The organism is Pseudomonas sp. MF6767, assembly GCF_016405475.1.
In the GTDB taxonomy this organism is placed as follows: domain Bacteria; phylum Pseudomonadota; class Gammaproteobacteria; order Pseudomonadales; family Pseudomonadaceae; genus Aquipseudomonas; species Aquipseudomonas paracarnis.
The window spans coordinates 56,338-166,493 of record NZ_JAEKCY010000013.1 but is presented as its reverse complement, the minus strand read 5'-3'; the positions used below and the strand labels follow the sequence as shown (position 1 = coordinate 166,493).

At 60.7% G+C, this 110,156-nt stretch carries 112 protein-coding genes (1 of these 112 running past the window's edge); 52 read left to right on the top strand and 60 right to left on the bottom strand.

Annotated features, from left to right (window positions below; genetic code table 11):
- Positions 1–733: 733 nt before the first annotated feature.
- The 3 genes from JFT58_RS20405 to JFT58_RS20395 all read right to left on the bottom strand — a co-directional run bounded on the left by JFT58_RS20405 (position 734) and on the right by JFT58_RS20395 (position 2,692).
- Complete coding sequence (locus JFT58_RS20405) at positions 734–1,345, bottom strand: 3'-5' exonuclease (RefSeq protein ID WP_054896175.1); 612 nt, start codon at positions 1,343–1,345, stop codon at positions 734–736.
- Between the two features lie 25 nt (positions 1,346–1,370).
- Entirely contained in the window at positions 1,371–1,847 is a 477-nt protein-coding gene (locus JFT58_RS20400) for a LabA-like NYN domain-containing protein (RefSeq protein ID WP_003194396.1), read from the bottom strand.
- A gap of 119 nt (positions 1,848–1,966) precedes the next feature.
- Positions 1,967–2,692 carry a DUF2076 domain-containing protein gene (locus tag JFT58_RS20395; protein ID WP_054896176.1) on the bottom strand — a complete coding sequence of 242 codons (726 nt, stop codon included), beginning with the start codon at positions 2,690–2,692 and terminating at the stop codon, positions 1,967–1,969.
- A 182-nt stretch (positions 2,693–2,874) separates the two neighbouring features.
- Here JFT58_RS20395 and JFT58_RS20390 point away from each other — a divergent pair, with 182 nt between their 5' ends.
- On the top strand, positions 2,875–3,534 hold the full coding sequence (locus JFT58_RS20390) for a YciC family protein (protein WP_032873246.1): 660 nt from the start codon (positions 2,875–2,877) through the stop codon (positions 3,532–3,534).
- A 41-nt stretch (positions 3,535–3,575) separates the two neighbouring features.
- Positions 3,576–4,664, top strand: coding sequence for an endonuclease/exonuclease/phosphatase family protein (locus JFT58_RS20385; RefSeq protein ID WP_054896177.1), 1,089 nt, complete (start codon positions 3,576–3,578; stop codon positions 4,662–4,664).
- Between the two features lie 3 nt (positions 4,665–4,667).
- Here JFT58_RS20385 and JFT58_RS20380 read toward each other — a convergent pair whose 3' ends face one another.
- Together JFT58_RS20380 and hrpB are read right to left on the bottom strand one after the other, a co-directional pair.
- Positions 4,668–5,423, bottom strand: coding sequence for a hydroxypyruvate isomerase family protein (locus tag JFT58_RS20380; protein WP_054896178.1), 756 nt, complete (start codon positions 5,421–5,423; stop codon positions 4,668–4,670).
- Positions 5,424–5,551: 128 nt separating this feature from the next.
- On the bottom strand, positions 5,552–8,062 hold the full coding sequence (hrpB, locus tag JFT58_RS20375) for an ATP-dependent helicase HrpB (RefSeq protein WP_054896179.1): 2,511 nt from the start codon (positions 8,060–8,062) through the stop codon (positions 5,552–5,554).
- A 253-nt stretch (positions 8,063–8,315) separates the two neighbouring features.
- Between hrpB and JFT58_RS20370 the strand changes: the two genes are divergently transcribed.
- Together JFT58_RS20370 and JFT58_RS20365 are read left to right on the top strand one after the other, a co-directional pair.
- A complete protein-coding gene (locus JFT58_RS20370) occupies positions 8,316–8,735 on the top strand; it encodes a hypothetical protein (RefSeq protein ID WP_003194410.1) in 420 nt (139 codons plus the stop codon).
- A gap of 9 nt (positions 8,736–8,744) precedes the next feature.
- A complete protein-coding gene (locus tag JFT58_RS20365) occupies positions 8,745–9,638 on the top strand; it encodes a cation diffusion facilitator family transporter (RefSeq protein WP_054896180.1) in 894 nt (297 codons plus the stop codon).
- Here JFT58_RS20365 and JFT58_RS20360 read toward each other — a convergent pair.
- Positions 9,635–10,597, bottom strand: coding sequence for a DUF6515 family protein (locus JFT58_RS20360; protein WP_054896181.1), 963 nt, complete (start codon positions 10,595–10,597; stop codon positions 9,635–9,637). The genes JFT58_RS20365 and JFT58_RS20360 overlap by 4 nt on opposite strands.
- Before the next feature lie 427 nt (positions 10,598–11,024).
- Here JFT58_RS20360 and JFT58_RS20355 point away from each other — a divergent pair, with 427 nt between their 5' ends.
- Together JFT58_RS20355 and JFT58_RS20350 are read left to right on the top strand one after the other, a co-directional pair.
- Positions 11,025–11,504 carry an Lrp/AsnC family transcriptional regulator gene (locus JFT58_RS20355; RefSeq protein WP_003194418.1) on the top strand — a complete coding sequence of 160 codons (480 nt, stop codon included), beginning with the start codon at positions 11,025–11,027 and terminating at the stop codon, positions 11,502–11,504.
- 227 nt (positions 11,505–11,731) lie between these two features.
- On the top strand, positions 11,732–11,941 hold the full coding sequence (locus JFT58_RS20350) for a DUF2788 domain-containing protein (RefSeq protein ID WP_025999909.1): 210 nt from the start codon (positions 11,732–11,734) through the stop codon (positions 11,939–11,941).
- Here the strand turns inward: JFT58_RS20350 and JFT58_RS20345 are convergent.
- The 4 genes from JFT58_RS20345 to JFT58_RS20330 all read right to left on the bottom strand — a co-directional run bounded on the left by JFT58_RS20345 (position 11,936) and on the right by JFT58_RS20330 (position 18,542).
- Positions 11,936–12,568, bottom strand: a complete 633-nt coding sequence (locus JFT58_RS20345; RefSeq protein WP_005791693.1) for a pseudouridine synthase — start codon at positions 12,566–12,568, stop codon at positions 11,936–11,938. The genes JFT58_RS20350 and JFT58_RS20345 overlap by 6 nt on opposite strands.
- A gap of 71 nt (positions 12,569–12,639) precedes the next feature.
- The gene (amn, locus tag JFT58_RS20340; RefSeq protein WP_153475217.1) at positions 12,640–14,112 is read right to left on the bottom strand and encodes an AMP nucleosidase; all 1,473 of its coding nucleotides are present in this window, start codon (positions 14,110–14,112) and stop codon (positions 12,640–12,642) included.
- Between the two features lie 182 nt (positions 14,113–14,294).
- Positions 14,295–15,947: an acyl-CoA dehydrogenase family protein gene (locus JFT58_RS20335; protein WP_054896182.1), complete on the bottom strand. Its 1,653-nt coding sequence runs from the start codon at positions 15,945–15,947 to the stop codon at positions 14,295–14,297.
- A gap of 195 nt (positions 15,948–16,142) precedes the next feature.
- A complete protein-coding gene (locus JFT58_RS20330; protein ID WP_034126918.1) occupies positions 16,143–18,542 on the bottom strand; it encodes a hybrid sensor histidine kinase/response regulator in 2,400 nt (799 codons plus the stop codon).
- Between the two features lie 277 nt (positions 18,543–18,819).
- Between JFT58_RS20330 and JFT58_RS20325 the strand changes: the two genes are divergently transcribed.
- From JFT58_RS20325 to JFT58_RS20310, 4 genes are all read left to right on the top strand, one after another.
- Positions 18,820–19,617 carry a hydroxymethylpyrimidine/phosphomethylpyrimidine kinase gene (locus JFT58_RS20325; RefSeq protein ID WP_054896183.1) on the top strand — a complete coding sequence of 266 codons (798 nt, stop codon included), beginning with the start codon at positions 18,820–18,822 and terminating at the stop codon, positions 19,615–19,617.
- Between the two features lie 30 nt (positions 19,618–19,647).
- Positions 19,648–20,277, top strand: a complete 630-nt coding sequence (thiE, locus tag JFT58_RS20320) for a thiamine phosphate synthase (RefSeq protein ID WP_054896184.1) — start codon at positions 19,648–19,650, stop codon at positions 20,275–20,277.
- Positions 20,278–20,288: 11 nt separating this feature from the next.
- The gene (gene hemL / locus JFT58_RS20315; RefSeq protein ID WP_032895176.1) at positions 20,289–21,572 is read left to right on the top strand and encodes a glutamate-1-semialdehyde 2,1-aminomutase; all 1,284 of its coding nucleotides are present in this window, start codon (positions 20,289–20,291) and stop codon (positions 21,570–21,572) included.
- Between the two features lie 226 nt (positions 21,573–21,798).
- A complete protein-coding gene (locus JFT58_RS20310; protein ID WP_034126914.1) occupies positions 21,799–22,353 on the top strand; it encodes a tetratricopeptide repeat protein in 555 nt (184 codons plus the stop codon).
- A 127-nt stretch (positions 22,354–22,480) separates the two neighbouring features.
- Here JFT58_RS20310 and JFT58_RS20305 read toward each other — a convergent pair whose 3' ends face one another.
- Positions 22,481–22,807: a DUF1820 family protein gene (locus tag JFT58_RS20305; RefSeq protein WP_003215457.1), complete on the bottom strand. Its 327-nt coding sequence runs from the start codon at positions 22,805–22,807 to the stop codon at positions 22,481–22,483.
- Positions 22,808–22,937: 130 nt separating this feature from the next.
- Here JFT58_RS20305 and miaB point away from each other — a divergent pair, with 130 nt between their 5' ends.
- The 5 genes from miaB to lnt all read left to right on the top strand — a co-directional run bounded on the left by miaB (position 22,938) and on the right by lnt (position 28,366).
- Positions 22,938–24,266, top strand: a complete 1,329-nt coding sequence (gene miaB, locus JFT58_RS20300) for a tRNA (N6-isopentenyl adenosine(37)-C2)-methylthiotransferase MiaB (RefSeq protein ID WP_198834504.1) — start codon at positions 22,938–22,940, stop codon at positions 24,264–24,266.
- Positions 24,267–24,496: 230 nt separating this feature from the next.
- Positions 24,497–25,501, top strand: a complete 1,005-nt coding sequence (locus JFT58_RS20295; RefSeq protein WP_019818064.1) for a PhoH family protein — start codon at positions 24,497–24,499, stop codon at positions 25,499–25,501.
- Entirely contained in the window at positions 25,494–25,952 is a 459-nt protein-coding gene (gene ybeY, locus JFT58_RS20290) for an rRNA maturation RNase YbeY (protein WP_003194442.1), read from the top strand. Before JFT58_RS20295 ends, ybeY begins: the two co-directional genes overlap by 8 nt.
- A gap of 42 nt (positions 25,953–25,994) precedes the next feature.
- Entirely contained in the window at positions 25,995–26,834 is an 840-nt protein-coding gene (locus JFT58_RS20285; RefSeq protein WP_003194444.1) for an HlyC/CorC family transporter, read from the top strand.
- Between the two features lie 8 nt (positions 26,835–26,842).
- Entirely contained in the window at positions 26,843–28,366 is a 1,524-nt protein-coding gene (lnt, locus tag JFT58_RS20280) for an apolipoprotein N-acyltransferase (protein ID WP_054896186.1), read from the top strand.
- Positions 28,367–28,472: 106 nt separating this feature from the next.
- Here lnt and JFT58_RS20275 read toward each other — a convergent pair whose 3' ends face one another.
- Both JFT58_RS20275 and JFT58_RS20270 read right to left on the bottom strand, forming a co-directional pair.
- The gene (locus JFT58_RS20275; RefSeq protein WP_054896187.1) at positions 28,473–29,234 is read right to left on the bottom strand and encodes a YdcF family protein; all 762 of its coding nucleotides are present in this window, start codon (positions 29,232–29,234) and stop codon (positions 28,473–28,475) included.
- Between the two features lie 97 nt (positions 29,235–29,331).
- Complete coding sequence (locus tag JFT58_RS20270; RefSeq protein WP_020301951.1) at positions 29,332–29,637, bottom strand: hypothetical protein; 306 nt, start codon at positions 29,635–29,637, stop codon at positions 29,332–29,334.
- A 261-nt stretch (positions 29,638–29,898) separates the two neighbouring features.
- Between JFT58_RS20270 and leuS the strand changes: the two genes are divergently transcribed.
- The 5 genes from leuS (at position 29,899) to JFT58_RS20245 (ending at position 36,256) form a co-directional block, all read left to right on the top strand.
- A complete protein-coding gene (gene leuS / locus JFT58_RS20265) occupies positions 29,899–32,505 on the top strand; it encodes a leucine--tRNA ligase (protein WP_034126910.1) in 2,607 nt (868 codons plus the stop codon).
- 87 nt (positions 32,506–32,592) lie between these two features.
- A complete protein-coding gene (locus JFT58_RS20260) occupies positions 32,593–33,198 on the top strand; it encodes an LPS-assembly lipoprotein LptE (protein ID WP_014720078.1) in 606 nt (201 codons plus the stop codon).
- Positions 33,199–33,237: 39 nt separating this feature from the next.
- Positions 33,238–34,275 carry a DNA polymerase III subunit delta gene (gene holA, locus JFT58_RS20255; RefSeq protein ID WP_003194456.1) on the top strand — a complete coding sequence of 346 codons (1,038 nt, stop codon included), beginning with the start codon at positions 33,238–33,240 and terminating at the stop codon, positions 34,273–34,275.
- 429 nt (positions 34,276–34,704) lie between these two features.
- Complete coding sequence (gene arfA / locus JFT58_RS20250) at positions 34,705–34,869, top strand: alternative ribosome rescue factor ArfA (RefSeq protein ID WP_003176285.1); 165 nt, start codon at positions 34,705–34,707, stop codon at positions 34,867–34,869.
- A 61-nt stretch (positions 34,870–34,930) separates the two neighbouring features.
- A complete protein-coding gene (locus JFT58_RS20245) occupies positions 34,931–36,256 on the top strand; it encodes a lytic murein transglycosylase (RefSeq protein ID WP_003194458.1) in 1,326 nt (441 codons plus the stop codon).
- A 115-nt stretch (positions 36,257–36,371) separates the two neighbouring features.
- Here the strand turns inward: JFT58_RS20245 and JFT58_RS20240 are convergent, their stop codons facing one another.
- The 13 genes from JFT58_RS20240 to JFT58_RS20180 all read right to left on the bottom strand — a co-directional run bounded on the left by JFT58_RS20240 (position 36,372) and on the right by JFT58_RS20180 (position 48,855).
- Entirely contained in the window at positions 36,372–37,292 is a 921-nt protein-coding gene (locus JFT58_RS20240) for a S66 peptidase family protein (protein WP_034126908.1), read from the bottom strand.
- Positions 37,293–37,444: 152 nt separating this feature from the next.
- On the bottom strand, positions 37,445–38,446 hold the full coding sequence (gene lipA / locus JFT58_RS20235) for a lipoyl synthase (RefSeq protein WP_161793230.1): 1,002 nt from the start codon (positions 38,444–38,446) through the stop codon (positions 37,445–37,447).
- Positions 38,447–38,471: 25 nt separating this feature from the next.
- Positions 38,472–39,119 carry a lipoyl(octanoyl) transferase LipB gene (gene lipB, locus JFT58_RS20230; RefSeq protein ID WP_034126907.1) on the bottom strand — a complete coding sequence of 216 codons (648 nt, stop codon included), beginning with the start codon at positions 39,117–39,119 and terminating at the stop codon, positions 38,472–38,474.
- The gene (locus JFT58_RS20225; protein ID WP_005791752.1) at positions 39,119–39,400 is read right to left on the bottom strand and encodes a DUF493 domain-containing protein; all 282 of its coding nucleotides are present in this window, start codon (positions 39,398–39,400) and stop codon (positions 39,119–39,121) included. The genes lipB and JFT58_RS20225 overlap by 1 nt, the downstream gene beginning before the upstream one ends.
- 85 nt (positions 39,401–39,485) lie before the next feature.
- Complete coding sequence (locus JFT58_RS20220) at positions 39,486–40,643, bottom strand: D-alanyl-D-alanine carboxypeptidase family protein (protein ID WP_003194468.1); 1,158 nt, start codon at positions 40,641–40,643, stop codon at positions 39,486–39,488.
- 183 nt (positions 40,644–40,826) lie between these two features.
- Positions 40,827–41,831 (bottom strand): septal ring lytic transglycosylase RlpA family protein, encoded by a 1,005-nt coding sequence (locus JFT58_RS20215; protein WP_032895156.1) that lies wholly within the window; start codon positions 41,829–41,831, stop codon positions 40,827–40,829.
- The gene (mltB, locus tag JFT58_RS20210; RefSeq protein WP_054896188.1) at positions 41,831–42,841 is read right to left on the bottom strand and encodes a lytic murein transglycosylase B; all 1,011 of its coding nucleotides are present in this window, start codon (positions 42,839–42,841) and stop codon (positions 41,831–41,833) included. Before mltB ends, JFT58_RS20215 begins: the two co-directional genes overlap by 1 nt.
- 17 nt (positions 42,842–42,858) lie before the next feature.
- Positions 42,859–43,962, bottom strand: a complete 1,104-nt coding sequence (gene rodA / locus JFT58_RS20205) for a rod shape-determining protein RodA (RefSeq protein WP_044268991.1) — start codon at positions 43,960–43,962, stop codon at positions 42,859–42,861.
- Between the two features lie 31 nt (positions 43,963–43,993).
- A complete protein-coding gene (gene mrdA, locus JFT58_RS20200; RefSeq protein ID WP_034126905.1) occupies positions 43,994–45,892 on the bottom strand; it encodes a penicillin-binding protein 2 in 1,899 nt (632 codons plus the stop codon).
- Between the two features lie 15 nt (positions 45,893–45,907).
- On the bottom strand, positions 45,908–46,375 hold the full coding sequence (gene rlmH, locus JFT58_RS20195) for a 23S rRNA (pseudouridine(1915)-N(3))-methyltransferase RlmH (protein WP_003176297.1): 468 nt from the start codon (positions 46,373–46,375) through the stop codon (positions 45,908–45,910).
- A gap of 9 nt (positions 46,376–46,384) precedes the next feature.
- On the bottom strand, positions 46,385–46,879 hold the full coding sequence (rsfS, locus tag JFT58_RS20190; RefSeq protein WP_003176298.1) for a ribosome silencing factor: 495 nt from the start codon (positions 46,877–46,879) through the stop codon (positions 46,385–46,387).
- A gap of 66 nt (positions 46,880–46,945) precedes the next feature.
- The gene (gene nadD / locus JFT58_RS20185; RefSeq protein WP_003194480.1) at positions 46,946–47,590 is read right to left on the bottom strand and encodes a nicotinate-nucleotide adenylyltransferase; all 645 of its coding nucleotides are present in this window, start codon (positions 47,588–47,590) and stop codon (positions 46,946–46,948) included.
- Positions 47,590–48,855 (bottom strand): glutamate-5-semialdehyde dehydrogenase, encoded by a 1,266-nt coding sequence (locus JFT58_RS20180; protein ID WP_034126904.1) that lies wholly within the window; start codon positions 48,853–48,855, stop codon positions 47,590–47,592. Before JFT58_RS20180 ends, nadD begins: the two co-directional genes overlap by 1 nt.
- A gap of 175 nt (positions 48,856–49,030) precedes the next feature.
- Here JFT58_RS20180 and JFT58_RS20175 point away from each other — a divergent pair, with 175 nt between their 5' ends.
- Together JFT58_RS20175 and JFT58_RS20170 are read left to right on the top strand one after the other, a co-directional pair.
- Positions 49,031–49,714, top strand: a complete 684-nt coding sequence (locus JFT58_RS20175; protein WP_103299396.1) for a DNA-3-methyladenine glycosylase — start codon at positions 49,031–49,033, stop codon at positions 49,712–49,714.
- Positions 49,715–49,870: 156 nt separating this feature from the next.
- On the top strand, positions 49,871–51,187 hold the full coding sequence (locus JFT58_RS20170) for a bifunctional DedA family/phosphatase PAP2 family protein (RefSeq protein ID WP_054896189.1): 1,317 nt from the start codon (positions 49,871–49,873) through the stop codon (positions 51,185–51,187).
- Here the strand turns inward: JFT58_RS20170 and JFT58_RS20165 are convergent.
- From JFT58_RS20165 to JFT58_RS20150, 4 genes are all read right to left on the bottom strand, one after another.
- Positions 51,181–51,396 (bottom strand): hypothetical protein, encoded by a 216-nt coding sequence (locus JFT58_RS20165; protein WP_054896190.1) that lies wholly within the window; start codon positions 51,394–51,396, stop codon positions 51,181–51,183. The two genes, JFT58_RS20170 and JFT58_RS20165, sit on opposite strands and share 7 nt — an antisense overlap.
- A gap of 100 nt (positions 51,397–51,496) precedes the next feature.
- Complete coding sequence (locus JFT58_RS20160) at positions 51,497–52,087, bottom strand: LON peptidase substrate-binding domain-containing protein (RefSeq protein WP_054896191.1); 591 nt, start codon at positions 52,085–52,087, stop codon at positions 51,497–51,499.
- A 22-nt stretch (positions 52,088–52,109) separates the two neighbouring features.
- Positions 52,110–52,826 carry an LrgB family protein gene (locus JFT58_RS20155; RefSeq protein WP_034126899.1) on the bottom strand — a complete coding sequence of 239 codons (717 nt, stop codon included), beginning with the start codon at positions 52,824–52,826 and terminating at the stop codon, positions 52,110–52,112.
- Positions 52,823–53,176 carry a CidA/LrgA family protein gene (locus tag JFT58_RS20150; protein ID WP_054896192.1) on the bottom strand — a complete coding sequence of 118 codons (354 nt, stop codon included), beginning with the start codon at positions 53,174–53,176 and terminating at the stop codon, positions 52,823–52,825. Before JFT58_RS20150 ends, JFT58_RS20155 begins: the two co-directional genes overlap by 4 nt.
- Positions 53,177–53,359: 183 nt before the next feature.
- Between JFT58_RS20150 and JFT58_RS20145 the strand changes: the two genes are divergently transcribed.
- The 3 genes from JFT58_RS20145 (at position 53,360) to JFT58_RS20135 (ending at position 56,400) form a co-directional block, all read left to right on the top strand.
- Complete coding sequence (locus JFT58_RS20145) at positions 53,360–53,815, top strand: MaoC family dehydratase (protein WP_003194496.1); 456 nt, start codon at positions 53,360–53,362, stop codon at positions 53,813–53,815.
- 195 nt (positions 53,816–54,010) lie between these two features.
- Positions 54,011–55,729 (top strand): C13 family peptidase, encoded by a 1,719-nt coding sequence (locus JFT58_RS20140; RefSeq protein WP_054896193.1) that lies wholly within the window; start codon positions 54,011–54,013, stop codon positions 55,727–55,729.
- A 29-nt stretch (positions 55,730–55,758) separates the two neighbouring features.
- On the top strand, positions 55,759–56,400 hold the full coding sequence (locus JFT58_RS20135) for an oxidoreductase (protein ID WP_054896194.1): 642 nt from the start codon (positions 55,759–55,761) through the stop codon (positions 56,398–56,400).
- Positions 56,401–56,543: 143 nt separating this feature from the next.
- Here JFT58_RS20135 and JFT58_RS20130 read toward each other — a convergent pair whose 3' ends face one another.
- The 4 genes from JFT58_RS20130 to JFT58_RS20115 all read right to left on the bottom strand — a co-directional run bounded on the left by JFT58_RS20130 (position 56,544) and on the right by JFT58_RS20115 (position 60,915).
- Entirely contained in the window at positions 56,544–56,828 is a 285-nt protein-coding gene (locus JFT58_RS20130) for a YceK/YidQ family lipoprotein (RefSeq protein ID WP_003194502.1), read from the bottom strand.
- Positions 56,821–57,450: a flavin prenyltransferase UbiX gene (gene ubiX / locus JFT58_RS20125; RefSeq protein ID WP_032895136.1), complete on the bottom strand. Its 630-nt coding sequence runs from the start codon at positions 57,448–57,450 to the stop codon at positions 56,821–56,823. The genes JFT58_RS20130 and ubiX overlap by 8 nt, the downstream gene beginning before the upstream one ends.
- Complete coding sequence (mpl, locus tag JFT58_RS20120; protein ID WP_103299397.1) at positions 57,447–58,796, bottom strand: UDP-N-acetylmuramate:L-alanyl-gamma-D-glutamyl-meso-diaminopimelate ligase; 1,350 nt, start codon at positions 58,794–58,796, stop codon at positions 57,447–57,449. Before mpl ends, ubiX begins: the two co-directional genes overlap by 4 nt.
- A gap of 208 nt (positions 58,797–59,004) precedes the next feature.
- A complete protein-coding gene (locus JFT58_RS20115) occupies positions 59,005–60,915 on the bottom strand; it encodes a sigma-54-dependent Fis family transcriptional regulator (protein WP_054896911.1) in 1,911 nt (636 codons plus the stop codon).
- A gap of 272 nt (positions 60,916–61,187) precedes the next feature.
- Between JFT58_RS20115 and exaC the strand changes: the two genes are divergently transcribed.
- From exaC to JFT58_RS20070, 9 genes are all read left to right on the top strand, one after another.
- The gene (exaC, locus tag JFT58_RS20110) at positions 61,188–62,708 is read left to right on the top strand and encodes an acetaldehyde dehydrogenase ExaC (RefSeq protein ID WP_198834503.1); all 1,521 of its coding nucleotides are present in this window, start codon (positions 61,188–61,190) and stop codon (positions 62,706–62,708) included.
- Between the two features lie 156 nt (positions 62,709–62,864).
- Entirely contained in the window at positions 62,865–64,298 is a 1,434-nt protein-coding gene (eat, locus tag JFT58_RS20105) for an ethanolamine permease (protein ID WP_054896913.1), read from the top strand.
- A gap of 63 nt (positions 64,299–64,361) precedes the next feature.
- Positions 64,362–65,756, top strand: coding sequence for an ethanolamine ammonia-lyase subunit EutB (locus JFT58_RS20100; RefSeq protein WP_054896914.1), 1,395 nt, complete (start codon positions 64,362–64,364; stop codon positions 65,754–65,756).
- Entirely contained in the window at positions 65,753–66,589 is an 837-nt protein-coding gene (eutC, locus tag JFT58_RS20095; RefSeq protein ID WP_054896915.1) for an ethanolamine ammonia-lyase subunit EutC, read from the top strand. The genes JFT58_RS20100 and eutC overlap by 4 nt, the downstream gene beginning before the upstream one ends.
- An 89-nt stretch (positions 66,590–66,678) precedes the next feature.
- Positions 66,679–67,137: a GNAT family N-acetyltransferase gene (locus JFT58_RS20090; RefSeq protein WP_014720105.1), complete on the top strand. Its 459-nt coding sequence runs from the start codon at positions 66,679–66,681 to the stop codon at positions 67,135–67,137.
- 321 nt (positions 67,138–67,458) lie between these two features.
- Positions 67,459–68,115 (top strand): DedA family protein, encoded by a 657-nt coding sequence (locus tag JFT58_RS20085; RefSeq protein WP_003194521.1) that lies wholly within the window; start codon positions 67,459–67,461, stop codon positions 68,113–68,115.
- Positions 68,116–68,121: 6 nt separating this feature from the next.
- Positions 68,122–68,937, top strand: coding sequence for a zinc-dependent peptidase (locus tag JFT58_RS20080; protein ID WP_054896916.1), 816 nt, complete (start codon positions 68,122–68,124; stop codon positions 68,935–68,937).
- A 109-nt stretch (positions 68,938–69,046) separates the two neighbouring features.
- The gene (gene ppa, locus JFT58_RS20075; protein WP_003176323.1) at positions 69,047–69,574 is read left to right on the top strand and encodes an inorganic diphosphatase; all 528 of its coding nucleotides are present in this window, start codon (positions 69,047–69,049) and stop codon (positions 69,572–69,574) included.
- A 211-nt stretch (positions 69,575–69,785) separates the two neighbouring features.
- Complete coding sequence (locus JFT58_RS20070) at positions 69,786–70,556, top strand: LexA family transcriptional regulator (RefSeq protein WP_034126892.1); 771 nt, start codon at positions 69,786–69,788, stop codon at positions 70,554–70,556.
- An 863-nt stretch (positions 70,557–71,419) separates the two neighbouring features.
- On the opposite strand, the gene JFT58_RS20065 is transcribed toward JFT58_RS20070, so the two are convergent.
- The 3 genes from JFT58_RS20065 to JFT58_RS20055 form a co-directional block, all read right to left on the bottom strand.
- Positions 71,420–72,199 (bottom strand): SDR family NAD(P)-dependent oxidoreductase, encoded by a 780-nt coding sequence (locus tag JFT58_RS20065; RefSeq protein ID WP_054896917.1) that lies wholly within the window; start codon positions 72,197–72,199, stop codon positions 71,420–71,422.
- A 189-nt stretch (positions 72,200–72,388) separates the two neighbouring features.
- Entirely contained in the window at positions 72,389–73,081 is a 693-nt protein-coding gene (locus JFT58_RS20060; RefSeq protein ID WP_198834502.1) for a Crp/Fnr family transcriptional regulator, read from the bottom strand.
- Positions 73,082–73,504: 423 nt separating this feature from the next.
- Positions 73,505–74,167, bottom strand: coding sequence for a TetR/AcrR family transcriptional regulator (locus JFT58_RS20055; RefSeq protein WP_082423385.1), 663 nt, complete (start codon positions 74,165–74,167; stop codon positions 73,505–73,507).
- 183 nt (positions 74,168–74,350) lie between these two features.
- Between JFT58_RS20055 and JFT58_RS20050 the strand changes: the two genes are divergently transcribed.
- From JFT58_RS20050 to JFT58_RS20040, 3 genes are read left to right on the top strand one after another with little or no spacing between them, the layout of a single operon-like run.
- Positions 74,351–75,544, top strand: a complete 1,194-nt coding sequence (locus JFT58_RS20050) for an acyl-CoA dehydrogenase family protein (RefSeq protein ID WP_054896920.1) — start codon at positions 74,351–74,353, stop codon at positions 75,542–75,544.
- A gap of 17 nt (positions 75,545–75,561) precedes the next feature.
- Positions 75,562–76,515, top strand: a complete 954-nt coding sequence (locus JFT58_RS20045; RefSeq protein ID WP_054896921.1) for an NAD(P)H-dependent flavin oxidoreductase — start codon at positions 75,562–75,564, stop codon at positions 76,513–76,515.
- A complete protein-coding gene (locus tag JFT58_RS20040; RefSeq protein WP_054896922.1) occupies positions 76,512–77,069 on the top strand; it encodes an NADPH-dependent FMN reductase in 558 nt (185 codons plus the stop codon). The genes JFT58_RS20045 and JFT58_RS20040 overlap by 4 nt, the downstream gene beginning before the upstream one ends.
- Before the next feature lie 457 nt (positions 77,070–77,526).
- On the opposite strand, the gene JFT58_RS20035 is transcribed toward JFT58_RS20040, so the two are convergent.
- Positions 77,527–78,804, bottom strand: coding sequence for an outer membrane protein transport protein (locus JFT58_RS20035; RefSeq protein WP_054896923.1), 1,278 nt, complete (start codon positions 78,802–78,804; stop codon positions 77,527–77,529).
- 687 nt (positions 78,805–79,491) lie between these two features.
- Here JFT58_RS20035 and ycaC point away from each other — a divergent pair.
- Entirely contained in the window at positions 79,492–80,124 is a 633-nt protein-coding gene (gene ycaC / locus JFT58_RS20030) for an isochorismate family cysteine hydrolase YcaC (protein ID WP_014720109.1), read from the top strand.
- Between the two features lie 152 nt (positions 80,125–80,276).
- Here the strand turns inward: ycaC and JFT58_RS20025 are convergent, their stop codons facing one another.
- The 9 genes from JFT58_RS20025 to JFT58_RS19985 form a co-directional block, all read right to left on the bottom strand.
- Positions 80,277–81,434: a glutathionylspermidine synthase family protein gene (locus tag JFT58_RS20025; protein ID WP_054896924.1), complete on the bottom strand. Its 1,158-nt coding sequence runs from the start codon at positions 81,432–81,434 to the stop codon at positions 80,277–80,279.
- An 11-nt stretch (positions 81,435–81,445) separates the two neighbouring features.
- Positions 81,446–82,156: a DUF1190 domain-containing protein gene (locus JFT58_RS20020; protein ID WP_054896925.1), complete on the bottom strand. Its 711-nt coding sequence runs from the start codon at positions 82,154–82,156 to the stop codon at positions 81,446–81,448.
- Positions 82,157–82,174: 18 nt separating this feature from the next.
- Positions 82,175–82,603 carry a DUF350 domain-containing protein gene (locus tag JFT58_RS20015; protein WP_003194539.1) on the bottom strand — a complete coding sequence of 143 codons (429 nt, stop codon included), beginning with the start codon at positions 82,601–82,603 and terminating at the stop codon, positions 82,175–82,177.
- Between the two features lie 15 nt (positions 82,604–82,618).
- Positions 82,619–83,293 carry a DUF2491 family protein gene (locus JFT58_RS20010; RefSeq protein ID WP_054896926.1) on the bottom strand — a complete coding sequence of 225 codons (675 nt, stop codon included), beginning with the start codon at positions 83,291–83,293 and terminating at the stop codon, positions 82,619–82,621.
- Positions 83,280–84,314 (bottom strand): ion channel, encoded by a 1,035-nt coding sequence (locus JFT58_RS20005; RefSeq protein ID WP_054896927.1) that lies wholly within the window; start codon positions 84,312–84,314, stop codon positions 83,280–83,282. The genes JFT58_RS20010 and JFT58_RS20005 overlap by 14 nt, the downstream gene beginning before the upstream one ends.
- 72 nt (positions 84,315–84,386) lie before the next feature.
- Positions 84,387–84,947, bottom strand: coding sequence for a rhomboid family intramembrane serine protease (locus tag JFT58_RS20000; protein WP_054896928.1), 561 nt, complete (start codon positions 84,945–84,947; stop codon positions 84,387–84,389).
- A 156-nt stretch (positions 84,948–85,103) separates the two neighbouring features.
- Positions 85,104–85,802 (bottom strand): PspA/IM30 family protein, encoded by a 699-nt coding sequence (locus JFT58_RS19995; protein WP_014720114.1) that lies wholly within the window; start codon positions 85,800–85,802, stop codon positions 85,104–85,106.
- A gap of 17 nt (positions 85,803–85,819) precedes the next feature.
- Positions 85,820–86,401, bottom strand: coding sequence for a YjfI family protein (locus JFT58_RS19990; protein ID WP_034126864.1), 582 nt, complete (start codon positions 86,399–86,401; stop codon positions 85,820–85,822).
- Positions 86,402–86,629: 228 nt separating this feature from the next.
- Complete coding sequence (locus JFT58_RS19985; protein WP_054896929.1) at positions 86,630–87,661, bottom strand: PDDEXK nuclease domain-containing protein; 1,032 nt, start codon at positions 87,659–87,661, stop codon at positions 86,630–86,632.
- Positions 87,662–87,835: 174 nt separating this feature from the next.
- Between JFT58_RS19985 and JFT58_RS19980 the strand changes: the two genes are divergently transcribed.
- From JFT58_RS19980 to JFT58_RS19955, 6 genes are all read left to right on the top strand, one after another.
- Positions 87,836–88,480, top strand: a complete 645-nt coding sequence (locus JFT58_RS19980; protein ID WP_082423386.1) for an NAD(P)H-dependent oxidoreductase — start codon at positions 87,836–87,838, stop codon at positions 88,478–88,480.
- Positions 88,419–88,796, top strand: a complete 378-nt coding sequence (locus JFT58_RS19975; protein ID WP_054896931.1) for a MerR family transcriptional regulator — start codon at positions 88,419–88,421, stop codon at positions 88,794–88,796. Before JFT58_RS19980 ends, JFT58_RS19975 begins: the two co-directional genes overlap by 62 nt.
- Before the next feature lie 122 nt (positions 88,797–88,918).
- On the top strand, positions 88,919–89,161 hold the full coding sequence (locus tag JFT58_RS19970) for an exodeoxyribonuclease VII small subunit (protein WP_003194556.1): 243 nt from the start codon (positions 88,919–88,921) through the stop codon (positions 89,159–89,161).
- Positions 89,158–90,045 (top strand): (2E,6E)-farnesyl diphosphate synthase, encoded by an 888-nt coding sequence (gene ispA / locus JFT58_RS19965; RefSeq protein ID WP_034126861.1) that lies wholly within the window; start codon positions 89,158–89,160, stop codon positions 90,043–90,045. Before JFT58_RS19970 ends, ispA begins: the two co-directional genes overlap by 4 nt.
- 110 nt (positions 90,046–90,155) lie before the next feature.
- On the top strand, positions 90,156–92,054 hold the full coding sequence (gene dxs / locus JFT58_RS19960; protein ID WP_034126860.1) for a 1-deoxy-D-xylulose-5-phosphate synthase: 1,899 nt from the start codon (positions 90,156–90,158) through the stop codon (positions 92,052–92,054).
- Between the two features lie 137 nt (positions 92,055–92,191).
- Positions 92,192–94,066, top strand: coding sequence for a TonB-dependent receptor domain-containing protein (locus JFT58_RS19955; RefSeq protein WP_054896932.1), 1,875 nt, complete (start codon positions 92,192–92,194; stop codon positions 94,064–94,066).
- Positions 94,067–94,156: 90 nt separating this feature from the next.
- Here JFT58_RS19955 and JFT58_RS19950 read toward each other — a convergent pair whose 3' ends face one another.
- The 11 genes from JFT58_RS19950 to nrdR form a co-directional block, all read right to left on the bottom strand.
- A complete protein-coding gene (locus JFT58_RS19950; RefSeq protein ID WP_054896933.1) occupies positions 94,157–94,942 on the bottom strand; it encodes a cobalamin-binding protein in 786 nt (261 codons plus the stop codon).
- A complete protein-coding gene (locus JFT58_RS19945; RefSeq protein ID WP_054896934.1) occupies positions 94,939–95,358 on the bottom strand; it encodes a nuclear fragile X mental retardation-interacting protein 1 in 420 nt (139 codons plus the stop codon). Before JFT58_RS19945 ends, JFT58_RS19950 begins: the two co-directional genes overlap by 4 nt.
- On the bottom strand, positions 95,355–95,972 hold the full coding sequence (ribA, locus tag JFT58_RS19940) for a GTP cyclohydrolase II (RefSeq protein ID WP_005791841.1): 618 nt from the start codon (positions 95,970–95,972) through the stop codon (positions 95,355–95,357). Before ribA ends, JFT58_RS19945 begins: the two co-directional genes overlap by 4 nt.
- Before the next feature lie 129 nt (positions 95,973–96,101).
- Positions 96,102–96,824, bottom strand: coding sequence for a substrate-binding periplasmic protein (locus tag JFT58_RS19935; protein WP_054896935.1), 723 nt, complete (start codon positions 96,822–96,824; stop codon positions 96,102–96,104).
- 54 nt (positions 96,825–96,878) lie between these two features.
- On the bottom strand, positions 96,879–97,844 hold the full coding sequence (gene thiL, locus JFT58_RS19930) for a thiamine-phosphate kinase (RefSeq protein WP_054896936.1): 966 nt from the start codon (positions 97,842–97,844) through the stop codon (positions 96,879–96,881).
- A gap of 18 nt (positions 97,845–97,862) precedes the next feature.
- On the bottom strand, positions 97,863–98,363 hold the full coding sequence (nusB, locus tag JFT58_RS19925; RefSeq protein ID WP_198834501.1) for a transcription antitermination factor NusB: 501 nt from the start codon (positions 98,361–98,363) through the stop codon (positions 97,863–97,865).
- Positions 98,360–98,836, bottom strand: a complete 477-nt coding sequence (gene ribH / locus JFT58_RS19920; RefSeq protein WP_003194576.1) for a 6,7-dimethyl-8-ribityllumazine synthase — start codon at positions 98,834–98,836, stop codon at positions 98,360–98,362. The genes nusB and ribH overlap by 4 nt, the downstream gene beginning before the upstream one ends.
- Positions 98,837–98,924: 88 nt before the next feature.
- Complete coding sequence (ribBA, locus tag JFT58_RS19915) at positions 98,925–100,016, bottom strand: bifunctional 3,4-dihydroxy-2-butanone-4-phosphate synthase/GTP cyclohydrolase II (RefSeq protein WP_003194579.1); 1,092 nt, start codon at positions 100,014–100,016, stop codon at positions 98,925–98,927.
- Between the two features lie 15 nt (positions 100,017–100,031).
- Positions 100,032–100,694 carry a riboflavin synthase gene (locus JFT58_RS19910; RefSeq protein ID WP_014720128.1) on the bottom strand — a complete coding sequence of 221 codons (663 nt, stop codon included), beginning with the start codon at positions 100,692–100,694 and terminating at the stop codon, positions 100,032–100,034.
- 49 nt (positions 100,695–100,743) lie between these two features.
- Positions 100,744–101,871, bottom strand: coding sequence for a bifunctional diaminohydroxyphosphoribosylaminopyrimidine deaminase/5-amino-6-(5-phosphoribosylamino)uracil reductase RibD (gene ribD / locus JFT58_RS19905; RefSeq protein ID WP_054896937.1), 1,128 nt, complete (start codon positions 101,869–101,871; stop codon positions 100,744–100,746).
- Positions 101,868–102,332, bottom strand: a complete 465-nt coding sequence (gene nrdR, locus JFT58_RS19900) for a transcriptional regulator NrdR (protein WP_019818855.1) — start codon at positions 102,330–102,332, stop codon at positions 101,868–101,870. Before nrdR ends, ribD begins: the two co-directional genes overlap by 4 nt.
- Positions 102,333–102,472: 140 nt before the next feature.
- On the opposite strand from nrdR, the gene JFT58_RS19895 reads away from it, so the two are divergent.
- The 3 genes from JFT58_RS19895 (at position 102,473) to trxA (ending at position 104,605) form a co-directional block, all read left to right on the top strand.
- Complete coding sequence (locus tag JFT58_RS19895; RefSeq protein ID WP_034133864.1) at positions 102,473–102,928, top strand: YbaY family lipoprotein; 456 nt, start codon at positions 102,473–102,475, stop codon at positions 102,926–102,928.
- The gene (locus JFT58_RS19890; RefSeq protein ID WP_034126854.1) at positions 102,925–103,581 is read left to right on the top strand and encodes a class I SAM-dependent methyltransferase; all 657 of its coding nucleotides are present in this window, start codon (positions 102,925–102,927) and stop codon (positions 103,579–103,581) included. The genes JFT58_RS19895 and JFT58_RS19890 overlap by 4 nt, the downstream gene beginning before the upstream one ends.
- Positions 103,582–103,732: 151 nt before the next feature.
- On the top strand, positions 103,733–104,605 hold the full coding sequence (gene trxA / locus JFT58_RS19885) for a thioredoxin (RefSeq protein ID WP_019818859.1): 873 nt from the start codon (positions 103,733–103,735) through the stop codon (positions 104,603–104,605).
- Between the two features lie 103 nt (positions 104,606–104,708).
- Here trxA and JFT58_RS19880 read toward each other — a convergent pair whose 3' ends face one another.
- Positions 104,709–105,053, bottom strand: coding sequence for a hypothetical protein (locus tag JFT58_RS19880; protein WP_054896938.1), 345 nt, complete (start codon positions 105,051–105,053; stop codon positions 104,709–104,711).
- A gap of 129 nt (positions 105,054–105,182) precedes the next feature.
- Between JFT58_RS19880 and JFT58_RS19875 the strand changes: the two genes are divergently transcribed.
- From JFT58_RS19875 to JFT58_RS19855, 5 genes are all read left to right on the top strand, one after another.
- Positions 105,183–105,782: a DUF2796 domain-containing protein gene (locus JFT58_RS19875; protein WP_054896939.1), complete on the top strand. Its 600-nt coding sequence runs from the start codon at positions 105,183–105,185 to the stop codon at positions 105,780–105,782.
- A 148-nt stretch (positions 105,783–105,930) separates the two neighbouring features.
- Complete coding sequence (locus JFT58_RS19870; RefSeq protein WP_054896940.1) at positions 105,931–106,641, top strand: ABC transporter ATP-binding protein; 711 nt, start codon at positions 105,931–105,933, stop codon at positions 106,639–106,641.
- A 1-nt stretch (position 106,642) separates the two neighbouring features.
- Complete coding sequence (locus JFT58_RS19865; protein ID WP_054896941.1) at positions 106,643–107,908, top strand: ABC transporter permease; 1,266 nt, start codon at positions 106,643–106,645, stop codon at positions 107,906–107,908.
- A gap of 11 nt (positions 107,909–107,919) precedes the next feature.
- Positions 107,920–108,441 (top strand): DUF3299 domain-containing protein, encoded by a 522-nt coding sequence (locus tag JFT58_RS19860; RefSeq protein ID WP_198834500.1) that lies wholly within the window; start codon positions 107,920–107,922, stop codon positions 108,439–108,441.
- Positions 108,442–108,668: 227 nt separating this feature from the next.
- Positions 108,669–109,367, top strand: coding sequence for an OmpW/AlkL family protein (locus JFT58_RS19855; RefSeq protein WP_014720136.1), 699 nt, complete (start codon positions 108,669–108,671; stop codon positions 109,365–109,367).
- Between the two features lie 166 nt (positions 109,368–109,533).
- Here JFT58_RS19855 and JFT58_RS19850 read toward each other — a convergent pair whose 3' ends face one another.
- Positions 109,534–110,156 carry the 3' portion of a sugar nucleotide-binding protein gene (locus JFT58_RS19850; protein WP_054896955.1) on the bottom strand. Its footprint extends 262 nt past the window's final position, so the window shows 623 of its 885 coding nt (coding positions 263–885); the start codon falls outside the window, past its right edge; the stop codon is at positions 109,534–109,536.

Below are 110,156 nucleotides of genomic sequence, written 5' to 3'. Positions count from 1 at the left end.
ACTCCAGTGTTCTTGAGGCAGTAGCCGGATCAGAACCCGCGCTGTTTGCTGATCGTTCCCACGCTCTGCGTGGGAATGCCGCCCTGGGCGCTCTGCGTCCGCTCTTAAAGTCGTGACGCGGAGCGTCTCCAGATGCATGCCCACGCGGAGCGTGGGGACGATCAAACGACGCATAACCCCTGTGGGAGCCGGGCTTGCCCGCGATAGCGGAGGGTCAGGCAATAAATGGCTGGCTGATACACCGCGATCGCAGGCAAGCCAGCGCCCACATGGGAACTCCAGTGTTCTTGAGGCAGTAGCCGGATCAGAACCCGCGCTGTTTGCTGATCGTTCCCACGCTCTGCGTGGGAATGCCGCCCTGGGCGCTCTGCGTCCGCTCTTAAAGTCGTGACGCGGAGCGTCACCAGATGCATGCCCACGCGGAGCGTGGGGACGATCAAACGACGCATAACCCCTGTGGGAGCCGGGCTTGCCCGCGATAGCGGAGGGTCAAGCAATAAATGGCTGGCTGATACGCCGCTATCGCAGGCAAGCCAGCGCCCACATGGGAACTCCAGTGTTCTTGAGGCAGTAGCCGGATCAGAACCCGCGCTGTTTGCTGATCGTGCTGATCGTTCCCACGCTCTGCGTGGGAATGCCGCCCTGGGCGCTCTGCGTCCATTCTTAAAGTCGTGACGCGGAGCGTCTCCAGATGCATGCCCACGCGGAGCGTGGGGACGATCAGCGCCAGGCCTTAAAACCCGCGATGTTTCTTCAGGTGCTCATTGATCTTCGCGGCCGGCACTTTTTGCAAGGTACACAGCAAGTCATGGGACAGCTCCCGCAAGCCATGAGTCTGGCGCAGTTCCTGGGCCAGGTGCGCTGTGAGGTTGGCGGCCATTTCCGCATCCGCCAGCGCCCGGTGAGCCTGGCCGGTGTGGGGCAGTTTGGCGTAGGCGTTGAGGGTGCCGAGCTTGTGGTTGGGCGCCGCCGGCATCAGGCGGCGGGCCAGCAGCAGGGAGCAGGCGAACTTTTGCAGGCGGGTGCGGCGGATCAGGCCCAGCTCAAAGTCCCAGAACTTCTGGTCGAACGCGGCGTTGTGCGCCATCAAGGGCGTGGTGCCGACGAACTCATTGACTTCGTTCATCACCCGTTCAGCCGGTGGCGCGCTGCGCAGCATGGCGTTGCTGATGCCGGTGAGCTGTTCGATAAACGCCGGTACGCGCACGCCGGCGTTCATCAGGCTCTGGTAGCGGTCCACGATCTGCCCACGCTCGAGGATGACCACGCCAATCTCCGTGGCCCGGCAGTGGCTGCTGGGGGTGATGCCAGTGGTTTCAAAGTCGATGACCGCTATACGTTCCAAACCTGTTCCAACTCCGTTCTACGATCTATTTGAGCAACAACGCGCCTTCGATCGGCACGTAGTGGCTGGCGGCGCGTATCAATGAGTTGGCCGTCAGCCCCGGCACGCCGTAGGCCACGGCCCGCACGCCATGCTTGTGGATGATGCGTTCGAGCAACATGTCGAAATCACCGTCACCAGAGGCCAATACGACTTCGTCGACATGGTCGGCGGCGTCCATGATGTCCAGCGTGATGCCCACGTCCCAGTCGCCCTTGGCGGAGCCGTCGCTGCGCTGGATATACGGCTTGAGTTTTACCGTGAAGCCCAGGTTGCGCAGGATCTGCTGGAACTGCTGCTGCTTGCTGTCGCCGCGGTCGATGGCATAGGCGTACGCCTCGACAATCTGCCCGCGCGCGCTGATGTCAGCCCACAGGGCGGCGTAGTTGAAGTGGCAACCATAGGCCTGGCGCACGGTGTAGTAGAGGTTTTGCACATCGGCGAACACTGCAATTTTTTTCACCGCACTTCCTCATGGACAGCCAGGCGCCAGCGCCCGGAAAGGGCGCCAGTATGCCAGCCAAGGGAGCGTTTCCGGGAAAAAATCAGACCGGAGCGCAGCAGCGCCCCGGGCCTGGTGTGTCAGACGAAGGAATCGTCGTCGCCAAAGGAAGAGGAATCGTCGGAATAATCGCTGTCGGCGAAGCTATCGGCGTTATTGCTGCCCCAGCTGTCGTTGCCGGCAAACGTCTGGTCATCGTTGCCCCAGTTACCTGAATCACTGGCCGGTGCCGGTTGTTCGATGATCTCCTCCACCACCTGCGGTTGCTGGTTGTGATGGAACAGGCTGCTGATCCCTTCGGCCAGCAACACCCCACCGGCCACGCCGGCGGCGGTCTTCATGGCACCACCGAGGAAGCCACTGCCGGCTGGCGCGGCTGCCGGTGCTTGCGCCGGCTGATAGTTCTGCTGGGGCGCTGGCTGGTTGAACGATGGCCGCGCCGGTTCACGCCAGCCGCCACCTGAGTTGCTCGGCGCAGGCTGTGGCTCACGGGAGCCGCCGCCAAAGATGCTCGACAGGAACCCACCACCGCTGGCCGGCGCAGGTTGCGTGGCCTTGGCCCGTTGCAGCTCGTCCTGCAATTGCTGAATCTGCTGGGCCTGTTGCTTGTTCTGCGCGTCAAGACTCTGCAACGCATGTTCCTGTACCAGAATCGACTGGGTCATGTAGTAGCCGACGGCAGGTTGGCGAGCCATATGCTCCTTGATCCGCGCTTCGGCCTGGGCGTCGCGGGGGGCTGAGTCCGTTTCGGCTTGCTGCAACCGTGAAAACAGTCCATCGATCAGGGTTTGCTCTTCGCTATTCATGGCGACCTCGTTAGATTGCCGATAAAAAATTCCGGTCCCGCCTGTGATCAGGCTGGGGGCTTTCCAGTTATGGGGATGTTACGAGTTGTTTCAATGGTCTTTACTCAAGGTTTACGTTTGCGCCCCTTGGACCCTGATCGGTTAAAGTGTGGCCCTCTGCTTCCAGGCCTGTGATGACCCTGATGAATCCGTTAGACGTTTTGCGCGACTCCTTCCGCTTTACCCAGCGCAACCTGGGCGCCATCGTCCAGCTGTGCCTGCCATTGGTGATCCTCGAAGCCTTGCTGCAACAGGTGCTGGACCACACGCTGGGCCCGGATGCGTTTCCCGGCTACAGCGTGGTCGTAGGTTTGTTGGTGTACCCGCTGTACACCGGCGCCCTGATCCTGTTTCTCGACGCCCGCACCCGAGGCGAGTCGCCGCGCACCAAGGACGTGTGGGCCATGGCCTTGAGCCTGTGGCCGCGTTTTGCCCTGCTGACAGCCATGAGCACCTTGCTGATTCTGTTGGGGCTGTCGCTGTATTTCCTGCCGGGCTTGTGGCTGATGGTGGTGCTGGCGTTTGCCGAATACCTGCTGGTGCTGCGCGGCATGCCCGCCCTGGAGGCGATGAAGGAAAGCTTTCGCCTGACCCGCGGGCATTTCTGGCGCATCCTGGTGTGCCTGCTGTGCGTGATGACGCCGTTGTGGCTGCTCAAGGGCGCCAGCGTGGCGGCGTACCCTGAACCCGCGCCGTTGCTGGGTTTGCTGATGGACAGCGCCCACAGCTTCCTGCAACTGTTCACCAGCGTGGTGCTGTTCCGTTTATTCATGCTGATCGGTGGCGACGCCGACGTGCGGTGATATGCTCCGTGGCTCTTCTGACACGCATATAAGCCGAGCCGATGACCCGTTTATTGCGCATAACCCTGTTGAGCCTGTTGATCATCGCCGGCCTGCTGGCCGCGCTGATCTACAGCCTGACCTGGCGCCCTGCCGACAAAGAGACCCTGCCCGTCAGCTGCGTGGCACCCCGTGCCCCGACACTGCTGCCGGGGCAGGCGCTCAAGGTCATGACCTGGAATGTGCAATACCTGGCCGGCAAGAACTACGTGTTCTGGTACGACACCCCGGACGGCAGCGGCCCGGACGATCGCCCCACCGTCGAAGACATGGCCTTTAGCCTCGACGAAGTGGCGCGGGTGATTCGCGACGAACAGCCCGACATCCTGCTGTTGCAGGAAGTCGACGAAGGCGCCAAGCCTTCCCATTATCAGGACCAGCTTGCGCTGTTACAGGAGCGTCTGGTCGACCTCTACCCGTGCAGCGCCCAGGCCTTCGACTGGAAAGCCGACTTTGTGCCCAGCCTGCATATCTTCGGCAGCGTCGGGCGCAAGCTCGCTACGCTCAGCCGCTACCAGATCGAACATGCCGAACGCCTGCAACTGCCAACCGCCGATGCCAACTTCGTCAGCCGGCAGTTCCAACCCAAGCCGGCCCTGCTGCTGACGTATCTGCCCTTGAGCGACGGAGGCCAACTGGCGGTGCTCAACACCCGCCTGGACGCCGGTGCGCCAGGGCGCAGTGCCCTGCGGGAGCAAGTGACGAGTACGGTAAGACTGCTGGATAAACTCGAAGGTCGCGGCACACCCTGGTTGATTGGCGGGGATTTCAACCTGCTGCCACTGGGCCAGTTCCTGCGCCTGGACGCAGAAAAGCGTGGCCAGTATTCGCCGGACAGTGAGTTGCATCTGCTGTGGGACAAGTACCCGATGATCCCCAGCAACAGCCAATCCAGTGGCATCGACCGCGAGAAATGGCTGACGCACTTCCCCAACGACCCAGGCCTTGATGGCCCGGATCGCACGCTGGATTACCTGTTCTACAGCTCGCGCGTCAAACGCGTGGAAGCCAAGGTGCGCCAGGAAGATACGTTGCGTATTTCCAATCACCTGCCGGTGATCGCCCGATTCCTGTTGCCTGCCGCGCAATAACCCCTAGGGTTTCAGGAGGGGCTTAAGCCACTCAAGGCTGGCAACCGTGGTGCCGGATGGGCGGTATTCACAGCCGATCCATCCTCGGTAGCCACGCTGCTGCAGCGCCGCGAACAAGCCAGCAAAGTCCATGGTCCCGGTGCCCGGCTCATGACGCCCCGGGTTGTCGGCGATTTGTACATGGACGGTCCTGTCGTAAAACTGCGCCAGCACCCCGGCTGGGTCGCCGGTCAACAACTGGGCATGGTAAAGGTCCAGAATCAGCCCGACACTCGTAAAGGTTTCCAGCACCTGCTGGGCCTTGCTGAAGTCAGACAGGTAATAGCCAGGCATCGCCTGCGGGCTGATGACTTCAATCAACGTTCGCAAACCCCGATCTTCAAGGTACTTGACCGCGTATTCCAGGTTATTGGTGTAGGCAAGCGCGCTCTCATCCTGAGGCGTGGTCACGCCCGACATGATGTGCACATCCGAGCAGTTCAGCGCCTTCGCATAGCGGGCCGCCTCGCGCAGCCCCTCGCGAAATTCCTGTTCATTGCCCTGCAAGGCAGCGATGCCTTTGGTCACGCCCGCTGGCGCTGCGAACTGAATCAACGGCAGGTTGTATTGGGCCAGATGGTCAGCGAGCAGGCTGGCGTCGAATTCATAGGGTGACGGGAACTCCACTGCCCTGAAACCGGCAGCGGCGGCGGCTTCGATGCGTTGCAGAAAAGGCAACTCGTTGAATTGGAAACCGAGGTGAGCATTGAACTTGAGCATTGGGTACATATCCATCCTGGGAAAAAACGAAATCATCAGCCTTGGGTATCGTTGGCGGCCGAATCCTTGATTCCAAGCCTTCAGGTAATGAGCCCAGCCTGCGTAAAGACTGGGAATGACTTGAACACTCAGGGCTTTCTGGGCTTGATCCTGGCCGTCGCTTCGGCCACCAACGGGTCATCCGGCCAATAATGCTTGGGGTATCGCCCCTTGAGATCCTTCTTCACCTCGGCATAGGTACTGCGCCAGAAGTTCGCCAGGTCCTGCGTGACCTGCACCGGCCGACGCGCCGGGGACAGCAAGTGCAACTTCACGGCCAGGCGTCCGCCGGCAATGCGCGGGGTGTCTGCCAGCCCGAACAATTCCTGCAAGCGCACCGCCAGGATCGGCGGCTGCTCGCTGTAGTCCAGGCGTACCGATGACCCCGACGGCACTTTCACATGCTGCGGCGCCAGCTCTTCCAGGCGTTGGGGCAAAGGCCAGGGCAGCAGGTTGTGCAGGTAGCTAGAGATATCCAGGTTGGCGAAATGGCTGAGGCGCGAGACCTTGCCCAGATAAGGCATCAGCCAGTGTTCGAGGCTGGCGAGCAGGGCCTTGTCGCTGAGGTCGGGCCACTCGCTGGTGTTGCCGGCATCCAGTTGGCGCAGCAGCATCACACGGGCTTGCCACTGACGAAGTTCCGGGGTCCAGGGCAGCAGTTCCAGGCCTTTGCGGCGCACCAGGTTGACCAGCGCCTGGCTGCGGGCGGATTCGTCGAGGCCGGTCAGGGGTTCGCGGCTGAGCACCAGTTCACCGACTTTGCGTTGGCGCTCGGCACGCAAGACGCCTTCGCGCTCGTCCCAGTCGAGTTGGTCGACGTTGCGCACTTGCTCGGTCAGCACCGTGTCGAACAGTGCCGGATCAAAATCCGCCGCCAGGTAGATGCGTTCTTCGCGCTGGCCCTGGCGGCTGCCCAGGTCGGCGATCACCAGCCAGGGTTGTTTCATCAGGCTGTCGGCTTCGGCAAACAGCGCTGCGCGGCCATTGGCCAGGCGGTATTCAGCGCCACCGGGGCGACGTTGCTGGGCGACGCGGTCCGGGTAGGCCAGTGCCAGCAAGGCGCCGAGCCAGCGCGGGTGGTCGGGGTTGTCCACCGGCTGGGTCGCCTTGCCGCGCAGGTAGCCACGGTATTGCCGGGCCAGTTGCTTGGCGCGCTGCACGCCACCCTGGGTACCTCGCGCACGCTCCTCGCCGGACATCAGCGCCAGGCGGCTGTGCAAATCGGCACCGCCGCCGCGCAGGATATCGCGCTCGCCCAACAGCGCCGCCACGTCACAGGCGGTGGCGGCGAGCCCCAGGTCTTGGCCACGCAATAACAGGTGGGCAATACGCGGGTGGGCGGGCAACTCGGCCATCTTCTGGCCATGGGCGGTGAGGTTTTCGTCGTTCAATGCACCGAGGCGTTGCAACAGATCCTGGGCCTGGGCATACGCGGCTGTGGGTGGCGCATCCAGCCACACCAACTGGCTGGGCGTCACGCCCCAACGGGCCAGTTGCAAGGCCAGCCCCGCCAGGTCGGCGGCGAGAATTTCCGCGCTGCCATAAGCGGCCAGACCGTCGTGCTGGTCTTCGGACCACAACCGATAACACACCCCCGGCTCCAACCGACCTGCCCGACCGGCGCGCTGGGTGGCGCTGGCGCGGGAGATGCGCTGGGTGTCGAGGCGGGTCATGCCGCTGCCGGGGTCGAAACGCGGCACCCGAGCCAACCCGGCGTCGATCACCACGCGTACGCCGTTGATGGTCAGGCTGGTCTCGGCGATGTTGGTAGCCAACACCACTTTGCGCTTGCCGGCCGGCGCCGGGTCGATGGCGGCGCGCTGTGCATTGAGGTCCAGCTCGCCATGTAGAGGGCATAACAGCACGTCAGGGCGATCACCCAGGGCCTCGGCCAGTTGCTGGTTGACCCGGCGAATCTCCGCCTGCCCCGGCAAAAACACCAGCACGCTGCCGGCCTCGTCATGCAGGGCTTCGAGGACGGTTTGCACCACGCGCGGCTCGATAAACTCGCCGGCCTGGTAAGGGCGCCCCCAGCGCATCTGCACCGGGAACATGCGCCCGTCACTGCGCAGGATCGGCGCGTCATCCAGCAAGCCGGCCAGGCGTTCGCCTTCAAGGGTGGCGGACATCAGCAGGATTTTCAGCGGCTGCTCGTCGCGAAACAGCTCGCGTCCGTTGAGGCTCAAGGCCAGCGCCAGGTCGGCGTCGAGGCTGCGCTCGTGGAATTCGTCGAAGATCAACAAGCCCACGCCGTCCAGCGCCGGATCGTCCTGCAGGCGGCGGGTGAGGATACCTTCGGTGACAACCTCGATGCGCGTGTTGGGGCCGACTTTGCTGTCCAGGCGAATGCGGTAGCCCACGGTCTCACCGACCTTTTCACCCAGTTCACTGGCCAGCCGCTCGGCAGCAGCACGGGCAGCCAGGCGCCGGGGTTCGAGCATCAGGATGGTTTGCCCGGCAAGCCAGGGCTCATGCAACAAAGCCAAGGGCACGCGGGTGGTTTTACCGGCTCCGGGGGGCGCTTCCAGCACGGCTTCATGGCGATGAGCCAAGGCGTCACGCAAGGCGGGTAAAACATCATCGATCGGCAACGAATTCATACTGGCTCCAAAGCAGAGCGGCGAGTATAACGGCGAACTGCCGGATGCCGATGCGGGTCTCAAAAACAGCCACTCTTGGGACTGGGAATGCAGTCAAAGGTGGGAGCTGGCTTGCCTGCGATAGCGGTATGACAGTTGCCACTGTATTCCCCGAGCCGACGCTATCGCAGGCAAGCCAGCTCCCACATGGATTCATCGGCGCCTGGCCGATCTGGCTTATAGTCACCCTTAAATCTGTTCAGGAGACTTTTTCATGCGTATCGCTTCCCGTGTCATCGGCGGTGTCCTCGCCGTCACCCTGCTGAGCCAACTCACCGCCTGTGGGTCGATTTTCTACCCCGACCGCCGTGGCCAGATCGACGGCAAGATCGACCCAACCATCGCGGTACTCGATGCCCTCGGCCTGCTGTTTTATGTGATCCCCGGCCTGATCGCCTTCGGTGTCGACTTCGCCACGGGCGCCATTTACTTCGAACCGGGCAAGACCGCCCAGGTCGCCCCCGAGAAACTGCACGAAGCCATCGGCGCCGACGGCACGGTCGATAACGCCAAGCTGCAAAGCATCATCCAGAAGGAAACCGGCCGCACCTTGCCGCTGGATGACCCGCGCCTGATCCAGTTCAAGGGCAGCGTGCAGCAACTGGCGGCCCTGGGCCTGCAGCCTGCCGCGTAAGGACAGCTCATGACCAGCAGCCCCGAACACGCAAGGCTCTTGCGCCTGGCCACCCGCGCCTCGGTGGGCGTGGCCTGCGTGTTGATTGTGACCAAGGCCATCGCCTGGTGGCTCAGCGGCTCGGTGAGCATGCTCGCCGGGCTGACCGACTCACTGCTCGACGGCGTCACTTCGCTGTTGAATTTGCTGGCAGTGCATTACGCCCTGCGCCCGGCCGATGACGATCACCGTTATGGGCATGGCAAGGCGGAGTCGCTGGCGGGGATGGCGCAGGCCTTGTTTATCGCCGGCAGTGCGGTGCTGATTGCGCTCCAGGCGTATGAACGGCTCAAGCACCCAGAGCCGGTTGGCGCACCGTGGTTGAGTATCGGCGTGATTATCTTGTCCCTGGCGCTGACCGTGGCTCTGCTGGTGCTGCAACACCGCGTGGTGCGCGAGACCGGCTCCAATGCGGTGCGCGCCGACTCGCTGCATTACCGCTCAGACTTGCTGCTCAATGGCAGCATCCTGATTGCGCTGGTGTTGGCAGGCTTTGGCTTTCATCAGGTCGACGCCTGGTTCGGCCTGGGAATCGCCGCTTACATTCTGTGGAGCGCGATCCAGATCGCCCGGGAAAGCTTTGCGGTGCTGATGGATGAAGAGTTACCGCCAGACGTCAGCCAGCACATGCTGGAACTGGCCCGGGGCGTACCCGGCGTGCTGGGTGCCCACGACTTGCGTACGCGGGTTTCCGGCAACCACTGGTTTGTGCAGTTGCACCTGGAGTTGCCGGGCGAGTTAACGCTGTCGGTGGCCCACGGCATCAGCGACCAGGCCGCCGATGCCATCCACCGGGAATATCCGAAGGCCGAAGTGCTGGTGCATGCCGACCCGCGGGAAGTGGTCACCGGCAACAAAACCTAGTACTGCACCTGATATCCACGACTGCCCAGGCAGTTGCCCTGGGCCTGGCGGTAAGTTTGTACCACCGCAGGGTCCGGGGCGTAGGTAACGGTGCGCGGGTCGAAGCCACTTTGTTGCACCGCCCAGCGATAACAGTCGTAGCCGTCCTGCTGTACCTGGGCTGGCGATTGGCCGTTGGCCGGGTAAGCCACCACGTCATAGCCGTTGCCTTGAGGCGTAGGCGGAGGTGATGGCACCTGCGTCGGTGGTTGTACCACCACGTATTGCTGGGTGCTTTGCTCGTAGGCGTAATAGGCGCCTGCGGCGAGGAACAACAGCGAGCCGCCTACCCACACTTCACGTGCGTAGTCCGGCAGGTAATGCACGCGAATGCCATAGGGCGGCGTCACCACTACGTAGCGTGGGCCTTGGGGGCGATACCAGTAGCCGCCGGAGAAAAAGTAGTCCTGGCCACGGTAAGGCACGCGGTAATTGCGATCGGGGAAACGGTCGATGACATATCCAGGGCGATGCTGCGGGCCTGGGCCCCAGCCATTGCCATGCCCGTCGGGGCGGCCTGGCCAGCGGTTATCACCGGGGCGATCGTTACTCGGACGCGAACCGGGGCCGCCGGCCTCCCAATGCCGGTTGTCATCGGGGCGTCTGGGAATATCACGGTAATAACCCTGGCGCGGCTCCTGGGTCTGGCGCACGGTATCGGGCCGGCCCTGGATCGGCAGGTTATTGGAGGGTTGCGGTTGCGGTGCTGGTCGCCCCGGCTCATGACCTTGAGGCCGACCTTGCCATTGGCCACCCTCGTGCTCGCCGCCACGATCACCCTGCGGGTTTTGTGGGCGTGGCTGATTGTGCTCAGGCCGTTGCCCCTGGCCCGGTGAGTTATCGCGTTCGTCGGCCATCGCCTGGGAGCCGACGCTGACCACCAGCAAACCAACACCTGCCATACGCCAGATGCGCTTCATGCTTTTCCTCACTGCGGATTGGGGCTTGATCATGAGACTGGAAAAGCCTCGCCCGGTTCTGAGACAGGTTATCAGTCACGAGAACTATTTTCTGAAGGCAAAACGCGCACAAAGAAAAAGGGGTGACCCGTCGGCCACCCCTTGAGAATTTCGTCCGTGCTCAACGCTTTTGACGTTGGCTCACCTCACGCCGTCTTGTGGACAGTGTGCAGCCTGGAGGCCGGCTCAACCCTGCTGGGGCGGCGGCCGCAACGGGCCTGATTGGGCGCGCTGCTGTGGACTGTTGTCCAGGCGGTGATTCTGTTGGTAATCATAGGCGTGCCAGGCGGGCAGAGGATTGCGAAGATTGCGTCAATAAACAGTGCTTGCGCAATTTTTAACCCTTCATAGATAATTCACCGCAATAGTTACGACAAAGGCCAACCCAATGAGCAAGCTTGACCGATACGACCTGAGTATTCTGGCGGAATTGCAGCGCGACGCGAGGATCTCCAACCAGGAGCTGGCCGAACGCATCGGCCTGTCGCCTTCGCCCTGCTCACGCCGGGTCAAGCAATTGGAGGACGACGGCTACATCGCCCGCCAGGTCGCCCTGCTCGACCGCAAGATGCTCGGCCTGAGCCTTACGGCCTACGTACTGATCGGCATGGACCGTCACACGCCGGAACGCTTCGAGAATTTCGAAGCCGCCATCCGCACCCTGCCGCAAGTGCTGGAGTGCAGTTTGGTGACCGGGATGGATGCGGACTACCAGTTGAAGGTGGTAGTGCCGGACATGGATCACTATCAGAAATTGCTTCTGGGGCATCTGACCCGGATTGAAGGGGTGACCAGCGTGCGGTCCAGCTTTGTGCTCAACCAGGTATTGAACAGCACCGAACTGCCTCTGACCCACCTGCGCACCTGAGAACAACGATGCTCAGCTGTAGGAGCGAGCTTGCTCGCGAAAAACGTTAACGATAACCCGTGCCTCCTGAATGAACGCGGCGTCTGTGAGTTTTTCGCGAGCAAGCTGGCTCCTACAATGGCATCAGGCCCCCCACAGTTTGACCGTGCAGGACTCAGGTCAATGTTGCGTCTGTGACGCTGCCGTATACTGCTCGCTTGTCTTGTCGGAAGAGCCCCATGAACAACATCGACCCCGCCCTGTTTGAAGAATGGATGATGACCGGCCTGGTCACTATCCTCATCATTTTCATGGGCTTCATCGTCTGGGACCTGGCGAAGAAATCCAAGGCCGGGCGCTTTGGTTCGTTCATCCTGTTTTTCGTGTTGGGCCTTGGTGTGGCAGCGTTCATCATCAAGAGCGTGGTGATCGGCCTGATTGAATCCGGCGCCTTATAAGCGCGCCGGCACCGCCTTCCATTGGCCTTGATCCAGGCCGTCGATAGACCAGTCGCCAATGCGCACGCGCACCAGGCGCAGCGTCGGCAGGCCCACTGCTGCGGTCATGCGCCGTACCTGACGGTTGCGTCCTTCACGAATCACCAACTCCAGCCAATGCGTCGGCACGCTTTTGCGAAAGCGTACCGGCGGGTTGCGCGGCCATAACGCCGGTTCATCCAGTTGCCGAGCCTCGGCAGGCAAGGTCATGCCATCGTTCAGCTCGACACCATCGCGCAGACGTTGCAGCTGTTCTTCAGTCGGCTCACCTTCCACTTGCACCCAGTAGGTTTTCGCCAATTTGTGCTTGGGATCGGCGATGCGCGCCTGAAGCTGGCCATCGTTGGTCAACAGCAGCAAGCCTTCGCTGTCACGGTCCAGGCGCCCCGCCGGGTAAATACCGGGAATATCGATAAAATCCTTGAGCGTCGCGCGCCCGCCTTCGTCGCTGAACTGGGTCAGCACATCGAACGGCTTGTTGAACAGGATCAGCTTCGGCTCGGCCGGTGGCGCCTTGGCGACACGTCGAACAGGCTGCGAAGGTTTCACGCCAGGGCGGCGCGAATCGGGACGGGTAGGACGGGACATGGCAAAGGAACATCTAACGGTCAGGACCGACAATGCTAGTGGCCTGACCGCCAAATGACCATCCCAACCGCTTAGCGGAACGGCGGTTCGTCGAAGCTGCGCAGTTTGCGCGAGTGCAACGAGTTGAGTTCGGTGCGCAACAGGTCGACCGCCTCGATGCCGATCTTCAAGTGCTGGCTGACCGCACGCTCATAGAACGCGTTGGCCGAACCCGGCAGCTTGATCTCGCTGTGCAAGGGTTTGTCCGATACGCACAACAAGGTGCCGTAAGGCACGCGCAAACGGTAACCCTGGGCGGCGATGGTGCCGCTTTCCATGTCCACGGCCACGGCACGGGACAGGTTGATCAACGGCCGCTCCTGGGCCCAGCGCAGTTCCCAGTTCCGGTCGTCATAGGTCAGCACGGTACCGGTGCGCAGGCGTTTTTTCAGCTCTTCGCCTTTTTCGCCAGTGACTTTCGCCGCAGCTTGCTGAAGCGCCAGCTGCACTTCGGCCAGGGCCGGGATGGGGATGTTCGGCGGTACCACGCGGTCGAGAATCCCGTCGCGGCGCATATAGGCGTGGGCCAGTACGTAGTCGCCGATGGTCTGGGATTGGCGCAGGCCGCCGCAGTGGCCGATCATCAGCCAGCAATGCGGGCGTAGTACGGCCAGGTGGTCGGTGATGTTCTTGGCGTTGGACGGGCCTACGCCGATGTTCACCAAGGTCACGCCGTGGCCGTCAGTGGCCTGCAGGTGATACGCCGGCATCTGGTAGCGGTGCCAGACCACGCCGGCGGCAATGGCCGAGGCTTCGCCGTGGTCCATGCTCTTGTCGATCACCACGTTGCCGGGCAGCACCATACGGATAAACCGCGGGTCGCTGCGCAGTTGCTCCAGGCCATGCAGGATGAACTGGTCCACGTAGCGGTGGTAGTTGGTCAGCAAGATCCACGGCTGCACATGGCGCCAGTCGCTGCCGGTGTAATGCACAAGGCGACGCAGGGAAAAGTCCACGCGGGCGGCATCAAACAGGGCCAGGGGCAGCGGGTCGGTGTTTTCCCAGTCGTACAGGCCATCGGCAATGCCGTCGGTGGCGGCGGACAGGTCGGTACTGGGGAATACACGAGCCAGGGTCGCGGCGGTGACGCCGGAGCCGGCCAGTTCATCACCCTGCTCCACCACATAGGGGTACGGGATGTTCTGCTGGCTGACGCCCACTTCCACGGTCACGGTGAAGTCGTGCATCAGCGGCACCAGTTGCTCCAGCAGGTACTTACGGAACGCGGCCGGGTGGGTCACGGTGACGCTGTAGGTACCCGGCAGTTGCACCTTGGCATACGCCCGAGTGGTCTGTGGGACTTCGCCGTGGCAGTGGTAGGTCAGGCGCAGTTCCGGGTAGCGAAACAGTGCGCGTTGAGCGGCGTCGGGTTCGACGCGGTCCTTGAGGTATTGCTTGAGCGCTTGGTTGAGCGCGCCAGTCGCACGCTCATGCAGCGCCGCCAGCCGGTCCACGGCTTCTTCGGCGGTTTTAACGACAACAAAAGCTTCGGTCACGGTAAGCATCCTGTGTTCTGACTTGCAGGCCTTTATCTTGCCTGTATCCAGGCCTCACCGAAACACCGGAAGTGGAATGCTTTGATAGGTGGGAGCTGGCTTGCCTGCGATAGCGGTCTATCAGCCACATAATTGCTGGCTGGACCACCGCTATCGCAGGCAAGCCAGCTCCCACATTTGACTGTGTTTATTCAGAGGGATTGTGGGGTTGAGCGGGCGACAATAGCTTGCACATCCACCCCACGCGGCAAGGTGCCATATACCCGCCCCGACGACTCACCCAACCGACTGGCGATAAACCCGTCGCTCACCGCCGCATTACCCGCCTCCAACAGCAACTTGGCCTGCAACGCCAGGGCAATGTCCTCGGTCAGTTGCCGTGCCCGATACTGGATATCCTGGGTGTCCATGAACGCCGCCTTCAACTGCTCGATATGCCGCGCCAGCTGTTTGTCGCCATGGCCATCCCCCAGCTCCACAAACAACACCTCCAGCACACCCGGCTCTTTGGACAACGCACGCAGCACGTCCAGGCATTGCACATTGCCAGAGCCTTCCCACGTGGAGTTAACCGGTGCCTCACGGTAAAGACGCGGCAGGATGCTGTCTTCCACGTACCCGGCGCCGCCCATGCATTCGGCGGCTTCGTTGATCATCGCCGGCGCTCGCTTGCAGATCCAATACTTGCCCACCGCCGTGACCAGCCGGGCGAACTTGGCTTCATGTGTATCATCAAGATGATCCAGGGCGCGCCCCATGCGCAGGCTCAAGGCCAGGGCCGCTTCGCTTTCCAGGGCCAGGTCGGCCAGCACGTTCTGCATCAGCGGCTGCTCGCTGAGCACGCGGCCACCCACCTGGCGATGGGCGCAGTGATGGCTGGCCTGGGTCAGCGCCTGGCGCATCAAGGCGCTGGAGCCGACCATGCAATCGAAGCGTGTCATGGCAACCATTTCGATAATGGTTGGAACGCCGCGGCCTTCTTCACCGACCATCCAGGCCAGGGCGCCGCGAAACTCCACTTCGCTGGACGCGTTGGAGCAGTTGCCGAGTTTGTTCTTCAAGCGCTGGATGTAGAACTCGTTGCGCGTGTCGTCCGGTCGGTGCCGGGGCAGCAGGAAACAGGTCAGGCCCTTGTCGGTCTGGGCCAGGGTCAGGAAGCCATCGCACATCGGTGCCGAGCAGAACCACTTATGCCCCACCAGTTCGTAGGCTTGGCCGGGGCCACCCGCGCCTACGGGGTAAGCGCGAGTGGTGTTGGCGCGTACGTCGGTGCCGCCCTGCTTCTCGGTCATGGCCATCCCGATAGTGGCGCCGGCCTTGTGGGCGATGCCGACATTGCGTGGGTCGTAGTGGGTATTGAGTACTTTAGGCAGCCAGAGGTCCGCCAGCTCCGGTTGCAGGCGCAGGGCCGGGACGCAGGCGAAGGTCATGGTCAGCGGGCAGCCGCTGCCGGCTTCGGCCTGGCTATGCAGGTAGGTCATCGCCGCACGCGCCACATGGGCGCCAGGCTGCGGGTGGGCCCACGGCAACGACGGCAGGCCATGCTCGACGGCGGTGCGCATCAACTCGTGATAAGCCGGGTGAAACTCCACCAGGTCGATACGATGACCATAACGGTCATGGCTGCTGAACACCGGTTTATTCTGGTTGGCCAGGAACCCGGCTGCCATCAACGGCCCACCGGCCAGCGCACCGTATGCATCAATGCGCGCTTGGGCCCAACCGGCGCCGAAGCGGCGTGACCATTCCTGCAAAGGCAAGTCGATGCGATACAGGTTAGTGCCGTCCAGGGACGGTGGCTGGTTGGTGACGTCGTGGGTTTCGGCAAACTGATGCAGGTTCATGACGGGCCTCCTGGAAAAAGGCCGCATCGATCTCAGGCTGCCTGTAGGAGCGAGCTTGCTCGCGAAAAACCTGAGAGCAACGCGCTAACCCAGGCGGGGCGCGTTATCGTTGACGTTCTTCGCGAGCAAGCTCGCTTCTACAAAAAACACGGATCGATTGAGGCCGGTTTTTTCAGTTAAGCATCGCCACCGCGCTTAAAAAAGTGGCATACGTGCCGAATGCTCGGCGCTTTCACCCTCATCCGCACACAGCACGCTGCGCTCAAGCGCCGCCTGCAAGGCGTCGAAACGCACCGGTTTGGCCAGTCGGTCCGTCATGCCAATGCCATGGCAGCGCTCACGCTCCGGCCCATTGGGCGAAGCACTCAGGGCGATCACCGGCAATTCACCACAGCCGGGCAATGCACGAATCTGGCAGCACAACGAAAAGCCACCCTCTGGCACATCCAGCAGCACGGCGTCGAAGCTGTGCCCCTGCAATGCAGCGAGCGCCGCCGGGCCGCTGTCTACGGTTTTGACCCGGTAACCGAGCTTGAGCAACATGCCACGCACCGCCAACTGGCCCACGCTGTTGTCGTCCACCAACAGCACCGTGCATTCCTGAGGCGCACGCTGTGCAGGCAAAGCCTGCGCGGCCGGCGTCACCTGCTGCGGCACCGCGCTGACGTCCATTTCCAACTGGAAGCGGCTGCCTTTACGGGGCTCCGAATGATGGGTCAGGCGCCCGCCCAGCAGTTCGATCAACTGCCGGCAAATCGCCAGGCCAATGCCCAGGCCGCCGTATTCACGCGTCATCGAGCCGTCCAACTGAAAGAAACGCTGATACAACGTGGCCTCATCGAGAAAGGCAAAGCCGATACCGGTGTCGGTGACGATAAAGCTCAAGTGCAAGGCCCCATCCCCTTGCGGCACGCCCACCACACGCAAACGAACCGCGCCGACGTGGGTGAATTTGAACGCATTGTCGAGCAGGCAATCCAGGCACTGACGCAACTTTTGGGCATCGCCGATGAGCCGGTCTGGCAGCTCATCCGCGACGTCAATGGAGAACGCCAGGCCCTTGGCCTGGGCGCTGCCGGTGAACTGCTGGCGCAAGGTATCGAGCTCGCCACGCAGGCTGAACACTTGCGGCTGGGCCACCAGGCGACCGGCCTGCAACTCGGTGAGGGTGAGGATGCCGTTGACCATGCGCATCATGTCCCGCGCCGAGCCGGCGGCGGTTTGCTGGTACTGCGTCAGGTCATCGTCCAAAGGCACGGTTTGCATCAGTTCCAAAGAGCCGATCACACCGTTCATCGGCGTGCGCAATTCGTGGGTCAGGGTGGCGAGAAATTCGTCTTTGAGGCGATTGCTGCGGGCCAGTTGCTGGTTGAGCGCTTCCAGCTTCTGGCTGGCATCGAGGAGAATCTGCGCCTGCTGTTCGCGCATGCCGTTGATGCGGTCGGCCAGGGCCAGGGACAACAGCGCCACTTCAATGGCTGAGCCGAGCTGGCTGGCATACATGGTCAGGAACACGTTAGGCAGATAACCCAGCACCATCAGGGTATTGATCACCCCGCCGAGCAGGAAGGCCGACCAGGCGATGATGAAATAACGCGCCATGCGCTGCCCGCAATACCAGGCCTTGATGGCCGCCACGAAGATGGTCACGGTAAACACCAGCGCCAGCGCAGTGGCCAGGCGCAGGGCCACGGCGTAACTGGTCAACAGCGCCAGTGCCATCACCAACCCGCCACAGGCCGCCAGCGCCAGCAGGATGCGGTTGAGCCAGCGGCTGTGCTGCGCGGTGTGCAGGAAACTGCGCGCGAACAGGCTGCCGAACAAAGCCGCCGAGCCGATCAGGAAGGGAACCGCCGCATTCGCCCACCAGGGGTTGTTCGGCCAGAAGTACTCCACCGCAACGCCATTGACCGACAGCTGATACAAGCCGAACGAAGCGATATAGAAGATGTAATAGAGGTAGCTGGTGTCGCGTACGCTCAGGTAGATGAACAGGTTGTAGATCAGCATGCCCAGCAACACACCGTAGATGGCGCCGAGCACGTACAAACGCAACGGTTGCTCTTCCATGTAGGCGGTGCCCGCCCACAACGTCAGCGGTGCCTGGATCGAGCCTTGGCTTTGCAAGCGCAGGTAGACGGTTTGTTGCTGGTCGGGCAAGAAGCTGAGCTTGAACAGGTAGTTGCTCTGGCTCACCTCACGGCTGGAAAACGGCAATGCGCTGCCGGTGCGGGCGGTGAGGCGGTAGTGGCCGGTGCCGTCGTTCTGGTAGAGGTCCAGGCGATTGAGCGGCGGGTAGGCCAGTTCCAGAAACCAGGTGCGTGGTGCGCGGGGATCTTTGGCGGTGTAGTGCAGGTTGACCTTCAGCCAGAACACCGAGCGTGAATAGCCGGCATTGAGCGTGTCTTTGTCGTGGGTCTTGAATTGGGCGGCATAGGCGGGGGAACTGACATCGGCGATGGTGAGGGCATCGGTTGGGTCTTCGAGCACTTGCATGACCCGGCCCAACGGGAGGCTGCGCGTGTCCTGGTTGAACTCGACAGCGCCGGCGAGCATCGGTAGCCCGCACAATATAAACATCAGCAAATAGCGCATAGAGCCCCAGCGTAGCCTGGTCCGGTTGTGTCAAAAGCCCCCCATTCCTTTTGAGAAGACGTACACCGGCGATACAGTAAGTTATTGGGATGCACTTTAGCATAGCCAGTAAAAGCCATTAGCCACTGCAGGAACTGTTTTTTTAGAACAGCTCTAGCGCAATGCTTTCAGACCGCTGCGTTGCAGCGTTCGGCCACGCAAAGCGACGCTGCAACAGCAAACTTCTGCCATCGCCAGGCAGCCACGCAAAAAGCGTTTGGTGGTAAGCTCGCGCACCATGAATATCTACAGTTCTCGCCCCGTTGTCCTCTGTCTCTCCGGCCACGACCCCAGTGGTGGCGCCGGCCTGCAGGCAGATATCGAAGCCCTGCTCGCCCAGGGTTGCCACGCGGCCCCGGCCGTCACCGCGCTGACCGTGCAGAACACCGTCAATGTCAGTGATTTCCGCGTGCTTGACCGTGAGTGGGTACTGGCCCAGGCCAATGCCGTGCTCGGCGACTCTGAAGTCGCGTCGGTCAAGCTGGGCATGCTCGGCTCCACTGCGATGGTCGACACCGTGGTCGAACTGCTGCAGGCGCACCCGCATTTGCCGGTGGTCTGCGACCCGGTGCTGCGCGCCGGCGGCGGCGGTAGCCTGGGCAAGGACGAGGTCGGTTATGCGATGCGCGAGCGGCTGCTGCCCCTGTCATTGATCGCCACCCCCAACCTGCCAGAAGCGCGCATCCTCGCGGAACTGCCCGACGGCAGCGCCGACGACTGCGCCGAGAAGCTGCTGCCGTACATCAAGCACCTGCTCATCACCGGCGGCCATGGCGATGAGCACGAAGTGCACAATCGCCTGTACAGCCGCGACGGCACGCGCCAGACCTTTACCTGCCAGCGCTTGCCCGGCAGTTATCACGGCTCGGGTTGCACCTTGGCCAGTGCGCTGGCCGGGCGCATTGCCCAAGGCGAAGGTTTGGCCAGCGCCGTGCAAACGGCTCTCAACTACACGTGGCGTACCCTGCGTGATGCCGAACAACTCGGCCAGGGCCAGTTCGTGCCGCGTCGATTGCCGCTGGATTTCTGCTCGTAACTTATCGCTCGTCAGCAAGGGGTTTGCCCGATGAAACTACGCGGCCTTTACGCCATTACCGACAGCCAGCTGTTGGCCGGCAAATTCCTCGCCTACGTCGAGGCGGCGCTGGACGGTGGCGTCACCCTGTTGCAGTACCGCGACAAAAGCAGCGACGAGGCACGGCGCCTGCGTGAAGCCGAAAAGCTGTACGAACTGTGCTCACGCTACAAGACCCAATTGATCATCAACGACGATGCCGAACTGGCCGCGCGACTGGGCGTCGGCGTACATCTGGGCCAGACCGACGGCCCGCTGACCTCGGCCCGGGCATTGCTCGGCGCCAAGGCGATCATCGGCGCCACCTGTCACAGCCAGATCGAACTGGCCGAACAGGCCGCCAAAGAAGGCGCCAGCTACGTCGCCTTCGGCCGCTTCTTCAATTCCACGACCAAACCCGGCGCACCTGCCGCCACCGTTGACATGCTGACCCAGGCCCGCAAGCGCCTGCACCTGCCGATCTGCGTGATCGGCGGCGTCACCCTGGAAAACGCCGAGCCGCTGGTGGCCCACGGGGCCGACCTGCTCGCCGTGGTCCATGGCCTGTTCGGTGCCGACAGCACCCAGGAAGTCACTCGCCGCGCCCGTGCGTTCAACCATCTTCTTAAATCTTCAGTTTAGAGAGCCCGATCATGTCCCGTTCCGAAACCCTGTTTGCCAACGCCCAGAAACACATCCCCGGCGGTGTGAACTCCCCCGTGCGTGCGTTCAAGAGCGTGGGCGGCACGCCGTTGTTCTTCAAGCATGCCGAAGGCGCCTACGTCACCGATGAAGACGACAAGCGCTATGTCGACTATGTCGGCTCCTGGGGCCCGATGATCCTCGGCCACAGCCATCCGGACGTGCTGGACGCGGTGCGCCAGCAACTGCAGCACGGCTTGTCCTACGGCGCCCCGACCGCGATGGAAACCGAGATGGCCGACCTGGTCTGCTCGATCGTGCCGTCGATGGAAATGGTGCGCATGGTCAGCTCCGGCACCGAAGCCACCATGAGCGCGATCCGCCTGGCCCGTGGTTTCACCGGCCGCGACAACATCATCAAATTCGAAGGCTGCTACCACGGCCACTCCGACAGCCTGCTGGTGAAAGCCGGCTCCGGCGCGCTGACCCAGGGCGTTCCCAATTCCGCTGGCGTACCTGCGGCGTTCGCCAAGCACACCCTGACCTTGCCGTTCAACGACATCGCGGCCGTCGAGCAGATGCTCAGCGAAGTCGGCCAGGACGTTGCCTGCATCATCGTCGAGCCAGTCGCCGGCAACATGAACTGCGTTCCACCGGCCCCGGGTTTCCTTGAGGGCCTGCGCGAGCAGTGCGACAAGCATGGCGTGGTGCTGATTTTTGACGAAGTGATGACCGGTTTCCGGGTCGCCCTCGGTGGCGCCCAGGCTTACTACGGCGTCACGCCAGACCTGAGCACCTTCGGCAAGATCATCGGCGGCGGCATGCCGGTAGGCTGCTTCGGCGGCAAGCGCGAGATCATGCAACACATCGCCCCGCTCGGCCCGGTATACCAGGCAGGCACCTTGTCGGGTAACCCGCTGGCCATGGCCGCCGGCCTGACCACCCTGCGCCTGATCAGCCGCCCGGGCTTCCACGCCGAGCTGACCGACTACACCACGCGCCTGCTCGACGGTCTGCAACAACGCGCCGACGCCGCCGGCATCCCGTTTGTGACCACCCAGGCCGGTGGCATGTTCGGCCTGTACTTCAGCGGCGCCGACGATATCGTCACCTTCGATGACGTGATGGGCAGCGATGCCGAGCTGTTCAAGCGCTTCTTCCACCTGATGCTCGAAGGCGGCGTATACCTGGCACCGAGCGCCTTTGAAGCCGGCTTCACTTCGATCGCCCATGGCGAAGCCGAACTGAAATTGACGCTGGATGCTGCCGAGCGCGCGTTCGCGGCCCTGAAATAAGTGACGGCAACCTCTGGCGTTGCCCCTGGCAGCGTCAGATTTGCTACTTTGCTTACAGAGAATTCCTGGTTTTTTCGAGAATTGCCCTGCAATCCGGCAGATAACTTGCCCAAGCAGCAGAAAAACGAGTAAAGACTTTGTAAGCAGAGGCCTGCTTATTTCATAATGCGCGCTTATTGGACTCCCTCGAGGGTCCGCGCGCCCCGTCAGAGGTAAGTCGATTCCCATGAAACGCACCGGCCGCACCCTGGTTCTGGGCTGCCTGTTGCTCCTTCAACCGCTACTGGCACATGCCCAGGCCGGCGGCAACTCGTTGTTAATCCCAGCGATGGGTCGTTGCACCCTCAATACCCAGCCAGAGAGCCAGGCCGAAGCCCTGAGCGCGTGCCAGAAACAGGCCGAGGAAGGGGATGCGCAAGCACAATACGAGTTGGGCGAGTACTACCACGACAGCAAGAACCCGGCCGTTGACCTCAACAAAGCGTTGAGCTACTTCGAGAAAGCCTCGTTGCAGGGCCACGCCCAGGCGCAATACCAGTTGGGCAACATGTTCTTCAAAGGCGAAGGCGTGCCGGCCAACAACGTCCAGGCGTACATCGTGCTGAAAATGGCCGCGGTCAACGGCGCCGAAGACGCACTGGACACTGCCGACGAAGTCGCCGAGCACATGCAGCGCGATGAACTGGAAGTGGCAACCCAGGTGCTGGGGCAGATTTTCCGCAACTACCTGCAGGAATTGCAGAGTGCTGATGGGCGTTCGCCGTTCTCACCCCTTCCCTGATTTTTTGTAGACCTTACATCGCTATCGCAGGCAAGCCAGCTCCCACAGTGACTGCATTCCAGCATTGAAACGCGGTCGAGTGTGGGAGCTGGCTTGCCTGCGATAGACCCCCCCTCGGTCTAAAGCCCTACTTCTCAGGCATCGGCATCGGAAACGGCATCACATTGCTCATGCCCCGAGCTTCACTGATCTTCGGCGTCCCCAAGCGCTCGACTTCATCGATGCGCACAATCGAATGCATGGGCACAAAGCTGCGCACTACCCCTTCGAACTGGGCCTTGAGCTTTTCTTCGCCCGGATCGACCACCAACTGGGTGCGCTCGCCAAAGACGAACTCTTCCACCTCCAGGAAGCCCCACAGATCACTTTGATAGATCTGCTTGGCGTACATTTCGAACACCTGGCCCTGGTTGAGGAAAATCACCTTATAGATTGGAGCTTCACGTTTGGTCATGGTGGGCGAACAACACATGGGGATATAAAAGAGGGCGCGAACTATAGCATGGCACCCGATGCACAGCGCTAGGAACCAATGGGCATGCCCCCTATAATGCGCGGTTCTTTACCACCAGTTGACGATTCCCATGGCCGAGAAGCTTTACATCGAAACCCACGGTTGCCAGATGAACGAGTACGACAGCTCGCGCATGGTCGACTTGCTGGGCGAACACCAGGCCCTGGAAGTCACTGCCCGCGCCGAAGATGCCGACGTGATTTTGCTCAATACCTGCTCGATCCGCGAGCGGGCCCAGGACCGTGTGTATTCGCAGCTGGGCCGCTGGCGCGAATTGAAACTGGCCAACCCGGACATGGTGATCGCCGTCGGCGGGTGCGTGGCCAGCCAGGAAGGCGCTGCGATCCGCGACCGCGCGCCCTATGTCGATGTGGTGTTCGGCCCGCAAACCCTGCACCGTCTGCCAGAGATGATCGACGCCGCACGTATCACCAAGCTGCCGCAGGTTGACGTGTCGTTCCCCGAAATCGAAAAATTCGACCATCTGCCCGAACCGCGCATCGATGGGCCGAGCGCCTATGTGTCGGTGATGGAAGGCTGCAGCAAGTACTGCACCTTCTGCGTGGTGCCTTACACCCGTGGCGAAGAAGTCAGCCGGCCGTTTGACGATGTGCTGGCGGAAATCATCCACCTGGCTGAAAACGGCGTGCGCGAAGTGACCCTGCTGGGCCAGAACGTCAACGGCTACCGTGGCCAGACCGATGACGGCCGCCTGGCCGACCTGGCGGAATTGATCCGCGTGGTCGCCGCCGTCGATGGCATCGAGCGCATCCGCTACACCACCTCGCACCCGCTGGAGTTTTCCGACAGCCTGATCCAGGCCCACGCCGAAGTACCAGAGCTGGTCAAGCACCTGCACTTGCCGGTGCAATCGGGTTCGGACCGCATTTTGTCGGCGATGAAGCGCAACCACACCGCGCTGGAATACAAATCCAAACTGCGCAAACTGCGCGCTGCCGTGCCGGGCATCTGCATCAGTTCGGACTTTATCGTCGGCTTCCCGGGCGAAACCGAGAAAGACTTCCAGCAGACCATGAAGCTGATCGAAGACGTGGGTTTCGACTTCTCCTACTCGTTCGTCTACAGCCAGCGCCCTGGCACCCCGGCTGCCGACCTGCTGGATGAAACCCCGGAGGCGTTGAAAAAAGAGCGTTTGAACGCGCTGCAACATCGCCTCAATCAGCAGGGCTTCGAAATCAGCCGACAAATGGTCGGTTCGATCCAGCGCATTCTGGTGACCGATTATTCGAAGAAAGACCCGGGTGAATTGCAGGGTCGTACCGAGAACAACCGAATCGTCAACTTCCGCTGCGACAATCCCACGCTGATCGGCCAGTTTGCCGATGTGCACATTGATGCGGCGCAGCCACACTCGTTGCGCGGCTCGTTGATCAACTGATCTCGCTGACCGGATGAAGATCAAAATGTGGGAGCTGGCTTGCCTGCGATAGCGATGTATCAGTGCCCAATGTGCCAACTGACCCACCGCTATCGCAGGCAAGCCAGCTCCCACAGAGGTTCTTCAGGGTTATCGAGAGTGGGGCCAGGCTATTTAAGTGCTTTCGCACACCAGCGCCTGGCGTTATTCTCTCTCTCACCTCATCAGCCAAAGGGCGGCTAAAAGCAACCTTGAACGCACCCATAGCAGAACCCCATCGTTTTATCCTCGAGCCTTTTGAGGCTCGCCGTTTCGCCAACCTGTGCGGACAGTTCGACGAGCACCTGCGCCTGATCGAACAACGCCTGAGCATCGAGATCCGCAACCGCGGCAATCAGTTCGAGCTCATTGGTGAACCCCAACACACCACGTCTGCAGAAAACCTGCTGCGCCGTCTCTACCGCGAAACCAAGGGTAGCGAGCTGTCGCCGGAGACCGTGCACCTGTACCTGCAGGAGTCGGCTGTGGAAGACCTGGCCAATAACCCGGTGGCCGAAGCCAGCGTAGCCTTGCGTACCAAAAAAGGCATGATTCGCCCACGCGGCTTGAATCAGCAGAAGTACGTCAAGGAAATCCTGGGCAACGACATCAACTTCGGCATCGGCCCGGCCGGTACCGGCAAGACCTACCTCGCGGTGGCCTGCGCCGTCGACGCCCTGGAGCGCGAGCAAGTGCGGCGCATCCTGCTGGTGCGCCCAGCGGTCGAGGCCGGCGAAAAGCTCGGTTTCCTGCCCGGCGACCTGGCCCAGAAGATCGACCCGTACCTGCGCCCGCTCTACGATGCGCTGTACGAGATGCTCGGTTTTGAATACGTGGCCAAGCTGATCGAGCGCCAGGTGATCGAGATCGCCCCGCTGGCCTACATGCGTGGCCGTACGCTCAACAACAGCTTCATCATTCTCGACGAAAGCCAGAACACCACCGTCGAGCAGATGAAGATGTTCCTCACCCGTATCGGTTTCGGCTCCACTGCCGTGATCACGGGCGACATCACCCAGGTCGACCTGCCCAAGGGCACCAAGTCGGGCCTGGGCCAGGTGATCGAGGTGCTCAAGGACGTGCCGGGTATCAGCTTCACGCACTTCATGCCCAAGGACGTGGTGCGCCACCCGCTGGTGCAGCGCATTGTCGAAGCTTATGAGCGTTTCGAACACCGCGACGACGCGCCCGCCAAGGACGCTCGCCACGATGCTTGAGCTAGACCTGCAGCTGGCCACCGACGCGCCCGCCCCCAGCGAAGCCCAGTTCCGCCAATGGTGTGAACTGGCTTTGCGCCAGCGCACCGCTGACTCGGAGCTGACCATTCGTCTGGTGGACGAGGCCGAAGGCCGTGAGCTGAACCACACCTGGCGCCAGAAAGACTACGCGACCAACGTGCTGTCCTTCCCCGCCGACGTGCCCGACGAATTGCTGGATATCCCGCTGTTGGGCGACCTGGTGATCTGCGTCGCGGTGGTCGAGCGAGAAGCGGCGGAACAAGGCAAGGAACTTGAGGCCCATTGGGCCCATCTAGTCATCCACGGCTGCTTGCATCTCTTGGGTTACGACCATATAGACGATGACGAAGCCGAGGAAATGGAAGCACTGGAACGAACGTTGCTTGCAGAACTGGGTCACCGCGACCCATATGCAGACGACGAAAGCTGATCAACACTCAACTGTCATATCAAAGGATTTAGAGTAATCGCTATGAGCGAAGACCGATCGAGCAACGGGCAGAAGTCATGGCTGGGTAAACTGACCCAGGCTTTTGCCCACGAGCCGAAAAACCGCCAGGAGCTCTTGGAGCTGCTGCGCGATGCACACCAGAACAAGTTGCTGGACAGCGAAGCGCTGGCCATCGTCGAGGGCGCCATCCAGGTGGCTGACCTGCAAGTACGTGACATCATGGTCCCGCGCTCGCAGATGATCAGCATCAAGGCGACCCAGACCCCACGGGAATTCCTCCCGGCCGTGATCGACTCGGCGCATTCGCGCTACCCGGTGATCGGTGAAAGCCATGACGACGTCATGGGTGTCCTGCTGGCCAAGGACCTGCTGCCGTTGATCCTCAAGGAGAATGGCGACAGCTTCAACATCAAGGACCTGCTGCGCCCGGCCACCTTCGTGCCCGAGTCCAAGCGCCTGAATGTGCTGCTGCGCGAGTTCCGCGCCAACCACAATCACATGGCCATTGTGATTGACGAATACGGCGGCGTGGCCGGCCTGGTCACCATCGAGGACGTGCTGGAGCAGATCGTCGGCGACATCGAAGACGAGCACGACGTCGAAGAAGACAGCTACATCAAGCCGCTGCCCAGCGGTGACTTCCTGATCAAGGCACTGACGCCCATCGAAAACTTCAACGAGTTCTTCGACAGCGAGTTTTCGGACGATGAGTTCGACACCGTCGGCGGCCTGGTGATGAGTGCGTTCGGGCACCTGCCCAAGCGTAATGAAACCACCGAGATCGGCGCCTATCGCTTCCGCATCCTCAATGCTGATAGCCGTCGTATCCATCTGATCCGTTTGACACCCATCGCCCGCTAAGGACTGACATGCGCCGTCTCACCTCACCCGGCTGGCCCGGTAACTTGCTGGCCGTGGTGGCCGGCGCCATCACAACCCTGGCGCTGGCGCCGTTCGATATCTGGCCGTTGGCGCTGGTAGCGGTCGGCCTGTTCTATATCGGCCTGCGGGATCTGACACCCCGCCAGGCCCTGGGCCGTGGCTGGTGTTTCGGCTTCGGCCTGTTTGGTGCCGGCACCAGTTGGATCTACTACAGCATCCACCACTTCGGCGGCGCTTCGGTGCTGCTGGCGGGGTTCCTGATGCTGCTGTTCACCGCCGCCATCGCCTGGTTCTTTGCCCTGCCCGCCTGGCTATGGGCGCGCTGGTTGCGCCGTAACGAAGCACCACTGGCGGATGCATTGACGTTCGCCGCGTTGTGGGTCGGCCAGGAAGCCTTTCGTGGCTGGTTCCTTACCGGTTTCCCGTGGTTGTACTCCGGTTACAGTCAACTCGATGGGCCGTTGACCGGCCTCGCGCCATTGGGTGGGATGTGGCTGATTTCCTTCGCCCTCGCGCTCACTGCCGCATTGCTGTGCAACCTGCCGCGCCTGCTGGCCAGCAAGCGCAATGCCTTCATCGGCGCGGGCCTGTTATTGCTGGTTGCGCCCTGGGCGACTGGCCTGGCACTCAAGCACCACGCCTGGACATCGCCGTCTGGCGCGCCCCTGAGCGTGGCTGCGATTCAGGGCAACGTCGAGCAAAGCATGAAGTGGGACCCGGACCAGCTCAATGCACAGTTGGCGCTGTACCGCGACATGAGCCTGAGTTCCAAGCGCGTCGACCTGCTGGTCTGGCCGGAAACTGCCGTGCCGGTGCTCAAGGAATCCGTGGAGGGCTACCTGGGCATGATGGGCAAGTTTGCCGCCGACCGGGACAGCGCGTTGATCACTGGGGTACCGATTCGCCAGGAAGTGCACCACCAGAAGCGCTACTTCAACGGCATCACCGTGGTCGGCGAAGGCGACGGCACCTACCTCAAGCAAAAACTGGTGCCGTTTGGCGAGTACGTTCCGCTGCAGGACATGCTGCGCGGGCTGATTGCCTTCTTCGACCTGCCCATGTCGGACTTCGCCCGCGGCCCTTCTGACCAGGCCATGCTGCAGGCCAAGGGTTATCAGATTGCGCCGTTCATTTGCTATGAAGTGGTGTACCCCGAATTCGCCGCCGGCCTGTCGGCCCAGAGCGACCTGCTGCTGACTATCAGCAACGACACCTGGTTCGGCCGCTCCATCGGCCCGCTGCAGCACCTGCAAATGGCGCAAATGCGTGCGCTGGAGGCTGGCCGCTGGATGATCCGCGCCACCAACAACGGCGTGACCGGGCTGATCAACCCGTTTGGGCAGATCACCGCGCAGATCCCGCAGTTCGAGCGTGGCATTCTCTATGGGGAGGTGGTGCCGATGCATAACCTCACGCCGTACCTGCAATGGCGTTCGTGGCCGTTGATCATTGTGTGTGTGCTGCTCTTTGGCTGGGCGCTGTTGGCGGCTCGGATGGCCAAAACGGTCTGACCTGTGGGAGCTGGCTGCGATGGCGGTGTATCAGTGCCCTGAGTGCTCACTGACCCACCGCCATCGCAGGCAAGCCAGCTCCTACATCTGATCTCCTGTGTTGCACCTATCGGTAGAACAATCGATACCCCACCTGCCCCACCACTTCATTGATCAACTGCCCGCTTTGCCACACCGCCTTGACCTCCGGCATCCAGCCACCCAGCGGTCGGCCATGGTCGACACCCAAAAAGCCCACCGGCCCCGGCACCACGGTGAAGCCGGCCTTTTCAAAACTCCACACCGAACGCGGCATGTGCCAGGCCTGGGTCACTACCACTACACGCTTGATGCCTTGCGGCAACAAAATCTCGGCGCTCATCTGGGCGTTTTCCCAGGTAGTACGGCTGCGCTCTTCTTTCCAGCGCACGGTGACACCGAAGTCATCCTGCATCGACACGGCCATCAGCTCGGCCTCACTGGGCGGCGTGCCGTAGTGCAAGCCGCCGCTGGTCAGCACTGGCAAACCGGATGCCTTGGCCAGCCGCGCGGCAAAACGCTCACGTTCCAGGCCAATACCGGTGGGCTGGTCGCTGCCCCACGCAATATCTCCACGCTCGCGCCCCGAGCCCAGCACCACAATCGCATCGGCACGCTGGGCCAGGGTGGCCCAGTCTTCCCGGGCCAAAGGCGGCTCTGTCTCCAGGGCACGGGCGCCCCATTGCACCATCACTGGCAGGCTGATCAACCACATTCCGCCCAGCCCCAGGGCAAAGCACAAGCCCGCCAGGCGCGGACGGCTGCGGCGAAACCACCAGGCACACGCCAACAACAGCAGAAAAATACCGGGCGGCAACAACAGTTGTTTAATGAAATAACGAAAAGGCATCGGGCATCTCCAAAGATGCCCGAAGCCTAGATGCATCGGGGTTTTGCAACAATCCTTACCGACAACATTTTGATAACGCTAACGGATAACGCGGGGCTCACTTGCACCGCACGGAGCGGAAGTTCTCTGGCCCGCGGCCGGTCGCCAGGTCTTTGAGCCAGATGACCTTGGCCGAATGAGCAGGCGGGGAAGCCTGCCCATGGGAGGCGCGGTCGTGATTCAACGCCAGATAGTTCTTGATCAATTCAAGCTCCGCCTGACTCAAGCCTCGCAACTCCAGCTCCAGAGGCCGTTCATCACGCAATCGGCCTGCGGTTCTTGCGGCGTCCAATGCCCGACCCAAACGGTCGATCAATCCTTCATACAACTGCGGTTTCGTTAAAGTTCGCTGCGATTCAACCATCCCCTCACCTCATTGAAGAAATACTTGCTCCCCACTAAACAGCGTAGCCCCCGTTGCTGCGCCTGCCCGGTGCCGCGACAGACGGCCCTTGGCGCGCAATCAGGGTTTCCCTCGATAGAGTGGGGTCATGTATGCTACGGCGCTTCCTGTAACTCCACTTCCCGCAGGGTTTGGGCACGGACGCGCCGCTTCTTGGTGTCGAACAACCCGGACAGTGCACCGAAGAGGATTAGGCCACCCCTATCCAGTTCAAAAGTAGCCATGCACGAACAATATCAGCCCCGTGAAATAGAAAATGCCGCCCAAACCTTCTGGGACGAGCAAAAGTCCTTTGAAGTCAGTGAACAGCCAGGCAAGGAGACTTACTACTGCCTATCGATGTTCCCTTACCCCAGCGGCAAGCTACACATGGGGCACGTGCGCAACTACACCATCGGCGACGTGATTTCGCGCTACCAGCGCATGCTCGGCAAGAACGTGCTGCAACCCATGGGTTGGGACGCCTTCGGCATGCCGGCAGAAAACGCCGCGATGAAAAACAACGTGGCGCCCGCCAAGTGGACCTACGAAAACATCGCCTACATGAAGACCCAGTTGCGCAGCCTGGGCCTGGCGGTGGACTGGTCCCGCGAGGTCACCACCTGCAAGCCGGATTACTACCGCTGGGAACAATGGCTGTTCACGCGCCTGTTCGAAAAAGGTGTGATCTACAAAAAAAGCGGCACCGTGAACTGGGACCCGATCGACCAGACCGTACTGGCCAACGAACAGGTCATCGACGGTCGCGGCTGGCGTTCCGGCGCGCTGATCGAAAAGCGCGAAATCCCGATGTACTACTTCAAGATCACCGCCTACGCGGATGAACTGTTGTCGAGCCTTGACGATCTGCCGGGCTGGCCTGAACAGGTCAAGACCATGCAGCGCAACTGGATCGGCAAATCCAAGGGCATGGAAGTGCAGTTCCCGTACAACGTCGACTCCATCGGCGAAGCCGGCGCACTCAAGGTGTTCACCACCCGCCCCGACACCCTGATGGGCGCGACCTACGTCGCCGTGGCCGCCGAACACCCGCTGGCCACCCAGGCCGCACAGAACAACCCTGAGCTGCAGGCGTTCATCGCTGAATGCAAAGGCGGCAGCGTGGCCGAAGCCGATGTCGCCACCCAGGAGAAAAAAGGCCTGCCGACCGGCCTGTTCGTCGAGCACCCGTTGACCGGCGAGAAACTGCCGGTTTGGGTCGCCAACTACGTATTGATGCACTACGGCGATGGCGCCGTCATGGCCGTGCCGGCCCACGACGAGCGCGATTTCGAATTCGCCACCAAGTACAGCCTGCCTATCAAGTCGGTCGTGCGCACTAGCTCGGGTGATACCAACCCCGCTCCGTGGCAAGACGCCTACGGCGAGCACGGCACGCTGATCAACTCCGGCGAATTCGACGGCCTGGACTTCCAGGGCGCGTTCGACGCCATGGAAGTAGCCCTGATCAAGAAAAACCTCGGTGCCTCGCGCACCCAGTTCCGTCTGCGTGACTGGGGCATCAGCCGCCAGCGCTACTGGGGTTGCCCGATCCCGATCATCCACTGCCAAGCCTGCGGTGACGTGCCGGTACCGGAAGACCAACTGCCGGTCGTGCTGCCAGAAGACGTGGTGCCGGATGGTGCTGGCTCGCCGTTGGCGCGCATGCCCGAGTTCTACGAGTGCAGCTGCCCTAAATGCGGCGCGCCGGCCAAGCGTGAAACCGACACCATGGACACCTTCGTCGAGTCCTCGTGGTATTACGCTCGTTATGCCTCGCCGCACTATGAAGGCGGCCTGGTGGAGAAATCCGCAGCCGACCATTGGTTGCCAGTGGATCAGTACATCGGTGGCATCGAACACGCCATCCTCCACCTGCTGTACGCGCGCTTCTTCCACAAGCTGATGCGTGACGAAGGCCTGGTGAGCTCCGATGAGCCATTCAAGAACCTGCTGACCCAGGGCATGGTGATCGCCGACACTTACTATCGCCGCGAAGCCAATGGCGCCTACACCTGGTTCAACCCGGCGGATGTCGAGCTTGAGCGTGACAGCAAGGCCAAGGTCATCAGCGCGAAGCTGAAAGCCGACGGCCTGCCGGTGGAAATCGGTGGCACCGAGAAGATGGCCAAGTCCAAGAACAACGGCGTCGACCCACAGTCGATGATCGATCAGTTCGGCGCCGACACCTGCCGCCTGTTCATGATGTTCGCCTCGCCGCCTGACATGAGCGCCGAATGGTCCGACTCGGGCGTCGAAGGCTCGCACCGTTTCCTCAAGCGTGTCTGGCGCCTGGCCCACGCTCATGTCAGCCAGGGCCTGCCGGGCAAGCTGGATATCGGCGCGTTGAACGACGAGCAGAAAGCCGTTCGCCGCAGCATCCACCTGGCTATCCGCCAGGCCAGCCAGGACGTTGGGCAGAACCACAAATTCAACACCGCCATCGCCCAGGTGATGACGCTGATGAACGTGCTGGAAAAAGCCTCGCAGGCGACCGAACAAGACCGTGCGCTGATCCAGGAAGGCCTGGAAACAGTTACCCTGTTGCTCGCGCCGATCACGCCGCACATCAGCCATGAACTGTGGAGCCGTCTGGGCCACAGCGGTGCCGTCATCGATGCCGCCTGGCCGGTGCAGGATGACAGCGCCCTGGTACAGGACACGCTGCAACTGGTCATCCAGGTTAACGGTAAACTGCGTGGCCAGATCGACATGCCGGCCAGCGCCAGCCGTGAAGAGGTTGAAGCAGCTGCACGTATCAATGAGAACGTGCTGCGCTTTACCGAAGGCCTGACCATCCGCAAGGTGATCGTGGTACCCGGCAAACTGGTCAATATCGTCGCCAGCTAAATCGGATCGGGCGCGGGGCTTGGCCCCGCGCCGAACTAAACCTTTAGGGCCCGATAAGGCCCACCTGGTTTCAAGGGGAGCAACAAAATGATCAAACGCAATCTGCTGGTTATGGGCCTTGCCGTGCTGTTGAGCGCTTGCGGCTTCCAGCTGCGCGGCACCGGCACCAATGAGCTGTCGCTCAAGGAACTCGACGTCAGCGCCCGCAACGCCTACGGCGAAACCGTCACCCAGCTGCGCCAGACCCTGGAAAACAGCGGTGTGCACGTGTACAACGGCGCAACCTACAAACTGATCCTGACGGATGAGCGAGAAACCCAGCGCAATATCAGCTACGCCAGTGCTGGCCGTGCGTCCGACGTCGAGTTGAACACAGCGCTGATGTTCGAAATACAAGGCCGTGATCAGTTGCCGTTGATGGGTGACAAGATCCAGGTGCAGAAAGTGGTGAGCCACGATGGCAACAACCTGGTGGGTTCGGACTCCGAGACCATCCAGGTGCGCAAGGAAATGCGTCGTGAGCTGATCCAGCGCATGATGACTCGCCTGCAAATGCTCACCCCGGAAAAACTGGCTGAGCTGCAGCAAGTGGCCGACAACAAGGCCAAGGCTGACGCCGACGCCCTGAAAGCCGCGCAGGAATATGAAGACAACACACCGAAACAGTCGCCTGTTGAAGTCCCTGTCGAGTAAGCCAGACGGGGCGCCCCTGACGCCCCGTTCGCCCCGCCTATGAAACTTGCCCCCGCCCAACTCGCCAAGCACCTGCAAGGTGGCCTTGCGCCTGTGTACATCGTCAGCGGCGACGACCCGCTGCTGTGCCAGGAAGCAGCTGACGCTATCCGCACCGCCGCACGCCAGCAAGGCTTCGATGAACGCCAGGTGTTCAGCGCCGACGCCAGTTTCGACTGGGGCACCCTGCTGCAAGCTGGCGCGAGCATGTCGCTGTTTGCCGAGAAACGCCTGCTGGAACTGCGCCTGCCCTCGGGCAAGCCGGGCGATAAAGGCGCGGCGGCGTTGATGGAATACTGCTCGCGCCCCGCCGAAGACACCGTGTTGCTGGTCAGCCTGCCCAAGCTCGACGGCAGCGCGCAGAAAACCAAGTGGGGCAAGGCTCTGGTTGAAGGTCCACAGACTCAGTTCATCCAGATCTGGCCGGTGGACAGCAACCAGTTGCCGCAGTGGATTCGTCAGCGCCTGTCGCAATCAGGTCTCGCTGCGACACAGGATGCCGTGGAGCTGATCGCCGCTCGGGTCGAGGGCAACCTGCTTGCCGCCGCCCAGGAGATCGAAAAGCTCAAGCTGATGGCCGAAGACGGGCAGATCACCGTCGAAACCGTGCAAGGCGCAGTGGCCGATAGCGCGCGCTTTGATGTGTTCGGCCTGGTGGACGCCATCCTCAACGGCGAGCCCGCCCACGCCCTGCGCATGCTTGAAGGCCTGCGCGGCGAAGGGGTGGAACCCCCGGTGATTCTCTGGGCCCTGGCCCGTGAGCTGCGCGTGTTGGCGAACATTGCGCTGCAATACAGCCAGGGCACACCGCTGGACAAATGCTTCAGCCAGGCCCGGCCACCGGTGTGGGACAAGCGCAAACCCCTGATGAGCAAAGCCCTGCAACGGCACTCGGCGCAACGCTGGGCGCAACTGTTGCTGGAAGCGCAGCGCATCGATGCACAGATCAAAGGCCAGGCGGCCGGCTCGCCGTGGATGAGCCTGAGCCGTCTGTCGCTGTTGATGGCCGGCCAGCGCCTGGCGTTGCCTGCCGAATAATCTCCCTCTGCACAACACCACAAAACCCTGTGGGAGCTGGCTTGCCTGCGATGGCGATGGGCCAGTTGGCCCATTTGCTCCTGACACAGCTCTGTAGCGCTCAACGGTAACCACGATGCGAAGCAAGCCGCTCTTGGTCTGCTTTTGATCTCAAGCGCCCCGTCAAACCACGCTGGCCGGAATTCGACAGGTATTTGGGGGGTAAACCGGCAGGGATGCCGGTTTAGCCGCCCCGCGCCGCGGCAATGGATATGTACACAATCCAACTGTGTTGACTGTCAGGCCGTCTTCGCAGGCAAGCCAGCTCCCACATTGACTGTGCCCATTGCTTATCTGCGACATTTCCCACCTATCGACGGGCTTTACAGCCGGCCCACTTCGGCAGATGATTTGCACCGCTGCATTCCACCCCAAGCGAGAGAATCCACCATGAGCAAAAAGCCATCCAAGCATGGCCCCAACAAGGCCAAATCCATCATCGCCCAGCCACTGTTCCGCAGCCGTCAGGAACGCGCCGGCAAGGGCAAAGGCAGCTACCGCCGCGAAGCCTTCCAGTCTAATAGCTGGGAGGCTTCTTACTTTCTGGCTGCCTGAAGGCAAGCGCCCCTCTGGCATGATAAGGTCTGTACCTGATTTGTAACCCCTGGACCTGTGCATGCCCTCTCGTCTTTCTCGTCATTGGCACCTGCGCCAATTGATCGCTGCCTCCAGCCTCATTCTGCTCGTCGCCTGCGCCGAAAAACCTACCGCTGCGGACGCTCAACCCCTGCCCAAGCTCCAGACGGCCCCGGCTATCGCGCCTGCCGTGGTGGCCCCGTTGGCGGTGGACAATCTCGATATCCAGCCGACCCAGACCTTTGCCGAATGGCAAGCTGGCTTCCGTGCGCAAGCGCTGCAGGCCGGGATCACTGCAGCCGTGTTCGATAACGCTTTTGCCGGCGTCACACCTGATATGGCGGTGATTCGCGCCGACCGCAGCCAACCCGAATTTTCCCGCCCAGTGTGGGAATACCTCGACGGAGCACTGTCGCCGGTGCGCGTGCGCAATGGCCAGGCACTGCTGGTCAAGTACGCCGATATTCTGCAAAGCATCGAGCAACGCTATGGCGTCGACCGCCAGGCGCTGGTCTCGGTGTGGGGCATGGAGAGCAACTTCGGCGCTTTCCAGGGCAATAACTCGGTGATCCGCTCCCTGGCCACCCTGGCCTATGAAGGACGTCGGCCGGCCTTTGCGCAAGCGCAGTTGCTGGCAGCGCTGCAGATCATCCAGCATGGCGATATTCAGGCCGACCAGATGAAAGGTTCCTGGGCCGGGGCGATGGGCCAGACCCAGTTCATCCCGACCACCTACAACACCCATGCCGTGGACTTTGACGGTGACGGTCGCCGCGATATCTGGAACAGCCCGTCCGACGCCCTCGCCTCCACGGCGCATTACCTGCAAAGCTCCGGCTGGCAGAAAGGCCAGCCATGGGGCGTTGAAGTGCAGCCGCTGCCGTCGGGCTTCGACTACAGCCTGGCCGATGGCGGCGTGCGCAAGACCGTGGCGCAATGGCTGCAACTGGGCATCCAATTGCCGCCTGGCGTGAGCCTGCCGGCCAATGTCGACCAGCTGTCCGCCGCCCTGCTGCTGCCGGCCGGCTACCGTGGCCCGGCGTTCCTGGTGCTGGATAACTTCCGCGCGATCCTCAAGTACAACAATTCGTCGTCCTATGCACTGGCGGTTGGTTTGCTGTCGGAGCGATTTGGCGGCGGAGGTGTGATTCGGGGCAGTTGGCCAAAAGATGAGCTGCCACTGAGCCGTTCGCAACGCATAGACCTGCAGACGGCGCTCAGCGCCAAAGGCTATGACGCGGGTAATGCCGACGGGATTATTGGCGCCAACACGCGCAAGGCGATTCGGGCTGCACAGCAGGCGCTGGGCTGGCCGGCGGATGGGTATCCGACGGTGAAATTGCTGGAATCGCTGCAGAACCGCTGAAGTGATCGCTCCCACGCTCTGCGTGGGAGCGCTGCCTTGGACGCTCCGCGTCCGCGGCTGAAGAGGGTGACGCAGAGCGTCACTGGAGGAATTCCCACGCAGAGCGTGGGAACGATCAGGCCTTGAACACTACATCCTGCTCCAACACCACCCGCTGCTCCCCCGCATCCAGGCGCACCAAGGCGCCCATCGGCAATGTCAGGTTCGGGTCGCAATGCCCACTGCGCCAGCCTGCCAGCACTGGAATGCACAGCGGCTCAAAGGTCTGCTTCAGCAGACGCGCCAATGCCGCGCTATCCACACCGGCCACATCCCCTACCAACACGCCAGCGACTTGAGCCAGCTTGCCAGCCAGGCGCAGGTGGGTCAGCAGGCGGTCGATGCGATAGAGCGGTTCGTTGACGTCTTCGATAAACAGGATGATGCCATCAGCGTCTATTTCGTAAGGCGTACCCATGACCGCGGCGATCATCGACAAGTTACCGCCCAGCAAGCGCCCACAAGCCACACCCGGCTCGATTGTGGTCAGCGGGTAGGCCATCGGGTGCGGCAGCACACTGCCGGCGCCCCGTTGGCCACGCAGCAGGCTGAACAAGGAGGATTCGGTGGGCGGCTGTTTGCCACCGAGCAGGTCGGCATTGAGCATGGGCCCGTGGAACGTCACGAAGCCGGCATAGCGGTTGATGGCCAGGTGCAAGGCGGTGATATCGCTGTAGCCCACAAACGGCTTGGGGTTGGCGCGCAGCAGGTCGAAGTCCAGCGCATCGAGCAAACGGGGCGTGCCATAGCCGCCACGCAGGCAGAGGATGGCATCGATGTCGGGGTTGGCGAAGGCGGCATGCAAATCGCGCAGGCGCACTTCATCGCTACCGGCCAGGTAGCCGTCGCGCTCGTGCACACCAGGGAAAATGTGCAGGTCGTAGCCGCGGGCACGCATCCATTGCCGGGCTTTTTCAACATCCAGCGCGGCGGGGCCGGCGGGGGCGATCAGGCCGAGGGTGCCTTCGGGGCGCAGTGCAGGTACGGCGGCGGTCATCCATGGTTCTCCCTATATGACGCAGAACGAAATGTGGGAGCTGGCTTGCCTGCGATGCAAGCGCCTCGGTGAATCAGTGACACCGAGGTGATGCTATCGCAGGCAAGCCAGCTCCCACACAAGCCCGCATTTCACATTGATTCTGGAGCGGCTTACGAAACCAGGCTCGCCTTGACCAGCTTGGCCTGCTCATCGGCGTGGTACGAAGACCGCACCAACGGGCCCGAGGCCACGTTCTTGAAGCCCATCTTGTAGCCTTCCTCGGCGAACCAGGCGAAGGTGTCCGGGTGCACGAAGCGCTGCACCGGCAAGTGGCTGCGGGACGGTTGCAGGTACTGGCCCAGGGTCAGCATGTCGATGTCGTGTTCGCGCATGCGCTTCATGACTTCGATGACTTCTTCGTCGGTTTCACCCAGGCCCAGCATCAAGCCGGACTTGGTCGGGATGTGCGGCATCATCTGCTTGAATTTCTGCAGCAGGGTCAGCGACCACTGGTAGTCCGAACCCGGGCGCGCCGCCTTGTACAGGCGCGGCACGGTTTCCAGGTTATGGTTGAACACATCCGGCGGCTCGGCAGCGGTGATGTCCAGGGCGACGTCCATCCGGCCACGGTAGTCCGGCACCAGGGTTTCGAGCATCACGTTCGGCGACAGCTTGCGGATCTCGCGGATGCAGTCGGCAAAGTGCTGGGCACCACCGTCACGCAGGTCGTCGCGGTCTACCGAGGTGATCACCACATACTTGAGCTTCAGGTCGGCGATGGCGATGGCCAGGCTTTCTGGCTCATTGACGTCCAACGGCTTCGGACGGCCGTGGCCGACGTCGCAGAACGGGCAGCGACGGGTGCAGATGTCACCCATGATCATGAACGTGGCGGTGCCGCCAGAGAAGCACTCGCCCAGGTTCGGGCAGGAGGCTTCTTCGCATACGCTGTGCAACTTGTGTTTGCGCAGCAGCGACTTGATACGGTCGACTTCCGGCGAAACCGGGATGCGCACGCGAATCCAGTCAGGTTTCTTCGGCAGTTCGGTGGTCGGGATGATCTTGACCGGGATGCGTGCAACCTTCTCGGCGCCGCGCAGCTTGACGCCGGCTTCCACCTTGGCACGCGGGGCCGGGGCTGGACGCTCAGTGATGTCCAGCGTCGGGATCATGGTTTGCACAACATCAGTAGTCATATCAATCGATTCCGCCCGTCAGGGTCGTCTGCTCTGCATAGTCGAGGTGTTTGACGAGCTGCGCGCGCAGCCGGGCACTTACCTCGGCAAATTCTATGGATGTTGCATGGTCACTCAACTGGGTCATCGCAAGCCCGGCGTAACCGCACGGGTTGATCCGTCGGAACGGCGCCAGGTCCATGTCCACATTCAAGGCCAGGCCATGAAAGGAACAACCGTGGCGAATGCGCAGCCCCAGGGAGGCGATTTTCGCGCCATCCACGTATACACCCGGTGCATCGGGCTTGGCCACGGCGGTCACGCCGTAACTGGCCAACAGCTCGATCAGGCACGTCTCCATGCGGCTGACCAGGTCGCGCACGCCAAACCCCAGCTTGCGCACGTCCAGCAGCAGGTAAGCCACCAGTTGACCGGGCCCATGGTAAGTCACTTGACCCCCTCGGTCGACCTGCACCACCGGAATATCACCCGGCAGCAGCAAGTGTTCGGCCTTGCCGGCCTGGCCCTGGGTGAATACCGGCGGGTGTTCTACCAGCCAGATTTCATCCGGGGCCGAAGTGCCGCGCTCATTGGTAAAGCGCTGCATGGCATGCCAGACCGGCTCGTATGCCATCCGGCCGAGCTCGCGAAAGCCCAGGACTTGCGACATCACAGCACCATATGCACGAAGCCGGTGGCTCGCAGTTCGCTGTTGATGTTGTAGAGCTGGTCTTGATCGGTCGCAACGATGTGCAACTGGATCGTGGTGTACTTGCCGGTGGAGCTTTGGCGCTCGTCCACGCGGTTGTCGTTGATCGTCGCGTGCTTCCTGACGATCTCGAGAATCTTGTCCTTGCGGCCGACACCGGTATCGCTGATCACCTTGACGGGATAATCCGTCACAGGAAATTCGATCTTTGGCGCCTTTACTTCTACGTCTTTATCGGTCATGGCAGAACAGCCTCGTAAGCGCTAAGCCGTGGCGACGGGCAAAGCCCCGCGTTGGATCAACGCGGGGCTTTGCAGGTGCACACAATCAGTTGAACAAGCCGTAGAAGAATAGACGGATGCTATCCCATACGCGGCGGAAGATACCACCTTCCTCGACAGCGTCCAGCGCGATCAGGTCGGCGCTGTGCACCACCTTGTCGTCCAGCTTGACTTCGACCTTGCCGATCACATCACCCTTGGCGATTGGCGCAACCAATTGCGGGTTCAGGGTCATGCTGGCGGCGAGCTTTTTCAGCTGGCCTTTAGGCATGGTCAGGGTCAGGTCGTCGGCCAGGCCGGCCTTGACTTGCGACGTCGCGCCCTTCCACACCGGCGCGGTCGCCAGCTCAGCACCCTTCTGGTAGAAGGTCTGGGTTTCGAAGAAGCGGAAGCCGTAAGTCAGCAGTTTTTGCGTCTCGGCCGCACGGGCCTGCTCGCTGTTGGTGCCGAATACCACGGCGATCAGGCGCTGGCCATCACGTACGGCGGACGACACCATGCAGTAGCCGGCTTCGTCGGTGTGGCCGGTCTTCAGGCCATCGACGGTCTTGTCACGCCACAGCAACAGGTTGCGGTTAGGCTGCTTGATGTTGTTCCAGAAGAATTCCTTCTGGGAGTAGATCGCATAGTGCACCGGGTCAACGCGGATGATGGCGCGCGCCAGGATCGCCATGTCATGAGCCGACGAATAGTGCTCTGGGTTCGGCAGGCCGGTCGGGTTCATGAAGTGGCTGTTGGTCATGCCCAGCTCACCGGCGGTTTTGTTCATCATGTCGGCGAAGGCGTCTTCGCTGCCGGCGATGTGCTCGGCCAGGGCGACGCTGGCGTCGTTACCGGACTGGATGATGATGCCGTGCAGCAGGTCGCTCACGGTGACTTGCGAACCCACCTTGATGAACATCCGCGAACCACCGGTACGCCAGGCGTTTTCGCTGACGGTAACCGGGTCGTTTTCGCCGATCTGGCCGCGACGGATTTCCAGGGTCGCGATGTAGGCAGTCATCAGCTTGGTCAGGCTGGCAGGCGGCAGGCGTACATCACCGCCGTTTTCGACCAGCACGTTGCCACTGGCGGCGTCCATGAGGACCCACGACTTGGCGGCCAGTTGCGGGGAGGCCGGCACCATTTCAACCGCCCAGGCGGCTGGGGTGATGATCAGCGAGATAAGCAGGCACGTACGTTTGGCTAAGGTGGTGATGTTCATCCGTCTCTCGAAATTGCTTATGGAAACTTGCCCTCGCGGGCAAAACTATTCAGACAGCCCGCTTCCAGACTGTCACGTGTTCGGTTGCCCGCTCACCCCTTGCCCCTGGGTTTTTATTGTTCAACGAGCCAACAACCAGGGTTCAAGCGCGCATGCGCGTCTGAGCCATCAATCCGTTACTGCTTATTCTGCGGTGACCACGCTGGGTTGCCCCAGATTGGCCAGACGCACGCTGTTCTGCACTTGTGCCACTTCGCTCGGCGAGCCGATAGGGCCCATGCGTACACGGTGCAAGGTTTGCTGGTTACGCACGATGGAACTGATGAAGACCGGCGCGCTGACCATGCCGCTGAGCTTGGACCTTAACAGTTCTGCCGCATCCGGGTTGGCGAAAGCGCCGACCTGCAGGTATTGCCCACCGGCCATGGAGGCGCCCGCTGCCGCGTGAGGTACCACCACGGTATCAGGCGCATGCTGCGCAGGTGGCGGGGTCCATTGCTCGATCTTGCCGGTGGAGGCCGTCACTTGCGGTTGCGGGGTTGGCGGTTCGTTGAGCATCAACGGCGCGGGTTTGCCACGCTGGGCCCAATACTGCGCCGGATCGATGCCTTCGACCTTGACCCGTGCGGTGCCGGTTTCGGCATAACCGAGTTTCTTGGCGGCCGCGTAGGACAAGTCGATGATCCGGTCCGAATAGAACGGCCCACGATCATTGACCCGCAGGATCACGGTGCGATTGTTGTCCAGGTTGGTCACGCGCACATAGCTGGGCAGCGGCAGGGTCTTGTGGGCCGCGCTCATGCCATACAGGTCATACACTTCGCCGTTGGCGGTGTTCTGGCCATGGAACTTGGTGCCGTACCAGGACGCGGTGCCCGACTGCACGTAAGTCTTGGATTCCTGCAGCGGGAAGTAATTCTTGCCCAGCACGGTATAGGGGTTGGCCTTGTACGGGCCGGTGTGCAGGGTCGGCGTGGCGTCCGGGATTTTCGACACATCCACATCCCACCACGGCGCGCCGTCTTTGTGCGCGCGGTTGATGTCCAGGCCCGGCTGGGCACGTACCACCGCACCGCCCGCCTTCTTGGCCGGCGCACGGTTAGGGGTGGTGGAGCAACTGGCTACCAACAAGGACAACGCGGCGAACGCCACCAGCTTGAGCGGTTTTTTGAACGGCGATACCCGCATTACTTGTTGCCCCGTGCTTGAACCAGCTCATCTGACAGCTGATGCACGGCCATGGCGTACATCACACTGCGGTTATAACGCGTGATTGCGTAGAAATTCTTCAGGCCCATCCAGTATTCAGGGCCATTTGCGCCTTCCAGGCGGAATGCCGTCACCGGCATGTCGTCGCGTGGCGCATTCTGACTCGACCAGCCCAGCGCTCGCAACTCCCCGACGGTCTTGACCGGTTCGATACCTTGGGTCAGGCCCTCGTCAGCGCGCTCGCCCGTGACATCGGCGCGGATAACCACCGGCTCGCCGGCGACCCAACCGTGGCGCTTGAAGTAGCTGGCCACGCTGCCGATGGCATCGTCGGGGTTGCTCCAGATATTGATGTGCCCGTCACCGTCGAAATCCACCGCATAGGCGCGAAAGCTGCTCGGCATGAACTGCGGCAAGCCCATCGCCCCGGCGTAGGAGCCCTTGAGGCTCAGCGGGTCGACCTGCTCTTCGCGGGCCAGCAACAGGAATTCGCGCAGTTCCTTGCGGAAGAACTCGGCGCGGGGCGGGTAATCGAAGCCCAGTGTCGACAAGGCGTCGATCACTCGGTAGCTGCCGGTGTTGCGCCCGTAGAAGGTTTCGATGCCGATGATCGAGACGATCACCTGCGCCGGCACGCCGTACTCCTGCTCGGCGCGGGCCAGTACCGCCTCGTGCTGGCGCCAGAAATCCACGCCGCGGGCGATGCGCGCATCAGTGAGGAACATCGGGCGATAGTCCTTCCACTGCTTCACACGTTCGGCAGGTCGGGAGATGGCGTCGAGGATCGCCTGCTTTTTCTGGGCTTCGCGGAACACGCCCATCAGTTGCTCGCCAGCAAAACCGTAGTCGCGGGTCAGCTCACCGACAAATTCGGCAACCTGGGGAGAGCCATCGTAGTCACCGGCCTGCGCCTCTTGCGTTGCCCCCAGCAGCCCGATCAGGCCCATCCAGGTCGCATGCCGAGTCGCCCAGCCGCGCATTACTTGCATTGACATCTTCACCTTATTCAAACCTGTGCGATCCACTTGCGATGCGTATGAATCGACATCAAAACCCCAAACGCTGACAGCAATGTCACCAGCGAAGTTCCACCGTAGCTAATGAATGGCAACGGCACCCCAACCACCGGCAGCAGGCCACTGACCATACCGATGTTGACGAAAACATAAACAAAAAAAGTCATGGTCAGGCTGCCGGCGAGCAATTTGCCGAACAGCGTCTGCGCCTGGGCAGTGATCACCAGGCCGCGACCAATCAACAGCAGATAAATCAGCAACAACGCGCAAATGCCCACCAGGCCGAACTCTTCGCCCATCACCGCGATGATGAAGTCGGTGTGGCTCTCGGGCAAGAAGTCCAGGTGAGACTGGGTGCCCAGCAACCATCCCTTGCCAAATACCCCCCCGGAACCGATGGCCGCCTTGGATTGGATGATGTTCCAGCCGGTGCCCAGCGGGTCGCTCTCCGGGTCGAGGAACGTCAGGATCCGTTGCTTCTGGTAGTCGTGCATGAAGAAGAACCACATGGCCACCGCCACGGGCACGGCGGCGGCCAGCACGCTGAGGATCCAGCGCCAGCGCAATCCGCCCATGAACAGCACGAACGCGCCACCGGCGAGGATCAGCAACGAGGTGCCAAGGTCCGGCTGGCGCACGATCAACACAAAGGGCACACCGATCAGGATCAGGCTGATCGCCACGTGCTTGAGCTGCGGCGGCAAGGTGCGCTTGGAGAGGTACCAGGCAATGGTGGCGGGCATCAGGATCTTCATGAATTCCGACGGCTGGAAGCGAATCACACCGGGGATGTTGATCCAGCGTGTGGCGCCCATGGCGTTGTGGCCCATGACGTCCACCACCACCAGCAACAACACGCCGGCGACATACCCCAAGGGCACCCAGCGCGCCATGAAACGCGGCTCCAACTGGGCGATCACCACCATCGACAGCAGGCCCAGGCCAAACGAGGACGCCTGCTTGATCAGCAGGTCCCAGTTCTTGCCGCTGGCCGAATACAGTACAAAAAGGCTGCCGGCCGCCAGGGTCAGCAGCAGGATCAGAAGGGGGCCATCAATGTGCATGCGTTGCAGCAACGTCGCACGGCGACGCATCACATCTTCGCTGGAGAGGATGCGGTCAAAATTACTCTTCACGGGCCGTAACCTCGGGGCTTGAAGGGGGGCCGCCATACTCGGGCTTGAGCCGGCCATCGTCGGCCAGCAGCCAGGCGTCCATCACCTGGCGTACCACTGGGGCCGCGACGCCGGAGCCGGACTCGCCGTTCTCGACCATCACTGCCACCACGATCTTCGGGTCTTCCGCCGGGGCAAAGCCGACAAACAAGGCGTGGTCGCGGTGGCGCTCCTGCACCTTGGAGCGGTCATACTTTTCGCCTTGTTTGATCGCGACCACTTGGGCGGTACCACTTTTGCCGGCAATGCGGTATTGAGCGCCAATTGCCGCTTTGCGCGCAGTGCCGCGAGCGCCGTGCATCACCTGCTGCATGCCGTGGTTGACCTTGGCCCAATCGGACGGGTCACGCAGCACAATGTCAGGAATCGGATTGTCGTCCACCGGCTTTTCGCCTTCGATGGTCCTGGCCAGATGCGGTCGGTTCCACACGCCTTTGTTCGCCACCAGCGCCGTGGCCTGGGCCAGTTGCAGCGGAGTGGCCTGCATATAGCCCTGGCCGATACCCAGGATCAGGGTTTCGCCGGGGAACCACGCCTGGCGGCGGGTCGCACGCTTCCACTCCCGCGACGGCATCAGGCCGGGGGATTCTTCGAACATGTCCAGGGAGACTTTCTGACCGAGGCCGAACTTGCCCATGTAGGCAGACAGCCGATCAATTCCCAGTTTATGGGCCAGGTCGTAAAAATAGGTGTCGTTGGAGCGCATGATCGCGGTGTCTAGGTCGACATAGCCGTCACCGGAGCGGTTCCAGTTACGGTACTTGTGATCGTAGTTGGGCAGCATGTAGTAGCCAGGGTCGTACACCCGGCTTGAGGCCGTGACCACGCCAGCATCCAGGCCGGCAATCGCCACCGCCGGCTTGATGGTCGAGCCCGGTGGGTACAGGCCGCGCAACACACGGTTGAACAGTGGCCGGTCGATGGAATCACGCAGCTCTGCGTAGGCCTTGAAGCTGATGCCAGTCACAAACGGGTTGGGGTCGAAGCTGGGCTGGCTGACCATCGCCAGCACTTCGCCAGTCTTCGGGTCCAGCGCCACTACGGCACCCCGCCGACCGCCCAGGGCCATCTCGGCAGCTTCCTGCAACTTGATGTCCAGACTCAGGACAATGTCCTTGCCAGGCACCGGATCGGTGCGCTTGAGCACGCGCAATACGCGACCACGCGCATTGGTCTCGACTTCCTCGTTACCTACCTGGCCATGCAACTCGGCCTCGTAGAAGCGCTCGATACCGGTTTTGCCGATGTGATGGGTGCCGCTGTAGTTGATCGGGTCGAGGGTTTTCAGCTCTTTCTCGTTGATCCGCCCCATGTAGCCAACGGAGTGGGCAAAGTGCGGCCCTTGCGGGTAATGCCGCACCAACTGCGCCACCACTTCCACACCCGGCAGGCGGAACTGGTTCACCGCAATACGGGCGATCTGCTCTTCGGTCAGCTCGAACAGGATCGGCACCGGCTCGAACGGCCGGCGCCCCTGCCGCATGCGCTTCTCGAAGACGGCCCGGTCTTCCGGCGTCAGTTGCAGCACCTCGACGATGACATCCAGGACCTGCTTCCAGTCGCCGGAGCGTTCACGGGTCATGCTCAGGCTGAAGCTGGGCCGGTTATCGGCAACCACTACGCCATTGCGGTCGAAAATCAGCCCACGGGTCGGGGGAATCGGCTGCACATGCACCCGGTTGTTTTCCGACAGCGTGGAGTGATAGTCGTACTGGATCACCTGGAGGAAATACAGCCGCGCAATCAGCACGCACATCAGCACCACCACCAAGACAGCACCGAACACCACCCGCGCGCGTACCAGACGTGCGTCTTTCTCGTGGTCCTTGATGCGGATCGGCTGGGTCATCGGGGGCGGCGCAGACTATTTGTGGTAAGGGTGCCCGGACAGAACTGTCCAGGCGCGATACAGCTGTTCACCGATCAGAATCCTTACCAACGGGTGCGGCAACGTCAGCGCCGACAGCGACCAGCGCTGATCGGCCCGCGCACAGACTTCCGGCGCCAGCCCTTCCGGGCCGCCGACCATGAAATTGACCGTGCGCGAATCCAGGCGCCAGCGATCCAGTTCCACCGCCAGTTGCTCGGTGCTCCAGGGCTTGCCGTGCACTTCAAGGGTGACGATGCGCTCATTGGGGCCGACCTTGGCCAGCATGGCTTCGCCTTCCTGACGGATAAAGCGCGCCACGTCGGCGTTCTTGCCCCGGGTATTGAGCGGTATTTCCACCAGCTCAAGCGACAGCTCAGCGGGCAGACGCTTGGCATATTCGTGCCAGCCTTCTTCCACCCACTTGGGCATGCGTGAACCGACAGCGATCAGACGCAGGCGCACAGCCGTTCCTTATTCCTGGTCTTTGTTGAGCTTGTCGAAGTGCGCGTGGCCCACTTCCGGGCTGTGGTGCTTGCCATCGGCGGCACGGCTCTGCTCGGCGCCTTTCCACAGACGTTCCAGGTCGTAGAACTGGCGAGCATTGGAGGTCATCATGTGAACGATCACATCGTCCATGTCCAGTAGCACCCAGTCGCTGTCGCCCTTGCCTTCTTCACCCAGTGGCTTGACGCCCTGGGCTTTGACGGCTTCGCGAACCTTGTCCAGCATCGCGCCGATCTGGCGGTTGGAGGTACCGGTGGCGATGATCATGAAGTCGGTGATGCTCTGCTTGTCGCGCACGTCCAGCACCTGGATGTCCTGGGCTTTAACGTCTTCCAGGGCAGCCACGGCGACTTTCACCAGCTCTTCGCCAGCCAATTCCGGGCCGACATGGGCTTCAACCGGCAGCGGCGCGCTTTTGAAGGTGCCTTTGCGCTTAACTTTGCTTACGTCTTTGTTCGTCATATAAAACTCGTTTTGCTCGTATGTTCGGGCGCTTGCTGCACGGTTCGTGCGTTCAAGCGCGCCTTTTCAGTTCGACGCACGGTAAAGCCCGTGCGCATCGATGTAGGCCAGGACCGCGTCAGGCACCAGGAAACGTACCGACTTCCCGCTGGCCAGCAGTTGACGGATCTGGGTGGCGGACACCGCAAGCGGGGTCTGCCAGACGAATGCAATATTCCCGTTCGGCCCGGTCAGGGCCAAGGGGTCACTTACCGACCGCGCGGCCAGCAGGTTGCGCAAGGCATCCGGCGGTTCGCTGTCGGCATCCGGGCGTTGCAAAACCAGGATGTGGCAATGCTGGAGGAGTTCCTCCCAGCGGTGCCAAGAGGGCAGGCCGCAAAATGCGTCCCAGCCCAAAAGCAGAAACAGTGGGTCATCCGCGGCCAATTCGGCGCGCATCAGCTCCAGGGTGTCGATAGTGTAGGACGGTTTATCGCGCTTGAGTTCGCGATCGTCCACCACCAGCGGCGATATACCTTCCACGGCAACACGCACCATTTCCAGGCGTTGCTCGGCGGCCACCTGCGGCGTGTCGCGATGGGGCGGCCGGAAATTGGGCAGCAGGCGCAGCTCATCCAGCGCAAGGGCATCCGCAACTTCGAGGGCACTGCGCAAATGGCCGATGTGCACGGGGTCGAAAGTACCGCCGAGCAGCCCGATGCGTTTAGTCATCAAGTGCGCACATGACCGTCGCCAAACACCACGTACTTCTCACTGGTCAGCCCTTCGAGGCCCACCGGGCCGCGTGCGTGGAGCTTGTCGGTGGAAATACCGATCTCAGCCCCCAGGCCGTACTCGAAGCCGTCGGCAAAACGCGTCGAGGCGTTGACCATCACCGAAGCGGAATCCACTTCGTTGAGGAAACGCCGGGCATCGCTGAAATGCTCGGAAACGATGGCGTCGGTGTGCTTGGAGCCATAGGTATTGATGTGTTCGATGGCCTGGTCCAGATCGTCGACGATGCGGATCGACAGGATCGGGGCCGTGTACTCGGTGTACCAGTCCTGCTCGGTCGCCTCAATGACGTCCGCGCCCAGCAACGCCCGGGTGCGCTCGCAACCGCGCAGTTCTACCGACTTGTCACGGTAGATGGCAGCCAGCGGCGGCAGCACGCGCTCGGCAATGCCAGCGTGCACCAGCAGGGTTTCCATGGTGTTGCACGGCGCGTAGCGGTGGGTCTTGGCGTTGTCGGCAATGCGGATCGCCTTGTCGAGGTCGGCGGCGATGTCGATGAACACATGGCAGACGCCGTCCAGGTGCTTGATAACTGGCACCTTGGCATCGCGGCTGACGCGCTCGATCAGGCTCTTGCCACCCCGCGGCACGATCACGTCGACGAATTCCGGCATGGTGATCAGCGCGCCCACGGCAGCACGGTCGGTGGTTTCCACCACTTGCACCACTTCAGCCGGTAACTCGGCCACGGCCAGGCCCTGCTGGATGCAGGCGGCGATGGCGCGGTTGGAATTGATCGCTTCGGAACCGCCACGCAGGATAGTGGCGTTGCCAGACTTGAGGCACAGGCTCGCGGCGTCGATGGTCACGTTCGGACGCGACTCATAGATGATGCCGATCACGCCCAGGGGCACGCGCATCTTGCCCACCTGGATGCCGGACGGCAGGTAGCGCATGTCGCGAATTTCACCGATGGGGTCAGGCAGCTTGGCCACCTGACGCAGGCCTTCGATCATGTCGTCGATACGTGCCGGGGTCAGCGCCAGGCGGTCCAGCAGGGCTGGCTCCAGGCCGTTAGCGCGCCCATTGGCCAGGTCCAGCTCGTTGGCGGCGGTCAACTCGGAGCGCGAAGCATCCAGAGCATCCGCAGCTGCCAGCAGCGCACGGTTCTTCTGCGCGGTGCTCGCACGGGCGATCAACCGCGAGGCCTGCCGGGCAGCGCGACCCAGGCGGGTCATGTAGTCAAGAACGGACTCAGTCATGGTCAGGGAGTCTTGGCAAAGAGGAAAGCGGCAGATTATAGCTGTGACGCCGCCCGACTGACAGCGGTGAGGGGCGGATGGTCGAAATGAACTGTAAAAACCCCAGGTTCAGCCGTAATTAAGGTGAGAGTTGTTATGATTCGGTCACATTTAGCCGTATCAACCCTTGACCGCCATGCCCGACTTTCCCCCGCTGCTCCCCGCCAGCCCGCTGCCCGATAGCTTCTTCGACCGCGATGCCCAACTGCTTGCGCGTGAACTACTCGGAAAAGTCATTCGTCATCGTGTGGGCGATCTCTGGCTTTCGGCGCGAATTATTGAAACCGAAGCCTATTACGTGGCCGAAAAAGGCAGCCACGCCTCACTCGGCTACACAGAAAAGCGTAAGGCTTTGTTTCTGGGTGGTGGCCATATCTACATGTACTACGCCCGTGGCGGTGATTCGTTGAACTTCAGCGCCCACGGCCCGGGCAATGCCGTGCTGATCAAATCGGCCTATCCCTGGGTCGACGAAATTTCCGGGGCGGCGAGCCTGGCGCAGATGCTGTTGAACAACCCCAACCCCGACGGCAGCCCACGCCCCTCGCAGAAGCTGTGTGCAGGCCAGACGCTGCTGTGCAAGGCACTGGGCCTGAAAGTGCCAATGTGGGATGCCAAGCGCTTCGATCAGGAACTGCTGTATGTCGAAGACGTGGGCCAGCTGCCCACGCAGATTATCCAGACTACGCGCCTGGGCATTCCCACTGGGCGCGATGAGCACTTGATGTACCGTTTCGTCGATGCTGGCTATGCGCCTTATTGCACGCGGAACCCGCTGCGTCGGGGGCAGGTCGAAGGCCGGGATTATTTTTTGATTTAACGCGCGACACATCCCATGTGGGAGCTGGCTTGCCTGCGATAGCGGTGTGTCAGGCAACTTCAATGCTGGCCATGCCGCAGCCATCGCCGGCAAGCCAGCTCCCACAGTTGAATTTCACCGTCTCAAATTCTGTTTTGTATGCATGGAGTGGATTGTATGGGCCAATGGCTCGATAGCATCACCGGCTGGTTGACCCTCAACCCACAATGGCTGGCAGCGGCGGTGTTTATTGTCGCGTGTGTGGAATGCCTGGCGATTGCCGGGTTGATCGTGCCAGGCACGGTATTGCTGTTTGCAATCGCCGCGTTGGCTGGCAGCGGTGCGCTGTCGCTGAGTGAAACCCTGCTGCTGGGCTTCCTCGGCGGCTTATTGGGCGACGGCGTTTCCTATTACCTGGGCCGCCATTTCCATCAGAACATCCGGCGCCTGCCCGGCCTGCGCCAGCATCCTGAATGGATGAACGGCGCAGAAACCTACTTCCACAAGTACGGAATCGCCAGCTTGTTGGTCGGACGCTTCATCGGCCCATTGCGTCCCATGCTGCCCATGGTCGCCGGCATGTGCGACATGCCCTTCCCGCGCTTTGCCGCTGTGAGCATCATTGCCGCAGCGGGTTGGACCGTGGCCTATCTGCTGCCGGGCTGGGCTGCCGGCGCCGCGTTCCGTCTGCCCTTGCCGGAAGGCTTCTGGCCGGAAGCGGCGATTATCGCGGCGTGCCTGGCGGTACTGCTGGGGATGAGTTTGAACAGCAGTTGGCGCGGGCATCGGCGCACCACCTTGTGGATTGGTTGCGCCAGCCTGGTGTTGTTGATCGCGCTGTTTATCGGCTACCCCCATCTCAATGACTTCGACCAGGGCCTGAGCGCACTGGTGCAGGAACATCGCAGCCCGTGGCTGGACGAGGTGATGGTGCGGGTCACCCAACTGGGTGAGTTCAAGAAGATGTTTTTCGCCAGCGCCGTGTTCACTGGCCTGTTGCTGTTGGCACGGCAGTGGCGCCACGCCGTATTTGTCGGCGCCACCCTCGCTGGCGCGGCAGTGATCAACACCGGCACCAAGCTGTTTTTCGCCCGTGGCCGCCCGGAAATCCTAACGGACCCGCTGACCAGCTTCAGCATGCCCAGCGGCCATGCCTCCGGGGCCTTTGCCTTCTTCCTGGCGCTCGCGGTATTGGCCGGTCGCGGCCAACCTACGCGGCTGCGCCTGACCTGGATGCTGCTGGGCTGCATTCCCGCGGCGTTCATTGCCTTGTCGCGGGTGTACCTGGGCGCCCATTGGCCCACGGACATCCTGGCCGGCACCTTGCTGGCAATGACCGTGTGTGCGTTCAGCCTGACGGCAATCGAGCACCGCAGCCCATTGCCAGCCATGTCGCAAAAAGCCTGGTGGCTGGTGCTGCCCGCCGTGGTGGCAGTGCTCGGTTTCATCGCCTTTACCGGTACGCCCCACGCACTGCTCAGGTACGCCTATTGACCCTTGGCCGGGCCGATCCAGTCCACGGAGGCGCTGCGCCGTTCAGCGCAACGCTCGCGGCGCTCCAGCAGCATCTCATCGGCCATTTCGGCGGCGCGCTCGGTGATGTACTCCGCGCCACGCGTGGCTTCCTGCTGGAGTAATTGCGTGGTCACGCTGACAAAATAAGCGTCCCACGCGACTTGTTCCGAGGGGGTCAGCCGAATCATGGTTATCTCCGATCATTGTTGTGCGATCGGAAAATAGTGCAGGCGGCGCAGTGGAGGCGACCGAGCAAAGTCTGAAAGCTCTGTCAGGCAAATCCGAACATCAGGTGAACAGCTCGCCCTGCAATTCATCGAGCAACAGTTGGATCGCATCCAGGCGCTGCCCTGGGTCGTCCAGTTGCAGCAAGTCGATCTTGTCGGCCTCGTTAAATGGAAGCAGATAGGCCAACTGATTGCTCAGGGCTTGCTGGCCTTCGGCCTGGCCGCCCATGTCCAGCGAGGCCACCATCGGGTGTTCGGCCAAGGCCTCAAGCAACGCCAGCAAGTCGGCGTCCTCTTCGCCCAGCGGCTGGTCCGGCAATTCTTGCAGCCATTGCACATCGGCCACCAGCAACTGGTCTTTCTGCACGCCGGCCTCACGCACGCGGAAACGACGGCCACCTTCGACGCGAATGCCCAGCAGGCCGTTGTCCTGCTGTTTGAAGTCACGAATCAGCGCCTCACAACCGACAAGCGCATAACCGTCAGGGGCCGTGCCTACCTCTGAGCCATCCAGGATGCACACCACACCAAAGCCTTCGCCCTTTTTCATGCAACGGCCGATCATGTCCAGGTAGCGCGCCTCAAATATCTGCAAGTCGAGGGTGCAGCCCGGGAACAGCACAGTGTTGAGGGGGAATAGCGCCAGACTCATAACGGTTTCCTTAAACCCTGGGTTAAACAATGACCGACACCGCCAACGGCAGGAACACCGCCGTGGCCACGCCCATCAAACTCATGGCGAGCGCCGCGAAGGCGCCGCATTCTTCGCTTTCCTGCAGGGCCACCGAGGTGCCGACGGCGTGGGCGGTCATGCCCAGGGCCATGCCGCGCGCTTCGGGGCTGCGTACACCCAGGCGCGACAAGAGCGCTGGACCGATCATCGCGCCGACCACCCCAGTGATCAACACAAACACCGCCGCCAAGGCCGCTACGCCGCCGATCTGCTCGGCCACCAGCATGGCAATCGGCGAGGTGACCGACTTGGGCGCCATGGTCATCAGCACCCTGTGCTCGGCCCCGAACCACCATCCCAACGCCACACAAAGGCCGGTGGCCAATACCCCGCCTACCACCAGCGTAGTAAATATCGGCCAGAACAATTGGCGAATCCGTCGCAGGTTCAGATAAAGCGGCACCGCCAGGGCCACGGTCGCAGGCCCCAGCAGGATGCCCATGATCTCGGTGCTCTTGCGGTATTCGGCGTAGCTCAGCCCGCAGGTGAGCAGCACGCCGATCACCAGCAGCATCGACACCAGCACCGGCTGCAGGAAGATCCAGCGGGTTTTCTCGAACCCCGCCAGCACCAGTTGATAGGCACCCAGGGTGATACCGATACCGAACAGCGGGTGATGAATGACCGCCGTCCAGGCGCCCTGCCAGTCGAGGATCATTGGTCCTTCTCCTTGCGCTTGACCATCTGCTGCATCAGCACACCGACAAAGCCCATGGCGATCACCAGCGACAACACCAACGCCCCGACGATGGCCCAGAAATCCGCCACGATGTCCTTGGCATACACCATCACTCCCACGGCCGGCGGCACCAGCAGCAGCGGCAGGTAACGCAACAGGCTGCCGGCCGCCAGGCTCAGGGGCTCGCCGACTTCACCGCGCCAGACCAGAAAGCCCAGCATCAGCAACAAGCCGATGATCGGCCCCGGGAGTACCGGCACCAGCAAATGATTGATCGCGGTGCCGATCATTTGAAACAGCACCAGCCAGGTCAGGCCACGTAACAGCATCCCGCTCTCCCCCCTCAAAACTCGCGCGCATTATAAGCATGCCCGCCCTATGCTCCGGCATTCGCCAAAAGCATGTTGGGTTGACCAGGCTGATTGCCCATGATGATCTACATTGGTTCTCTGTAACCCATAAAAACGCCCCTTATCAACGGGCACATAAGTGATGAACCAAGGAGAGACGCAATGCCCTATGTACCCGTAGCGCAGCTCAAAGATTACGTCGGCAAGGAACTGGGACGTTCCGAATGGCTCACCATCGACCAGGCGCGTATCAACCTGTTCGCGGAAGCCACCGGCGATCATCAGTTCATCCACGTCGACCCGGTCAAGGCGGCGCAAACCCCGTTCGGCAGCACCATCGCCCACGGGTTCCTGTCACTGTCGCTGATGCCCAAGCTGATGGAAGACATCCTGATCATGCCCGAAGGTTTGAAGATGGCCGTCAACTACGGCCTGGACAGCGTGCGCTTTATCCAGCCGGTGAAAGTGAACTCCAAGGTGCGGCTGAACGTCACCCTCACTGACGTCACCGAGAAAAAACCGGGCCAATGGCTGTTCAAGGCCACCGCCACCCTGGAAATCGAAGGCCAGGAAAAGCCGGCCTACATTGCCGAGTCGCTGTCACTCTGCTTCGTATGATCGCCACACCCCCACTGTAGGAGCGAGCTTGCTCGCGAAGGTCGTCAGCGATAACGCGTGCTTGCTGAACAAATGCGGCGCCTGTGAGTTTTCGCGGGCAAGCCCGCTCCTACAGGTGATGGATCCTGCGCATAGACCACTAGGTTCGGCACCCCGGCTACGGCATACTCGGCGCTCAATTATCCGGATCCCGCTATGCGCCCACTCGCTCCCCTTGCCCTTGCCCTGTTGCTCACCGCTTGCGGAGACGGCGAATCGCTGTTGCCGCCCGATGCGCGCTTGCCCGATGGCGGCCGCTACCGTGGCGATGTGGTCAACGGTTTGCTGCAAGGCCAAGGCCGTGTGGACTACCCCAATGGCAGTTGGTACGCCGGCCAGTTCGACAAAGGCCAGTGGCACGGCCAGGGCGAATGGCATGGCAGCAATGGCGAAGTCTATAAAGGTGAATTCAAGCAGGGCCTGTTTGACGGCCAGGGTAGCCTGACCACCTCGGGCAGCAGCTACGTGGGCGGTTTCAAGAACGGCCGACGCAACGGCGAAGGCACCCTCAAAGAAGGGCAGATGACTTATCGCGGCGAATTCCAGGACGACCAGTACTCAGGCCTCGGCCGCCTGGAACTGGCCGACGGCAGTCAGTACCAGGGCCAGTTCGCCCACGGCAAGCCCAATGGCGAAGGCCAGCGCAATGACGACAGCGGCAACCAGTTCAGCGGCCGCTTTGTCGATGGACAACTGGAAGGCAATGGCACTTTCAATAGCGCCGAAGGCGATATCTATGTCGGCCAATTCAAGCAGAACCAGCTCAACGGTAAAGGCCGCTACGAGAACGCCGACGGTGATGTGTGGATCGGCCAGTTCAAGGAAGGCGCGCTGACCGGCAAAGGCGAATTGATCGGGGTCGATGGCAGCCACTATGTCGGCCAGTTCAGTGACTGGCGCTTTACCGGCGAAGGGCGCCTGAACCTCACCGATGGCAGTTTCTATATCGGTGGCTTCGACAGCGACAACTATCAAGGCCGTGGCACCCTGGTACTCACCGACGGCACCGTGCAGTCCGGCACCTGGGTCAACGGCCTGCGCGTGCGCGACGCCGAGGGCAAGCTGCTGCCGGACCCTCTGGAGACCGGCATACTGGCTCAAGGCCGCTTGCTCGATGACGCCCTGGCGACAGTGCCCGCGTCCACTCCGGCCGTCGAGCTATACACGTTGGTGCTGGCGGGCGACGGCAAGCAAAGCGTGTTCCTGCGCGAGGCCGATTACGTCAGCAACCTGCTCGCCACCCGCTTCGGCGCGCGCGGGCAGGTGCGCCTGGTCAACCACCGCGACCATATCGCCGACCGCCCCCTGGCCACCCGCGAAAGCCTGCGCCGCTCGGTGCAAACCCTGGCCGAACGGACCGGACCGGAAGACCTGGTGTTCATTTACATGACCAGCCATGGCACCCATGAGCATGAGCTGGTGCTCGACCAACCGCGCATGGAACTGGCCGACCTGCCCGCCGACGAGCTGGCCGCCGTGCTCGCACCGCTGAAAAACCGCGACAAGGTCATCGTGATCTCCGCGTGTTACTCCGGCGGTTTCATACCGGCGCTCAAAGATGAGCGCACCCTGATCATGACCGCCTCCCGTGCAGACCGCGTGTCATTCGGCTGCTCGGAAGAAGCAGACTTCACCTACTTCGGTGATGCCCTTTTCGCACAAGCTTTCAACCAGACGGATGATTTGCAACACGCCTTCAAACTGGCGCAACTGCACGTGGCCGAACGCGAACAGGCGGACAACTTCGAAGCCTCCGAACCGCAGATCTGGGCCCCTAAAGGCGTGATCGCCCATTGGCAATTATTACGTAAACAGCAGGCACGAAAGGCGCTCGAAAGCGTCTCAATGAATAGCAAGGAAGCCAAAGGCAACTAAGCTGTAACGTGTAACAAGGGGGAAACACCATGTACCTGACACCGCAGCATATCTTGCTGGCCGGGGCTTCCGGCCTCACTGGCGAACACCTGCTCGACCGCCTGCTCAACGAACCCACCGTGACCCGCGTGCTGGCACCGAGCCGCAAACCATTGGCTGAACATCCACGCCTGGAAAACCCGGTGGGCGACCCGGCGGTGTTCCTGCCGCAACTGAGCGGCCGCGTGGATATTGCCTTCTGCTGCCTGGGCACCACGATCAAAAAGGCCGGCTCGGAAGGGGCGTTCCGTGCGGTCGACCTGGACATGGTGGTGGCCTTCGCCAAGCGCGCACGGGAACTGGGCGCGCGGCATCTGATCGTGATCAGTGCGATTGGCGCCGACCCGAAATCCTCGGTGTTCTACAACCGGGTCAAGGGGGAAATGGAACTGGCGCTGAGAGCGCAAGACTGGCCGCAGTTGACCATCGTACGTCCATCGCTGCTGCTGGGGGAGCGGTTGGAACCGCGCCTGGCCGAGCAGTTGGCCGGGCCGCTGTCACGGCTGATTCCCGGTAAGTACCACGGTATTGAAGTCTGCGAACTGGCCCGCGCCATGTGGCGCCTGGCGCTGGAAGAACAGGATGGCGTGCGGGTGGTGGAATCGGACGAGTTGCGCAAGCTCGGTAAGTAATGGTGCAGCGCTTGTACTGATCGCTCCCACGCTCTGCGTGGGAGCGCCGGTTATGACGCTCTGCGTCATGCTTGGGACGCGGAGCGTCCCCGACTGCATTCCCACGCGGAGCGTGGGAACGATCCACCCAGGTAGCCCTTATCTTACAGTCCGCCCGTGGCGTTGAAGCCAACCCCCAGCACCGTCAACACCGACAGTGGCAACAATAAGGTATCGAGCAACGCGCTGGCCGGCAGGTCGAGATGGGGATAGCTCGGGGCCTCGGCACCAAAGCGGTCCTTGGCGCAGCAGCCGCCATTGATCGCGTACAGATCCAGGCGTGTGCCGGCATACACCACCGGGGCGCCCGGTTGCGCGGCATCCAGAGTACGCGCTGTGGCACAGCCGGTGAGTTGCAGCGCCATCAACAGCAGCAGTGCTTTATTCATCGCCGCCCAGATGGTGCTCGCCCCAACGCGGCAGCATGTCCTGGGGAATGTTCAACAGGTTGAGAATGCGCGCCACCACAAAGTCCACCAGGTCATCGATGGTCTGTGGCTGGTGATAGAAACCAGGCGACGCGGGCAGGATGGTCACGCCCATGTTCGACAACTTGAGCATGTGCTCCAGGTGAATGCTCGAATACGGCGCTTCGCGCGGCACCAGGATCAACTGGCGGCGCTCCTTCAAGGTCACATCCGCCGCCCTTTCGATCAGGTTGTTGCAGGCGCCTGTGGCAATCGCCGACAAGGTGCCGGTGGAACACGGCACCACCACCATCGCCGCTGGCGCACCGGAGCCTGAGGCTACCGGCGACATCCAGTCCTCTTTGCCGTAAACCTTGATCTGCCCCGCCGCTGCGCCGGTGTACTCGGTGAGGAATGCCTGCATCATCTGCACCTTGGAAGGCAGCGCGACATCGGTCTCAGTCGCCAGCACCAATTGCGCCGCCTTGGAGATCAGAAAATGCACCTCACGGTCTTCACGCACCAGGCAGTCGAGCAGGCGCAAGCCGTAGGGCGCACCGGATGCGCCGGTCATCGCCAGTGTGATGCGTTCCGGCCCGCTCATTTCAGTGCCTCGGCCAGCTTGCCGTGCAGGCCGCCAAAGCCACCGTTGCTCATGACCACCACGTGGGTGCCGGGCTGGGCCAAGGATTTCACATGCTCAATGATGCCTTCCAACGAATCGCAGACTGTGGAGGGCACGGTGCATAGCGCAGCAATCGCGGGCAAATCCCAGCCGAGGTTGGCCGGCGCATACCACACCACCTGGTCGGCATCGTTGACACTCTCGGGCAGGCCATCACGGTGCGCGCCCAGCTTCATGGAGTTGGAGCGCGGCTCGACGATGGCAATAATTTGCGCATCGCCGACGCGCTTGCGCAGGCCATCCAGGGTTGTGGCAATTGCGGTCGGGTGGTGGGCAAAGTCGTCGTAGATGGTAATTCCATTTACTTCAGCGACTTTCTCCATGCGCCGCTTCACACTCTTGAACGCGCTCAAGGCGGCAATGCCCATGGCTGGTACCACGCCAACATGCCGAGCGGCAGCCAGGCTCACCAAAGCGTTGGCCACGTTGTGTTGGCCGGTCATGCCCCAATCGACGATGCCTTGGGGCTGGCCTTCGAACAGCACTTCAAACCGCGAACCGTCTTCGCTGAGCAACCTCGCCTGCCACTGCCCGTCCGCGCCGGTAGTTTGCACCGGGGTCCAGCAGCCCATGTCGATCACACGCTGCAACGCAGGCTCGGTGGTGGGATGAATGACAAGGCCCTCACTTGGGATAGTGCGCACCAAGTGGTGGAACTGGCGCTCAATCGCCGGCAGATCAGGGAAGATATCCGCGTGATCGAACTCAAGGTTATTCAGGATCGCTGTGCGTGGGCGGTAATGGACGAACTTGGAGCGCTTGTCGAAAAAGGCGCTGTCGTATTCATCGGCCTCAATCACAAAAAACGGCGTCTCCCCAAGGCGCGCCGATACCGAGAAGTTCTGCGGCACACCGCCAATCAGGAAACCCGGGCTCATGCCTGCATGCTCCAGCACCCAGGCCAGCATGCTGCTGGTGGTGGTCTTGCCGTGAGTGCCCGCCACTGCCAGGACCCAACGGCCCTGCAGCACATGGTCCGCCAGCCACTGGGGGCCGGAGACGTAAGGCAAGCCTTTGTTCAGTACGTATTCCACCGCCGGGTTGCCGCGAGACATGGCGTTGCCGATGACGACCAGGTCCGGCACCGGGTCGAATTGCGAAGGGTCGTAACCTTGGATCAGCTCAATCCCTTGCGCCTGTAGCTGCGTGCTCATGGGTGGATAAACATTGGCATCGGAGCCTGTTACGTGATGGCCCAGCTCTTTGGCCAGAACCGCCATCGAACCCATGAACGTACCGCAGATACCCAGAATATGAATGTGCATAGTCGACCTCGTAAACATCGAGGCAGGTTAGCGTAGGGTGGGAAAGTTCGCACGCTTTAGCTGAGCACGAAACGCTCGCCGGTAGGATCCGGCACAAGGGAGCTCTTAAACCGTGCTGCCGGCGTTTTTAAGCTCAGCGCCTTTCAAGGTAGCGCGTGAGGCAAAAAACGAGCAGTTCGCAATAACCAGGTTACTCCGACAGCGCCACTTACTGCATGGCGCCCCGTGAAATGCCATGCTTGCGTAACTTGCGGTACAGCGTATTGCGACTGACCCCCAACTGTTCAGCCACATGGCTCATATGCCAGCGCTGCTGCGCCAGCGCGTTGAGCAATGCCTGGCGCTCGGCGTTCTCCAGCGGCGAGGCGCACGGCGCATCCACCCTCGCCCCTTGCGGCTGCGCTTGGCGAATCAGGGCCGGCAAGTCTTCAAGACCGACTCGCCCGCCCTCACAGAGCGCCACTACCGTGCGCAACACCGTACGCAACTGCCGCAGGTTGCCGGGCCATTGGAATGCTAACAAGGCCTGGCGCGCAGGTTCGTCCAGCATTACCTGCTCGTTGCCCGCTTCCTGGGTCAGGAGGAAGTCCAACAGTTGCGACTTGTCACTGCGTTCGCGCAACGGCGGCAGGGCCACTTCCAAGCCGTTCAAGCGGTAATACAGGTCTTCGCGAAAACTGCCATCGGCCACGCGCTCCAGCAAATTACGGTGCGTGGCGCTGATGATGCGCACGTTCACCGCTTGAGGTTCGCCGCCGATAGGCACCACCAGGCGATCCTCCAGCACCCGTAACAGGCGGGTTTGCAACGCCAGGGGCATGTCGCCGATTTCGTCGAGAAACAGCGTGCCGCCGTCGGCCTGTTGCAGTTTGCCGCGCATGCCTTCTTTAAGGGCGCCGGTGAAACTGCCGGCGCGATAGCCAAACAATTCGCTCTCGATCAGGTTTTCTGGAATCGCCGCACAGTTCAGCGCAACAAAGGCCTTATCGCCCCGCTGGCTGCCCTGATGCACGGCCTTGGCGAAAGCTTCTTTACCGCAGCCGGTTTCGCCGTTGATCAGCAAGGGCACGTCGCGCTCGAACACTCGCGAGGCCTTGCGTAGCTCATTTTGCAACGCCGGGTCGCCCACGCAGATACCCAAAGGCCGTGGCGCCTGCGGCTTGATGATGGGTACCGGCACACTGCGCGGCTGGCCTCGCAGCGCTGCAAACAGAGGCCGGCCATCGCGGGTGCGCAGCGGCCAACTGGCCGTGGCATTCGCGCTGGCCCGCCCCAGCAACTGATCCAGGGAGCAGTCGAAAAATGCCTCCACCGGCTGGCCCACCAAGCCGCCGCGCAGCTGCCCCAACAGGTTCAGAGCGCTCTGGTTGACCGCACAAATGCGCCCTTCACCATCGAACGCCAGCAAGCCTTCGCTGAATAACCCGACCGACTCGGCCTGTAGGTGAAAACGCAGCAGCCAGTGGTGTTCGAAGTGGCGCAGGAAGTAGCAACTTTCGATCATCTTGGCCGACAGGTTCACCAGCGCCATGGTGTGGAACTGGCTCTGGCGCGACACGGCTTCGCGGGCCGAGGACACATCCAGCACCGCCAGCAATTCACCATGAGGGTCGAACACCGGGCTGGCCGAACAGGTCAGCCCGGTATGACGGCCGCGAAAATGCTCGTCACGGTGGATCGTCAACGACTGCCGCTCCACCAGGCAGGTGCCGATGCCGTTGGTGCCTTCGCAGGCTTCGCTCCAGTCTGCGCCCAGCCATAAGCCGGCGCGCTCGAATATCTTGCGCTCGGACGGCGCGGTGACACAGTTGAGGATCACCCCACGCGCATCGGTGAGCAGCACCGCATGACCGGCGCCGGAGAGTTGCTGGTGCAGGCTGTTCATTTCGCTGCCGGCGATGTGCAGCACTTGGCGCAGGCGTTCGCGACTTTCCAGCAGGCGCCCGTGCTCGAGCACGGTGGGCGCGATGGTCAGCGCCGGGTCGAGGTGGTAATCCTCCACGCAGCGCAGCCAGGAACGGGCGATGGACGGGTCGCTGCCAGGCCCTTGGGAAAGCTCTTGGCCACGGGTGACGGTCAAGACTTGTTGGGCATGGCGACTGAAATGATCGTTATGCATGTTCTTATTATTCTCCCTGCGTGAGAACGCCCAGCATCCCCCAGCCATCCGGCCATTGCAATCCCGGCCCGACCCACCGGTCACAGGCTGTATCGTTTATGGCACAAACCGTCACCTTGCCTGTATCACTCCCGTCACGGCAAAGCCTTGCAACAAAGCCCAACCTCTTGATTCTGCTGGCCCGCACGGCGATGGCCCGACCTTTGCTCTACGCTTTATAACGCGCTCGCAGCGCTGTACTCCGATAAACATAAAAGCAGGAGATGCCCACCATGCGTTATGCACACCCCGGTACCGAAGGCGCCATCGTTTCGTTCAAGGCCAAATACGGCAACTACATCGGCGGCGAATTCGTGGCGCCGGTCGATGGCAACTACTTCTCCAACACCTCGCCGGTCAACGGCAAGCCCATCGCCGACTTCCCGCGCTCTACCGCCAAAGACATCGACAAAACACTGGACGCCGCCCACGCAGCCGCGGACGCCTGGGGCAAAACCAGCGCCCAGGACCGCTCGCGGGTACTGCTGAAAATCGCCGACCGCATCGAGCAAAACCTCGAACTGCTGGCCATCACCGAAACCTGGGACAACGGCAAGGCCGTGCGCGAAACCCTCAACGCCGACATTCCTCTGGCCGCCGACCACTTCCGCTACTTCGCTGGCTGCATCCGCGCCCAGGAAGGCAGCAGCGCGGAAATCAACGAACTCACCGCCGCCTACCACTTCCACGAACCGCTGGGTGTGGTTGGTCAGATCATCCCGTGGAACTTCCCACTGCTGATGGCCGCGTGGAAACTCGCACCGGCCCTGGCCGCCGGTAACTGCGTGGTGCTCAAGCCAGCCGAGCAAACGCCGCTGGGCATCAGCGTGCTGATGGAGCTGATCGGCGACTTGCTGCCACCGGGCGTGCTGAACGTGGTGCACGGTTTCGGCAAGGAAGCTGGCGAAGCCCTTGCCACCAGCAAGCGCATCGCCAAGATCGCCTTTACCGGTTCAACGCCTGTGGGCTCGCACATCATGCATGCCGCGGCCGAGAACATCATTCCGTCCACGGTCGAGCTGGGCGGCAAGTCGCCGAACATCTTCTTCGCCGACATCATGAAAGCGGAACCTGCATTTATCGAAAAAGCCGCCGAAGGCCTGGTGCTGGCGTTCTTCAACCAGGGCGAAGTGTGCACCTGCCCTTCCCGCGCTCTGGTGGAAGAGTCGATCTACGACGACTTCATGAAAGTGGTGATGAAGAAGGTCGAGTCGATCAAGCGTGGTGACCCGCTGGACACCGACACCATGGTCGGCGCCCAAGCGTCCGAGCAGCAGTTCGACAAGATCCTGTCCTACCTGGAAATCGCCAAGGGCGAAGGCGCGCAATTGCTCACCGGCGGCAAGGTCGAGAAGCTCACGGGCGACCTGGCCACCGGCTATTACATCCAGCCGACCCTGCTCAAGGGCACCAACGACATGCGCGTGTTCCAGGAAGAAATCTTCGGCCCGGTGGTGAGCATCACCACTTTCAAGGATGAAGCCGAAGCCCTGGCGATTGCCAACGACACCGAGTTCGGCCTGGGCGCCGGCCTGTGGACCCGCGACATCAACCGCGCCTACCGCATGGGCCGGGCGATCAAAGCCGGCCGCGTGTGGACCAACTGCTACCACCTGTACCCGGCGCATGCCGCGTTTGGTGGTTACAAGAAGTCTGGCGTGGGCCGTGAAACCCACAAGATGATGTTGGATCACTACCAGCAGACCAAGAACTTGCTGGTGAGCTACGACATTAATCCGTTGGGCTTTTTCTAACTTAGCCTCTTAACAAGCAACCCGCTCCCAACTTGAAATGCAATCAAGTGTGGGAGCTGGCTTGCCCGCTCCTACACTTGAACTTCGCCAGTAATTGCTACCTCGTTCGGCACACAGATGCCGAGTTAAAAACAATAACAATCAAAGGTACTTCCCATGCCTAGCGAACCCACTGGTTCTTCTGTCGACTTCGAAAAAGTCGGCACCGATTATTTTCAACAACGCGAACTGAAAAAAGGCGCCGCCGGCTGGGTACTACTGGTTGGCCTTGGCGTCGCTTATGTTATTTCCGGCGATTACGCCGGCTGGAACTTCGGCCTGGCCCAGGGCGGCTGGGGTGGCATGTTCCTCGCCACCTTGCTGATGGCCACCATGTACCTGTGCATGTGCTTTTCCCTGGCCGAGTTGTCGTCCATGATCCCCACTGCTGGCGGTGGCTACGGTTTTGCCCGCAGCGCCTTCGGCCCTTGGGGCGGGTTCCTCACCGGTACTGCCATCCTTATCGAATACGCCATCGCCCCCGCCGCCATCGCGGTGTTTATCGGCGCCTATTGCGAGTCGTTGTTCGGCATTGGCGGCTGGATGATCTACCTGGCGTTCTACATCATCTTTATCGGCATCCACATCTTTGGTGTGGGCGAAGCCTTGAAGCTGATGTTCGTGATCACCGCTATCGCCGCGATTGCCCTGGGCGTGTTCCTGGTGTCGATGGTGCCGCACTTCAACGTCGCCAACCTGCTGGATATACCCGTGACCGAGGCCAAGGGCGCCAGCAGCTTCCTGCCGTTCGGCTACGTCGGCGTGTGGGCCGCGATCCCTTATGCCATCTGGTTTTTCCTGGCGGTAGAAGGCGTGCCGCTGGCCGCTGAAGAAACCAAGAACCCCAAGCGCGACCTGCCGCGCGGGCTGATCGGCGCGATTGTGGTGCTGACCAGTTTTGCCCTGTTGATCCTGGTGATCGCGCCGGGCGGTGCGGGGACGTACGCGCTGATCAAATCCGGCAACCCGCTGGTTGAAGCCTTGGCGTTGTCATACGGCGGTTCCACCTGGATGGGGAGCTTCGTCAACCTGGTCGGCCTGGCCGGTTTGATCGCGAGCTTTTTCTCGATTATCTACGCCTATTCGCGGCAGATCTTTGCCTTGTCCCGTGCCGGTTACCTGCCGCGCAAATTGTCCGAGACCAACAAGAGCAAGGCGCCAGTATTGGCACTGGTGATCCCCGGGATTATCGGCTTTGGCCTGTCGCTGACCGGCCAGGGTGACTTGCTGATCCTGGTGGCGGTGTTTGGCGCCACCATTTCCTACGTATTGATGATGGCCGCCCACATCACCCTGCGCATCCGTCGCCCTAAAATGGAGCGGCCATACCGCACGCCGGGTGGCATCTTCACTTCGGGCGTGGCGCTGGTGCTGGCTTGCGTGGCCGTGGTGGCTGGCTTTCTGGTGGACCCGCGTGTGGTGATTGGCGCGGCGATCATCTATGGAGTATTAATTGCTTACTTTGCTTTCTACAGCCGGCATCACTTGGTAGCAGGCACGCCGGAAGAGGAATTCGCGGCGATCCAGGCCGCAGAGGCCGCTCTGCACTAACTGCCGAAAACCTCGACGCGGTGCCTTGCCCACAGCAGGCCCGCGTCATCAAGGAGACACTGTATGGCAAGTTTTTCCCACGCGGTGGGTGCTCAAACCTACCGCTTCGACAGCCTCAAGGACGTGATGGCCAAGGCCAGCCCCGCACGCTCCGGGGACTTCCTCGCCGGTGTCGCCGCCCAGAATGACGGTGAGCGTGTGGCGGCGCAGATGGCGCTGGCGAATATCCCGCTCAAGCACTTCCTGCAAGAAGCACTAATTCCTTATGAAAGCGATGAAGTCACCCGGCTGATCATCGACACCCACGATAAACAGGCGTTTGCAGCGGTCAGCCACCTCACCGTCGGCGGCCTGCGCGACTGGCTGCTCAGCGATGCGGCTGATGAACATACCCTACGCGCATTGGCGCCAGGGCTGACACCGGAAATGGCCGCGGCCGTGTCCAAGATCATGCGCGTGCAAGACCTAGTGCTGGTGGCGCAGAAGATCCGCGTGGTCACCCAGTTTCGCGGCACCCTGGGCCTGCGCGGGCGCTTGTCCACGCGCTTGCAGCCCAACCACCCCACCGACGAACCGGCCGGCATCGCCGCGAGCATTCTCGACGGCCTGCTGTACGGCAACGGCGACGCCATGATCGGCATCAACCCGGCCACCGACAGCATCGCCTCGATCTGCGCCATGCTCGAGATGCTGGACGCGATCATCCAGCGCTACGAAATCCCCACCCAGGCCTGCGTGCTCACCCACGTCACCACCTCCATCGAAGCGATCAACCGCGGCGTACCGCTGGACCTGGTGTTTCAGTCAATTGCCGGTACCGAAGCGGCCAATGCCAGTTTCGGGATCAACCTGAACGTGCTGCAGGAAGGTTACGACGCCGGCTTGAGCCTCAAGCGCGGCACCCTGGGCCAGAACCTGATGTACTTCGAAACCGGCCAGGGCAGCGCCTTGTCGGCCAATGCGCACTTTGGCGTCGACCAGCAAACCTGTGAAACCCGTGCCTACGCCGTGGCGCGGCACTTCAAGCCGTTTCTGGTGAACACCGTGGTCGGTTTTATCGGCCCGGAGTACCTGTACAACGGCAAGCAGATTATCCGCGCCGGCCTGGAAGACCACTTCTGCGGCAAACTGCTCGGCGTGCCCATGGGTTGCGATATCTGCTACACCAACCACGCCGAAGCCGACCAGGACGACATGGACACCCTGCTGACCCTGCTCGGTGTGGCCGGCATCAACTTCATCATGGGCATCCCCGGCTCCGACGACATCATGCTCAACTACCAGACCACCTCGTTCCACGACGCTCTGTACGCGCGGCAAACATTGGGTTTAAAACCGGCGCCGGAGTTCGAGCAGTGGCTGGCGAAAATGGGCATCTTCACGCAGGCCGATGGCAAGGTGCACTTTGGCAACAGCCTGCCACCGGCCTTTCGTCACGCCTTGGCGCAATTGGGATGAAGGAGCCGACTGTGCAACCAGAATTGCCTGACAACCCGTGGCTGGAACTGCGCCGCCTGACCCCGGCGCGTATTGCCCTGGGCCGCACCGGCACCAGCCTTCCCACCAGCGCCCAACTGGACTTCCAGTTTGCCCACGCCCAGGCGCGGGACGCGGTGCACCTGCCCTTCGATCACGCCGGGCTCAGCCACCAACTGGCCGAACGTGGCCGAGACAGCCTGTTGTTGCACAGCGCCGCCACGGACCGGCACATCTACCTGCAACGCCCGGACCTTGGGCGACGCCTGAGCGATGAGTCGGCGCAAACGCTGCGCGACTACGCCCTGGCCCAGCCCGGTGGCGTGGACTTGGCCATCGTGGTGGCCGATGGCCTGTCGGCACTGGCCGTGCATAAACATACAGCGCCGTTTCTGGCGCGCCTGGAAGAACAGACCCACGTCGAAGGCTGGTCCTTGTCACCGGTGATCCTGGTGGAGCAAGGCCGCGTGGCGGTGGCCGATGAAATCGGGCAGCTACTGGGCGCCAAGATGGTGGTGATCCTGATCGGCGAACGACCGGGGCTCAGCTCGCCGGACAGCCTGGGCCTGTATTTCACCTACAACCCCAAGGTCGGCCTCACCGATGCCTATCGCAACTGCATCTCCAATGTGCGGCTGGAGGGCTTGAGTTATGGCATGGCGGCCCATCGCCTGCTGTACTTGATGCGAGAGGCGTGTCGCCGGCAGTTGTCGGGGGTCAATCTCAAGGATGAGGCGCAGGTTCAGACCCTCGAATCCGACGACCCGGACCTGATGAAGGGCAATTTCCTGCTCAGCCCGGCAGATGACCGCTAGCGGCACGATTGCGCTTTTTGGCGTCATTAGGCAGCATCGAGTCACGGCCGCTCGTGTGGTCATACCCCATTTGGAAGTTGAGGCCTGGCATGCGGATTACTCAAGCGACCCTGGAACACCTGGACCTGTTGACCCCGTTGTTCGTCAAATACCGCGAGTTCTACGGGGCCTTGCCGTTCCCGGACTCGTCACGGGCCTTCCTGGAGAAGCGCCTGCGGCGCAAGGAGTCGGTGATCTACCTGGCCCTGGCCGACGATGACGACAAGCGGCTGCTGGGGTTTTGCCAGCTGTATCCGAGTTTTTCTTCGTTGTCGCTCAAGCGAGTGTGGATCCTCAACGACATCTATGTGGCCGAGGACGCACGCCGGCAACTGGTGGCTGACAACCTGATGCGCACGGCCAAGAAAATGGCCAAGGACACCCACGCTGTACGGTTGCGGGTATCGACCAGCAGCGATAACGACGTGGCGCAGAAGACCTATGAATCGATTGGGTTTCGCGAAGACACCGAATTCAAAAACTACGTGTTGCCGATCAACGAAGACTGAAAACCAGTCAGCCAGACACCGCACTATCCTTGTGGGAGCTGGCTTGCCTGCGATGGTGGAGTGTCAGCGAGCATTTCTCATAATGACCCACCGCTATCGCAGGCAAGCCAGCTCCCACATTGGATCCGGCGACTGGCTTGAAGCCTCACCCCTTCACAATTTCGCGACACTCCCCGCTACAAAAGCCACACGCTTTTCACCTCTCAATCCGTATAATGCCGACCTTTCAGGGTTGTAAGAACCGCGACAATTACTTGTAGCCTTATTGCCTGAGCTTCCGCACAAGCCCGCTGAGTCGGGCTATTCACACAGGTGCCATCCATGGATTTCAACCCGCTCGACCTTATCCTGCATCTCGACGTCTACCTCGACATGCTGGTAACCAATTACGGTCCGTGGATCTACGCCATTCTGTTCCTGGTGATTTTTTGCGAAACCGGCCTGGTGGTCATGCCTTTCCTGCCGGGCGACTCCTTGCTGTTCATCGCCGGTGCTGTAGCGGCTGGCGGCGGTATGGACCCAGTCCTGCTGGCCGGCCTGCTGATGCTGGCGGCCATCCTCGGCGATAGCACCAACTACGTGATCGGACGAACGGCGGGCGAGCGCTTGTTCAGCAACCCGAACTCCAAGATCTTCCGCCGCGACTACCTGCAAAAAACCCACGACTTCTACGACAAGCACGGCGGCAAGACCGTGACCCTGGCGCGCTTCCTGCCGATCCTGCGCACCTTCGCGCCGTTCGTCGCGGGCGTGGCCAAGATGCCGTATCCGCGCTTCTTCGGCTTCAGCGTACTGGGCACCATCCTGTGGGTCGGTGGCCTGGTGACCTTGGGTTACTTCTTCGGCAACGTGCCTTTTATCAAGAAGAACCTGTCGCTGCTGGTGGTGTTCATCATCCTGCTGTCACTGGTGCCGATGATTATTGGCGTAGTGCGCAGCCGCTTTGGCCGCACGTCCTCCGAAGCCAACCCGCACTGACCGCCCGTGTGGTCCCTCAGCGCCTGGCGTCGCCGGCGCCTGCTGGCCAAGCACCCGATTGCCGATGACACCTGGCAACGGGTGCGCCACCACCTGACCTTCCTCGACGGCATCACGCCGGAGCAAGACCAGTGGCTGCGCGAAGCCTGCGTGGTGTTTCTCAGCGAAAAACACCTCACCGCCCTGCCCGGCGTCGAACTGCACCAGGAACAACGCCTGCTGCTCGCCGCCCAGGCGCAATTGCCGCTGATGAACCTGGGCGACCTCGACTGGTACCAGGGCTTCCATGAGATCGTGCTGTACCCCGACGACTTCCTCAGCCCGCAACGCCATCGCGATGCCAGTGGCGTGGAGCACGAATGGGACGGCGAACACAGCGGCGAAGCCTGGCAACAAGGCCCGGTAATCCTCGCCTGGCCTGGTGTGCTCGCCAGCGGCCAATGGGAAGGCTACAACCTGGTCATCCACGAGCTGGCGCACAAGCTGGACATGCTCAACGGCGACGCCAACGGCCTGCCACCGCTGCACCACGACATGCGCGTGCAGGACTGGGCCAGCGTGATGCAAGGCGCCTTCGATGAGCTCAACCGTCAGCTGGACGCCAACCCGGACGCCGAAACCGAGATAGACCCTTACGCTGCGGAAAACCCGGCGGAATTCTTTGCCGTCACCAGTGAATATTTCTTCAGCGCCCCGGATTTACTGGTCAATAGTTATCCAGAGGTGTACGCCCAACTCAGCCGCTTTTATCGCCAAGATCCGCTGGCCCGCCTGACTCAACTGCAAGCCAGCGACCCGCGCTACTCGCCACAGGGCGAATGACCGTACGACGCTTGGCGCATGGCATCGGCGTCAGAATATGCCTATAATCGCCGCCACTTTTAGGCCAATCCGGCCATGTCATATGGCCAACTAACGGGGGCAACGCCCAATGAGCTACAGCAAGATTCCGGCTGGCAAAGACCTGCCGAACGACATCTACGTCGCCATCGAAATTCCGGCCAACCACGCGCCGATCAAATACGAAATCGACAAAGACAGCGACTGCCTGTTCGTTGACCGTTTCATGGCCACCCCGATGTTCTACCCGGCCAACTACGGTTTCATCCCCAACACCCTGGCTGACGACGGTGACCCGCTCGACGTGCTGGTCGTGACCCCTTACCCGGTCACCCCAGGCTCGGTTATCCGCGCCCGCCCAGTCGGCATCCTGAACATGACCGACGACGGCGGCGGCGATGCCAAAGTCATCGCAGTGCCACACGACAAGCTGTCCCAGCTGTATGTGGACGTGAAGGAATACACCGACCTGCCGCCACTGCTGCTGGAACAGATCAAGCACTTCTTCGAGAACTACAAAGACCTCGAAAAAGGCAAATGGGTGAAGATCGACGGTTGGGGCAACGCAGACGCCGCCCGCGCCGAGATCATGAAGTCGGTTGCTGCCTACAAAGGCTGACACCCGCACCTCATTGCCACGGCAAATAAAAAGCCCCGTTAATTCGGGGCTTTTTTATGGGCCAGACTAAACATCAAGTTCAATGTTTAGTTGCAGCGTTTAACCAAGTTGCACATATGAAAGATCAAGCCATAACTAAGCCAGATCCTACAACTGCAAATCAACGCATGGTTTATTTGATGGGACTTTCCGGCCAGTAAACTCTGCGTTTATGAATACATCAGGTGATCGTTTAAAAGCACTACTACGGGAAGTTCATCTTTCCGCCTCCGACTTCGCCAAGAACCGCGGCGTCACGCCTCAGCACGTGAACAACTGGTTCAAACGCGGCGTCCCCATGGGCCGACTCAACGAGATCGCAGAATTGCTGTGCGTCTCAAGTCGCTGGTTAAGCGACGGTAAAGGCCCCAAGCACCCGCCTGCCAACTACCTGTTGGAAGGCCCCATCGCAAGGATTGCAACCACCCGCGAAGACACAGGCAAATACCTCACAGGCCCCGCCTGCCGCCCGGAAAAAACCGACGTGGAGATCCCTCTCCACCCCACCTTCACCTCAACCGAACGCATCCGCGTCTCCTTGCACAATCTGGAAACCCTCAACGTCAACCCCGACCGCGCGATAGGCGCCTACATGGTCGACAACAGCATGATCGACATCATCCAACAAGGCGCCACCCTCGCCATCGACCGAGGCCGCACCCAAATCATCGACGGCGAAATCTACGCCGTCGAACACGACGGCATGCTGCGCATCAAATACCTCTACAACCGCCCTGGCGGCGGCCTGCGCATGCGCAGCCACAACGCCAGCGAACACCCGGACGAATATCTGAACCACGAGGAACGCTTCGAGCAAAGCTTCAAGATCGTCGGCTGGGTATTCTGGTGGTCCACCCTCAACAACCGCCGCCCACCGGTGCCGCTGGATGAACACCTGCTGGGCTGGGAAGGCTCTAAATCGGAACCGGAGGTGGGCAACTGAAGTGAATGTGGGTATCATGCGCCGCACATTTGGCAGGGGTCGCTTTTAGCTGATTCCCTGCCGGCGAAGCGGAGGAGTTCCCGCGGATGCCCCTACTATTCAGCCTGACGCAATGTGGGCTGAGCGATTTGAAGGCTGGTGAGGTTTGTCAAAAACAAGCTGAGGCAGTCCCCCGAGAAGCCGGCCACAAGCCGGCTTTTTAATGTCCGAAATAATCCTGCCCCATCCGAGAATCTTCCTGATAGCTAAGATATTTCGGGGCTTTCGGACATTTCTCTTTCCCATGGTGTTCTTTAATTAACCCATCCGTAAATATGGCTTTAGGGAAAACTCAGCTAGCCGAGTTTTACAACACCCGCAATCACCACCAAGAAAAAACGCGCTTGATATTTAATTATTGCAACCACAGAGAAACAGCAAACACCTGGCAGGTAATTAATAGCATATCGAACACAGAAATCACATTTAATATTAGATGACACACAGACCATAACTCAATTGCATTAACAATAGCCCCCCAAATCGAAGTACACTGCAGACAATAATTTTACCGCAATAAAAAATGGGAAGTATTCCAGAAGGTCGTGGCTTCCGCCTCCCTAAACCCATTGGGAAAAAGTTCTAGCTCACAACCCCGCAACGCCCTGAAAATATTCACGCGCGCTCAAGCTGCAAAACAGAGCATCGCAAGCACAGCGGCCACTATCGCCTCCAGAACATTGCAACACCAATATTAAATATTCTTTGATTTTTACCAGCGAGTGGACCGCGGAAAAAACTGATTTTTCACAACTACCCGGTCACCTCAATTACTCTAATAGAGAATATTTCGATCTTTTTAAAGTCTATCAGCGGGTGCATTCTTATCGACTGATTGAACAACCGCCATCAAGCGGAATCACTGCTCCAGTCATAAACGACGATGCCGCGGACGTTAGAAAAATAACGGTTCCAACGATATCTGATTCAATACCAAGACGTCCGCGCGGCATTGACTTTATTATAGCATCGCCATGCTTACCAAGCATAAACTCTGTCATTTTAGTTTTGAAAGAGCCTACCGCTATAGCATTAACGTTAATGTTTGCATACGCGAGATCGCACGCTAAATGGCGGGTCAAATGGTGCACCGCTGCCTTACTTGTGGAATATGAATAATTTTCAAACTCAGGAACACTAATCCCGTCGACAGAACCGATGTTAATCACTCGAGATGGATCCGCGAGGCTGCCGGCTGCCTTTAACGCGTTCACCAAGCGCTGAGTTAAGAAGAAGACAGATTTCACATTGAGATCAATCACCTTATCCCACCCAGCTTCAGGAAACGCATCAAAACTCGCCCCCCAAGTGACGCCAGCATTATTTACCAAAATGTCGATTTCTGGCTCACGCGCCAAAATTTTTTCGACCACAACGTCCAGCTGCGCTAGGTCTGCCAAGTCGGCAGCGATTGCGATCGCCTCACCATATTGTTTCAAATCAGCTTCTGCTTGTGCACAGGCTTCAGAACTGCGAGATACCACATAGGTTTTAACCCCGTTCTGCACCAGCCCTTTGGCAATCATGAAACCTATCCCTCGAGTGCCTCCAGTTACGACAGCAACCTTGCCAGACACATCAAAAAGCTTATTATTACTATTCATTTTTAATGCTACCCACCGGACGTGTGCGTATCAGAGAACAATTTTAAAGCGCTTCGATTTTTGTAATGAACCCGATCCGCCCTGGGTCACACACCGGGCCCCTATGATAGAAAGAGTCGCTCCCTAACAACGTCATACAAATGACACTCTTGTACCTTCTCATGCAACATCACCCGTCGCGATGTCGTATCATTCATCATCTATATTGTTTTTAGTTTGACGACCATGATCGTTTATGTAGCGGACAAGCCCTTCCCTATTCTTTACCAAAATTCTACCGTAATCGGTTTCTATTAGACCCAACTCGCGCAATTCCCTTATTGCTCGGTTAACATTAGGTCGAGCACTGCCAACCATCAAGCCTATATCTGATCGGGACAAACTCAGGCTGACAGCAACTTTTTCTGACTTTTGCATCTGTGCCAAAGAAACAAACCGAGACGCTATGCGGGCGGCGACCGGCAGCGTCAAAAGCTCCTCGATTATCTGAAGCGCACCTTTGAGTCGACGACTAGTCTGCGCAACTATAGCCGCTTCAATGTCATGATAACGAGCCCTAAGATCATTAAAGTCACGCGCACCCCATACTCTTAATACCGACTTCCCCCGCGTGATAAAGTTTATCGAATACGATTCATTGCTAGCTACAGCGCTGTCACCGATTACATCTCCGGGCCTATAGATATAGATCAGAACTTCTTGACCATCCGCGGTTAATATACATTGCCGAACCGCGCCAGAAACAATCTGAAAGACCTCCGTCATTGGATCACGCTGACGGTACAGAGTAATGCCACCAGGCAGGCTACGTATGCGTGACTTTTCACGCAAAGCTTCGCTAGCCGAAGGACTCAAGTCTTCGATCCAATTAAAACCGGTCATTTCATCACTCCCCTTTCGCATGTAATCAATCGTCTCTAACCAACCGACCTATTCGCCGCCAGAATATGTTCAAGGTACGGCTTACCAGGTTGCGCCCTGACCACATCAAATCACGACTACAAGCCGTCACGCAAATTCGGACAACCTGTGGTTGGCGATACGCTCGTCGATTACTGTTATTGACCTACGAAAAAGAGACTACGCGCCAGACTTGATTAGAAGCCAACCCTCCACAACCTCAGCCTTATATATCAACACAACTGCAAAAAAGCCGATCTAAATACCGAACCCTGCCCCCTCGATCAGACTGGCAAATGCGCCCCCACCTTCAACGTGGTACGTCAGCCCCCACAACAATCATGAGTAACACAATAACTTATATATTGTTTAATGCTTTATTACTCTACGTATTAACACGCCACACTAGGATTTAGCTTGAGCAGCTCTCGGCGCGAGTCCAGCAACACTGAATACCAAACGCTCGATGGCGGGTAGGAAAATCCGATGCTCGAAGTCCTTGCGTGGAAGGGATAACTGAGCAATGACCAAGCCGCCGATGGCATGCAAGACGAAGGCAAAGTCGGCGCCTGGGTCCTGCGAGCCGAGCTTCAGAAACGCCTCTCTGCAAAGGTCAGCGTGTATACGTCCCCACTTTGATAGGGCTGGACGCAAGCTCGGGTCGTGGGCACCGGCAAGATTCAGTTCGTATACAGCGATCCCCATACTGCGATCCTCGATCAGCAGGCGAGTGTTGTACTGGGCGATGAGCGTAGCGAACCGTGCTGGGTCATGTGCGCACGCCTCTAAGTCAGGAGCGATTTCGCTGAAACTGATGGCGATTTTTTCGCAGGCATGGTCGATGGCTGCCGACATCAATGCGCCCTTCGAACCGAAATAGTAAGCAACCGAGCCATGACTGCAACCCGCCTCCTTGGCCACGCTGCGCAAGCTGAGGCTGTGATGCCCATCGCGAACGATCAGACGCATGGCTGCTTCAATCAGCGAAAGGCGGCGCTGCTCCCCTTTGGCGGAAAGGTTTTCGTCGCAGCGGGACGGCGACGGTTTATTCGAATGCAGTTCTGTCATGACAAGACCTGAGGAGGAAGACGGTTCTCCACGGCCAATTTTTCCGGCTGCGGCATGAGGGGTGATTATTTCAGATACGCGCCTATTGACAAAATTATCCACTCGGATAAAAGTAAAAATACTCCACTTGGAGTACTTTTCTGTGCAGCTGTCTGCCACCCGCTTGAAAACAGGAGAACAATAATGAGCACTGTTGCCCCTTCCGATTCCCAGCGTGAAGACCTCTTGGCCTCGGCCGATGATCTTGGGCGTCGCTGTGCGGCCCGGAGCAAGGAGATCGAAGCCAATCGATTCCTGCCTCAAGACTTGGCCGAAGCGCTGGCCGGCGCCGGACTGTACCGTATGCTGACGCCGCGCGAGTATGGTGGACTGGAAGTGAGTGTGGAGACCTTTGTCGAAGTTATTGAGCGGCTGGCAAGCTACGAGGCCTCGGCTGCCTGGTGCACATTCATCGACTGCACCGCTTGTATTCTCGCCGCCTATTTACCCAATGAGGGCGCGTCCGAACTGTTTTCCAATCCTCAGCTAAAGGCGGCGGGTGTGTTCGCTCCGCGTGGCAAAGCCACACGTGAAGTGCGCGACGGCGTACCGGGCTTTCGCATCAGTGGTCGCTGGGCATGGGGGTCGGCAAGCAAAAATGCTGACATCGTCCTCGGTGGCTGCATGGTCCTCAACGCGCAGGGCAAACCAGAAATCCTCGCCGACGGTTTTACACGTGTGCAGATGATGGTATTCCGTCGAGACCAAGTGACTTGGCTGAACAACTGGGACACGTTTGGGCTACGTGGAAGTGGCAGCGGCGAGTTCGAAGTGCATGACGTATTCGTAGCTGAACATCACAGCGCCTCGCTTACGGATGATGAGCCGCTGCCTCGAACGCTTTATCGGTTTCCCGCATTCGGCCTGCTCGGTATTGGCGTAGGTGCTGTGGCGCTGGGTATAGCCCGACATGCGCTGGACAGCCTGTGCGACCTAGCCAAAGTGCGAACACCGCAGTTCAGCGGCAAAACCCTGGATCAACGTCCGGGCACGCAACAGGCAATAGCAAAGGCCGAGGCTGGCTTGCGCTCAGCGAGGGCTTTCTTGATGGAATCCGTTCGTCAGGCGTGGAATGAGGCCGAGCAGCAAGGTGTGATTGCCCTTGAAAAGCGCCGCGATATTCGCTTGGCTACGACTTACGCAGTAGAGATCGCCCGTAACATCGTTACCAGCATGTATCAACTGGGTGGTGGCTCTTCGATTTTTGACAGTTCGCCCCTGCAGCAATGTCTGCGTGACATCCACGTAGTCACCCAACACTTCATGGTGAGTGAATCCACCTATGAAGTGGTCGGGCGGCTATTCCTTGGGCTCGATACCAACGTCTCTATGTTCTGAAACAGAGGAGACCTCCAATGAGCATTCCTACGGAGTGGCGTTCACGTCTTGCATTGCCGCTAATCGCGGCTCCAATGTTCCTCATTTCTGGACCGCAAATGGTGATCGAGTGTTGCCGAAACGGTGTAATTGGTAGCTTTCCGACTCCCAACGCCCGCACTCCTGCGATTCTTCGAGAATGGCTATTGCAGATTAGCCAGACGCTTACCGAAAAGGATGCGCCTTGGGCGGTCAACCTAGTGGTACACCGCAGTAATGATCGTCTATCGCAAGATCTCGAGTTAGTTGAAGAGTTCAAGCCACCACTCGTGATCACTGCGCTTGGCAGTCCCAAGGCGGTAATCGAGCGGGTACAGAGATACGGTGGCCGCGTACTAGCGGATGTCAACTCGCTGAAATATGCAAGGGAGGCCGCTAAGGCAGGCGCTGATGGCCTGATTTTAGTCAGTGCCGGATCTGGCGGGCATACGGGACAGATGAACGGCTTCGCCATGGTCGGCGCCGTTCGTGAGTTCTTCGACGGCATTTTGGTACTGGCCGGAGGCTTGATGACGGGGGCTTCAGTACGCTCCGCCGAATTATTGGGTGCAGATTTAGCATCCATGGGTACGCGTTTCATTCCTTGCCAAGAAAGCCTCGCTGATGAGCACTACAGGAAAATGCTAGTGGAATCTGGCTTCGAGGATCTGGTGCTAAGCAACCAAGTCACCGGTGTGGCAGCCAACTGGTTGCGGCAGAGTTTGGATCTTGCGGATATCACTGATGACAACCCGGGCAAGTCCACGGCGATCGACTTCGCCGATCCCAAAGGCGCAAAACGACGCTGGACTCAAGTACGGTCCGCGGGACACGGCGTGGATGCGATCAAGCGTTCGGAGCCCGCACGCGAGCTAATCGCCGGTTTGGTGAACGACTACTGGCAGGCCGTTCGCCGGCCGGCCTTCATCTGCACGGAAGAGACACTGAAATGAAAAAACCTTATATCGTGGCTATCGGTGGCACTACTCGCTCCGGTTCAATGACTGAGCGAGTGCTGCTCAACGTCCTCAGTCATGCAGAAAACGGTGGAGCTCGCATCAAACTGTTGGGGGGAGAAAAACTGCAGTTACCCCTGTATGGCTCAGCACCGGTTTCCCACCCACTGGTGCAGGATTTGCTCAACGAGATACGGCAAGCCGATGGCGTGATTCTGGCCTCGCCCGGTTATCACGGAGCGCTTTCTGGATTGATGAAAAACGCTCTCGACTATATGGAGGAGGCGCGTGGCGATGCGCATCCCTACCTAAGTCGTCGCGCCGTGGGCTGCATCGGTTTAGCGGCAGGCTGGCAGGCCGGCGCGGCTACCCTAGTGGGATTGCGCAGTATCGTTCATGCATTGCGTGGCTGGCCCACACCTATGGGCGTTGTGATCAATTCGACGCAGACAACTTTCGAGGCGGACGGTGCATGCAATGACGAACTGGTGGATAAACAATTACAAATCATGACCGACCAAGTGCTGGAGTTCTGCCAAATGTCTCATTGACGTAATGCCAACTTCGCGCTCTGAAACTTTGACTGATCTTACGCCGAATCGGCCACTCTATATGAATTGGTAAATCGTCCGATCATCACGCGTAAACGCCTATTGCAGCGCGCGGCCTTATACAACTTACATCCAATTTGTCAACGGGGGTTTAAACGGACCCAAGTATCTGGAAACCTTGGTATGACCGAGGCGCGAAGATCATGTTATCAGAGTTATATAGTCGGCCTCGGCCCCATCGCTATCCAGAATACTCTGCATAGCGACAGGCAATATACCATGATATTGTCGGTACAGTCCGCGGCCAGAAAACCACTGTAGAGGTCGTTTAAAGACGAAACCTTTATATCGTCAGGGTTGTTCTGGCAAAGATGAGGAACAGCCAGTAAATCTGACAACCACCGTAGCGGAGCAATTACCCGGCAGGGCGCCGAAGTGCGATATCAACATCGCCCGCTCAAAAGCGATAAGTCATCTGCGCTGTCAGTCCATGTGCGCTATTTTCGTACTTCGCACTGTATGCGGGCTGGAGACCGGATGAGTTTGACTGACTGACCGGAGCAGCGTTTTCCCAAAGGTAAGCATATGCAATGTCGAATGTCAGCTCGCTCAAGGGAGAGTAACCTGCGCCAACAGTCACTGTTCGACGATCCCCCACAGGGATGCGAACGATCCGATCTTCGTTCGTCGTCGGAGACGGATCGTAGGCAAAGCCAGTTCGCAGCACCCACTGCGGTGTCAATTGGTAGGCAGTACCTACAGCCACTGACCAAATATCACGAAAGTTGACCTCCTCACCCACCGTCCCAAATCCTAAAGCGACGCCGAGCGGAGGGATTCCCTCATTCTCAGCAGTCAAATCCTTCAGGCGACTCCAGCGTGTCCAAGTTGTGCCAAGGTAACCAGTCAACTTCTCATCGAAGCGGTATGTCAGTGAGGTGTCGACAGACTCTGGAAGAGTGACATCCATGCTCGTGCCGTATCGACCGTTCAAGCGAAAAGCAGCGGGGGACTCCGAAACGCTGATGTGGCCTTTGAGGCTATAATCAACCTTGGAATGGTAGGCTAAGCCCCACGTGGCAGACTCACTGATGTCGATCATCACACCAAGGTTATAACCGATAGCAGTATCATCCCCCTTAATCTTGAGTTCGGTATCTTTTCCAGTTGGGTTAAGCGCTGCGGTGGCCAAGTCATTCTTCAACTTGCCATCAAGACGATTTATGGTTAAACCTCCTCCGACAGAAATGAAGTCATTGATTCGGAAGCTGATGGTTGGCTGGAAAGTGATGACTTTTACCATACTATATGATCCGTGATAGCGACCTTGGAACGAAGACTCATAGTCGTTGATCAGTCCGAACGGCGCATACACACCTATCCCAACACTGACGTCATCACTCAAGGGGGACGAAGCGTACCCAAACGGAATGGTTGTAATAGGAGCTGAATCACCCTTATTAGTACCTCGAGCACCGCTCGATACATTTTTTATATCAATGCTCGGATCAATGACTGCAAAACCACCGCTGATCTCCGAACGCTTGAGCTTTACTAATCCTGCGGGATTTCCGTAGATAATACTTGCGTCCAGAACAGTCGATGCCCTGCCAGAAAATGCCGTGCCCGCCCCACTTGCACTTTGCTCATTAACTGTGACGCCGTTGGAATATGCTTGAAGCGATATTGCACAAGCACTCAGGGCAAAAACTCGAGAAACAGCCTTTTTATACATTGTTATCCGACTCCGATTCGTAAAATGGCCCTTTGACGAATACACAAAGGGCCCTACCACGCGCGCATGCACTTTTCACAACGTGCGTGAAACATGGGAGTTCTAATTCTATTAAGGCGAGAAAGCCCAAAGTGTCACCTAGGAGACAATCTGCTCGAGAAAATCGTCTGAATAAGCAAAACGGGAGAGCAAACCGAAAAATCGTGACCTCTCGATCGTCCCAATACGCTTAGACAATGAGTAGAACCGGCCTGACCGAATTGAGTATTTTCCGCAACTACCACCAACGCTTGAAAAACTGCCACTCAATAAAATTGCTATGTCAGTGAGACATGAGTCGCGTGACGACATCGAATCCAAAACAACGTTATCCATAGCAAAGTTCCAATCGCTAATTGAAGCGGTCATTTGTGGAACTAAACAAACGGTGGCAGCCGTAAGCAGTTAGTCCACCGGTCGCTTGGAACCCGGCGCACACGAGGGTGTGCTGCGCACAGCTACCATAAGATGCAGGCGATGGGGATCCTTTGCGCAGCAATCCGATGCAAACATTATGCGCCAACAACTGTCTCTTTTAAGTTGACAGTAAGACTCCTTCCACCCAATTTATCCCTCGTCACCCACCCATTAATCTGTGCCCATGTTGAACGCAACGCCCAACCAACCTAAACAAAAAAGGATTCAACCATGAGCACTGCAACCTACAACCGCTTGAACAAAGACGACGCCATTGTTCTGCTGGTCGATCACCAGACCGGCCTGATCTCCCTGGTGCAGGACTTCTCCCCCAACGAGTTCAAGAACAACGTGCTGGCCCTGGCTGACCTGGCCAAGTTCTTCAACTTGCCGACCATCCTCACCACCAGTTTCGAGCAAGGCCCTAACGGCCCGCTGGTGCCGGAGTTGAAGGAGATGTTCCCGGACGCGCCGTATATCGCTCGCCCTGGTCAGATCAATGCCTGGGACAACGAGGATTTCGTCAAGGCGATCAAGGCCACGGGGCGTAAGCAAATCATCATTGCCGGTGTGGTGACGGATGTGTGTGTGGCGTTCCCGACGTTGTCGGCGCTGGCGGAAGGGTTTGAGGTGTTTGTGGTGACGGATGCGTCGGGCACGTTCAACACCACGGTGCAGCAGGCGGCGTGGAGCCGGATGACACAGGCCGGTGCACAGTTGATGAACTGGTTCTCGGTGGCGTGTGAGTTGCACCGCGACTGGCGCAACGATATCGAAGGGCTGGGGAATTTGTTGTCCCAGCGGATTCCTAACTATCGCAATTTGATGAACAGCTACTCGGCCCTGTCTGCTCGCCAGAGCTAAGACTGCCATGCTCCGTATTGAGCCTGCCTGAAAAGGCAGGCTTTTTTATGGGCGTAGATTGAGATGCGTGTGGGTGACGCGGAGCGTCACTGGATGCATTACCACGCGGAGCGTGGGAACGATCAAGCGGAGCATGGGAACGATCAACTTCCTTAATCCAGGATCAAGTGCGGCAGAAACCGGCTTGAGTCCTTGGTGATCAAGCTATTGTCCTCTCGCACACCTATGCCAGCGGCCTGGTCGCCAATTACCCAAGAGCCGATCAGCGTGTAGCTGTCCCCAAATTTTGGCAGCGGTGCGAACTCCTGAAGGATGAATGGCGCATCCGTGTAGGGGCCGTCTTCTTTTACGATCAGGCCGTCCGCGGTTTGTAGTTCGATGTTGGCGCCTTCCCGGGAGAAGAACGGCTTGCGCACCCAGCCTTTTGGCACGGCCTTGCCTTGGTCGGTGTCCAGGTGGGACGCGAGCAGGTTGGGGTGGCCTTGGTTGAACTCCCACAGCAGCGGCAGGATGCCTTTGTTGGAGAGGATCGATTTCCACGCGGGTTCGAAGAACTGCGTGTCGCTCTTGGCAATCGCGGCACCAAAGGGCTCGTGGAAGATGAACTCCCAGGCGTGCAGTTTGAACAGGTGGGGGATCCAGCGATCTTCAAGGTCGACGAAGCGGCCTTCGCTGGTCAGGCCGATGTCTTCGACGTCGATGTGGCGCGATTCGATGCCGACTTTTTCGGCAACCAGACGCAGGTAGTCGGTGGTGCCTTTGTCTTCGATGGAGTCTTTCATCGAGGCGAAGTAGAACGGCTGGTTGACCTGCAGTTGGGCGAAGGCCTGGTGCAGTTTGGTGTCGATGCTATTGAACTGGTCGGCGTGCTTGGGCAGCAGGCCGCGCTCGATGCATTGTTCCAGCCAGCCCCACTGAAACGCGGCTGCTTCATAGAGGCTGGTGGGGGTGTCGTAGTTGAGCTCCAGCAACTTGGCGGGCCCGCTGCCGTTGTAGGAGAAGTCCATGCGCCCGTACAGGTGCGGGTGACCTTCGAGCCATGAGGTTCGGATCATGTCGTAGAAAGGCGCGGGGATGCTCAGGCGTTCAAGCAGTTCTTCGCTGTGGACCACGCGGGCGACGAGGTCCATGCACATGTCATGGAGCTCGGCGGTCGGGTCTTCGAGGTCGCGCTCGATTTGCTTGAGCGTGAACTGGTAGTACGCGCTTTCGTCCCAGTAAGGTTCGCCGTCAATGGTATGGAACAGGAAGCCAAGACTCTCGGCTGTATGTTTCCAGTCATGACGCTCTGCGCATTGGATCTTCTTCATGGCCGGTTTCCTTAGCTGCTCGACCCGCCGCCCCAGCCGCTGCGTGCGCTGGCTTTGCTGCCGAAGCCGCCGCGAGAGGTGGCCGATGAAACCGAGCTCGACTTAGGTGAAGAGCGCAGCGTGCTGGTGTAATTGCTGCTGCCGTAGCGGGCCTGGTTGGAACGGCCAAAGGTCGCGCCATTGGACACGCGCTGGTTGAGCGTCGAATTACCGTAGTTGCCGCGATCATCGCGATAGCGGTACACCGGTTCCGAACGGTAGCTGTTGCGGTTGTTGCTCAGCATGTTGCCGATCAGCAAGCCGGTCAGCAGGCTGCTGGTGGAGAAGCCTGAGCCGCCGCCGCTGGCCTGAGCGTTGGCCGCTTGCGCATTGGCAGCGTCGACCTGGGATTGGGTCACCTGGCCTTCGGCGGTCAGTTCGAAACCGCCCAAGCGCGGGATGAATTTGCCGGTGGAGTCTTGCTGGCACCAATCAGCAACAAAGTCGGCGTCGCAATCGGCCTGGCTGTCATACACCGGCGCAATGCGGCGATGCTCGACCATGGCCGTCATGTAGGCGTCCGAGCAGACGTCTACCGGAAGTTTTTCATCGGCGCATTGCTGTACCGACTGGAAGTTGTACTTCTTTTGCAGGTCGTAGGTTTTTTCCGTTGGGCCACAGCCGGATATCGCCATGGCGACCGACGCTGCCAGCGACAGCTGGACGTACTTGCTTCGTTTCATCGGGAGCTCCGTGGGCAATCAGTTCGAGGTGGGCGTCATGCACGCGGCATTCAGCATGCCGACGCTGATGGCCACCGCGGCCACGTAGATACCGGCCGCCAGTTCGCCCTTCTTGATGCGCTCGGACGTGCCTTTGAGCACCAGGCTGGTCAGCAGGAACGCCAGCAGCTGGACGACGGCGGCGATCACGGCCCAGACGATGAAGTCGAGAACGTTGATCGAGTAGGCAATCACGTTGCTGGCCGGAATGGCGAAACCGACGATGGCACCGCCCAGGGCGACCGCTGCGGAGGTGTTGCCCGCACGGATCAGTTCGAACTCCTTGTGCGGGGTGATGCGGGTGTAGATGAACTGGAACAGCGCGAACAGTACCGCAGCCCCCAGGATGTAGAGGACAAAGCCGAGCACCGCAGCTTTGTTGAGGGAGATGGAGAGTGCTTCTAGCATGGACGGCTTCCTTTTTTAGAGCGTAGTCAGGTCGGTGGTGTACAGCGAAATGCCCAGGGATATGCTCAGGCTGATGGTGCCTTCGGCATCTTCTTCGACGGAGAACAGCAGGAATTCTCGACGGTCGGTCAGGCCGGTGTCGCGGGCGTATAGCATCGAACGGTGCTCGACGCTGTAGGTGGCTTCTGGGCTGGTGACCTGTTCGCTCATCGCCACCAATTCGGTCTGGCCGTCCTCGCTGCCCCACTCCCGGAAGTACTCAACGCCGTCGTGGGTGTAGGTCGGCAGCCCGATCAGGCTCTGTGGGCCCGCCAGCCTGCGCAGTTCCGCTTCACTGCTGATGGTGACGTAGCTGAGGTAGTTGAACAGAATCACTGACTCGACCTGGCCCGCTATCTGGCCGGTGGTGTGCACCTGCAACCAATAATCTTCGTCGTTCATGTAATAGCGCGACAGCCAGGTGGACTGGCCAAGATCGATGGTGCCATTGCTCCAGATTTCCTGGGAGCCGGGGATCACCACGTTGGTTTTTTCATCGAGCAGCAATTTCAGGGTGGTGTCGAACATCACGCCCTTGCCCGGCGCCAGGCCCAAAGGACCGGTAGCAGGCAGGCTTGGGCTGGCGGTTCGGCTCGAGTCGGTAGTGGCTTTTGGGGCCTCAAGCCCCATCAACTGTTTAAGCCATCCCATGGGAGATTTCCTTAAGGCGAGTGGAAGCGATGTAGAAGAGTTCGCCGCCTTTGACCTCTGTGGCACTGGGCGGGTTGATCGACGGCTGCTGAACACCTTTGGCGCGATAGCCAATGAGGGTGGCGTTGTGGCGCTCCTTCATCTGCGTGTACAGCTCGCCGAATGTTGCCTCAAAGGCTTCGGGCAATTTCATCAGGTACTGGGTGGCGCCCTGCCCCACGCACAGCAATTCATTGATGACCACCGACGAGCCCGGATCCTGAGAGGCGCGCACCAGCATTTCAATTGCCATGCTGGACGTGCACTCCAGGCGCGGGGCGTAGGAGCTGGCGAGTGCGGCGATTTCACTTTCGTTGAAGTGGGCGACCACATGCCCGACGGGACTCAGTTGGTTCACCGCCAGCACGGTGGCCAGCGTCAGGTCATCAGACGGGGTTCGCACCAGCACACGCTCGGCACCGGGCACACCGGCACGCAGCAACAGTGCGGTGGAAGACAGGCTTTCGCCGCGGATGAACGCTGCTTTGCCCGGCATCGGGTTTTCTTCAAGGCTGCAATCGCAGATCACGATCAGGTTGTCGTTCGAGGTTTCGTCTTGCAGCAACAATTCAATCACCCGCTCGCTGGACGCGCCCTCCCAGCCGATCAGCACGGTATGGCCGACCTTGCCGGTGAAATCACCTTTGCCCTTCATGCCTTTTCTCCATGCATCGATAACACTGCTGGTGGTTTTGCCGATGGCGGCCGTGAGCAGCGCAATGCCCCCGAGCATGACCCAGGTCGCCACGAAAATTCGTCCCGCCGAGGTCTGCGGCGCGAGGTCGCCATAGCCGACGGTGAGTGTGGTGGTGAGGTAGAAGTAGATAAACGTGGCGGGAGCGGTGAGGTGTTGTTCGCCCAGCAACACCAGGCCCAGATAAGCCGTGCTCAGGTGGACACCCAAGGCAACGATCAGCCCTGCCCAACCGAAGCGGTGAAAGAGGGACGAGGCGTACATGCGTAACAGTAGGAAAATCGACATTTGGCCCCTGGCTCCCTGGGTACTTGAATCCTGACGACAGCATCGCCTCGGCGTCTGGATGCTCAAGTGCGTTCACCCGGCATTAAACCCGCTGCGCGGCGTGGATAGAAGTACCTTGGCTGCAATAAATCCGGCGAGCGCACCAAACAGATGCCCTTCGAAGGAAACGCCCTGCCGCGGAAGGAAGCCCACGACCAGTCCGCCATACAGCAAAGCCACGACAGCGGCTGTTAGCAGGTTGCCCCAGCTTCTATGGAACCAGGCGCGAGACAGCAGATAAGCCCATAGCCCGAACACCCAGCCGCTGGCGCCGACGTGTACGCCTGAAAAACCAAACAGCCAGACCAACAAGCCGCCCAGCAGAATGATGATGGCGCTGACGGCGATGAACCGGTTGACCCCTTCGATGATGACCAGAGAACCCAGGATCACAAAGGCAATCAGGTTGGCGCTCAGGTGGGCGAAGGAGGCGTGCAAAAACGGCGAGGAGAGGATGCCGAACAGACCCTGCACCGTTCTTGGGATTAGCCCGAATGCCATGAGGCTGTAACCGGTCGCCACATTGAGCAGTTGCAGCGCGACCATGAAGAGGGCCAGGCCTGCGATTGTCTTGAAACCCTTCAAGGCGTTCATCCTGACCTCAACATACAAAAGAAAGGCACTGCCACTGTGGCGAGGGAGCTTGCTCCCGCTGGGGCGCGAAGCGGCCCCAAAAACAGGACTGCTGCGCAGCCCAGCGGGAGCAAGCTCCCTCCCCACAGAGTTGCAGGCTTAACTGACCTACGTTGATTACTCAGCCGACTTTTGCTTCAGACGCTCCAGAATCGCATTGGCACTGCCTTCGTTCGGCGTGATGCCGGCATCGCGCAGTTTGCGTTCCAGGTCTGTCCCCGTCGACGCTTCAGCCAGCTCATCCTGGGCTTGCAGCTCAGCGGCGCGTTGTTGCTGTTTGGCCTGCAAGCGATTGAGCGTACCGACGGCGGTTTCCAGCTTGCCGTTGGCACCGCCGCTGGCAATGGAGGCACTGACCTGGGCCTTTTGCACGCTGTCGCGAGCCTTGGCCATGTCCACTTGCTGGCGCAGGCTTTTGATGCGGCTTTCGGCCTTGGTGATGTCTTTGCGCATGCTCTCAGCGTACCCACCGAACTCGGTGGTCTGCTTTTGCTCCACGTCCCGCTCGTTGGTCAGGGTCGAAATGGCTTCGGCCACTTCCAGGGCGAGGTCTTCACGGTTGGCCTGGATAGCGGCCATCGCCTTGGATTCCAGGTCTTTGATCTTGGCGTCGTACTCGCCAACGCGATCAGCCGCCAGTTTGTGCTTGGCCATGATGCTTACCAATTCACGCTTGGCGTTGGCCAAGGCGCTGTCGGCATCGCGAATTTCCTGGTCGAGGATGCGCAGGGCCTGTTGGTCGACGATCGATTCGCCGACTTCGCTGGCACCGCCACGCAACGCGGTGAACAATTTGCTCCAGATGGACTGAGTCATTGGGTTTTCCCGAATAATTAAATGAAGAAACGTTCGAAGGCTTCGCTGGCGCGCTGCACGTTATCAACCAGGGTTTTCACCTCGGTCACGATGTTGGTCAGGCTGGAGTCGGAGCTGAGCGCACCGAACATGTTGTAAACCACCTGCCCGTTCGGCATGGACTCGATACCGATGGACGACAACGGGAACATCTCCCGGCTGCGCAGCACGGCGTCGTTGAATTTCGCGACATCGTTGATGGACTCGGCGTCGACCAGGACGGTATCCACGATGATTTGCTCGCCCACCACCGCGATGTAAATCGGCAAGCCACCAAAGTCGTTCATCTCCAGCTTGATGCTGGACTCGGAGCCTTGGACGAGAGAAAGCGTAATGTCATTGGACGTCACGTCATCCAGCGCCTGAAGAGCACTGAAGAGGCGATCGATATTCCAGTTGGTACCTGCGCTCATGAAATTCTCCGACATGAATGAGCCAGCCAGGATCGGTTGGCGTAGCTGTTTCTCCATTTGCTTGAGCAGGCTTCGGTTTTCGGGAAGCACCCAAGTCTCGTGTTTCACATAACCGGCCGCCGCCAGCCCCGCACGCATCTGCTTCATGTAAAAGCTCGACGGCTTTTTTGCGGACGGCTTCAAGCGCTCTCCCTTGAGGCTTGTTGAATCGGTATCGGGCCCAGTTGATGGGCTCGATGGAGAGCTGCTGTTCATGGTACTGACCTCGCTGTGAAAAACTCACGCGTGAGAAAATCTACAGGCAATCCGCAAGGTACTCAATAGCTCACGCGTGAGATTTTTCCTTACATTTTTCAGCCACCGAAAAGACCCAGCCTATCCCGCCAACTCTCGCTCGATTTGCTCGATGCTAGGCAAGCTCGACTGCAGTTCGACTGGCAAAGACTCCATCAGTTGATATTCCGCCACACCAATAGGTCGGTTGTTATCGCGCAGTGCATATTCAGCCACCACTTCATTTTTACCCTTGCACAGCAAGAGACCGATAGTCGGGCCGTCTTGTGGGTGCTTTATCTCGGCATCCACCGCCGCAAGATAGAAGCTCAATTTGCCCAGATGCTCGGGCTTGAACTTGCCCGCCTTGAGTTCGATCACCACATAGCAACGCAGCTTCAGGTGATAGAACAACAGGTCGATGAAGAACTCATCGCCGCCTACATTCAGCAGCACTTGCCGGCCAACGAAGGCAAAACCTGCGCCCAACTCCAACAAGAAGTCAGTGACATGCTTGATCAGGGCGTTTTCGATTTCGCGCTCTTGTGCATTCTGACCCAGGCTGAGGAAATCAAAGCGATAAGGGTCCTTAAGAGACTCGCGAGCCAGGTCGGATTGCGCTTTGGGCAGATGGCTTTCGAAGTTGCTCACTGCCTTGCCACTGCGCTCCAACAGGCGGTTTTCAATGTGCATCACCAAGGTGTTGCGCGACCAACTATGCTTGATCGTTTGGATGGCGTACCAACGTCGCGTTTCAGGGCCGGGAAGTTTGTCCAGAAGCGCGATTTGATGGTACCAAGGCAATTGTGCAAGCACCTCTTGCACAAACTCCGAATCCGGCCACGCCTCGGCAAAAGCCCTCATGTACTTAAGATTGCGCGGCGAAAAACCCTTGATGTCCGGAAAGGCCGCTCGCAGATCTTGCGCAAGGCGGTCAATCACTTTACTACCCCAGCCTTGAGCGTGCTGACGCGTCAAAATATCGTGGCCGAGCTGCCAGTAGAGCAGCACCAGCTCACGATTAACGGCAATTGATGCGCGCTGTTGCGCCTGATGGATACGGCCCTTGAGGTCTGTCAGCCAATCGCCGTAGCCCTCAGGAGGCGCGATCAACCCGATAGAAGTTTCGCTCATGCCTTTTTTACTCTGGTGTTTTCGGCAGGCTAGCCAACCGACAGTACCGTCACAAGCATTCGAGAACAGTTCAGGAAGGGTCCTGCGTACCTCACAGAAAGGTCCTGCTGGCACTTGACTCTCCCCTATACGGCACCCCCTACCCTGAATGCCCTTTTCTCAGAACTTATCACCATGAGTCAGCGCATTCTGGTCATTCTCGGCCACCCGTCCGCCGATAGCTTTTGTTCCGCCCTCGCACACACTTATATCCACGCTGCTAAAACGGCCGGTCACGAAGTCCGCGTCCTGCGCCTGGGTGATCTCAGGTTCGACCCCATCCTTCATCATGCTTACACCCAGGTTCAAGCGCTGGAACCTGACTTGCTCAGCGCCCAAGCCGACATCCTTTGGGCCGAGCATCTGGCCTGGGTTTTCCCTGTCTGGTGGGGCGGTATCCCGGCACTGATGAAGGGCTTTATCGACCGCGTTTTCCTCCCCGGCTTTGCCTTCAAATACCGCACAGGCAAGGCATTCCCAGACACGCTGCTAAAGGGCCGAACCGCGCACTTGTTAGTGACCCTCGACACGCCGCCGTGGTATTACCGCTGGGCTTATCGCATGCCGGCCATCCACCAAATGCGGCGCACCACGCTGGCGCTGTGCGGCATCGCGACGAGCAAGACGCTGCTGTTGGGGCCGGTGCTGGGCTCTTCGCTGACGCAGCGGGCCAAGTGGCTCAAACAGGCCGGCGCACTATTTGAAAAAGGGAATTTTCATGTACATCGGCAAAGCCGCGCAGTTGTCCGGCACGACCATCAAGGCGATTCGTCACTATGAGGCGATCGGGCTGATGCCAGCACCTGCGCGTGAGGGCGGTTATCGCGTTTATACCGCGCAGAGTGTCGAGCGGCTGATGTTTATAAAGTGCGCGCAACAGCTGGGGTTCAAGCTCAAGGAATTACAGGAGATTTTGCAGGGGTACGAGGGTGACGCGCTTCCTTGGGACAAGGCTGATCAAGCCATCGCCAATAAGAAGCAAGCGTTAGCCATGCAAATTGTGGCATTGCAGAATATGCATCGGGGTTTATTGGTCTTCGAGGCCCAATTGAAAGCGGCGCAGGGGGAGTGCTCGGTCGCCACGAAGGCAAGCTGAGACTCGGTGAGCCGAATAAACTCATCAATCGGCTTACACCACCGTGTGTGCGCCACTCATTTGCCCCAATCCCCCATGTCTGCTAGTGTCGCGCCGGTTTACCGTCTACCGGAATTGCCGCCATGGCCCGCAAAAAAGTTGCACTCGATTTCGAACAATCCCTCGCCGACCTGCAAGCCCTGGTCGAGCGTCTGGAGAACGGCGAGTTGTCGCTGGAAGACTCGTTGACAGCGTTTGAGCAAGGCATCGGCCTGACCCGCGACTGTCAGAGCGCGTTGGCGCAGGCGGAGCAGAAGGTCCAGGTGTTGCTGGAGCGTGACGGGGAGTTGGCCGAAGAGCCTTTCGATGCGGAACAGCCGGAATGATCAGCGCATACCAGGCCAGTAGCCAAGCCCGGGTGAATGCCGCGCTGGAGCCCCTGTTTGTTGCGCCAAGCCCGGAAATGACGCGCCTCTATGAAGCCATGCGCTACAGCGTGATGAATGGTGGCAAGCGGGTGCGCCCGTTGCTGGCCTATGCGGCCTGCGAAGCCCTGGGAGCGCCGGCGGCCGAGGCCAATGGCGCGGCGTGTGCGGTGGAGTTGATCCACGCTTATTCCCTGGTGCATGACGATTTGCCAGCCATGGACGATGATGATTTGCGTCGCGGCCAGCCCACCACCCATAAAGCCTTTGATGAAGCCTATGCGATCCTGGCCGGTGACGGCTTGCAGAGCCTGGCGTTCAGCGCATTGCTGGACCCGCGCTTGAGCAGCGTCAACGCCGAGATCCGCCTGCGCATGGTCACCGCCTTGGCCCACGCCGCAGGCCCGGCTGGCATGGTCGGCGGGCAAGCCATCGACATGGGCTCGGTCAGCCTCAAGCTGGATCAAAAAGCCCTGGAACACATGCATCGCCACAAGACCGGCGCGCTGATTGAGGCGGCCGTGCAGTTGGGCGCCCTGGCCAGTGGCCGCGCCGGCGCCGAGCAATTGGCGGCCCTGCAGACCTATTCCCGCGCTATCGGCCTGGCCTTCCAGGTGCAGGACGATATTCTCGACGTGGAAAGTGACACCGCCACCCTCGGCAAACGCCAAGGCGCCGATATCGCACGGGACAAGCCGACTTATCCTGCATTGCTGGGGCTGCAAGCCGCCAAGGCGTACGCCGTCGAGCTGCGCGACCAGGCCCTGGATGCCCTGCGACCTTTCGACGCGGCGGCCGAGCCACTGCGTGACCTGGCGCGGTATATCGTCGAACGTCGCCACTGACAGCCGCGGCCATTTGCGCCGCATATCGGCCAAGTTAGGCCCTCTGCGTGGGCAGTTTGCACGGCTTGAGGTAAACTGCCGCCTCTTCTATACCTATAACGATTCGCCTGATGCCCACGACGTTTCAAGAGATTCCCCGCAAACGCCCGTCTACGCCCCTGCTCGACCGTGCTGCCACGCCGGACGGCCTGCGTCGACTGGGTGAAGCCGAGCTGGAAACCCTGGCCGATGAGCTGCGCCTGGAATTGCTCTACACGGTCGGCCAGACCGGTGGGCATTTTGGCGCCGGGCTGGGCGTGATCGAGCTGACCATCGCCTTGCATTACGTGTTCGACACCCCGGACGACCGGCTGGTGTGGGACGTGGGCCACCAGGCGTATCCGCATAAAATCCTCACCGGCCGTCGCGAGCGCATGGCCAGCCTGCGCCAGAAGGACGGCCTGGCCGCCTTCCCGCGCCGTGCCGAGAGCGAGTACGACACCTTTGGTGTCGGCCACTCCAGCACGTCCATCAGTGCAGCGCTGGGCATGGCGATTGCCGCCCGCCTGCAAGGCAGTGAGCGCAAGGCGATTGCGGTGATTGGTGACGGCGCGCTGACCGCCGGCATGGCCTTCGAAGCGCTGAACCATGCGCCTGAAGTGGACGCCAACATGTTGGTGATCCTCAACGACAACGACATGTCGATTTCGCGCAACGTGGGTGGCTTGTCCAATTACCTGGCGAAGATCCTCTCCAGCCGTACCTACGCCAGCATGCGCGAAGGCAGCAAGAAAGTGCTGTCGCGCCTACCTGGCGCGTGGGAAATCGCGCGTCGCACCGAAGAATACGCCAAGGGCATGCTGGTACCCGGCACCCTGTTCGAAGAGCTGGGCTGGAACTATATCGGCCCTATCGACGGCCACGACCTGCCCACCCTGATCGCCACGTTGCGCAACATGCGCGACCTCAAGGGCCCGCAATTCCTGCATATTGTCACCAAAAAAGGCAAAGGTTTCGCTCCGGCGGAAGTCGACCCGATTGGTTACCACGCGATCACCAAGCTCGAACCCCTCGATGCCCCCGCCGCCGCGCCGAAAAAGGCCAGCGGGCCGAAGTATTCCGGGGTGTTTGGCGAATGGCTGTGCGACATGGCCGCTGCCGACCCGCGCCTGGTGGGTGTTACCCCGGCGATGAAGGAAGGCTCCGATCTGGTGGCGTTCAGCGAGCGTTTCCCGCTGCGTTACTTCGACGTGGCGATTGCCGAGCAACACGCCGTGACCTTCGCGGCCGGCATGGCCTGCGAAGGCGCCAAGCCAGTGGTGGCGATCTACTCCACCTTCCTGCAACGCGGTTATGACCAACTGGTTCACGATGTGGCGGTGCAGAACCTCGATGTGCTGTTCGCCATCGATCGCGCCGGCCTGGTAGGCGAAGACGGACCCACCCATGCCGGCAGTTTCGATCTCTCGTACCTGCGCTGCATCCCCGGCATGCTGGTGATGACTCCGAGCGACGAGAACGAACTGCGCAAGATGCTCAGCACCGGCCACCTGTACAACGGCCCGGCCGCCGTGCGCTACCCGCGCGGCACAGGCCCGAATGCCGTGATCGAGAAAGACCTGGAGCCGATTGAAATCGGTAAAGGCATCGTGCGTCGCCAAGGCAGCAAGACTGCATTCCTGGTGTTTGGCGTACAACTGGCCGAAGCCTTGAAAGTCGCTGAGAAGATCGACGCCACCGTGGTCGACATGCGGTTCGTCAAGCCACTGGATGACGCGTTGGTGCGCGAGATCGCCGCTGGCCATGAGCTGCTGGTGACCGTCGAAGAGAACGCCATCATGGGCGGCGCCGGTGCGGCGGTCAGCGAGTTCCTGGCGCGGGAGAATATCCTCAAGTCGGTGCTGCACCTGGGCTTGCCGGATGTATACGTTGAGCACGCCAAGCCGGCGCAGATGCTGGCTGAATGCGGGTTGGATGAGGCGGGTATCGAGGCGTCCGTTCGCGAGCGCCTGGCGCTACTGAATCTGTAATCTGCCCCAAATGTGGGAGCTGGCTTGCCTGCGATGACGGCGGCACATTCGCTAACAATGTGTCAGATACACCGCTATCGCAGGCAAGCCAGCTCCCACAGTGGTTTTGCATGACCTTCGAATGCTATGGACAGCCCATGAAACGCCTGTGCCTTGCCCTGCTGCTGCTACCCTGCGCTGACCTGCTCGCCGACACCCGCGACCAGGCCCTGAAGCTCTCCGACGTGGTCATCAGCGCCAACCGCCAAGTCCAGGCGCGTAATGACAGCAGCGCCGCCAACACCGTATTCACCCGCGCCGACATCGACCGCCTTCAGCCCACCAGCGTCACCGACCTGCTCAGCCGCGTGCCGGGCGTGCAAGTTGCGCCATCCGGTGGGCGTGGCAGTTTGCCGGGGATTTTCATTCGCGGCACCAAATCGGCGCAGAGCCTGGTGCTGGTGGACGGCCAACGCATCGCCAACACCACCTCCGGCGACAGCGGCTTGCAATACCTCAACGTCGATCAGATTGAACGGGTGGAAGTGCTGCGCGGTTCACGTTCGGTCATTTATGGCAGCGATGCGATTGGCGGGGTGATTCAGGTGTTCACCCGGCGCAATGCCGAGCAAGGCTTGCAGCCGCGCTTGAAACTTGGCTTTGGCAGCAACCAGACCTGGGAGCGCAGCCTGGGCCTGTCGGGCGGCGATGAACACACGCGTTTCAACCTGGGCGCGAGCCTGGATGAAACCGCCGGTATCAACGCGAGCCACGCGTCGTTTCCCAGTGACGGCGACCATGATGCGTACCGCAACCAGTCCATCAGCCTGAACCTCAGCCATTCGTTCAGCGATGAGCTGGAGGCGGGCTTCAACCTGTGGGATAACCGTGGCAAGTCGGAGTACGACAACAGTTATGGCCGCTACGACGGCGCCACCGGGCAGAGCCTGGGCCAGAAACCCTACACCGACTACACCGTGAGCAGCGCCAGCGGCTATCTCGATGCCAAGCTCAATGACAGCTGGCAGTCGCGCCTGGAGCTGGGCCACAGTGAAAACCGCGACACCAAGCGCGATACCCTCAGCGATGATTACAGTGCATTCAACACCTACCGCGACTCGGTCAATTGGCAGAACGACCTGACCCTGGATGAGCAAAACAGCCTGATCGTCGGCGGCGACTGGTACGAAGATCGTTTCCACGGTTCTACCACCTTTACCGAGAACAGCCGCTGGAACCGGGCAGCGTTCGTGCAGCATCGCTTCCATAGCCAGTGGTTTTCCACCGAGCTGGGCCTGCGCCGCGACCAGAACCAGCAGTTCGGCGGCCAGAACAGTTGGAGCGGCACCCTGACCTTGCCGGTCAACCCTGACAATGACCTGCTCTTGAGCTACAGCGAAGGCTTTCGCGCGCCGACCTTCAACGACCTCTATTACCCCGACACCCAGTACAGCAACCCCAACCTGCAGCCCGAGACATCAAAGAGCTACGAGCTGCAATGGCGCAGCCAACTGAGCGACAGCACGCGCCTGGAAGCCTCGCTGTATCGCACCGACCTGAGCGACGCGATTATCCTTGACGCTGGCAAGCCGCAAAACGTGGCGTCGGCGCGGATCAACGGCTTTGAAGCGGCGCTCAAGCAGGAACTGTTTGGCTGGCAGGGCAACCTGGGCCTGTCGCTTATCGACCCGCGTGACCGTGACAGCGGCCACACCCTGGCACGTCGCGCCCGGCGAACGGTGAACCTGGATCTGGACCGGCAATTTGATCAACTCGGTCTCGGCGCCAGCTGGCAAGCGATCAGCAGCAGCTACGACGATGAAGCCAACCGCAACCGTCTGGGCGGTTATGCCTTGTTGGGGCTGCGCAGTAGTTGGGCGTTGAACCGGGAGGTGTCGTTGTCGTTGAAGGTGGATAACGTGCTGGACAAGTCTTACGCACGGGCGAAGTACAGCTACCTCGGGGAAAGCCAGAATTATCGTGAAGAAGGTCGGGTGTGGATGGTTGGGGTGACGTGGACACCTGAGATCTAAGTAGCCTGATCCGGCGTCATCGCAGGCAAGCCAGCTCCCACAATTGAAATGCATTCCCCAGTGGGAGCTGGCTTGCCTGCGATAGCGTTGTCACAAGCTCGGCGCAATCACCTGGCACAACCGCGCTACCGCCTCCAACATCTGCCCGCTGGGCCGCTCCAGGCCCTTGTCCGGCACCAACCGCACCCGAGCAGCCATCGCCGGCCATGCTTTCCAGGCCTCCTTCTGAGCCTGATCCCCCACCAGGATCACCTCGGGGTCTCGCGCCAGCACCGATTCGATATTCACCTGCGGCGCCGGCAACTTCAGGTCATCAAACACATTGCGCGCCCCGCACACTCTGAGGGCATCGCTGATAATCTGCCCACCACCCACGGTGTACAGCGGCTGGTTCCACACTTGGTAAAACACCCGCAGCGGCTCGGCCCGCTGGTAGCGCTGGCGCAACTCGGCCAAGCGCTGACGCAGTTGTGCAGCGAGCGGGTGCCCTGCCTCAGCGCGGCCCAATTGCTCGGCAATGGCCTGCACCTGCGCGGTCAGTTGTTCAAGGCTGTGGGGTTCGGCGACGTACACCGGGATATTCAATCGTTGGAGCTGCTCCCGCTGGGCCGGGCCGACGCTGCCAGGCCAGAGCAGGATCAGGTCGGGCTTGAGGCTGAGCAGGCGCTCCATGTCCAACTGGCCGTAGTGCCCGACCGAGGTCACCTTCGCCAACGCCGCCGGGCGGTCACCACCATCAAGCATGCCGACCAGCAAGTCCTCGGCACCCAGCTCAAGCACAATTTCAGACAGTGACGGCGCCAGGCTGACAACCCGCTCGACCGGCCAGCCCTGGGCACTGAATACCAGCAGCAGCGCCAGCCAATAGCGCTTCATCCCAACTGACGCGGTATGCGATAGAGATAGAACAACACCAGCGTCGACAGCGCCAACAGAAACAGCGGCACCGCCTCCAGGCCGACGAACACCGCCAGCGCGCCAATCCAGGCCGGTAACGCTGCAACCAGCAAGGCCGTGCGCCGACGCGCCGCCAGGGTGATCCAAGCGGCGGGTTCTTCAGCAGTATCAAGGGCTTTGGAGGTGGCGATAAGCGCGTGTTTATAGCCATGAAAATAACGCAGGCTAAGAAACATCGAGGCCACGCCAGCGATGAAGAACGGCATGGCCAGTACCGGTAGCAAGGATTCAGCGCGGCCAAACAGCAGGTTGATCAAAAACAAGGGCAGCAACGCCAAGGCCAGGTACTGCCACCAGTTGAAGGACAGTCGCCGTTTCACCTGGCCACGGGTCACGCGCGGTCGACCTCGCCCTGGTGCTCGTTGCCCATCATGTGGTCGAGCTTGCTGGCTTTGGTGGCCAGGTAGAGTTTGTTGTGCGGGTTATGCCCGGTGTGCAGTGGTACGCGCTCGGCCACGGTGATGCCCATCTCGGTCAAGGCTTTGACCTTGCGGGGGTTGTTGGTCATCAGGCGCAGGGATTTGACCCCCAGGTGCTCGAGCATCGGCAGGCAGATGGCGTAGTCGCGCTGGTCGGCAGCAAAGCCCAGGCGCTCGTTGGCCTCCACGGTGTCGGCGCCGCCATCTTGCAGTTCGTAGGCGCGGATCTTGTTCAACAGGCCAATGCCCCGGCCTTCCTGGCGCAAGTACAGCAGCACGCCACGCCCTTCACGGGCGATGGCCTGCAGTGCGGCCTCCAGTTGCGAGCCGCAGTCACAGCGCTGGCTGAACAGCGCATCGCCGGTCAGGCACTCGGAATGCACACGCCCCAGCACCGGCGCGCCATCGGTGATGTCGCCGAGGCTGAGCACAACGTGCTCGCGCCCGGTGGCTTCTTCAAGAAAGCCGTTCATGGTGAACGTGGCAAAAGGGGTAGGCAGCTTGGAAGCGGCGACGAAAACGACGGGCACCGTGTGCTCCTGATTTCAGATTTCACAGAGGCGGGCATTGTAACAGCACGTTCCTACAGACGCTTAAGCTGAATTATCGCTGATAAAGATCAATAGGTTCGATTGGCCTTTGAGTCAGTTCTATGGGCGTCAGAACGGATACGGCTGTTTCCAGCGTTCGAATATCGCTTTCAACTCACCGGTCTGGACCAGGATACCCAAACGCTGGTCATACACGGCCATCAATGCCCTGCCGCGCTCGGTGTCGGCAAAGCCTACGTAGAGCGGCAGCTCAGCGATATGGGTGAGTTTGAAGAGCGCCGGGTCTTGCGCTTGGCTGAGCACGTATTTGGCTTCGGTGAGGGCGTCGATATAAAAATCGGCACGGCCGTGTTGCAGCATTGGCAGAATGCCGCTGCGCCGCTCGATCTGGTTGAAGCGGCGCGCGGTGGGCAGGTATTCCTCGTATTTATAGCCGCGCACCCAGGCCAGGCGGTAGTTGCCCAGGGTCGCCAACGTCGGCGTGGGTGAAGTTGCCAGCCCGAGAGCGTAGACATGATCGGCGTCGAAGTTCCAGCGCGGGTACAGCACTGCGCTGACCTCATCGCGGTAGGTGCCGACACAACCATCCGCCTCACCACGCTGGGCCAGGCCGACCGATCGGGTATAGGGCACGCTGCGAGTTTCCAGGGTAATGCCTGCTGGCTCGAAGACGCGGCGCAGCAGGTCCCAGGCCAGGCCGCTACCATCTTTGTTGGTGTAGTCGTTCCACTCCTCACTGGCCAGCACGATTTTGCCGGGCACGGGAGTGTCCGCCTGGGCCAGGGAAACGAAGGAACACAGCACGATCAGCAGCCAGCGGCATGCAGCCATAGTCACGGCCTCTTACTCGGGATAATCGTCTAAAGGGTAGCGCAGACCGCCGGCTCAGGGCGTCTGGCGAAAATGCTGGTAGCCGCGCACAGCCGGGGTGATGTCCTGGCCGTCGCCGTCGAGCAGCGTCACGCCCTGCCCCGTTTCGACCCGACCGACCACATGCACCGGCCAGCCATCCGCCTGCAACGGCGCCAACTCGGACGGTGGCAAGGTGAACGCCAACACATAGTCGTCGCCCCCGCTCAACGCCGCTACTTGAGCCTGGTCTTCACCGACAAACGCCAGCAAGGCCTCGGACAACGGCAACCGCTGGCGCTCAACCACCAGGCGCACCGCTGACGCCTTGGCGATATGCCCACAGTCAGCCAACAGCCCATCGGAGATATCCATCGCCGCTGTCGCCTTGCCCCGCAGCGCAAGCCCCAGGGCCAGCTGCGGTTGCGGCGACCAGTAATGCGCCAGCAGCGGCTCGGCGATTGCTGCGTCAGCCGTGCGTTGCCCCAATACCAGCGGCAAGGCGCCAGCGGCATTGCCCAACTCGCCGCCCACACACAGCAAATCACCCGGCTGTGCACCGCTGCGCGTCAAGGCCTGGCCAGCCGGCACACGGCCGAACACGGTCAGGGTCAGGCTCAGCGGCCCACGGGTGGTGTCACCGCCCACCAAGCCTACGCCGCAGCTTTGCGCCATGGCGCTCAAGCCTTGGGCATAGCGTTGCAGCCAATCGGCTTCGACGCTCGGCGTGGTCAGGGCAAGGGTAAAGGCGAGGGGGTGGGCGCCCATGGCGGCCAGGTCGCTCACCGCCACGGCCAGCGAGCGCTGGCCGAGCAGGAACGGGTCACAGGGGTCGGCAAAATGCACGCCAGCCACCAGCGTATCGGTGGAGACTGCCAGTTGCTCCCCGGCGGGAAGCGCCAGCAAGGCGCAGTCGTCGCCGATCCCCAGGGCAATGCCTTCGCCGCCTTGCGCACAAGGCGCGGCGGCGAAGTATGTGCGGATCAGCTCAAACTCACCCATTGAGGAATCAAGCGCAGATTAGCGCTTGTGTTCCTTCACTTCGGCTTCACGCAGGCGTGGGGCCAGCTTGTCGAGCACGCCGTTGACGAACTTGTGGCCGTCGGTCGAACCGTAGACTTTCGCCAGTTCGATGCCTTCGTTGATCACGACGCGGTACGGCACGTCGACGCGCTTGAGCAGCTCCCAGGTGGACAGGCGCATCACGCACAGCTCAACCGGGTCGAGTTCTTCGATGGTCAGGTCCAGGCATGGCGCCAGGGCTGTGTCGATCTCGGTCAGGTTGGCATGCACGCCGTGCAGGATGTCGTGGAAGTAGCTCTGGTCGGCGAAGGTGAAATCGTTATCGACGCGAAACTGTGCCTCGATTTCGTGCAGCGAAGCGCCCGCCAGGTGACGCTGGTACAGCGCCTGGGTCGCGAGTTGACGCGCCTTGCGGCGCTTCTCGCTCTTGGACGGTTTGCCGGCATCGGCAGGACGCGGGTCCTGAGGGTTGAACTGATCGCTTTCGTCGGAAATCACTTGGCCTCCAACTGCGACAGCAGGCTGACCATTTCCAGGGCGGACAAGGCAGCTTCAGCGCCTTTGTTACCGGCCTTGGTGCCGGAACGCTCGATGGCTTGCTCGATGGAATCCACGGTCAGTACGCCGAAAGCGACTGGCACGCCGAACTCCATGGACACCTGGGCCAGGCCCTTGGTGCATTCGCCGGCTACGTATTCGAAGTGCGGGGTGCCGCCACGAATGACCGCGCCCAGGGCGATGATCGCCGCGTATTCACCCTGCTGAGCAACTTTTTGCGCAACCAGTGGAATTTCGAAGGCGCCAGGGGCACGGATAAGGGTGATATCGCTCTCGCTCACACCGTGGCGAACCAGGGCGTCAACCGCACCGCTTACCAGGCTTTCAACCACGAAGCTGTTGAAGCGGCCAACCACCAGGGCATAGCGGCCTTTGGGGGCGATGAAGGTACCTTCGATGGTCTTCAGGGTCATTCGACAAATCTCTTAAAGAGCCGGGACGCGAAAAGTGCGTCCCTCAGTGATGATTTAACCGCGAACAAGGGGCAAAAATCGCCGGCCTTTATTCGGAGGGCACGTATTCTACAACTTCCAGGTCGAATCCGGATATCGCATTAAATTTCATCGGTGCGCTCATCAGGCGCATTTTGCGCACGCCCAGGTCGCGCAGGATCTGCGAACCGGCACCGACGATGCTGTAGGTGGTCGGTTTTTTCACCGGCACGGCGTCGGCGGTTTCGCGGATGTGCGCCAGCAACACGTCACCATCGAGCGGGTGACCGAGCAACAGCACCACACCGCTGCCGGCCTCGGAAACCGCAGCCATGGCGGCGCGCAGGCTCCAGCGGCCCGGCTGCTTGACCATCAACAGGTCACGCAGTGGGTCCATGTTGTGCACGCGTACCAGGGTCGGTTCTTCGGCGCAAATGTTGCCCAGGGTCAGGGCCATGTGCACGTCGCCTTCCACTGAATCACGGTAGGTCACCAAATTGAATTGGCCCAGTTCGCTGTCCAGTGGCTGCTCGGCAATCCGCTGAACGGTACGTTCGTGGATCATCCGGTAGTGAATCAGGTCGGCGATGGTGCCGATCTTGAGGTTGTGCTCTGCGGCAAAGGCTTCGAGCTCAGTACGACGGGCCATGGTGCCATCGTCGTTCATCACTTCGCAGATCACCCCGCTTGGCTCGAAACCGGCCATGCGCGCCAGGTCGCACGCGGCTTCGGTGTGACCAGCGCGGGCCAGGGTACCGCCCGGTTGGGCCATCAGCGGGAAGATGTGGCCGGGGCTGACGATGTCTTCAGCCTTGGCGTCTTTCGCCGCCGCAGCTTGCACGGTGCGGGCGCGGTCAGCGGCGGAAATGCCAGTTGTGACGCCCGTGGTGGCTTCAATCGATACGGTGAACTTGGTGCCGAAACCCGAGCCATTGCGCGGCGCCATCAAGGGCAGCTTGAGCAATTCGCAGCGTTCGCGGCTCATGGGCATGCAGATCAGCCCACGGGCGTGCTTGGCCATGAAGTTGATGTGCTCGGGCTTGCACGCTTCGGCAGCCATGATGATATCGCCTTCGTTCTCGCGATCTTCGTCATCCATGAGGATGACCATCTTGCCTTGGCGGATGTCTTCAACCAGTTCTTCGATGCTATTGAGCGCCACGCGGCACCCCCTTGGTCAGGATTTCAGGTAGCCGTTAGCGGCCAGAAAACTTTCGGTGATGTTGCCTGATGCAGGCTCTGCGGCCTTTTCGCCCAGCAACAGGCGCTCCAGGTAACGGGCAAGCAAGTCCACTTCCAGATTCACCCGGCGACCCGGCTGGTACGAGGCCATGATGGTTTCGCTGAGGGTGTGGGGAATGATGGTCAGTTCAAATTCAGCGCCATTCACGGCGTTCACGGTCAGGCTGGTGCCATCGACGGTGATCGAGCCTTTGTGGGCGATGTACTTGGCCAGCTCTTTTGGCGCGCGGATACGGAATTCCACGGCGCGGGCGTTTTCGCTGCGGGCCACCACTTCGCCGACACCGTCGACGTGGCCGCTGACCAGGTGACCGCCCAGGCGTGTGGTGGGCGTCAGGGCTTTTTCCAGGTTGACCGGGCTGCCGGCCGCAAGATCGTTCATCGCGGTGCAGTCCAGGGTTTCCCGGCTGACATCGGCAGCAAAGCCGTTGCCCGGCAGCTCGATGACGGTCAGGCACACGCCGCTGACGGCGATGCTGTCGCCCAGCTTGACGTCGCCGAGGTCCAGCTTGCCGGTTTCAACCAGCAGGCGGACATCCCCGCCTTTGGGGGTCATTGCACGGATGCTGCCGATGGATTCGATAATGCCGGTGAACATTTCGTTCTCCTGAAAACGAGGGGGCTGACGCTCAAGCGCAGGCCGGGAATTATACGCTCACTGCTGGGACGGGGATGGCAGTGACTCGCCAGTCGTCGCCCACAGCGCGCATTTCGGTGATCTTGAGTTGGGGAGCATCGGCCAACTTATCAAGCGGCCAGTCCAGCAACGGGCGGGCAGCGGAGCCGAGGAACTTGCCGGCGATGAATATCACGTATTCATCCACCAGGCCTTGTTGGGCAAACGCGCCGGCCAGGCTTGGGCCGGCTTCCACCAACACATCGTTGACGCCACGGGCGGCCAGGGCGACCAATGCCGAGCGCAGGTCAACCTGACCCTCCACACCTGGAACCACAAGGCACTCAGGCCCGCGGGGGAACTGGCTCTCCGGAGTCACGCAGGTGATGACCAATGCCGGGCCGGCCTTGAAGAACGGTGCGTTGAGCGGCACCCGCAGGCGGCCATCGATCAGCACGCGCAACGGCGGGCGCGACATGGCCAGGGCGGTGGTTGCGTCGTCCAGGCCCAGTTCGGCAGCGCGTACGGTCAAGCGGGCACCGTCGGCCAGTACCGTGTCGGCACCGGTCAGCACCACGCTGGCCTCGGCACGCAAGCGTTGCACCGCAGCACGGGCGGCGGGGCCGGTGATCCATTGGCTTTCGCCGCTGGCCATCGCCGTGCGGCCGTCCAGGCTCATCGCCAGCTTGACCCGCACAAACGGCAGACCGTGCTCCATGCGCTTGAGGAAGCCGGGGTTAAGCGCCCGCGCTTCGGTTTCCAGCACACCGCTGCGCACCTCGATACCCGCCTGGGCCAGGCGCTGCATACCTCGGCCAGCCACTTCGGGGTTCGGGTCCTGCATGCCAGCCACCACCCGCGCGACGCCGGCGGTCACCAGCGCATCGGCACAGGGCGGCGTACGGCCATGATGGCTGCACGGTTCAAGGGTCACGTACACTGTCGCGCCACGGGCCTTGTCGCCAGCGGCGCGCAGGGCATTGGGCTCGGCATGGGGCTCGCCGGTGCGCTCATGCCAGCCTTCGCCGACGATCTGCCCGTCACGTACGATCACACAGCCCACCCGTGGGTTGGGGTGAGTGGTGTACAGGCCCTTGCGCGCCAATTCGAGGGCGCGCGCCATGTAATGGGCGTCGAGGACTGCCTGTTCAGAGGTCATTGTTTGGAGGGCTCACGGGCCAGGCGGTCGATCTCTTCGCGGAACTCATTGAGGTCCTGGAAGCGTCGATACACCGAGGCAAAACGGATATAGGCGACTTCGTCGAGCTTTTGCAGCTCGCCCATCACCAACTCGCCGACCACCAGGCTCTTGACCTCGCGCTCGCCGGTCGCCCGCAGCTTGTGCTTGATATGCACCAGCGCCGCTTCCAGGCGCTCGACACTCACCGGGCGTTTTTCCAGGGCGCGCTGCATACCGGCGCGCAGTTTTTCTTCGTCGAAAGGCTGGCGGCTGCCGTCGGACTTGATCAGACGCGGCAACACCAGTTCGGCGGTTTCGAAGGTGGTGAAACGTTCACCACAGGCCAGGCATTCGCGCCGGCGACGCACTTGGTCGCCCTCGGCGACCAGACGCGAGTCGATGACCTTGGTGTCGTTGGCACCGCAGAAGGGACAGTGCATGGTTGGCAGGCAACAAAAAATGGGAGGGCCATGGTAGCGCATCCCTGTGGCAAGACAAGCCATAGCCTTTACGGTATATAGGCAGGCTTATATGTTTGATATTTTTTAAGCCACGGATTTTGTCCTTTCTGGAGCCGTACATGCAGTTACGACCACTCGTTCTACTCAGCCTGTTCAGTTTTCTGGTCGCCTGCAGCAGCGAAGCCCCCAAGCCGGCCGCGCCTCAACCGACACCCGCGCAAGAGAAGAAAGTCCCGGGCATTGAAGACCTCGGCCCCCTGCCCGCCTATCAGCGCGAAATCAGCGGCAGCCTGACCAACGTGCCCGCCGGTGCCGAAGTCGAGATGGCGCTCTTGGTGATCGACGAGCGTTCGCGCCCGCAGCAACTGCTCGCCAGCAGCGTACTGAGCGGCAACGGCAAGCCTTTGGCCTTCCGCCTGCGCTTCAACCCTGAAGCCTTCCCGGCCGGTGCCCGCGTGGAATTGCGCGGTCGCGCCAGCCAGTCCGGCCAGTTGATCCTGCATCTACCCGCCGTGCGCGTCACCCAGGCGATCACCCAGAGCACCGGCCCCTTGCAACTCGTCAAGGCACCATGACACCACCGCTGCACCTGCAGCGTGCCTTGAGCGAACTGATCGGCGACGCGCAATTAGTGCCCTGCCCACTGCCGGGCACCGAATTGTCGCTGTGGCTGCTCGACGCCGACAACATGGACCGCGCCTTCAGCCAGGAAGAAACCCGGCGCATCCTGCATGAGCCGCCCTACTGGAGCTTTTGCTGGGCCAGCGGCCTGGCGTTGGCCCGCTACCTGGCGGCGCATCCCGAGTGGGTCGCCGGCAAACGCGTGCTGGATTTCGGCGCAGGTTCGGGAGTAGCCGGGATCGCCGCCGTCAAGGCTGGGGCCTTGGAGGTGGTGGCCTGCGACCTGGACCCACTGGCCTTGGCCGCTTGCCGTGCGAATGCCGAGCTCAACCAGGTGTCACTGAGTTATTCGGCAGACTTTTTTGCCGAAGCCGACCGCTTCGACCTGATCCTGGTGGCCGACGTGCTCTACGACCGCGCCAACCTGCCGTTGCTGGATCAGTTCCTCACCCGCGGCCGCGAAGCGCTGGTGGCGGATTCGCGGGTACGGGACTTCCAGCATCCGGATTATCAGCGGTTGGAGATCCTCGAGGCTTTGACCCTGCCGGACCTGGCCGAGCCTTGGGAGTTTCGCAAGGTGAGCCTGTACCATTCGCGGCGCGCTTGAGGCCATCGCGGGCAAGCCCGCTCCCACAGGGGAATGCATTTCAAGGTGAGAGCTGGTTTGCCTGCGATAGCGGTCTTGAATCCAGGATGCTTTCAGCCAACCTCGCCAGCCCTTATAGTTGCCCCCATTCCCGCTTTATTCGAGACGCCCCATGAGTGAGCCCACGCCGTACATCTTCGACGTCACCACCGCCAACTTCGATCAGGCCGTTATCCAGAACTCCTTCGAAAAGCCCGTATTGGTCGATTTCTGGGCCGAGTGGTGCGCACCCTGCAAAGCACTGATGCCAATGCTGGCGAAGATTGCCGAGAGTTATCAGGGTGAGTTGCTGCTCGCCAAGATCGACTGCGAAGCCGAACAGGACATCGTGGCGCGTTTTGGCATTCAAAGCCTGCCGACGGTGGTGCTGTTCAAGGATGGCCAACCGGTGGACGGCTTTGCCGGTGCACAGCCGGAGTCGGCCGTGCGGGCGATGCTGGAGCCCCATGTGCAAATGCCACCGCCGGCTGCGGCGGACCCGTTGGAGCAGGCTCAGGCGCTGTTCAGCGAAGGGCGCATCAGCGAGGCCGAAGCGTTGCTGGTGCAATTGTTGGGCGAGGACAATACCAACGCCGCCGCCCTGATCCTGTATGCACGCTGCCTGGCCGAGCGCGGTGAGCTGGGTGAAGCCCAGGCCGTGCTCGACGCGGTCAAGAGCGACGACCACAAGGCCGCCCTGGCCGGGGCCAAGGCGCAAATCACCTTCCTTCGCCAGGCTGCGGATTTGCCGGACGCTGCCGAGCTGAAAAGCCGCCTGGCGCAAAACCCGCAGGATGACGAAGCGGCCTATCAGTTGGCGATCCAGCAACTGGCGCGCCAGCAATACGACGCGGCACTGGAAGGTTTGCTCAAGTTGTTTATCCGCAACCGCAGCTACAGCGAAGGCCTGCCCCACAAGACCTTGCTGCAGGTGTTCGAATTGCTGGGCAATGATCACCCGCTGGTCACGGTGTACCGCCGCAAGTTGTTTGCCGCGTTGTATTAACCCAACCTTGTAGGAGCGAGCTTGCTCGCGAAAAACGACAACGATAACGCGGGCATCCTGAATGAACGCGGAGCCTGAGGTTTTTTCGCGAGCGAGCTCGCTCCTACAAAGGGCCAATCCATGTGTAGAGCGGTGTGTCGCCGCCGCTGGCCACCTTCACGTTCGCGCTGTGGCGCAGACGCACCAACAGGCGCTTGCCCGCCCCGGCATCGCCAGCCAAGCCTTCGAGTTGGTCGAGCAATTCCAGGCCATTGAGTTGCCCGGCCTTGCGTAGCAAATCCTGGGCGTTCTGCCACAGGTCTTCGTTCTGTTTGACCGGCGCCGCAGCCGGTGCGCTGGGCGTTGGAGCGGCCTGCAGTTGAGCGCCTAATCGCGCCCAATCGCCGTCGTCCAGCTCCAGGGTCAAGTCCACCGGCAACTCACCGATGGTTCCACGAATTCGCAACATCGTCCTTACTCCTGCATTTTTCTGACGGGCATGCTCCCATGCAGCTTGCGCAACACCAAGCGGGCGGTCAAACTCTCGGATCAATTGTTATAAGATCACATAACAAAACTTTCATCCTGGAGCCCTCTCATGCGCCGTTTGCTGCTTGCTTTGCCGTTTGCCCTGCTGCCACTGGCTGTCGCTCATGCTCACGAAGACCACGACCACGAGCACGGCAGCCTCGGCGCCCATGAACATGGCGTCGGGCGCCTGAATGCCGTACTGGACGGCCAGGCCCTGGAGCTGGAACTGGACAGCCCGGCCATGAACCTGGTGGGTTTCGAACATGCCGCCACCAGCGCCGCCGACAAAGCCAAGGTCGCCGCCGTACGCAAGCAGCTGGAAAATCCATCGGCACTGTTCAACCTGCCCAAGGCCGCAGGTTGCGTGGTCAGCAGCCAGGAACTCAACAGCCCGTTGTTCGGTGACAAACCAGAAGCCGAGCATGACGACGATGACCACGCCACCGATGGCAAGGGCGCAGCCGCCCACAAGCATGATCACGACCACAGTGAAATCCACGCCCATTACCAGTTCACCTGCGCCACGCCGGCGGCCCTGGGCAACCTGGACTTGAGCCAAGTGTTCAAGACCTTCCCCGCCACGCAGAAAATTCAGGTACAACTGATCGGCCCTAGCGGTCAGCAAGGTGTTGAAGCGACGGCCACCGCCGCCACCCTGAAGTTCTGACTTGAAAGCACAGTCCCTGTGGGAGCTGGCTTGCCTGCGATACAGGCGATGCGGTGCAGCAGGCACACCGTAGCGATGCCATCGCGGGCAAGCCAGCTCCCACAGTGGAACGGCGCCATTTTCGACTACCAGGCGACACTGACTTCCCATGACTCAAGCGTTAATCGAACTGTCCGACCTGGGCTTCAACTGGCCTGGTCACCCGCAGTTGCTGGACATTCCCGCGTTCCGCCTGGAACCCGGGGAAACCCTGTTCCTCAAGGGCCCGAGCGGCAGTGGCAAGACCACTCTGCTCGGGCTGTTGGGAGGCGTGCAGAAACCCAGCCAGGGCAGCATCCGCCTGCTCGGCCAGGAGTTAACCGAACTCTCGGCCGGTGCTCGTGACCGTTTCCGTGTGGACCACACAGGCTATATCTTCCAGCAGTTCAACCTGCTGCCGTTTCTGTCGGTGCGCGAGAACGTCGAGCTGCCTTGCCACTTTTCCAAGCTGCGCGCGCAACGGGCCAAACAGCGCCACGGCAGTGTCGACCAGGCCGCGGCGACCTTGCTCGCACATTTGGGTTTGAAGGACCAGAGCCTGCTGGAACGCCGTGCCGATTCGCTGTCCATCGGCCAGCAACAACGGGTGGCCGCTGCCCGAGCGCTGATCGGACAACCGGAACTGGTGATTGCCGACGAACCCACCTCGGCCCTGGACTACGACGCCCGCGAAGCCTTCCTGCAGTTGCTGTTCGCAGAATGCCGCGAAGCGGGCGCCAGCCTGTTGTTTGTCAGCCATGACCAGAGCCTGGCGTCGCTGTTCGACCGCAACCTGTCGCTGGCCGAACTCAATCGCGCCGCCATGCCCGCAGAGGTTTGAGATGTATCTGTTCCGTCTAGCCATGGCCAGCCTGGCTAACCGCCGCTTTACCGCGATCCTCACCGCGTTTGCCATCGCGCTTTCCGTCTGCTTGCTGCTCGCGGTGGAGCGTGTGCGCGTCGAGGCGCGCAACAGTTTCGCCAGCACCATCAGCGGCACCGACCTGATCGTCGGCGCTCGTTCCGGCTCGGTCAACCTGCTGCTGTATTCGGTGTTCCGCATTGGCAACGCCACCAACAACATCCGTTGGGACAGCTACGAGCACTTCGCCGCCAACCCTCAAGTGAAATGGGCGATCCCGATCTCCCTCGGCGACTCCCATCGCGGCTACCGGGTGATGGGCACCAACGAATCCTACTTCGAGCACTACCAGTACGGGCGCAAGCAAAACCTCGAGCTGGCCAGCGGCCGCGCCTTCGCCACCGACCCGTTCGAGGTGGTGCTCGGCGCCGAAGTGGCCGACGCGCTGCATTACAAACTCGGCGACAAGCTGGTGCTGGCCCACGGCGTGGCGGTGGTCAGCCTGGTCAAGCATGACGACAAGCCGTTCACGGTGGTCGGCATTCTCAAGCGCACCGGCACGCCGGTGGACCGCACGCTGCATATCAGCCTCGGCGGCATGGAAGCGATCCATATCGACTGGCACAACGGTGTGCCGGCTCAGGGCAAAGGCCGCATCAGTGCCGACCAGGCGCGCAATATGGACCTGACGCCGCAGGCCATTACCGCGTTCATGCTCGGCCTGAACAACAAGATTTCCACCTTTGCCTTGCAACGGGAGATCAATGAATTCCGTGGCGAGCCAATGCTGGCGATCCTGCCCGGTGTCGCGCTGCAAGAACTCTGGAGCATGATGGGCACTGCCGAAAAAGCCTTGTTTGTGATCTCGCTGTTCGTGGTGCTGACCGGCTTGATCGGCATGCTCACCGCGATTCTCACCAGCCTTAACGAGCGTCGCCGCGAGATGGCGATCCTGCGGTCGGTGGGCGCGCGTCCTTGGCACATCGCAACGCTGCTGATCTTCGAAGCCTTCGCCTTGGCCTTGTCTGGCGTGGTGGCGGGCCTGGGGTTGCTGTACCTGTGCATCGCCGCCTCGCGGGGTTATTTGCAGGCCAACTACGGTCTGGACCTGCCGATGTCGTGGCCGAGCGAATATGAATGGACGTTGCTCGCCGGTATCCTGGCAGCCGCCCTGTTGATGGGCAGCGTGCCCGCGTGGCGCGCCTACCGCCAATCTTTGGCCGATGGCCTGTCCATCCGTTTATGAGGAAGGCTTCGATGCGTCGTGCCCTGTTTGCCCTGTTGTTGTTGATAGCCGTGCCTGCCTGGGCGCAGGAACAGCCCAAGGATCTGTCCTGGCAGGAGATGATCCCACCGGATGCGCCACCTGAAGTGCCCAATATGAAGCCGCTGCACGACCTGTCGAACATGGCCGATGCCTTGTCCGTCGAAGCCGCGCCGGCGGCCAAGCAGGACATAACTAACGCGCCAGTGGTACAGAGCCTGGACGGCCAGCACATTCGCCTGCCGGGGTATATCGTGCCCCTGGAAGTCAGCGAAGAAGGCCGCACCACGGAGTTTCTGCTGGTGCCGTATTTCGGCGCCTGTATCCATGTGCCGCCACCGCCATCGAACCAGATCGTGCATGTGAAAAGTGAAGTCGGGGTGAAGCTCGATGAGCTGTATCAACCGTACTGGATCGAGGGCGCGATGCAGGTCAAGCCATCGTCCAGCGAGTTAGCGGACGCTGGTTACCAGATGGATGCCCAGAAGATTTACATGTACGAGCTTGAGGAATAACCCCACACACCGAAGATCCAAATGTGGGAGCGGGCCTGCTCGCGAAAGCGGTGTATCAGGCGCTGCATCTGTTACTGCACCACCGCTTTCGCAGGCAAGCCAGCTCCCACAGGTTTAGATCAGTGGCGCAAGTGACTGATCACCCTTTCATTGAGCTGAGTCAAAAGACCGTACGGAACGATCTTTACCATTGGACGTACAACTTTTAAACGTCCTTTGGAGCTCCCATGAACAAGTCTCTGCTCGGCGCGTCCCTCTTCGCGCTCGCCCTCGTCGCCCCCGTCGCTCACGCTCACCAGGCGGGCGATATTCTGGTTCGCGCCGGTGCAATTACCGTGAACCCGAAGGCCGACAGCAGCAGCGTCAAGGTTGACCAGGGCCCATTGGCCGGCACCAATCTGGGCGGCAAGGCGACCATGAGCAGCGACACCCAACTGGGCTTGAACTTCGCCTACATGATCACCGACCACGTCGGCATCGAATTGCTCGCGGCCACACCGTTCGAGCATGACGTGAAGATCAAGAACACCGCCCTGGGCGCCGCCAATGGCAAGCTCGGCACGCTGAAGCACCTGCCGCCGACCTTGAGCGTCGTGTACTACCCGCTGGACCACAAATCCGCGTTCCAACCGTATGTGGGCGCCGGTATCAACTACACCTGGATCTACGACGAGCACGTGGGCAGCCGCGCCGAACAGGCTGGTTTCAGCAACTTCAAGGCCGAGAACTCCTGGGGCTGGGCTGCACAGATCGGCGCCGACTACATGATCAACGACAAGTGGATGATCAACGCCCAGGCGCGCTATATCGACATCAGCACCAAGGCGACTGTGGATAACAACGCGCTGGGCCAGGGCACTCGGGCCAAGGTCAATGTGGATGTAGACCCGATGGTTTACATGGTGGGTATCGGCTACAAGTTCTGAGTTCGGTTTAAGCCACACCGCATAACCCCTGTGGGAGGGGGCTTATGTGGGAGCCGGGCTTGCCCGCGATGCAGACACCACGGTGTATCAGTGATGCCCAGGTGATGCTATCGCAGGCAAGCCAGCTCCCACATAAGTCCCCTCCCACATTTTGGTTTTGAGGGTGTCAGCTATGGCGGTAGAAGCGATCCAGTAGCGCCGGCAAACCTGCCCGCCATGCCCGTGGTTTGATGCCAAAGGTGTGGAGGATTTTCTTGCAGGCCAACACCGCATGCTGCGGTTCATCCGCCGCATCCGGCCGCGCTGCGTGAGCCTGGGCGGTGGGGGACTCGATGGCCAACGGATGGAAGTTGCGCGCTTCGGTGAGAATCGCCTGCCCCAGCGCCAACGGGGTAGTCGCCTCGTGGCCGGCGTAGTGGTAGGTGCCCCACAGCGGCGCAGCGCAATCGAGTTGCTTGAGCACCGAGATGATCACCCGCGCCGCATCGTCCACCGGCGTCGGGTTGCCCCGGCGGTCGTCGGCCATCAGTAGCTCGTCGGCGTTCTCGGCCCGGGCCAGGAAGCGCCCGAGCGTGCCGTCGACGCTGTCATCGAGCAACCAGCCAAACCGCAGCAGCACATGCTGCGGGCACGTAGCGCGCACGCTTTGTTCGATACGCCACAACGCCTGGCCGCGCAGGCCCAGGGGCACCGGCTCGTCTTTCTCGCTGTAGGCCGTGGCGCGGGAGCCATCGAATACGCGGTAGCTGGACGGTTGCAGCAGGGTGATGCTGTGATGCTGGCACAGCT

What these genes read in the sequence shown, in the direction of transcription:
- JFT58_RS20395 (WP_054896176.1), bottom strand. Translation starts at nt 2,692, where the DNA reads ATGAATAGCGAAGAGCAAACCCTGATCGATGGACTGTTTTCACGGTTG.
- JFT58_RS20390 (WP_032873246.1), top strand. Translation starts at nt 2,875, where the DNA reads ATGAATCCGTTAGACGTTTTGCGCGACTCCTTCCGCTTTACCCAGCGC.
- JFT58_RS20385 (WP_054896177.1), top strand. Translation starts at nt 3,576, where the DNA reads ATGACCCGTTTATTGCGCATAACCCTGTTGAGCCTGTTGATCATCGCC.
- JFT58_RS20380 (WP_054896178.1), bottom strand. Translation starts at nt 5,423, where the DNA reads ATGCTCAAGTTCAATGCTCACCTCGGTTTCCAATTCAACGAGTTGCCT.
- hrpB (WP_054896179.1), bottom strand. Translation starts at nt 8,062, where the DNA reads ATGAATTCGTTGCCGATCGATGATGTTTTACCCGCCTTGCGTGACGCC.
- JFT58_RS20370 (WP_003194410.1), top strand. Translation starts at nt 8,316, where the DNA reads ATGCGTATCGCTTCCCGTGTCATCGGCGGTGTCCTCGCCGTCACCCTG.
- JFT58_RS20365 (WP_054896180.1), top strand. Translation starts at nt 8,745, where the DNA reads ATGACCAGCAGCCCCGAACACGCAAGGCTCTTGCGCCTGGCCACCCGC.
- JFT58_RS20360 (WP_054896181.1), bottom strand. Translation starts at nt 10,597, where the DNA reads ATGAAGCGCATCTGGCGTATGGCAGGTGTTGGTTTGCTGGTGGTCAGC.
- JFT58_RS20355 (WP_003194418.1), top strand. Translation starts at nt 11,025, where the DNA reads ATGAGCAAGCTTGACCGATACGACCTGAGTATTCTGGCGGAATTGCAG.
- JFT58_RS20345 (WP_005791693.1), bottom strand. Translation starts at nt 12,568, where the DNA reads ATGTCCCGTCCTACCCGTCCCGATTCGCGCCGCCCTGGCGTGAAACCT.
- amn (WP_153475217.1), bottom strand. Translation starts at nt 14,112, where the DNA reads ATGCTTACCGTGACCGAAGCTTTTGTTGTCGTTAAAACCGCCGAAGAA.
- JFT58_RS20335 (WP_054896182.1), bottom strand. Translation starts at nt 15,947, where the DNA reads ATGAACCTGCATCAGTTTGCCGAAACCCACGACGTCACCAACCAGCCA.
- JFT58_RS20330 (WP_034126918.1), bottom strand. Translation starts at nt 18,542, where the DNA reads ATGCGCTATTTGCTGATGTTTATATTGTGCGGGCTACCGATGCTCGCC.
- JFT58_RS20325 (WP_054896183.1), top strand. Translation starts at nt 18,820, where the DNA reads ATGAATATCTACAGTTCTCGCCCCGTTGTCCTCTGTCTCTCCGGCCAC.
- thiE (WP_054896184.1), top strand. Translation starts at nt 19,648, where the DNA reads ATGAAACTACGCGGCCTTTACGCCATTACCGACAGCCAGCTGTTGGCC.
- hemL (WP_032895176.1), top strand. Translation starts at nt 20,289, where the DNA reads ATGTCCCGTTCCGAAACCCTGTTTGCCAACGCCCAGAAACACATCCCC.
- JFT58_RS20310 (WP_034126914.1), top strand. Translation starts at nt 21,799, where the DNA reads ATGAAACGCACCGGCCGCACCCTGGTTCTGGGCTGCCTGTTGCTCCTT.
- JFT58_RS20305 (WP_003215457.1), bottom strand. Translation starts at nt 22,807, where the DNA reads ATGACCAAACGTGAAGCTCCAATCTATAAGGTGATTTTCCTCAACCAG.
- miaB (WP_198834504.1), top strand. Translation starts at nt 22,938, where the DNA reads ATGGCCGAGAAGCTTTACATCGAAACCCACGGTTGCCAGATGAACGAG.
- ybeY (WP_003194442.1), top strand. Translation starts at nt 25,494, where the DNA reads ATGCTTGAGCTAGACCTGCAGCTGGCCACCGACGCGCCCGCCCCCAGC.
- JFT58_RS20285 (WP_003194444.1), top strand. Translation starts at nt 25,995, where the DNA reads ATGAGCGAAGACCGATCGAGCAACGGGCAGAAGTCATGGCTGGGTAAA.
- lnt (WP_054896186.1), top strand. Translation starts at nt 26,843, where the DNA reads ATGCGCCGTCTCACCTCACCCGGCTGGCCCGGTAACTTGCTGGCCGTG.
- JFT58_RS20275 (WP_054896187.1), bottom strand. Translation starts at nt 29,234, where the DNA reads ATGCCTTTTCGTTATTTCATTAAACAACTGTTGTTGCCGCCCGGTATT.
- JFT58_RS20270 (WP_020301951.1), bottom strand. Translation starts at nt 29,637, where the DNA reads ATGGTTGAATCGCAGCGAACTTTAACGAAACCGCAGTTGTATGAAGGA.
- leuS (WP_034126910.1), top strand. Translation starts at nt 29,899, where the DNA reads ATGCACGAACAATATCAGCCCCGTGAAATAGAAAATGCCGCCCAAACC.
- JFT58_RS20260 (WP_014720078.1), top strand. Translation starts at nt 32,593, where the DNA reads ATGATCAAACGCAATCTGCTGGTTATGGGCCTTGCCGTGCTGTTGAGC.
- holA (WP_003194456.1), top strand. Translation starts at nt 33,238, where the DNA reads ATGAAACTTGCCCCCGCCCAACTCGCCAAGCACCTGCAAGGTGGCCTT.
- arfA (WP_003176285.1), top strand. Translation starts at nt 34,705, where the DNA reads ATGAGCAAAAAGCCATCCAAGCATGGCCCCAACAAGGCCAAATCCATC.
- JFT58_RS20245 (WP_003194458.1), top strand. Translation starts at nt 34,931, where the DNA reads ATGCCCTCTCGTCTTTCTCGTCATTGGCACCTGCGCCAATTGATCGCT.
- JFT58_RS20240 (WP_034126908.1), bottom strand. Translation starts at nt 37,292, where the DNA reads ATGACCGCCGCCGTACCTGCACTGCGCCCCGAAGGCACCCTCGGCCTG.
- lipA (WP_161793230.1), bottom strand. Translation starts at nt 38,446, where the DNA reads ATGATCCCGACGCTGGACATCACTGAGCGTCCAGCCCCGGCCCCGCGT.
- lipB (WP_034126907.1), bottom strand. Translation starts at nt 39,119, where the DNA reads ATGTCGCAAGTCCTGGGCTTTCGCGAGCTCGGCCGGATGGCATACGAG.
- JFT58_RS20225 (WP_005791752.1), bottom strand. Translation starts at nt 39,400, where the DNA reads ATGACCGATAAAGACGTAGAAGTAAAGGCGCCAAAGATCGAATTTCCT.
- JFT58_RS20220 (WP_003194468.1), bottom strand. Translation starts at nt 40,643, where the DNA reads ATGAACATCACCACCTTAGCCAAACGTACGTGCCTGCTTATCTCGCTG.
- JFT58_RS20215 (WP_032895156.1), bottom strand. Translation starts at nt 41,831, where the DNA reads ATGCGGGTATCGCCGTTCAAAAAACCGCTCAAGCTGGTGGCGTTCGCC.
- mltB (WP_054896188.1), bottom strand. Translation starts at nt 42,841, where the DNA reads ATGCAAGTAATGCGCGGCTGGGCGACTCGGCATGCGACCTGGATGGGC.
- rodA (WP_044268991.1), bottom strand. Translation starts at nt 43,962, where the DNA reads ATGCGTCGCCGTGCGACGTTGCTGCAACGCATGCACATTGATGGCCCC.
- mrdA (WP_034126905.1), bottom strand. Translation starts at nt 45,892, where the DNA reads ATGACCCAGCCGATCCGCATCAAGGACCACGAGAAAGACGCACGTCTG.
- rsfS (WP_003176298.1), bottom strand. Translation starts at nt 46,879, where the DNA reads ATGACGAACAAAGACGTAAGCAAAGTTAAGCGCAAAGGCACCTTCAAA.
- nadD (WP_003194480.1), bottom strand. Translation starts at nt 47,590, where the DNA reads ATGACTAAACGCATCGGGCTGCTCGGCGGTACTTTCGACCCCGTGCAC.
- JFT58_RS20180 (WP_034126904.1), bottom strand. Translation starts at nt 48,855, where the DNA reads ATGACTGAGTCCGTTCTTGACTACATGACCCGCCTGGGTCGCGCTGCC.
- JFT58_RS20175 (WP_103299396.1), top strand. Translation starts at nt 49,031, where the DNA reads ATGCCCGACTTTCCCCCGCTGCTCCCCGCCAGCCCGCTGCCCGATAGC.
- JFT58_RS20170 (WP_054896189.1), top strand. Translation starts at nt 49,871, where the DNA reads ATGGGCCAATGGCTCGATAGCATCACCGGCTGGTTGACCCTCAACCCA.
- JFT58_RS20165 (WP_054896190.1), bottom strand. Translation starts at nt 51,396, where the DNA reads ATGATTCGGCTGACCCCCTCGGAACAAGTCGCGTGGGACGCTTATTTT.
- JFT58_RS20160 (WP_054896191.1), bottom strand. Translation starts at nt 52,087, where the DNA reads ATGAGTCTGGCGCTATTCCCCCTCAACACTGTGCTGTTCCCGGGCTGC.
- JFT58_RS20155 (WP_034126899.1), bottom strand. Translation starts at nt 52,826, where the DNA reads ATGATCCTCGACTGGCAGGGCGCCTGGACGGCGGTCATTCATCACCCG.
- JFT58_RS20150 (WP_054896192.1), bottom strand. Translation starts at nt 53,176, where the DNA reads ATGCTGTTACGTGGCCTGACCTGGCTGGTGCTGTTTCAAATGATCGGC.
- JFT58_RS20145 (WP_003194496.1), top strand. Translation starts at nt 53,360, where the DNA reads ATGCCCTATGTACCCGTAGCGCAGCTCAAAGATTACGTCGGCAAGGAA.
- JFT58_RS20140 (WP_054896193.1), top strand. Translation starts at nt 54,011, where the DNA reads ATGCGCCCACTCGCTCCCCTTGCCCTTGCCCTGTTGCTCACCGCTTGC.
- JFT58_RS20135 (WP_054896194.1), top strand. Translation starts at nt 55,759, where the DNA reads ATGTACCTGACACCGCAGCATATCTTGCTGGCCGGGGCTTCCGGCCTC.
- JFT58_RS20130 (WP_003194502.1), bottom strand. Translation starts at nt 56,828, where the DNA reads ATGAATAAAGCACTGCTGCTGTTGATGGCGCTGCAACTCACCGGCTGT.
- ubiX (WP_032895136.1), bottom strand. Translation starts at nt 57,450, where the DNA reads ATGAGCGGGCCGGAACGCATCACACTGGCGATGACCGGCGCATCCGGT.
- mpl (WP_103299397.1), bottom strand. Translation starts at nt 58,796, where the DNA reads ATGCACATTCATATTCTGGGTATCTGCGGTACGTTCATGGGTTCGATG.
- JFT58_RS20115 (WP_054896911.1), bottom strand. Translation starts at nt 60,915, where the DNA reads ATGCATAACGATCATTTCAGTCGCCATGCCCAACAAGTCTTGACCGTC.
- exaC (WP_198834503.1), top strand. Translation starts at nt 61,188, where the DNA reads ATGCGTTATGCACACCCCGGTACCGAAGGCGCCATCGTTTCGTTCAAG.
- eat (WP_054896913.1), top strand. Translation starts at nt 62,865, where the DNA reads ATGCCTAGCGAACCCACTGGTTCTTCTGTCGACTTCGAAAAAGTCGGC.
- JFT58_RS20100 (WP_054896914.1), top strand. Translation starts at nt 64,362, where the DNA reads ATGGCAAGTTTTTCCCACGCGGTGGGTGCTCAAACCTACCGCTTCGAC.
- eutC (WP_054896915.1), top strand. Translation starts at nt 65,753, where the DNA reads ATGAAGGAGCCGACTGTGCAACCAGAATTGCCTGACAACCCGTGGCTG.
- JFT58_RS20090 (WP_014720105.1), top strand. Translation starts at nt 66,679, where the DNA reads ATGCGGATTACTCAAGCGACCCTGGAACACCTGGACCTGTTGACCCCG.
- JFT58_RS20085 (WP_003194521.1), top strand. Translation starts at nt 67,459, where the DNA reads ATGGATTTCAACCCGCTCGACCTTATCCTGCATCTCGACGTCTACCTC.
- ppa (WP_003176323.1), top strand. Translation starts at nt 69,047, where the DNA reads ATGAGCTACAGCAAGATTCCGGCTGGCAAAGACCTGCCGAACGACATC.
- JFT58_RS20070 (WP_034126892.1), top strand. Translation starts at nt 69,786, where the DNA reads ATGAATACATCAGGTGATCGTTTAAAAGCACTACTACGGGAAGTTCAT.
- JFT58_RS20065 (WP_054896917.1), bottom strand. Translation starts at nt 72,199, where the DNA reads ATGAATAGTAATAATAAGCTTTTTGATGTGTCTGGCAAGGTTGCTGTC.
- JFT58_RS20060 (WP_198834502.1), bottom strand. Translation starts at nt 73,081, where the DNA reads ATGACCGGTTTTAATTGGATCGAAGACTTGAGTCCTTCGGCTAGCGAA.
- JFT58_RS20055 (WP_082423385.1), bottom strand. Translation starts at nt 74,167, where the DNA reads ATGACAGAACTGCATTCGAATAAACCGTCGCCGTCCCGCTGCGACGAA.
- JFT58_RS20050 (WP_054896920.1), top strand. Translation starts at nt 74,351, where the DNA reads ATGAGCACTGTTGCCCCTTCCGATTCCCAGCGTGAAGACCTCTTGGCC.
- JFT58_RS20045 (WP_054896921.1), top strand. Translation starts at nt 75,562, where the DNA reads ATGAGCATTCCTACGGAGTGGCGTTCACGTCTTGCATTGCCGCTAATC.
- JFT58_RS20040 (WP_054896922.1), top strand. Translation starts at nt 76,512, where the DNA reads ATGAAAAAACCTTATATCGTGGCTATCGGTGGCACTACTCGCTCCGGT.
- JFT58_RS20035 (WP_054896923.1), bottom strand. Translation starts at nt 78,804, where the DNA reads ATGTATAAAAAGGCTGTTTCTCGAGTTTTTGCCCTGAGTGCTTGTGCA.
- ycaC (WP_014720109.1), top strand. Translation starts at nt 79,492, where the DNA reads ATGAGCACTGCAACCTACAACCGCTTGAACAAAGACGACGCCATTGTT.
- JFT58_RS20025 (WP_054896924.1), bottom strand. Translation starts at nt 81,434, where the DNA reads ATGAAGAAGATCCAATGCGCAGAGCGTCATGACTGGAAACATACAGCC.
- JFT58_RS20020 (WP_054896925.1), bottom strand. Translation starts at nt 82,156, where the DNA reads ATGAAACGAAGCAAGTACGTCCAGCTGTCGCTGGCAGCGTCGGTCGCC.
- JFT58_RS20015 (WP_003194539.1), bottom strand. Translation starts at nt 82,603, where the DNA reads ATGCTAGAAGCACTCTCCATCTCCCTCAACAAAGCTGCGGTGCTCGGC.
- JFT58_RS20010 (WP_054896926.1), bottom strand. Translation starts at nt 83,293, where the DNA reads ATGGGATGGCTTAAACAGTTGATGGGGCTTGAGGCCCCAAAAGCCACT.
- JFT58_RS20005 (WP_054896927.1), bottom strand. Translation starts at nt 84,314, where the DNA reads ATGTCGATTTTCCTACTGTTACGCATGTACGCCTCGTCCCTCTTTCAC.
- JFT58_RS20000 (WP_054896928.1), bottom strand. Translation starts at nt 84,947, where the DNA reads ATGAACGCCTTGAAGGGTTTCAAGACAATCGCAGGCCTGGCCCTCTTC.
- JFT58_RS19995 (WP_014720114.1), bottom strand. Translation starts at nt 85,802, where the DNA reads ATGACTCAGTCCATCTGGAGCAAATTGTTCACCGCGTTGCGTGGCGGT.
- JFT58_RS19990 (WP_034126864.1), bottom strand. Translation starts at nt 86,401, where the DNA reads ATGAAGCAGATGCGTGCGGGGCTGGCGGCGGCCGGTTATGTGAAACAC.
- JFT58_RS19985 (WP_054896929.1), bottom strand. Translation starts at nt 87,661, where the DNA reads ATGAGCGAAACTTCTATCGGGTTGATCGCGCCTCCTGAGGGCTACGGC.
- JFT58_RS19980 (WP_082423386.1), top strand. Translation starts at nt 87,836, where the DNA reads ATGAGTCAGCGCATTCTGGTCATTCTCGGCCACCCGTCCGCCGATAGC.
- JFT58_RS19975 (WP_054896931.1), top strand. Translation starts at nt 88,419, where the DNA reads ATGTACATCGGCAAAGCCGCGCAGTTGTCCGGCACGACCATCAAGGCG.
- JFT58_RS19970 (WP_003194556.1), top strand. Translation starts at nt 88,919, where the DNA reads ATGGCCCGCAAAAAAGTTGCACTCGATTTCGAACAATCCCTCGCCGAC.
- ispA (WP_034126861.1), top strand. Translation starts at nt 89,158, where the DNA reads ATGATCAGCGCATACCAGGCCAGTAGCCAAGCCCGGGTGAATGCCGCG.
- dxs (WP_034126860.1), top strand. Translation starts at nt 90,156, where the DNA reads ATGCCCACGACGTTTCAAGAGATTCCCCGCAAACGCCCGTCTACGCCC.
- JFT58_RS19955 (WP_054896932.1), top strand. Translation starts at nt 92,192, where the DNA reads ATGAAACGCCTGTGCCTTGCCCTGCTGCTGCTACCCTGCGCTGACCTG.
- JFT58_RS19950 (WP_054896933.1), bottom strand. Translation starts at nt 94,942, where the DNA reads ATGAAGCGCTATTGGCTGGCGCTGCTGCTGGTATTCAGTGCCCAGGGC.
- JFT58_RS19935 (WP_054896935.1), bottom strand. Translation starts at nt 96,824, where the DNA reads ATGGCTGCATGCCGCTGGCTGCTGATCGTGCTGTGTTCCTTCGTTTCC.
- thiL (WP_054896936.1), bottom strand. Translation starts at nt 97,844, where the DNA reads ATGGGTGAGTTTGAGCTGATCCGCACATACTTCGCCGCCGCGCCTTGT.
- ribH (WP_003194576.1), bottom strand. Translation starts at nt 98,836, where the DNA reads ATGACCCTGAAGACCATCGAAGGTACCTTCATCGCCCCCAAAGGCCGC.
- JFT58_RS19910 (WP_014720128.1), bottom strand. Translation starts at nt 100,694, where the DNA reads ATGTTCACCGGCATTATCGAATCCATCGGCAGCATCCGTGCAATGACC.
- ribD (WP_054896937.1), bottom strand. Translation starts at nt 101,871, where the DNA reads ATGACCTCTGAACAGGCAGTCCTCGACGCCCATTACATGGCGCGCGCC.
- nrdR (WP_019818855.1), bottom strand. Translation starts at nt 102,332, where the DNA reads ATGCACTGTCCCTTCTGCGGTGCCAACGACACCAAGGTCATCGACTCG.
- JFT58_RS19895 (WP_034133864.1), top strand. Translation starts at nt 102,473, where the DNA reads ATGCAGTTACGACCACTCGTTCTACTCAGCCTGTTCAGTTTTCTGGTC.
- JFT58_RS19890 (WP_034126854.1), top strand. Translation starts at nt 102,925, where the DNA reads ATGACACCACCGCTGCACCTGCAGCGTGCCTTGAGCGAACTGATCGGC.
- trxA (WP_019818859.1), top strand. Translation starts at nt 103,733, where the DNA reads ATGAGTGAGCCCACGCCGTACATCTTCGACGTCACCACCGCCAACTTC.
- JFT58_RS19880 (WP_054896938.1), bottom strand. Translation starts at nt 105,053, where the DNA reads ATGTTGCGAATTCGTGGAACCATCGGTGAGTTGCCGGTGGACTTGACC.
- JFT58_RS19875 (WP_054896939.1), top strand. Translation starts at nt 105,183, where the DNA reads ATGCGCCGTTTGCTGCTTGCTTTGCCGTTTGCCCTGCTGCCACTGGCT.
- JFT58_RS19870 (WP_054896940.1), top strand. Translation starts at nt 105,931, where the DNA reads ATGACTCAAGCGTTAATCGAACTGTCCGACCTGGGCTTCAACTGGCCT.
- JFT58_RS19865 (WP_054896941.1), top strand. Translation starts at nt 106,643, where the DNA reads ATGTATCTGTTCCGTCTAGCCATGGCCAGCCTGGCTAACCGCCGCTTT.
- JFT58_RS19860 (WP_198834500.1), top strand. Translation starts at nt 107,920, where the DNA reads ATGCGTCGTGCCCTGTTTGCCCTGTTGTTGTTGATAGCCGTGCCTGCC.
- JFT58_RS19855 (WP_014720136.1), top strand. Translation starts at nt 108,669, where the DNA reads ATGAACAAGTCTCTGCTCGGCGCGTCCCTCTTCGCGCTCGCCCTCGTC.